The organism is Pseudochrobactrum asaccharolyticum, assembly GCF_003314995.1.
Classification (GTDB): Bacteria; Pseudomonadota; Alphaproteobacteria; order Rhizobiales; family Rhizobiaceae; genus Pseudochrobactrum; species Pseudochrobactrum asaccharolyticum.
The window spans coordinates 1-82104 of sequence record NZ_QNRH01000009.1 but is presented as its reverse complement, the minus strand read 5'-3'; the positions used below and the strand labels follow the sequence as shown (position 1 = coordinate 82104).

Genomic DNA, 82104 nt, shown 5'->3' with positions numbered 1-82104 from the left:
GGCGTCAGCATCGGCATCCGCATCAGCGTCAGCATCAGCATCAGCATCGGCGTCGGCGTCAGCATCAGCATCAGCGTCAGCATCGGCATCGGCATCGGCGTCGGCATCCGCATCAGCATCGGCATCGGCATCCGCATCCGCATCTGCGTCGGCATCTGCGTCCGCATCGGCATCCGCATCCGCATCAGCATCCGCATCCGCGTCGGCGTCAGCATCAGCGTCGGCATCTGCGTCCGCATCTGCATCTGCATCCGCATCCGCGTCAGCATCCGCATCTGCGTCAGCATCAGCGTCGGCATCAGCGTCGGCATCCGCATCAGCGTCAGCATCCGCATCAGCATCAGCGTCGGCATCCGCATCAGCATCGGCATCAGCGTCAGCGTCAGCGTCGGCATCCGCATCGGCATCCGCATCGGCGTCACTGTCATCATGTCTGGAAGAATGGCCCCCCGAACCTGCAGCTATTGCGGCACCAATTGCGCCAAGACCTAAAAGCGCAAGCAATACGGGTGATAAATTACTGCCTTGGCCAACAAGCTGATCCACCGACTGGACCTCGCTAAACTGAAAGTCGGCCAAACCATCACTATGCTGCCCGAGCCATGCGGTGCCGTCATCATCAACAAGCACCAAATCATTGCCTTCCGGCATGTCAGCATAGAAATTTTTAATGATAATAACTTTGCCCGAATGCAGTTTTATATGTAAATCCTGTCCTACCCGTTGGTAGGCGGCAACAGCTTTGGGACTAAGTTCGATTTTCACAACGCTGGATGATTGAAGAGCAACAGTATCCGCGTTAACTGTTTTGCTCCCACCTCCGCTTTTACTCACAATAGTAATATGCATTCGACTCCCCATATCTCAATACAAAACTAAAACTAGTTTTGTTCCGTTTAGTACGGCATGACATTTATGAGGCCAGGATGGATGGGATTACATTGTTGAGGGCGCCCTTATATTAGAAGGGTTTAATGCAAAATATCCGATACCCAGAAACTTGATAATAGCAGAATAAAATAATTTGATAATATACATTTATATTTTTATATTAATTTAATTATTACATACAATCAGACAGTTAGTTAAAAAATCAAAAAATAAATTTTTAACAAAATGAAGTTTCGGCTTTTATTCAAGTTTAATTTTCAAATCAGCATCAGGATAAAATAAGCGATTTTTATAAGACATTTATCAATCAAATAAATTATTTTAAACAATGCATATGTTTTTACAAACGTCGCTGAATTACCGGCAATTTTGATAAAATTTACAAAATATCATCCTTGTAAAAATAATGATGTAATATGCACCATGTCTGGGCCCGCATGGAATTACTCCGGCAAATCTATCCTCTATAGCCAGGCTTGCTTTATTTTAATAAGCATAACAGACCACAACGATTTTTAGTCCGCTGTGGTCATGTTTTTGCCAACCACGTCAGGAGCCGGATTTAATCAGCGCTGCATAGACACCGTTCAGGCGTTCCAGTTCTTCATGTGTGCCTCTTTCAACAATTCTTCCCTGTTGCAGAACCACAATCTGATCTGCCCGTCGAATAGTTGATAAACGATGCGCAATGGTAATGGTTGTGCGATCCTTAGACAGGTTGGCCAAAGCCGCTTCCATCGCTCGTTCTGTCTTGGTATCCAGCGCACTTGTTGCCTCATCCAGCAGCAGCACCGGCGGATTACGCAAGATTGTACGTGCCAGAGCAAGGCGCTGCTTTTCACCCCCGGAGAAGCGATAGCCGCGATCACCGACAATCGTATCATAGCCCTCAGGCAATGCAGCGAGACTGTCGTGAATCTGTGCAATCTTTGCTGCATTGATCAGCTCTTCATCCGTTGCGTCCGGCTTTGCAAAACGCAGATTTTCCGCAACCGAGGCATAAAGCAGATAGGGCTCCTGCGTTACCACACCCAGCATATCCGCCAATGTATCAAAGCTCAGGTCCCGAATATCAATGCCGTCATAGCGGATAGAACCGCACTCAACATCATAGAGCCGCGCCAAAAGATAACCCAGCGTGGTCTTGCCCGAACCCGTTGAGCCGACAATCGCAACACTTGAGCCCGCGGGCACATCAATACTGATCTCAGACAAAGTCGGCTTTTCACTGTCAGGATAAGAGAAGCTTACATTTTCCACGCGCACGGCGCCCCGCATCTGGGACTTATCAAAGGTAACGGCATCCGCTGTTTCTTTAATCTCAACAGGCTTATCAAGATATTCAAACACACGGGTGAACAAGGCGCGGGTCTTACGCACCTCACGTCCGATCGACAGCAATTCTTCCAGCGGCCAGAGCAATTGCTCCTGCAGAGCAATCATGGCAACCAGCGTCCCGATTGTAACCGGAACACTGCTATTCATCAGAAAGCCGCCAAGCAGCAAAGTCAGAGCCGGAAGAATGGACAAGATGAGATAGATCATCTGCCATTGCCATTCACCTGCCGTATGCGAGCGTACTTCAAGCCGCGCCACATCCTCGGATGTGCGGGTAAAACGTCGTGTCAGATGTTCCCCGCGCCCCATCGTGCGTGCCAGAATAATACCGGAAATGGACAAGGATTCCTGCACTGCTGCGGACATATCACCAAGACGCACCTGCTGTTCATGCGTGATGGTTTCACGCAATTTACCGACACGATCACTCAACAGAATTGATACCGGCACCGCGATCATTGAAAACAGCGCCAGACGCCAATCCAGAAAAAACATCGCGACTGCGGTCATCACCACAACACTGGTATTACGTGCCAGTTCATTCGCCGTATTGGTGACCAGCGTTTGCAATCCGCCAATATCACTGGCAATGCGCGACTGAATTTCACCGGAACGCGTTGCTGCAAAAAACGACAGGGACAGCGACTGCAAATGCGAATAAAGCCGCACACGCAGATCATGCATAATCGCCTGACCGATCTTGGTGGACATCACAATCTGCAATGTATTCAACCCTGCAGAAAGGGCGGCAATGCCAACCAGACCACCGGCAAGATAAATCAGCAATTGTATATCCGCTTTAGGCAAAGCGTCATCGATAATAGCACGCAGCAAAAACGGCGATGCCATACCGACAGCAGAGCCGAACAGCAGCAAAATAACCACACGCAAAATCTGCCGCTTATAAGGCTTAAACAGAGCTAAAATTCTGCCGGCCGACACATGGTTTGCAGCCAGATCGTGATAAGCATCATCTCTTGAAAAGTCAGTTTCAGACATAGGTATTTCCCGGCCAGCAAGGCCTGTTCGTAAAATCTTTACGGCACTTGCAGAAGTGCCCAATTTGTATTTTGGAATTTAGTGCGTTGTGCCGTGGTCACGCTTGGGCAGCGGCAAAAACACCTCAACAATGATGCCGCAGCCTGTATTCGGCCTGATCTCGGCCTTGCCACCATGGCTTTCAGCTATAGCGCGCACCACTGAAAGCCCGAGCCCTGAACCGCCACGGGCGCGGGTGCGGGATGTATCCGCCCGCCAGAAGCGCTCGAAAGCATGGCCATACTCATCCGGCTGTAATCCCGAACCTGTATCACTCACCCGCAACACCGCATATTGATCAATGAGCAGTGTTTCCACTCGCACAGCTGAGCCTGTTGCATAGCGGCAGGCATTTTCCAGAAGAGCCAGAAAAGCCTGCCTGATCCGCGCCGCATCCGCCTCAACCCGAACAGGTTTTAGACCCGTATCAAGCGTAATATCTGCAACGGCCAGATCAGGAGCCATGGAGCGCAGCACAGCCGCCGCTTCCTCAGCAAGGTCAACAGATTGTTTTGTCAGTTCCAGCTTGCTGGCGGAAAACAACCCTAAGATACGCAAATCTTCCACCAGCCGTGACAGGCTGTCGACATGCGCCACAAGGGAGTCAAAGAGCGCTGGCTCCGGTGTAAAGACCCCGTCATTCAGCCCCTGCAACCGACCCCGCAAAATTGTCAGCGGAGTGCGCAATTCATGGGCTATCGCAGTGTTCGAATAACGCAATTCCGCTTCAGCCGCTTCGAGACGGGCGGCCATTGCATTAAAATCTGTCAGCAACTGCTCGGCTTCACCGAAACTTTTCTCTTTCCCCAGCGCCCGCGCACTGAAATCACCTTCTGCTACCGCTCGTGCGGCCATGCCGACAGCAGCGAGCGGTGCCGTTATTTTTCCGGCCAGACGCCAGCCGACGACAGCCGCAGTCAGTTGTCCGATCAGTATAATGGTGCCAAACACCACAATATCGAAAGCCGTCCAGTCCTCTGGGTAGGGTGTTTTAGGAAACAACCAGTCATAAATTGCGAGAAAGATCATCCAGCCAAAAAACATGGCTGCAAGAGCGACAATATTGACGATCGTCATGGCCAGCACGATCTTCCAGATCAGACCATTCTTAGACAAAACGATCCTCCAACCGGTATCCGACACCGCGTACACCAGTCAGTTGATTGTCAACGCCTGCCTCATGAAGCTTGCGCCGCAATTTACTGATATGACTATCGACAGTACGATCAACAGCATCACCTTCCGGCAGACAGGCATCAACCAGTTCACCGCGTTCAAACACACGGTTCGGCCATTGCGCCATATGGGCAAGCAGGCGAAATTCTGTGCGGGTCAGATCAAGATTGCGCCTTTGATGACTGACCTCGGCAATTGCTGTATGGGCATCCATATCGATCAGCAATGCGCCAACCCTCATAACGCTTTTGCGATTGTGACCCGAACGCCGCAACACGACTTTCGCCCGTGCCACAACTTCCAGCGGATTAAACGGTTTCACAACATAATCATCGGCACCGCTGCGCAAAGCCTGAAGCTTATCAATATCTTGTGCCAGAGCTGTCACCATAATAACCGGCGTATCACCACGCTGACGCAAGGCAGACAGGACCTCAAAACCATCCTGACGCGGCAGCTTGACATCCAGCACCACCAGATCCGGTTTCAACCGCAAATGATGCGATAAACCTGTCTCCCCGTCACCGGCACTTACCGTGCGAAATCCCTCGCGCTCAAAATAACGGCGAAGAATATCCGCAATTTCCGGTTCGTCTTCAATGATGAGTATCAGCGCATTCGTCATGCCAGTTGGTGCCTTTCCTGAACTATAAAATCAGGCATTCCATGCCAGCCGTCAATCTGCGGCACTGCATCTGCACACAATCTACACATTTGCTGCACACTATACGCATACAGAGTTATTGAGTGCCCCGCACTATTGATCCTCGCAACGGTAAATTCTGTTGTTTGTTGCCATCAGCGAATTCGTGACGGCAATCTTTGCGCCATTTTCACCGGCCAAACAGGGCACTCATTTAACCCCAAAAACACCCTCATCCGGCAATGCGCCAAAATGAGTGATGAAATCACCTTTCCTTCGGGGAGTGTCCGACTAACAGGAAAGCAAGTCCGTCATAATAGTCCGGTCCATTTGAACCAGCGCTATTATATCGTTCATTTAAATTTCCTGTTATGTGTTTTCGCGGCAGCCTTGCGGCATTAGATCTGATCCAGCGGATAAATCGGACGAGGAACATTGCGGTACGGAATTTTCGCATAATCCATTGTGCAGAGCGCACCACTGTCACAGACAATAATTTGTCCGGCAATCTGTTCAAAATCAGCCCGAAAATGCTGCATCGACTTCACAACCACAATCCTGTGTGCAGTCGGTTCAATACCAAAAGCACGGAACTGCTGCTGATCCAGCAATTGTGACCTTTCACTCACAACCAGCACGAGGATGCCGTCAATTTCGATGACAGCCGTTGGCCCGAAACTGAATTCAAGCCCTCCGAGCTGAGCACCGGTTCCGACCAGTTTTCCGTCACTCAGATGCAGCAGCTTTGCCTTGACCTGCAATGGTTCGCCACCAAAACGCGTGTCCATCTTTCCGCCTAATGACAAGGAAACGACATCGCCAACCGCAAAACTCGTGAGCAATGCAGCGATCTCCGGATCAACCATCGGCGCAAAGCAAGCATCGGTAATTTGGGCATCCAGCAATGCTTTCAGCAAAGCTGTCGCATCGCCATAACCACCAGCTCCGGGATTATCCGCATATTCCGCAATGATCAGCGGTCGTTCTCCCTCATATGTCTTTGCCAAATGCGCCGCCTCTTCAGGCGTATAGAATTTGTTCAGAATATTCGCGCGGTTCTCCCACATCTTATCGGCAATCTGTTCAGCAAAAGCCTTATGCGGCGCTGCATCACCATCATAAGTCACCAGAACCGTCGGACCGACTTCCGCAATATCTGCATTGGGAAAAGCGCCATTTATGCTGACCGCCAATGCTCCCTCAGTTTTCTCATAAGCACGCGCTTCCGCAATCCATTCAACCATCGGCCCGATATCTGTACGACCGGCATTCGCTTCTTCCAGCATCGGACGGCGTACCAGCAGCGTTTTAGGTGCGATTTTTCCGGCCATTGTCTGCTGTAACAATTCACCGGCGTGGTGTGCTGTTTCACGCAGATCAATATGAGGATAAGTTTTAAACGAGATCAGAATATCCGCCTGTTCACACATTTTTGCCGTCACATTAGCATGAGGATCAAGCGTTACAGCAATCGGGATCCCGCGCGGCAAAACCTGACGCAACCGCTCCAGCAGTTCGCCCTCGCCGTCCTGTGAAAAATCTGTGACCATAGCGCCATGCAGCGCAAGCAACACCCCGTCGAGACGATCACCAAGCTCTTTTGCCTTGTCGATAATCCTGCCTGTAATCCGGTCAAACGCATCACGCGTCACCGGCCCTGCGGGCTCAGCTTCCGTGCTGATTGTATGCACCAAATTCCAGTTATATTTTCGTGCAAGATCAAGAAAGCCTGCCAGTTCTGTATTGGCATTGCCGCGCGCGCTGATTGCTGCCTCTCCTTCATACATCCCTTGCGTGACAAAGGCCTGATAATCTGTGGCAACAACATTAAACGTATTGGTTTCATGGGCGAATTCCGCCGTTAAGACACAATAGCTCATTGTGCACTCCTCTTTAAAACAACAATGACGATCAGATAATTTTGGTCGTTTCGCTAGGCGGCTTGCCTCTCGTTAGATATATCTTTGCTATAATGACAGGCGACCTGATGTTCCGGCTGAAGGTGTTGCAGTGTAGGGTCTTCCGTCAGACATAAGCCTTTCACAAAAGGGCAACGGGACGCAAAAGCGCACCCCTCCGGCAAATTATACCCACTCGGTGCTTCACCAGTTAAATTGGAAATTTCCCGCCGGTTATCAGGATCAGGCTCAAACATACTGCCCATCAGCATCTTTGTGTAGGGATGGGATGGTGCCGCATATTTAGGTAGCATTTCAACAATCCGGCCCGCATACATCACAATTGTCCGGTCGCAAAAATAGCGAACCAAATTCAGATCATGCGATATAAAAATATAGGTCAGGCCAAGTTCACGCCGTAAACCATCGAGCAGGTTGATAATCTGCGCCTGCACAGACACATCCAGTGATGCCGTTGGTTCATCCAGCACAATCAGTGAAGGATTGAGTGCCAATGCACGTGCAATACCAACCCGCTGTTTCTGACCGCCCGAAAGCTGATGCGGATAGCGGTTTGCCAGAGACGCATCCAGCCCCACCATATTCAAAAGTTCCGCAACACGCTTGTCCGTGTCACCGGCAGAAACACCTTGTACTTTATAGGGCTCCAATACGGCATTACGCACAGTGAAACGCGGATCAATTGAGGAATACGGATCTTGAAAAACCATCTGCATTTTCCGGCGCAATTGCCGCATCTCACCCTTTGAAAAAGACGCCAGATCTCTGCCTTCAAAGCTAATGGTGCCTTTGCTGGGCTCCAGCAGACGAAGCAGCAAACGTGCCAGCGTGGATTTACCACAACCGGATTCACCAACAACACCAACGATCTCGCCACGCTCCACATTAAAGCTGACATCACGCACGGCAGAGAAGATTTCTTTCTTCTTTAAGAAGCGCTTGGTGACGAAGCGACGACCGAGATTAGCAACAGAGATTATATCGTTCATAATGCCCCCGATCTGTGACAAGCCACACCAGCATATTGTCCGGATTGGCGAAATTCAGGAATGCACTCACGACAGATTGCCTCTGTTTTACTGCAACGCGGGTGAAAACTGCATCCTGAAGGTAATGCAGCTGTGCTTGGCACCATGCCCGGAATACCGGTCAGAGAACCTGCGGTCATCGTACTGCGCGGAATACAGCCGATCAGCGCTTTCGTATAAGGATGGGAAGCACCGGCAAATATCGCATGAACGGGAGAGCGCTCAACGATACGACCGCAATACATTACGGCGACATGATCACAGGTTTGCGCAACAACGCCCATATCGTGGGTAATCAGGATCATTGCCAGCCCGCGCTGTTTCACCAGATCAATCAGATTGCGGATGATCTGTGCCTGTACTGTTGCATCAAGGGCAGTCGTCGGCTCATCAGCGATCAGCAAATCCGGCTCGCCGGCCAAAGCCATCGCGATCACAATACGCTGCTTCATACCGCCGGATAACTGGTGCGGATAAAGCCTGTAAATCCGCTGCGGATCGGGTATCCGCACATCACGCATCAGGTCAACAGCCTTATCCAAAGCTACTTTGCCGTCCAGTTCCAGATGCATACGCACGGCCTGCTCAATCTGCTTGCCGACACTGATCATCGGATCGAGCGAAGTCATCGGATTTTGCGTGATAAGACCAATCCGTTTGCCACGCAGGTGACGCATTTTTTCTTCCGGCAAACTGGTTATGTCATCGCCATCGAACAGGATACGACCATCAACAACATGACCGTTAACATACCCCAAAAGCCCCATCACAGCCGTCGCCGTCAATGACTTACCCGAACCAGACTCGCCGACCAGACCCAGTATTTCACCACGATCAACACTAATCGTGACATCTTTAACCGGCGAGAATGCACCAAAGCCGATCTGTAGTTTTTCTACGGAAAGCAGCATTTTAACCCTCCCGTGCTTTATTGCGGAAATCCAGCGACTGGATAATCGCATCACCGACAACATTCAGTGCGATAACCGTCAGTGCTACGGCGCAGCCAGGAATGATAATCACCCACGGCGAAACGAATAATTGTGCTGTTCCTGAGCTCATCATTGCGCCCCAGCTCGGTGTCGGCGGTTGTGCACCAAGCCCGAAGAACCCCAATGTTGCTTCAAGAATAATCGCATCGCCTGTGGCCAGCATGGCTGCAACAAGGACGGGAGCCAGTGAATTCGGTACAAGGTGCCGGAACAAAATATGGAAATTACTTGCACCCAGATTGATTGCAGCATCCACATAGGCTTCTTTTTTGATCTGCATGATCTGTGTACGCGTCAGCCGCGTAAATTGCGCCAGATAAGCAATTGCAACAGCAATAACCACACCATGCAAACCCGCTCCAATGACTGCGACGAGCATGAGTGCAATCAGGATTTCCGGAAATGACCAGGTCAGATCAACGACAGTCATCAAGACCCGATCAATCACACCACCGAAATAACCACAAATGGCTCCGAGTATCAGGCCGAATAAAACGGAAAAACCAACCGCCGTCACACTCACAGAAAGTGACGTCTGTGCACCCACAACTATACGGGACAACACATCACGACCAAACTCATCTGTACCAAAAAGATGCGTCAGACCGGGTGCCTGATTCATATTGATTATATTTTGTGCATCATAAGCATAAGGCACAATCAGCGTTGCAAAGATTGCTGACAAAACCAGTAAGATAAGAAACAACACTGCAATCGCGACCGGAACGGAAACAGGAAGTCGCAAACGCCGTGTATCAGAGACAATCACTGTCATTTTGCTGCCTCCCGTTGTCTCGGATCCATAGCTGCCTGCGCAACATCACCGAGAATAGTCCCAAGAATAACGGCCATTGCCAGCATGAGCAGGCAGCCTTGCACCAGCGGATAATCCCGCTGATTAAGCGCGCGGATCAGCAAAGACCCCAGCCCCGGACGGGCAAACACCACTTCAACAGTAATTGCACCACCCAAAATCCAACCGATGCGCAGACCAAGAATAGAAATGACCGGTACCATTGCATGACGCAGTACATGGCTGATGCGAATACGGCTTTCAGATACACCTTTCGCCCGCAACAGCATGACAAAATCCTGTCTGCCGATTTCAATCATTGAGACTTTGGTCACGCGGGCAACAAGCGCAACACCGCCAAGACCTGTTGCAATCACCGGCAGGATCAGCGATGACCAGCCGCGTGCACCGGAAACCGGCACCCAACCCAACCAGACGGCAAAAACCAGAATAAGCAAAAGCCCGAGCCAGAAACTTGGTATTGTTGAGCCCAGCAAAATGCCGGTGGTAATGCCGCTATCAATGCGGCTGCCATAATATTTCGCTGCCACGACACCAGCGCTGATACCTGCAAGTGTCGAAAACAGGAAGGCAAAACCGCCTAATATCAAACTATCCGGCAGGTTCTGCGCAATGAGCGCACTCACTGGTCGGGACTGAATAATTGACGTGCCGAAATCCAGCGTCAAGACCCGCCCCATCCAGATGACATATTGTTCAAAAAGCCCTTTATCCAAACCGTATTTGGCCGCGATCTGTTCACGCAAAGCCGGAGACGATCCGGCACGCATAAGATTATCAATCGGATCGCCCGGAACGAGATGGATAACGAGAAAAACCGTAATCGAGACAACAAAAAATACGGGTATCACAGCCAAAAGGCGTTTGAGAATGAATGACGTCATAACTGAATTTACTGCCACTTCGCATCAAGAAGCGTTACGCTGCCAAGTGCAGTCGTGCGCAGTTTTTCCGGTAGAACAATACGGCCGCTGTTGATTGCAATGGTTTTTTCAAATTCATGCAACGGAACAAAAACGAAATTTTCCAGTAGATTTTCGTGATAGGTTTTGAATTTCGCAACCCGTTCCTGCCAGTTACGTGCCGTGTTTTCCGCATCTTTGCGCAGTTCTTCCGAGCGCTGATCATCCCAGCGTGTGCTGTTCGGGTGCGGAATATTCTCCCCGCTGAAGAACCAGCTCAAAATATCAGCATTATCCCAGTCATAATGGCTGACAGCCATCTGATAATCGCCTTTTCGCAAGGCATCCTTCATGCTGGCACTATCAAATAAGGTAACATCAACAGCAAAACCGATATTTCTCAATTGTGCCTGAACAATTTCCGCAATGCGTTTATACGCCGTTTCAGATGTCGACCATAACTGGATTTTAAGCGGTATGCCGTCTTTAACCCGCATACCATCAGCACCTGCTTTCCATCCCGCCTGATCCAGCAACTGCTTTGCTTTTTCAAGATCCGGACGGATAAGGACTTCAGGACGAACCTTAGATTCATCCAATGAGGAAGCAAGAAATTGATGTGCAACAGCGCCTGAACCACCAAACACTGCTTTCAGGATTGGTTCCTGATCAACCGTGTAAGCTACAGCCTGCCGGATTGTCGGATCAGAGAAAGGTGCCGCTTTCGTGTTAAACTGTAAATAAGAGGTACCCGTTGCAGGCATATTGCGCAGTTCAATCCCGCTATTGGCTTTCATCTGCGGAATGAATTCTGTTGGTACTCCCAGCAGAATATCCGCACCACCGGTATTCATTTCAAGGAAGGCCGTGGAAGCGTCCTGAATTTCCCGCAGAACCAGACGCTCCAGTACCGGTGCTCCTTTATTCTCCGACAATTCACTGCCCCAGGCATAATCCTCGTTTGCAACCAGAACGGTTTCCTGCCCGACGATGAAGTTTTCCAGCTTATAGGGACCAGTGCCGATTGCTTCCGTCACACCGAAATTACCATTGGCGGCTTCATAAGCTTTAGGCGACGGAATGCCCATAAAGTACGATGCCAGATTATAAAGCAGATTTGGGTCAGGACGGTTCATCTCAAAGCGAACTGTATGCTCGTCAACGACGACAACTTTTTCAATTGCTCCGCTGACATGCTGGTTCGCACTGTCAACATATTTTGCCACCCACCAGACAATCGTGTCGGCGTTAAAGGGCTCACCATCATGGAAACGAACATTTTTTTCAGCCGGAATGTCCAGTTCAGGCCGTCTTCGCTTTCTTGCCAGGATTCAGCTAGATGCGGATGGAATGTATGCTGATCGGACATCGCAATCAGCCGGTCATAAATCAGATCAGCCGCAACACTGAGCAATGTGGCACGGATCGGATCGAGATGCGGCGCACCGGTTTCATCACTGGAAAGTACAATAACAACTTCCGAACCGGATGCCTGCACAGGAAGGCTGGTTGACAGCAGGGTTTGTGTAGTAAGAAGAAAAGCAGCTGACGACAGCAAAAAATCACGACGGTTCATTGTTCCTCCACCGACCGGGCTTTGCCCTGTTACGTTTACTCCCGACGGAGTTCCGTTTTATAATTACGGAGGATGCTAAAGTGATTCTTTTCTGTCATCAAGAATTAAAAGACAGAAAACTTACATTCAATTTAATGGGAATAATTAATGTCTGAAGCTATCCGCGAACGCCTGAAATCAAGCCTTGAGGATAGCACCTCAGCAGGTAGTCAGATTGCAAACTACATGCTGACCAATCTCAACTCACTGCCTTTTGAAAATGCAGCAACACTTGCTGAAAAAATCGGCGTCAGCGAAGTGACAATCGGACGTTTTTGTCGAAAGCTTGGCTATAAGCATTTCAAAGACTTAAAGACGGAGTTAGGCGAATCCATCGGGCATCAACCGTGGCTTGTCGGCGACCGGTTGAAAGAGTTTACGCAAGAGAGCAGCAAAGGTGATGCCTCCGCCAAAATCCTCGAGAAAGAAATTGCTGCGCTTGTTCATATCCATGAACTGGCACGCAAACCACAATGGAAAACAGCCGCGAACCGTCTTGCCACAGCTAAGAAGGTCTTTGTTGTCGGTTTCCAGACAGAACGTGGCCTCGCACAATATTTTGCACATCAGCTGCAATATCTGCGCGATGATGTATTTCTTGTTGATACCACCAACGGCAACTTCTCCGAGATTTTCTTAAACGATAACAGTCACTCCGCTCTTGTGATGTTTGAAGCGCGCAAATATTCCAACCTTGCTGCATTACTCGCACGTCGTGCAAAAGCTGCAGGTATTCCTGTTACGCTGTTTACTGATCCCTACTGCCACTGGTGCCGCGGTGTTGCGGCAGAAACCTTTAATGTCCCAACAGATACAGGCACATTCTGGGATTCAACCGCAATGATGGCTGTATTGGGAAACCTGTTGCTTAATGAAGTTGTAAGCCAGCTCGGGCCATCTGTGGAAACACGGATGAATGAAATCTCCGAACTCTACAAACATTTTACCGGCCACACCAAATAAGCCTGTACAGAATCCCCCACACCAACAGCTCCTCAACTATCTATGCGCTTTCTGTCAAGAACAGGCATCGCTTTTGTCAGTTTTCTGTCAAGAACGATGCCTGTTTTGGTTTCTTACTCGTCGAGATCAACATTTTTAAAGCGATGTGAACCCAGCGGTTCCATCACGTAATTTTTGACCTTTTTCGACATCGGCAGCACAACGGTTGAATGGGCAATCGGCAGCCATGGTGCTTGCTCATCAATATATTCCTGCGCTTTTTCATAGATTTCTTTGCGCTTTGTAGCGTCAGAGGTAATACGCCCTTGCTGCAACAGGTCATCCACCGGCTTATAGCACCAGTTTGACATGTTGCTGGAACCGATTGCCGAGCAAACAAAGAAGAAACTCAGCATATTATCCGGATCGCCATTATCACTGGTTGCCCCAAGGATCACTGCACCGTCACGCGCTTTGTCACGGCTTTTCTTCAGATACTCTCCCCATTCATAGGAGACGATTTCAACCTTAACACCGACCTGCGCCAGATCGGCCTGCATCATTTCAGCAGTGCGGCGTGCATTGGGCATATAAGGTCTGGCCACAGGCATTGCCCAGATCTTCATATTCAGATCTTTGACACCGGCCTCATCCAGCATTTTCTTTGCCAGTTCCGGATCATAAACCGGACCTTTAATCGCTCCGTTATAGCTCCACATTGTCGGCGGCACACCGGTCTGCGCAACCTGTCCGAAGCCCTGATAGATACTATCGACAATCGCCTGACGGTTGATCGCCATATTAAGTGCCTTACGCACTTCGACCTTGTCGAAAGGTGCGACAAGCGTGTTGTAAGACATATAAGCGACATTGAGCCCCGGTTGCTCCACAACTGTCAGCGACGGATCAGCTTTAAGCCCCTCCACATCCGCCGGAGCCGGATAAGGTGCAATCTGGCATTCGCCGGCTTTCAGGCGTTGCATACGCGTCGTGGAATCCACGGTAATCGCAAAAATCAGCGTATCAATTTTCGGCTTACCGCCCCAGTAATCAGGGTTCGCCGCGAAACGAATGACTGCATCCTGCTGGTACGCGTTGAACACAAAAGGCCCGGTCCCCACCGGCTTATGATCGAGATCCAGCTGATTGCCTGACTTCTCCAACTGAGCCGCATATTCAGCTGAAAGAATGACACCAAAATTCAGCGCCAGCTTTGCTAACAGCGAGGCATCCGGCTGATTAAGCACAAATTTGACCGTGTGATCATCAACTTTGACGATCTCTTTAACGATCTTGCCCATCTCCATTGCATCGAACATTTCCCAGTTGCCCATGCCGGTATAATTATACCACGGGCTGGTTTTATCGATCTGGCGGTTATACGAGAACAGCACATCATCGGCATTAAACGCACGCGACGGTGTAAAATAATCCGTTTTCTGGAACTGCACGCCTTCCCGCAATTTCAGCACATATTCCAGATTATCATCCGAAATTGTCCAGCTCTCGGCCAGTCCCGGCACGATCTCTGTTGTGCCGGCTTTAAACTCAGTCAGCCGATCATAGACCGTCTCGGATGACGCATCCCATGTGCTGTTTGTCGAGTAAAGCGCGGCATCAAAACCTTCCGGCGAGCCTTCTGAACAATAAACCAGTGTCTTGGCCTGTGCGGCAACCGTTCCGCCAACAACTGCAAGCGCACCGGAGAGCAATGTTGCACCCAGCAACGCTGCCCGAGATGAAAGTAAACGCATAATCTTCCTCCCCATTATGCACGCTGATTTAGATTTCGAGCCGTCCGGCTGAGGTTTTCTGACCACGACCTGCGGACCAGACAGGATCCGGAGCCGTCCATAGTGCGTCACAGCGAATGAGTTTCGCAACTTCAGCAGCCTGCAAATTCAGAAAACGCTCACCTTTTTCAGCCGTAGCGCTGCGCGGATCGCCCCACGTGCCGGTCGTCGGCGCATGTTCTGAGAAGGAATAGAAGCGCGTTGCTCCTTTTGGCAGATTTTCCAACGGATGTTGCTGGTTGCCAAAAGCCTGCTCGAAGCGGTCTGAGCGCACGGTTTGCGGCGTAATTGCCAGCATAACCGAAGATTCACCCTCACAGGCGTGATGCGCACCGGTATCAACCTCAAAAATCTGTGCTGTTTCTTCCGGAGCCAGCTCCCAAGGCAGCGTGGAGACAATCGGCATCGAGAATTCAACAGCCAGTTCACGCACGGCAACAGCCAGCGGATCAATATTGCCGCCATGACCGTTCACGATTAGCAGACGTGAGAAGCCGAGCGCTTTAAGGGAACGTACAATACATTGCAGGACTTTGCGCAGTGCTTCAAAATCCAGCGTAATCGTACCGCCGAATGGCAAATGATGTTCACTCATTCCCAGCCACAAGCCCGGCAACACCGCCACCGGCATTTCGCCTGAAACGAGACGCGCGGCTCGGATTGCCGCTTCAGAAGCACTTGCCGTATCCGTAATAACCGGCAGATGCGGGCCATGCTGTTCCAGCGAACCGATCGGCAGAATTGCCAGCGCATTTTTACCCGCTGCAATCTCCCGCAAATCCGGCGCGGTCATGCGTGCCCATTCAACTTCTGCTACCATTTCTCTCTCCCGCTCATATAAAATAAAACCGGCACATCATGTGCCGGCTGATTGTTAATCTGCTTTTCGCAGAAACCGTTCCGGTGCCAATGCTTCCGCAGTGACGCCAAGTTTCACCAATTCATCCGGCAGCGCCTCATGCCTGATCAGCTTTGCGGTCATATCAGCCAAAGCCAGTGAAACCTGAAAACCGTAGCCGCCCTGCCCGACCAGCCAGAAGAAACCGGATAAACGCGGATCAAAGCCAACCACCGGTGTACGATCCGGTGAAAATGTCCTGAGCCCTGCCCATGGTGTTGCAGGGCGACCGATGTGCAGTGTGGTGGCCTGCTCAATTCGGTCAACGGCGATCGCGACATCCAGATCTTCCGGATAGGCATCGCAAGGCGGCGTATCGGTTTCATCGGCCAGTGAGCCGATCAGACGTCCGGCATCCGGCTTGAAATAAAACTGCTCATGCAGATCAACGACCAATGGCCATTCACGTAAGGCTTCGTCCTCTGCATCAAACATAAAAGCTGTGCGGCGCTTCGGTTGCATACCGAGACCGGACAACCCTGCCCGCTCGGCAATGACATCCGCCCATGCACCGGACGCATTGATAACAATATCCGCCTCGTAAGTGCCGGTATTCGTTACCACCTGAAATCCGTTTTTGGTTTTACGGATTTCCAGTACTTCTTCACCAAGACGCACAGTTCCGCCTGCTGCTTTAAACTGAGCAGCGCGGTCGCTGAGCATCTTGTTGGTATCAATATCCATGGCGTCCGCTTCATAGACACCGCCGCAGGTCTTGCCCTGCGGGATCACGGCAACCATTGCATGAACGTCTGCTGCAGACAGGCGACGTACGGATGGTAACAGTGCCTGCAACTCCTGCGCCAGTTCATCAATCGCAGCAGCATCACTCACACCACCGATATGCAACGCACCACGGCGATGCTCAAAGAAGCCGCCGTTTTCCAATGCCGGACGACTGGCAACCGACAATCCGCGTACAACACGGTTACCGTAGGTTTCCGAGAACAGGGCGGCCGAACGGCCGCTCGCATGATAGCCAAGCTGTTTTTCGCGCTCCAGCAACAAGACTGAAGACGACTGAGCCAAAACAGCAGCAGCGGAAAGGCCTGCAATGCCCCCGCCGATAACGATAATAGTTTTTGAATTTTCTCCCATGCAGAATTGCTATGTCAGTTTTCTGACTTAGTCAATATTTAGCATATAATAAAAATCTTGCTCCGTTTTCTTGCACAGAATAAGATAGAGCCCAGAATTGAAGCGGAGTAAAAATGTCCGGACAGCCCAATCTTGCCAATTGCCTGCGCAAACTGCGCAAGAACCACCAATGGACGCTGCAACAAGTCAGCGACCGCACCGGCGTTGCGGTTTCCACGCTGTCCAAAGTTGAAAATGATCAACTATCTCTGAGCTATGACAAGTTGCTGCAAATCTGCCATGGCTTAGGCATTCACGTTACCGAGCTTTTAAGTTGCGATAATGATCCTGCCACCAATCGCGCACGGCGTTCTGTTAGCTCGGCCATGTCGACATTGCGTCAGCTGACGCAGAATTACGATTATCATTATCTGGCAACCGATCTCATTCGCAAACGCATGGTGCCTATCCACGCATTTGCCCGTGCCCGCTCAATGGAAGAATTCGGCCCCCTGACCAGACATGCCGGTGAGGAGTTTCTGATTGTTCTCAAGGGTGAAATTGAACTCCATACTGATCAGTATAAGCCGGTACGGCTGAAAACCGGTGAGAGCGTTTATATCGATTCAACCATGGGACATGCCTATTTATCGGTGAGTGAACAAGATGCAGAAATTCTGTGCGTCTGTTCCGGTAGTGAGCAGGACATGGAAAACACCTTGCTCGGCATCAGCTCTCTGCAAATTGTAGACGAGTAGACCGAACAATTTGCGTATTCATCCCCGACTTCTGTCCTGTGCAACACGGAGACAGGCTGAGCCATATCCCCGCGTTGTGTTTTGAAAACTCAGGCCAGTTTCTTTTGTAAATCCAGCCATTCATCTTTACCAATGCGGCTGATATGCTCAACACGGTAGTCGCTCATAAACTGATTGAACTGCTTTTCTTCCGTGTGATGGTGTTTGAAACCGCATTTTGCCTGCGCTTTAAAAGACTGCTCATTCTCCGCAAAATAACCGCACCAAAGAGCGGCCATGTTCAGTTCTTCAAAAGCATGGCGCATCAGTTCTTTCACCGCTTCCGGAATAAAACCCTGCCCCCAGAACGGCACGCCGATCCAATAGGCGACTTCTGCTTCATTATCCGCAATGTCAAAATTACTGTCTTTGCCAATCAGCAAACCGGCCATGCCGATAGCAACATTATCTTCTTTCAACGCAACAGCGTAAATTGCCGGATGTGAAAACACAGTACGGATAATGTCCAGGCTTTCTTCTTCACTCTGGTGTGCCGGCCAGCCTGCGATCGGCCCGACACGGTCGTCACTGGCATATTGATAAAGACTTGCTGCATCACTCTCCAGCCATGGCCGCATGATGAGACGTTCTGTTTTAAGCATTGTTTTTCTCGCTTCCTATCCTGAATAATGTTGCGTTGTTTAAAAACAGGACAGAGAGATTGACAACGACAGGAATTAAGCAAATTAGGTAATAATGAAAACTAAATAGTAGATTTTAACATATTTTATATGGATCAATGGATAAAACAGAAACAAAAAGCACACTCCGCCTGACCAGTGACAATGAGTTTCAGATGGGGGTAGGCCCGCTCGCAGAGGCAGATAATCAGCTTTTGTCTCTGAGTTATCTTGTGCTGCTTATCTGCCAGACGGGGTCTGCGGAATTTGATGTTAATTTCCGGCGCTATCAGATGCAAAAAGATGATTTTCTGGTTCTCTACGATGACTCCATCGCTATGGTGAGAAACAGATCAGCCAATTTTTCATGTTCTTATTATCTGATTGACCGTTCCATGGCCGCAGATATTGCATATGGCTTACCAAATGAACTGTTTCTGTTTTTAAGCCGCCATCCGTTTTTCACTGCTGATAGCAATACAATCAGTTTTCTGCGGCTATGGGAGCAGATGACCGCGCGACTTCAGGAACAAGTGCTGCAATATCAGAGAACCATTCTGGTCAATCAGTTTCAAAACCTGTTTTTATGGCTTTCCCATAAAACAGCCGGTTTCGATATTGCAGAGAAAAATGACTATAGCAGACAGGAAGCGCTCTGCTGGAAATTCTGGGAACTGATATTTTTGCATTGCAGGCAGCAGCGCGACGTTGCTTTCTATGCCGGCCTGCTCAATGTGACGCCCTATTACCTTTCACAACTGACCAGACGCTTTTTCAACGATGCCCCGAAGACTCTGATCGACCGCCAAGTCATTCTGGAAATCAAAAAACAGTTATTACAGCCCAAAAGATCAATGCAGCAAATTGCCGATGATCTGCAATTTACCGATGCATCCTATCTGAGCAAATATTTCAAACGTCATACCGGTATTGGGCTCACAGACTACAGAAAAATGATATCATGAAGACGCATGCTCCCGATGTTTTAACTTACAGCAAGTTTGAGCCATAATGTCTGTAACTCCTGCTATACCTGCCGAAATTGATGCTGCTTTTGCCCGCTTGAGTGCAGCGGCAAGATCACGCTTAATCGAAATTCGCAGATTAATTTACGAAGTTGCCAGTACAACACCGGCCATTGGCCCGTTGACAGAAACACTCAAATGGGGCGAACCGGCCTATCTCACCACAGCCAGCAAAAGCGGCACAACAATTCGTCTTGGCGTTGCAAAATCTGCACCGGATGATTGTGCATTATTTTTCAACTGTAAAACATCACTCGTTCAGCAATTCAGAGAACAGTTTACTGGTCATTTTCTCTTTGAGGGCAACCGTGCCTTAATCATTTCCGCTCAGTCAGATCTGCCGGTGACAGAACTGTCATTCTGTATCCATGCTGCGCTCACTTATCATAAGCCCGTCAAACCGGCAGTGTATGAATGATCCATGCCAGTCCTTTGGCAAAACTCGTGTCCCGATCAGTATCATCACTGTCTAATAGCGCAGCTCAATGCGGATATTTGCATGATATCTCTTAAATGGTCTGAAGATTTGCTCTAAATTGGCAGGATACATCCCTGTCAATCTTGATAAATATCCCAGAATAGAACTGTATCGTAAGAACAAAAAGCAAGCTTTGAATAGCCTGTATTTTCGTTCCGCAATCAATATATAATCGAGGATTACAAATTGAAAATCATTGCAGGTACCGCCCTTACCACCCTTGCCGTGCTTTTTTCAGGAGCAACTGCCTTTGCCGCACCGACCTATCTGTCGTGCGAATTTTCAGGCTCACAAGTGTTCAACTTTGCGCTCGATGAATCCAAAGGTACTTTTGGCGTTTATGTACCGGCCTCAGGCAGCGAACGATCCGCTGAAGGCACATTTGCCGATGGCAAAGCCAGCCTGAATGAAGGCTCGGTTGCATGGGAAATTGATCTCGCAAAGAACACCATTATCCGTGATAAACGTATGGTCGGGGAGAAAGATAACGGCACATGCAAATCAATTACTGCTGCAGAAAGCGGTTTTGAAGAATAATTTCTGAATTAAATTTTGTCACTGCAGCGCACAAAAACCGGCATTGGTTAATCTTGCTCTTATTATGAGAACATAAATGGATACCCAACTGAATCTCTACCAGAAAAAGCACAAGCTGATATTGGGCGGTTTTGGCGTTGCAGTGCTTCTTGTTGCGGTCATTGTCATGCTTATCAATGGCCCTGATCCCGAGAGCATCATCAGGCCTCTGCGAAATCCGGCGATTTTTTATGTGCTCATGTTCGCAGGTCTTACGCTGACACTTTACCTTTTGCGCTTCGTATTCAACAGCTTACGCAATCCGAAACCACGCGTTATTTTATCCGCATCCGGCGCTACCGTAGATGGCTTCTCAGGACGATTTAGTGCGCCATGGGAAGAACTTGCGGGTTACAGTGTCAATAATTCATCCATGTTTGTACTGCATCTCAAAGATATACAGGCCTATCTTGCTAAGACACCTCAGGGACGGCCAAGAGAAACTGCAAAAGCCCTGACAGAAAACTTCGGCAGCCCGTTACTGATCGAAACCAACATGCTTGATACTGATGCAAATACAATTAAGAGTTTTCTTGAAAAACATATTCGCGAAATAAAGTCTTAAGCAGCAAAGCTATTCAGTTTCCACATCCAGCCCTGCTGCTTTCCATGACGGAAAACCGTCCTGCAAAAAGCGGGCTTGGATTCCTTTAGCCTGTAAAATCGCGACTGCATTCGGTGAAAGCACGCATTTTGAACCACGGCAATAGGCAACAACTTCCTGATCACGTGCAACTTCGGAAAGGCGCTGTTCCAGTTCTGTAAAAGGGATATTGATCGCACCAGGCAAATGCCCTGACGCAAATTCATCTTCCGGCCGTACGTCCAGAATAGTCACACTGCTTTCACGCAGCCTCTCCAGCAATTCCTCACGCGATACTGCCTCCAGTCGTTCCCGCTGATGGAAACTATCAGAGACAAGCGAGCGGATTTCCGCCTGATTAAACTCAGCCAATCGTGTCAGCGCTGTCAGCAACTCAATAATCGGTCCGTTTGCAAGGCGGTAGAAGACGTTTTTACCATCGCGCCGCGTCTGCACAAAATTCGCACGTTTCAAGTTTTGCAAATGTTGCGAGGCATTGGCGATTGTCAGCCCTGACAATTCCGCGAGACGCTCAACAGAACGTTCACCCTGCGCTATGTGTTGGAGCAGCATCAGACGCTGCGCGCTACCGACAGCACGCGCAAGCTCGGCAATATCTGCAAAAAACTGGTTTTGTATCTCATCCTGAATCATAGATTTTCTATAACACGCGCTTATTGATCAATCAATTAATTGAATGTATGATTAAAGCAGTCAAATTTACTGCAGATCATCAATCTGCGCCCCGCTTCTCATGAGGTAAACTGTGTCATCCGAAATTGAACTTTTAACCAGAGCCGTTGTCATCGGCATTGGTGCAACCATCATTATGGACTTATGGGCAGTCCTGTTAAAACGCGTTTTTTCTGTTCCGTCACTGGATTACAAGATTGTCGGCCGCTGGCTTCTGTATATGCCGCAAGGCAAATTCAAACATGATAATATCTTGAAAGCCGCTCCTGTTTCCGGAGAACGGGCGCTCGGCTGGTTTGCCCATTATGTGACCGGCATTGTGTTTGCAGCTCTGTTACTGTTGGTTGCAGGTCTGCAATGGACGCAAAGCCCGACCATTCTTCCCGCATTGACTGCCGGTATCATCAGTGTTGCCGCCCCCTTTTTCATCATGCAGCCCGGCTTTGGTTTTGGTATTGCGGCATCCAAAACACCGGCACCGGCCACAGCAAGATTTCGCAGTCTGATGAACCATAGCGTTTTTGGTGTCGGGCTTTATCTGGCAGCCCTGCTAACCGTCGCGCTCTGGTAATTATTGATTACTTGTAACATGCATGAAAACGGGCGATCAGAACCGCCCGTTTTGTTATTCAATGCGAGCCGGTTCGCTTAGGCAAGAATATCAGCCAGATTGTCACCAACAGATAAATTCCTGTGCCTGCGGCAAAAGCCAGTGCGTAGCCTTCCACGATATCTGCCCGCAGCCCTGCCACGGACATGAAGACTGCCAGCCCGATTGTCGGTCCCAGCTCCATTGCCGTGTTCATCACACCGCCCGCCAGTCCGGCCTGATGTTCCGACACATTGCTGGTCGACATCACTACTGAACCGAATAGGACAAACCATAAGCCACCTGCAAAAACGGCATTTATACGCTGTCTAACTTGAAGTCGGTTGCAATTTTGGGCAGCGGAATCATGATCAGCGCGATGGTAAAAACCAAAGTCGCCTGCACAAAAGCCAGCAGAACAAAACCTGTACGCTGCTTACTTTCGGACATTGAATATGCGTGCATAATCTGAGGAGATATATTCATCAAAATTCTGTTTCATTTCGGATTGCAGGCAAAAGGGACAAACAACACCTCCACGGTGTCTTAAGTCACCATGTCCTGTGGTCAGTTTGAAATTGTGGAGAAAGTCTGAAGACGCCGCTTTATCCGGCAGCGGCAGCCGCCGCATAGTCCTTCAAAATCGCCTCATAAGCACTCTTAGGTGCCAAACCGACAATATGGTCAACCATATTTCCGGCCTGAAAAATCACCACCGCCGGAATACTGGTAATGCCGCATGCTGAAGCAATTTCCGGATTGGCATCAATATCCACCTCGGCAAATTGTGCAATATTTGCGAGCTCTCCGGCAAGTTCTTCATAGAGCGGCTTCATCGCTCTGCATGGACCACACCACTCCGCCCAGAACCGCACTGCATAGAGAGCAGTACTATTGAGAACATCATTGGTAAAACTATTTTGTGTCAGGGCTTTCACAGCCATTGTTTATCTCCGTTAACGGATGCGCGGCTGATAGGCCGCCAAAGTAAAAACGTGATCAGAGAACACCTCAGCTACACTCGTAGAGATGCCCGTCACCGGCGCATTGCTCCTGACGCTCTGCAATAGCAGCGAGCCGGTTTTTCTGGAATTGCCGGAGAGAAGCAGCATGGTTTTTCTGCATGGTGGTATCAGCCGGATTTTCTGTGCGTACCTGTCCGATAATTTTGCCATTGCGGATCATCGTCAGAGAATGAGGCAGCAGACATGACCAGAAATCATCATCCGTCATTTGCTGGCTGGCGACCACACAGATATCCCGCTGTTCCGCATCATCCTCTGCCATCAGAATATCGAGCTGCGTATGGCTATGGACAAAGAGATAGTCTCCATTGCTGAGCATATAATTGAAATGGCCGGAAGCTGAGATTTGCGACGTTTCCCTTGCCAGCCGGTGCAGCATTTTCTGCGGATCAGGAATGTCGCCATTCTCACAAAGATAATCTCTTGCAGTATCCAGAAGCAGACAGAAGGCACGTTCTGCGGCACTGGTACCAATCGGACGGAAACCAATCACTTCGTGCTGATCCAGACTGGACAGATCACTGTCATGGGTAAATGTCCAAACCCGTCCGCCCAGTTCCCGCGCGAAGGGCGCTATATCCGCATAAGCCGGAGCAGCCTGCTCCTCAGATAGTGTAGTTTGTGCGAGTAATCCGTGCCCCTCATGCTCATGCGTAAAACCGCGATAGGCAGATTTTTGTGCTGTAACATCGTCTTTAAAAAGACGTGCGGTCTTCTGCTGATGAAGGCTGATGCCCCAGGCTTTTTCAACCAGATCACCTTCCAAGCGGTATGGCAGCAGCAGCGGCAATATCTCACTGACACGCACAGCACCTGCAGCATTTATGCCAAGCAGGATATTCATATCAAACACCTCGTCAATCATTCAATTTATTTATTGAATGATTGACGAGGTGTTATAACTTGTCAAGCCACTTAGCCCGAATTCACGATCAGTTTATATGGTGAGAACCATTCCCGCGCCTGAGATATATGCAACAAAAAGCACTGCTCTGATCAATCAAGCCAGAACAGTGCCGTAATGCTTTAAAAGGCGTCAATTAAAGGGTTTAAGAAGCTGCCAACTGCTCAATCAGTGCGGCGTATTTGCTCTTCTCTCTCAGCCCCACAACCTGCTCGACCGGCTTGCCGTCTTTAAACAGGATGACTGTCGGCACACCACGAATACCGAAAGCCGCAGCAATCTCCGGCGACTTGTCAATGTCGACCTCGCCAAAGCTGGCTTTAGCTGCGGGCTCCTCAGCCATGGCTTTATACATCGGCTCCATCGCACGGCACGGCCCGCACCACTCCGCCCAGAAGCGTACAGCATAGACGCCGCTATGTTTCAGAACCTGTGTTTCAAAATTATTATTGTTCAGAGATACGACTTTCATTTTACGACTCCGCAAATGATTGAAAGGAACTTATGTGGCCTGTGACAGGCCAATTTTTGTGAGATATCGCTCAGCATCCAGTGCAGCCATGCACCCCATACCCGCAGCCGTGACTGCCTGCCTGTAGACATCATCGGCTACGTCTCCGGCCGCGAATACGCCCGGCACGATGGTTCTGGAACTGTTAGCTTCAGTCGTCAGATAGCCACCGGATTTCAGAGGTAGCTGACCGGCAAAAAGCTCTGTCGCAGGCGCATGTCCGATCGAAACAAACACACCGTCTGCATCAATATGCTCGGTTTTTTGTGTCGTCACATCTTGCAGCACAGCACCGGTCACCTGACGCGGCTTATCTGTGCCCGATATCTCAGCAACAATCGTGTTGAACCGCAGTTCAATCTTAGGATGGCCCAGCAGCCTCTGTTGCAAGATCTGCTCAGCACGCAAGTGATCACGCCGATGTACCAAAATCACCCGATCAGCAAAATTGGTCAGATAAAGCGCTTCTTCAACGGCCGTATTACCACCACCCACAACGACCACTGTTTTACCCCGAAAAAACGGCCCGTCACAGGTCGCACAGGCAGAAACACCGAAGCCTTTATAAAATTCTTCAGAAGGCATACCCAGCCATTTGGCTTTGGCACCGGTTGCGACAATTAATGCGTTACAGCTATAAATCTTGCCGCTTTCGCCATGCAGGCGATGGATATCCATACCCAGCTCAACCGAGGTAATCATATCATATGCAATACGCGTTCCCATATGAACGGCCTGTTCCTGCATCTGTTCAACGAGCCATGGACCCTGAACAGGAAGTGCAAAACCCGGATAATTTTCGACATCCGTGGTGATTGTCAGCTGGCCGCCCGGCTGTATTCCCGTAATCAGTAAAGGCTCCAGCATGGCACGCGCCGCATAGATCGCAGCCGTATAACCAGCAGGACCTGCCCCCAGAACAATCACACGGGCATGTTCATTATCAGACATTTTTGCCTCATTTCTGATAGTCGCAGAAAGCAATCAGACTTCACTTTCAGGCAGCGCTTTCGCAATGTTGACGATGCCAAAACGCTCTGAAATGACCGGACAGGATAATGCTCTGCCACCGCTGATCTTCGTTTCACGGAAAGGATGTGTGTTCTCCAGAACCTCGCCATCTTCCTCAAACATGTCTTCCAGGCCGGGAGGTGCCAGCAAGATCAGCATACGTGCTGTTTTTTGTGTTTCATTGCGAAAACCGCGCACGCTATTGACGGAGCAGTTGAGAAAACTGCCTTCCGGTGCCTTGATTTTCTCATTCTCGGCAAAGAAAACCATGTCGCCTTCCAGAATGAAGAAGGCTTCTTCCTCGCGCTCATGCAGATGCAGCGGCGCACCCTGTCCCGGTTCGACCAATGTTTCTAACAGTGCATAGCGACTGTTCGTTTCTGCACTGCTGGCGAGAATACGGTAAATATTACCTGCCGAGGCTAAGCGTTTGCCGTCATTGGCGCCCCTGACAGTGATACCAGCTTCATATTTATGCATAAGAAATTTCCTGATTATCTGAATTGATCAATTCATAAACCGGACTCTTACATTCAATCAATCATTCAATAAATAAATTGATTGTTACTTTGTATAGCCGTATATCGACCTGAGCATAACCTCTTACGCATGGATCAGTTTAAGGTGAAATTATCCTTTGATTTTAAAGAGTTAGAGGGTCAACCGGAAATAATATTGCCGGTCTCAAATCTCATGTCCCTGATAGGAACGAGGTTTATCGATACTGATTAACGAACGATTCCTGCGGCTTACTATGGCCATGCTGTAGAGAAAAAACACATGCCAGAACCATCACCGCAGAGTTCCACATATAACAGCGCAGTTATCCCACCATATTTTATTCGCAATTCATTTTTGTATACAATTTTGTAAATATTATTATTGACAATAATATAGGCCATCCATAACACTAAAGCTCTGAACAGGATTACCGGCTGAACATCGGTCGTCATCATAGGGAGAGAGTACGTCGTTGCCATGAGGAGGTAGTCGACGTTTCATTAATTTTAAAAGCTGTAAACATCACAATGTGTTGCGGTAAGCCTGGAGAGCCGGCTACCCCTCCGTTCGTGTTGAAGCAGCTCATCATTTTGAATTCATTTAAAACCTTCTGCATTGCTCTGACGGGGTGAAATCCTGTGGCCTGAGAGCTGTGAGGTATTGTGTTTAAACAGGCTGATCTGCTCCTGAAATTGCAGAATGGGAGAGAACGAATATGCCTGCTGATTTCCTGCTTTCAAAAATACGCCCTCAGGGAGGGGCGCTGAAAGACGTGCTGATCAAAAACGGCAAGATCGTCTCGGTTACCGATCACAACAGCGCGATCAGTCACGAAGCTCTTGAGGTCGTGGACGGATACGGGCAGCTGATGCTGCCTTCTCTCATTGATGCCCATACGCATCTCGATAAAACCCTGCTGGGCATGCCGTGGTATCGTAATGATGTCGGCACAGAACTCATCGAACTGATTGAAAATGAAAGAGCAATGAAGAGGGAACTCGGCATTGATCCGCAGCGCCAGTCAGCAAGACAAATTGAACAAGCCATCAGCTACGGCACCACACATATCCGCACCCATGTAGATATTGATACAGAATATGGCCTGAGCGGTCTCGAAGGCGTGGTGGCTTCACGCGAGAAATATCGTGATCTGATCGATATCCAGATTGTAGCCTTTCCGCAAAGCGGCATGCTGATCCGCCCCGGCACCGTAGAACTTATGGAAGCTGCAATGCAGAACGGCGCTGATATCGTCGGCGGGCTGGATCCTTCCGAGGTTGACCGCGATGCGAAAGGGCATCTCGACACTGTATTTTCCATGGCACAGCGCTATGGCAAACCGGTTGATATCCACCTGCATGAGCCGGACTCCCTCGGTGCATATGCAATGGAAATGATCATTGAACGGACCAATGCTTTAGGCATGGCCGGACAGGTCACAATCAGCCATGGTTTCTGCCTTGGTATGTTGGCGGATAAACCATTAGCCGCTTTAGGTGCAAAACTGGCCAAAGCCGGTATTCATCTGATGGTCAAAGGCGGCGCATCCAGCGCTGCTCCGCCGGTCTTTGACCTCACAGCCATGGGTGTCAATATCTGTTCCGGCAGTGATGGCATCCGCGATACCTGGTCACCTTTCGGCAATGCAGACATGCTTGAAAGAGCTGCCATTGTATCCCAGAGAAACGATTTCAGAAGCGATGAAAATATCGAACTCGCGCTCAAGCTTGCTACCTATGGCGGCGCGCGAATGATGGATATTGCGGATTACGGCATTCAGGAAGGCTGTGATGCCAGTTTCATATTGCTCAATGCCGAAACACCCGCCGATGCTGTTGCATCACGCCCCGTTCGCAGCGCCGTTTACAGAAAAGGCGCTCTGATTGCGAAGGAAGGCAAACTGATTACTCCCAGATAAATAAAGACCAACATTAGGCATAAGGAGGAGATTGCCAGATGTTCAATAATTACGGGAAAAAAGCCGCGCTGGCTTTTGGGGTTCTGGTCGGAGCACTGACAGCAACCGCACATAGCCAGAGTGAAAAAGTAATCAAAATCGCCACTGAGGGCGCTTACGCCCCCTGGAACTTTACGGAAGCCGGCGGCAAGCTCGCCGGTTTTGAAATCGACCTTCTTGAGAATTTATGTCCGCGTATGAAAGTGAAATGCGAATTAATTGTGCAGGACTGGGATGGCTTGATACCGGCTCTGAATGCCGAAAAATTCGACGCCATTGTCTCAGGTATGCTGATGACCAAAGAACGGGAAAAAGTCATTTCTTTTTCAAGAAATTATGCAACCGGCTCGGCCGCATTTCTGGTGCGCAAAGACTCTCCTTTAGCAGAGATGGCCTTCGGCAAGAAATATGATCTGGAAAAAGAGCCGGAACAAGCCCGCGCAGCCGCAGATGAAATGCGTAAAGCGATGCAAAACAGTGTCATCGGCGGCCAGGGTGCAACAACTGCAGCACTGATCATGAAAGATATGTTCCCGGATATTGAGTACAAGGAATATAAAAGCACAGAACAGCATGATCTTGATCTCGCTGCCGGACGCATTGATGCCATTATGGCCTCCCCCGTCACGCTGGATCAGGCATTAGCTCATATCGGTGCAGATCAGGTGATGTTTGCCGGTGCTGAATTTACCGGCGGCCCTTTAGGCGGGGGGCAATCTGTTGGCCTGCGTAAAGAAGACACCGAGCTGAAAGCACTGTTTGACGAGGCAATCAATGCCGCAATCGCTGACGGCAGCCTCTCCAAACTCGCGATCAAATGGTTCAAGCGCGATATCACACCAAGCCAATAAATAACCCATTAAAATAAAACGACATTATCAAAGGCAAAGTAAAAAACGCCTCGTTGCCTTTGATATTCCCTGAATAGAATTTGGATAAAGAAGCATGAATAAATCTGTTCCGTCTGCCCCGCTATCCGGTCCGGTACTCTTATCATCACGCTGGGTTATCGGTCATCAAGACGGCAAACATGCAATCTTTGAAAACGGCTGTGTTGTCTATGAAAACGACACTGTCATCTTTGTCGGGCATGATTATCAGGGCGATGTTGCCCATCGTTTCGACTATGGAACGGCGATTATTTCGCCGGGTTTTATCGACCTTGATGCACTGTCGGATATCGACACAACAATCTTGTCTTTTGACAATCAACCTTCATGGAAAAAAGGGCGCGTCTGGCCAAAAAGCTATATGGAACGCGGCCCTTATGAAATGTACTCCGCAGAAGAACTGGCTTTCCAAAAACGCTATTCTTTCGCTCAGCTGATCCGTAACGGCATCACCACAGCTATGCCTATTGCCTCCCTGTTCTATCGGGAATGGGGAGAAACCAATGACGAATTCTCCAGTGCTGCTACCAGCGCCGAAGAGTTAGGGCTGCGTGTCTATCTTGGCCCTGCCTACAGAACGGGTAATACATTTGTTCAGGATGACGGCAGCATTGAATTCTATTTTGATGAGGCACGTGGGCTAAAGAATTTTCAGGATGCGCTTGCATTTGCTGAACAAATGGAAAGCCGCTCATCTTCCTTGGTAAAAGCAATGCTGGCGCCGGACCGGATTGAGACCTGCACGCCTGAGCTTCTCAAACGGACAGTGCAGGCCTCACAAGATCTCGACATCCCGTTCCGTCTGCATTGCTGCCAATCCGATACAGAGTTTAACCGGATTGTTGATGCCTATGGTCTTAGCCCGCTTGAATGGCTGAACTCGCTTGGTCTGTTGTCTGACCGCTCATTGCTACCGCATGGCGAGTATGTTTGCGGCTCCCGCAATGTCAGCCGCAAAGGCGATGATCTGGCGATTATGCGTGATACCGGTGCAACATTTGTGCATTGCCCTGTTGTTTCCGCGCGGCATGGCAGCTTCATGGACAGTTTCAGCAAATTCCGTAATGCAGGTGTCCGGATTGCTCTGGGTACAGATACGTGGCCGCCGGATTTTATCCAGAACATGCAGGTCGGCATCATGATGTCCCGCGTTAAGGACGACTCCATACAGAGTGTCCGTTCCGAGCATTATTTTGATGCTGCAACCATCGGCGGCGCAGATGCATTAAGACGCCCTGATCTGGGAAGGCTCCAGACCGGTTCCAAAGCCGATATCATCGTCATCAATATGGATAATGACCGGATCGGCCATGTGATCGACCCGATCCAGACCCTGATGATGGCCGGTTCCAACCGCGATATTTCAACCGTCATTATTAATGGCCGCTTTGTCATGGCTGATGGCATTATTCCTGATTTTGACTTCACGGCTGCCCGCGAACAGGCGCAGCAGCAATTCGATCGCCTTGTATCTCTCTATCCGGACCGGACTTTCGGTCATCCTCCCGTGAGCGAAATTTTCTCATCAAGTTACCCGTCTTTTGACGGTCAGAAAAAGGATTCCTAATATGAAAAGCAAGCTGAAACTCGCACTGGTTTCGCTCGGTTTATTCGGTTGCGTCAGCACAGCCGTCGCTTCAGAATTTCGCGTTGCGACTGACGGTGCCTATGCACCCTTCACCTTCACCCGTGCTGACGGCACTCTGGACGGATTTGAAGTCGATGTCGCCAAAGAACTCTGCAAACGTCTGAATTATACCTGCACCATCAGTGCACAGGAATGGGATGGCATGATCCCTGCCCTGCAAGCCGGTAAATATGATGCGATTATCGCCGGTATGTCCATCACGCCAAAGCGCGAAGAAGCCGTTGATTTCTCTATTCCTTATCAGAATATTCTGACCGGTTTCGCAACACTGAAAGGCAGCCCTCTCGATACGCTGCCGGGCACCGGTGAAACAATTGATATCAACGCCGATCCTGCCAAACTCGAAGCTCTGGTTGAACAGTGGAAGCCACAGCTCAAAGGCATGACCATTGGTGTACAAACATCCACTATCGGCGTCGCATTTCTGGAAAAATATCTGAAAGATACAATCGAAATCAAAGAGTATAAATCAACCGAACAGCAGGATCTCGATCTGCTGGCAGGTCGTGTTGATGCCCTTTTTGCCAACCACGCCAATTTTGCAGCCACGATGAGCAATGCAGATTACAAAGATATGCATGTTGTTGGTGCCGGTTTGCGCGGCGGTGTTTTCGGTAAAGGTGTGGGCGTTGCACTGCCTAAAGGCGACACCAAACAGAAAGAAGCTTTCGACAAAGCAATTGGTGATGCCATTCAGGACGGTACAATCCGCGAATTGTCGATGAAATGGCTGCAGATGGATCTGACACCATCCGCAAACTAAACGGAACTTCCTGCCTCTGAAATCCGTCAAAACCGGAGCATGGCGCAATCATCCAGCCTCTCGCGAAGCCAGCTTATTGCACCATGCTCTCTTTTTGTGAATGAACGCGCATTTTGCCTCTTGCGCTCCAGCACATGTGAAGAATTTTCAATGCAACAATTCAGCTACTTTGAACTGATAGGCTTCGGGCCTAATGGCTGGGGAGATGCTCTGCTTCTTGCAGCTGCAATGACTGTCGCCGTCGCTTTTTGTGGCTATCTGATCGGCGCGATGATCGGTGCCTTAATCAGTTGGGCTAAAATCACCGGTAACCGACCAATCCGCTTTTTTGCAGAAACATATACAACAATCCTGCGCGGTATTCCGGATTTGCTGGTTATTTACCTCTTCTATTTTGGCGGCAGTGCTGCACTGGGAGCGGTCGGCAGCCTGTTCGGTGCCAAAGGTTTTATTGGCCTGCCAACGTTTCTCACAGGTGCGATGGCTATCGGGGTTGTTTCCGCCGCCTATCAGGCTGAAGTGTTTCGCGGTGCGTTCAATTCGGTCGCGCGCGGCGAGATTGAAGCCGCAAAGTCGATGGGAATGCCGAAATTCTTGATGTTTCGCCGGATTATCGCACCGCAAGTGCTGCGTTTTGCAATTCCGGGGCTGGGAAATGTCTGGCAGCTTGCCTTGAAAGAATCCGCGCTGATCTCCGTGATCGGTCTGGTTGAATTGCTGCGTCAGTCGCAAATTGCCGCTGGTTCCACCCGCCGTCCGTTTGACTTCTACATCACTGCGGCCATGCTCTATCTGGTGATTACGCTCATCTCGACCATCATTTTCAAACGCGCCGAAGAAAAAGCGCGACGCGGCATCCGGAGAGCGTAACATGGACTTTCAGTTTCTTTACACGTCTTTCGTCACCCTGTTACGCGGTGTGCCTCTCACACTGGAACTCTCATTATATGCTGTCTTTTTCGGCGGTATATTAGGACTGTTCCTGACCGTATTGCGCCTGTCCGGTATCAAGGTTCTGGCTTTTATCTCAGAGGCTTATGTCTTTGCATTCCGCGGCACACCGCTGCTTGTGCAGATATTTCTGATCTATTACGGACTGGCACAGTTCCGTCCGTTCCTTCAGGAATTAGGATTGTGGAGCTTCTTCCGTGACGCCTATTGGTGTGCGGTGATTGCGCTCTCTCTCAACACGGCCGCCTATGCTAGCGAGATTTTCCGCGGTGGCTATGAAGCCGTTCCTGCCCCGCAAATTGAAGCGGCCAGAGCCTGCGGCATGTCCGGCTTTTTGCTGCAGCGCCGTATCATCTTTCCAATTGCTATCCGTCAGGCACTGCCGGCCTATGGCAATGAACTCATTTTGATGGTCAAGGCGACTTCGCTCGCATCTGTTATCACCATGATGGAAATTACCGGTATTGCTGCAAAGCTGATTTCTGAATCCTTCCGCGCTGTCGAAGTCTTCATCGCAGCCGGTACTGTTTATCTGCTGCTCAATTTTATCCTTACCCGTATCGTTGCCTATTCGGAATGGAAGCTATCCGCCCATATCCGTCCTCCCGCTACGATTAAATCCGCTTCAAAGCTGAAAACTGCCTGAGGAAAAAACATGCAAACCACAACACCAGCAGTTTCCATCCGTAATCTGCGCAAGAGCTTCGGCTCTCTGGAAGTCCTCAAAGGCGTCAATCTTGATGCTGCGGAAGGCGATGTTATTTCCATTCTCGGCTCTTCCGGCTCCGGCAAATCCACGATGCTGCGCTGCATCAATTTCCTTGAACTGCCAAGCTCCGGTTCTGTCAGCATTCATGGCGAAGAGCTCCTGATGAAACCCGGCAAACAGGGCATGATCGCCGCCGATATGCGCCAGATCAACCGGATCAGAACTGAAGTCGCGATGGTGTTCCAGAGTTTCAATCTCTGGTCTCATATGACCATTCTTGAAAACATCATGGAAGCTCCAGTCTATCTGCAAAAACGCACCAAGGCCGAAGCAAAAGACGAAGCGCTTGCACTGCTTGAACGGGTAGGCATTGCGGACAAACGGGATAATTATCCAAGCCATCTGTCCGGCGGCCAGCAGCAGCGGGCAGCTATCGCCAGAGCTCTGGCTATGAAACCACGCCTGTTGCTCTTTGATGAGCCGACTTCTGCACTGGATCCGGAACTGGTTGGGGAAGTGCTGAAGGTGATGCGCTCACTTGCGGAAGCCGGTCACACAATGCTGGTTGTGACCCATGAAATGGGCTTCGCACGCGATGTTTCTAACCGCGTCGTATTTCTGCATCAGGGCAGTATCGAAGAAGACGGCCCGTCCCATGAAGTTTTTGATAATCCGCGCTCTGAGCGTTTCAAGAAGTTCATTTCCCTGCAGAAATAAGCTGAAAGTCCCCCTCAGCAGCATATGATTTTCTGCTGAGGGGAAAATAGTATACCATTTACATATAATTTCGCGGAATCTCCGCAGCATATTCTTTTTTAAAGATCAGCTGCTCTCCTTCATAAGCCTGCAGACAAGCAGAAATTTTCCATGATGTTGCTGTGCAGGTCATTTGTGAACCGGCAATAGTTTTTAGTTTCCAGTCACCACGTTCCATAAAAGTCATCCATTCACATACTCCCTTCATTGAAAGCGGATTGTCAGGATGGATTGACCATTGCTCCTCCCGTGTCTGACGTGTTGCCAGTCCTGTATCAGGATGCATGCTCATACCGGTATCTTCATAGATATTATAATTTGTGCATCCGCTCATCAAATCCCGCTCAACAGTTCTGCGGGTTTCAGCCGGGCAGAGCACCGGGTAGTGTGGCAGCGGATCCTCATTGTCCGGTTGTTTCATATCTATATAATCGCATTCTCCGAGTAACGGCAGCGATAGTTTCAGCGAACTCCGGTCAATAGTAATCCCTGCATTATACGGATCAGGCAAAATCATCGGCCAATAAGCGGTCGAAATTGCAATACGCAGGCGATGCCCCTCTTTGAGGCGATAACCGCAGGCATCAAGACGCATCCGGATAGCCACCGGCTCATCCACGGGCATCGGCTCCGGATGTTCATAACCGTTCCGGTGTGCAAGGTTGAGAACACCAAAACTAATGCGTGTTGCCCGGCCATCCGGATGCACATCCACCAAACGTATAACCAGATTTGCCAGCGGCGCCTTACTGGCAACGATCAGTTCAACTTCGGGAATCCCGAGATAAGAGCGGGCATCTTGGAACGGTTTTGTTTCCAGAATATAGGATTTCTCGTCATCAATCACCTGATCTCCTGCCATTTCCGCATCAGGTTTCAGTGTGAACCATTCACCGGCGGTTGTCCCTGTATCAAGAGCTGAGCGGATATAAACAGGACAAGCAGCAGCATTTGAGACACCATTTTGCAATATACCGTCCGTATTAGCACTATAGATTTCCGTCTCAGGCTGACTCCAGACAGATTTTGCTACCCAAAAACCCGGATCTTCAGTGCGTCGTCCGCCCGCAACGGGACCATCCTGAATAAAACCACGCAGTTGCGGCCAGTCAGGAACAGTGTTTGCTTCTCCGCGCAACCAGTGGTTCCACCACGCAATCGCTTCTCCGAGGAAATCCGCGCGTGGTTTCGGCCAGGCAAAATGCGGATATTTATGTACCCAAGGACCAATAAGTGCTGTGAAATGACGATTACCACTTTCTACCGATTTGAACGGTGTATTGCGATAGCCGTCAGCCCAACCCGCGATGACCATGGAAGGCGTGTTATAGTCTGTAAAATTCTCACCGACCGAACCATGCTTCCAAAAAGCATCCCGCGTTTGATGAGACAACCATTCTTCCATCATAAAATGACCGCCATTGAGGCGTTCAAGCCACATATCTTTCCAGCTGTCACCAGTGATAGCTTTGTCCGGCGAACGTGACTGATAAGCAAGCATTGTTGTAGCCCATGACAGCTGAGCCGACAAATGTGTCCCATTCTTGTAATGAATATCATCATTATATCGGTCCACCGTTGATGCGATGGAAATAACGGCTTTTAACGCCGGAGGTTTAAGCGCCGCCACCTGCATACAGTTGAAGCCACCCCATGAGATACCCATCATACCAACCGAGCCGTTCGACCATGGTTGCTCCGCGATCCAACCGATAATTTCACAGGCATTTGCCAGTTCCAGCGGCGTATACTCGCCGTCAATGACACCATCGGATTCACCAGACCCTCGGATATCAACCCGAATACCGGCAATACCGGCCTCTGCAAATGCCGGATAAGTTGCCTCGTCACGGACACAGGTGCCGTCACGTTTACGATACGGCAGAAATTCCAGAACTGCAGGCACAGGATCGGCCAGTGCATTTTCCGGCATCCAGATACGAGCAGCCAAACGCGTACTGTCCTGTAACGTAATCCACTCATTTTCAATGACACTATACTTACGACCAGACAATATTCCTCCTCCCCGGCTCATCACCAGGTTTTTTTACAGCCAAAATTAATGCTCAGATGCTGACTTAAATTTTATTCATTCAAAACGGATTCCAGCCATCCGATTTTCATTTCAGGAACCGAACGTAAAAGCTTCTCCGTATAGGCATCAAAAGGCGGTGAGAGCGCCTCGTCTCTGCTGCCAAAACGGATCAGCCTGCCCTTATGCATCACACCCACATCATCGGCGATCGCTTTCACAACGCTCAGATCATGTGTGATAAACAGGTAAGAAACCTGTGTTTCTTTCTGAAGGCGCATCAAGAGGTCGAGAATCCCCTCCGCGACCAGCGGATCAAGTGCAGATGTCGGTTCATCACACAGGATCAGCTCCGGCTTTGCAGCCAGTGCGCGTGCAATCGCCACCCGCTGTTTTTGACCGCCCGATAATTCGTCCGGTCTGCGATCAAGAAATTCCGGCCCCAGTTCAATCTGCTCCAGCAATTCAAGAATACGCTGCTCCTTTATCCGGCCACGCAGCCCGAAATAGAGTCCCAGAGGTGCAGCCAGCAGTGAACGCACAGTATGCTTCGGATTTAACGCCGTATCCGCCATTTGGTAAATCAGCTGGATACGCCGCAAATCCTCAAAGGAACGCTTACGAAAACTTGCCGGTAATATCCTGTCTTCGAACGAAATCTGCCCCTGACTTGCCGGCAGCAAACCGGCAATTACACGAGCTAATGTGGATTTTCCTGAACCGGATTCCCCAACAATAGCAACGGTTCTTCCTTTACCGATATCAAGGGAAACATCATCAAGAACTTTTACATGATGCGCATATTCCGCACTGATCTGCCGGACAGAACAGATAACCGGTGTCTCCCTGCTCTTCGGAACATGAACACGGCTTCTTATATTCAGTAAATCGCGCGTATAAGATTGCTGCGGATTTTCTATAATTGCTTTAGCAGTATTATATTCAATCATCTTTCCGTGACGTAAAACCATGATTTCATCGGCAATTTGAGCAACCACGGCAAGATCATGCGTGATATAAAGAGCTGCCGTATCAGAAACATGGATCGCTTCTTTGATCGCCTTTAAAACTCCGATTTGAGTTGTCACATCCAGAGCGGTTGTCGGCTCATCAAAAATGACGAGCTCAGGCTTCGGACAAAGTGCCATAGCCGTCATTGCCCTCTGCAACTGGCCGCCCGACACCTGATGAGGAAAACGGCTGCCAAACCGGTCAGGATCCGGCAGACCTAAAACACCAAACAAATAGCGCGCCCGCTGTTGTGCCTCACTGCGGCTCATCAAACCGTGGATAACCGACGCCTCAATCACCTGATCGCCTATGCGATGCGCCGGATTAAACGCAGCCGCAGCGGACTGCGCCACATAACAGACCTTGGTGCCGCGCAGACAACGAATACCCGACACCGGCAACTGCAAAATATCCTGACCATTCAGCACAATTTTGCCGCCGGTAATCTCCACACCACCACGCCCGTAAGCCATGGTCGCAAGCCCGACAGATGATTTTCCTGCACCGGATTCACCTATGAGCCCCAGCACCTTTCCCTTTTTTAAATTAAAAGAGATATCATCAACAATCAGCGTCTGCTCACCAGATTTTTTAAAGCGATTATTGTTGCGGGTTACAGACAATTGCAGATTTTCAACGGACAGAAGATCACACATTTACTGCTCCTGTCTTTGTTTTGCAGAACTGCGCATCAGCCAGTCTACGATCAGATTAATGCAGATTGTCAGCAGAGCGATTGTTGCGCCAGGAACCAATGCTGCAGGAACACCAAAAATAATGCCGTCTTTATTCTCTTTCACCATACCGCCCCAGTCTGCAGCAGGCGGCTGAATTCCTAATCCGAGAAAGGACAGCGTCGAAAGAAAGAGAATGGCAAAAGCAAAGCGCAAGCCAAACTCAGCGAATAAAGGTGCAACTGTATTGGGCAATATCTCTTTGATAATGATTTTGAATTTACCCTCGCCACGTAATTGTGCCGCCTCAACAAAATCCATCACCACTACATCCAGAGCAACAGCGCGGCCGATACGAAAAACACGCGTGGAATCCAATAAAGCCATCACCAATATCAAAATCCAGATTTTCTGCGGCAGCATTGCCAAAACAATCAACGCAAAAATCAAAGTCGGGATCGCCATCATCATATCATTGAAACGGGATAAAATCTGATCGGCAATACCGCGGTTAAGTGCTGCGAAAAAACTTAATCCCATTCCCAATATGAAGGATATTAATGTCGCGAATAGTGCCACCGACAGCGTGGTACGGGCGCCATATATCAGTCGCGACAGAATATCCCTGCCAAGATTATCAGTACCGAGCCAAAACTCAGAACTCATAGGTGCCCATATATCGCCGACAATATCGCCTTCCCCGTAGGGCGCGACCCATTGCGCAAAAGCAGCACAAATAACAATAGTGATCAGGCAAAACAGACTAAGCCACACGATAAGCGGCATATCACGAAATCTCATCTCGGATACCTCAGACGCGGATTGGCGAGAATGGAAAGAATATCCGCCACAAGATTGAGAAAAATATAGATGGCAGCAAAGATCAGGCCGCAAGCCTGCACAACCGGCATATCACGGACGGTAACGGCATCTACCATGTACTGTCCCATACCGGGATAGACAAAAACCACCTCAACCACGACCACACCTACAATCAGATAGGCCATATTCAAAGCAACGACCGTAATAATCGGGGACACTGCATTTGGCGCGGCGTGGCGTGCTATAATCCTCAGGGAGCTCAGACCTTTGAGTTCTGCTGTTTCAATATATGCAGAGGACATCACACTTAAAATCGCGGCACGTGTCATACGGATCATATGAGCCAGAACGACCATAACCAGTGTCGCAACCGGTAATGCAACAGCGGTCAAACGCTCACTCAGGGACATACCCTCATAAACAGTTGCGGGAAATGTCGCGATTCCGAACTGAACGGCAAAATACAAAATCAACAGATAGCCGACAAAAAATTCCGGCAATGAGATCGCAGCGAGTGAGGCAATATTGATCAGCTTATCCGGAAACCTGTCGCGATAACGCACTGCAATCAGACCAAGAGTGACGGCCAGCGGTACTGCAATTACAGCGGCGCACAAAGCCAAAAACAGGGAATTGCCTAACCGAAACGCAATCTGCTCACTGACAGAGTTGCGGTTTGCCCATGACATACCAAGATCCCCATGCAACAAACCGCCAAGCCACGAGAAATATCGTCCAAGCAATGGCCGATCCAGACCAAGCTCGGTCCTTATATTCATAATTGCCTGCGGTGTGGCTGATTGTCCGAGATAAGTCGAAGCAAAATCTCCGGGCAATAATTCAATTCCGCAAAAGATGATTAGTGACAGCATAACCAATAAGCCAAAGCTTAAAATTACACGTTTCAAAATCATCAGCAGCAAAGGATGTCTGATACTAAAACCAATCAAGGAATATCCTGACTTTTACAAACGGCACAGGGCTGAGGATTGTATTCAGGTGGAGGAAAGGTAACGCATCATTGCGTTACCCTCCAAAACACAGAACGTAAGCAATGTCAGGCATCAAGCCATACGCGCGAAGCAACATAGCCGTTCGACGCGTCATTGCCGATATCTGCCACATAACCCTTCATTTTTTTGACACAGCCGCCAATGTGATCATTAAACATTGGCAGGATCAGTCCGCCCTCATCACGTACCATTATCGCCATTTCGCGATAAATCGCTTTGCGCTTATCCTGATCCAATTCGGCGCGCGCCTGCATAAGCAGCTTCTCAAAATCATCACGCATAAAACGGGTATCATTCCACTCTGAGGTTTTCAGATAGGATGTGGAATAGAACAGATCCTGCGTGGCACGTGCCCCCCAGTAGGACGCGCAAAAAGGCTGCACATTCCAGACATTCGTCCAGTAACCATCAGCCGGTTCACGTTTAATTTCCAGTTGGATTCCTGCTTTTTTAGCAGTCTGCTGAAACAGCACACTGGCATCTACAGCGCCCGGGAAAGCCGCATCCGATGTGCGCAATACAACTGCCCCGTCATGTCCTGATTTTTTGAAATGAAAGGCAGCTTTATCCGGATCATATACGCGCTGCTCAATATCGTCCGGCGCAAGTGCATAATTATTATTGATCGGGAAATCATTACCGACCTTGCCATAACCGCCAAGAATGGACTTAACCATTGCCTCACGGTCAATTGCATATTTCAAAGCAAGCCGCAGATCATTATTATCAAAGGGCGCTGTGTTGCAATGCATCGGAAAACAATAAAAGCCTTTGCCGGATGTACTAAGAATTTCAACATTCGGCGAGCGCTTGAGCAGTGAAATTGTCTTGGGATCAATCCGGTTAACATAATGAACCTGACCGGCAGACAATGCAGCAATACGTGCAGTCGTATCATTCATCGACAAGATTTCAACACTGTCGACAAAACCGCGGTCTGATCGCCAGTCGTCCTTATTTTTCGAAAATAACGCCCGCACCCCTGCCTGATAGGATTCAACTTTATAAGGACCGGTACCAATCGCTGCCAGCGGATTATCAACACCACCTTTCGGTTGAATAATCAGATGATAATCACTCATTATCAGCGGCAGATCAGCACTCCCCTCTTTCAGTGTGATGACCAGTTCATTATTCACTGCCTCGATTTTGACCACCGACCGCAATAATCCGAAAGCGCCGGACTGCGATTTACTATCTGCATGACGTTGTAATGAGGCCACAACATCATCGAGTGTCATTTTCTCGCCATTGTGGAATTTAACGTCATCGCGAATTTTAAATGTCCATTGCGATGCATCAGCCGATGGTGTCCATTCCGTCGCCAGCGACGGCACTGCAGAGCCATCCTCCGGATTTGTTTCAACAAGCGTATCGCCCCATGTGCGCCCCACAACAAAGGATACGGTGCTGCTGTAGGTTGCAGGATCAAGTGAATCCGTTGATGCGCCCCCCTCCAGACCAATCTTAAGATGGCCGCCGCGTTTTGGCTCCTGCGCTTTTGCGGCATCTGTCAAAGATAAAAAACCAGTTGCTCCACCGGCAAGAGCAAAACCGGCCATTACTGTACCGCTTTTAATTAGCGTACGCCGGTTCAATTGCAGAACCTGCTCATTAGCTGAAACAGAATTACTAACCTTTTTCATATAAATAGCCTCCCAGCTCAGAATGCAACCGGCTACAGTCCGGACATTATTATTACTCCGGCTTTCTGCAGTGATCCGCTTTCTGCCTCAAGCTTAGTCAAGGACGTTTACTGAAAACAATTTCGCTGGTTGACGCTTTTTTACGCTAGTTTACACTCTTCTATATAGGGGGATTTTTATGAGTGATTTTTCGGAAAATCTGAAGCTGGCCTGCTCAACGCGTCATTCCATTTCAGAAGTTTGCAGGAATCTTGGTATCAACAGACAGCAGTTTAACCGCTATATTAACGGATGCGCGCGCCCGTCACCGTTTAACTTGAGGAAAATTGCAGCATATTTTCAGATGTTGCCGGATGACTTCAGTCTGTCTGCACAGCAATTTCGCACCAAAATCTCCGGTATCTTTTCTAACTCGCCCAGTCATTCAGAATTTATTCTCAGCTTTTTTAATGCGGAGCTCTCCAATATTGAGCAATATCTCGGTGATTATCAGACATATCATGTCTCACCATCATGGCCGGATTTCATTATTTGCTCATTTACGCGGATAAGACAGGAGAGGGACTGGATACAAGTTAAATCCATAGAAAGAATTTACGATCCGGTTGATGAGGTACAGCAAAGGTCAAAGTACAGCGGTTTATTTTCCATGAGCAGAAATAAAATATTTATCGTTGAGAAAAGCCACCGCCATCCGTCAATTATTGCAGAAACAATATTACAACCTTTTGAGATGCACCAAAAAAAATATTTGAAAGGTTTAACGATTGGCGTGTCCTGGAAACACGATAATATGCCCTATGCTGCCAGAACAATCTGGAGAAAATTAAACAAAAATACCAATATTAAAAACCTGATCAAAAAATGCGGGCGCTATAGCTATGACAGCCATGAGTTGCCGGAGCCGGTGAAAAAATATTTTGCGGCAGATACAATGAAAAATGATATTTTGACATAGTATTCAAATATTTATTGCAGATAACCTATCGCTCATGAACCGGATAAAATGATCAGCCACAGCCGATTTAACCGGCATTCGTTGGCGTATCAGCCAAATATTAAAAGTAATATCCGGTTCAAAAGGCCTGACAATCAGCTCGTTTTCACTACAACCAGCCGCACTGATCGGATCAACAACTGAAACCCCCGCTCCCAGAGCTACGAATGAGCAAGCTGTTTCCGACTGACCGGTTTCGATCTGCATTTTGCGCGATATTTGCAGATCATCGAAAATCTTATCAATCAGCATACGCGACTGATCCTGCGGCCCTAAAGAAACAAAGGGTTCTCCGGCCAGGTCTTGCGCGTGTATCACCTGTTTGCCAGACAAATGATGGCCAACAGGCAGAATGCAAACCGCCTTTAATGTTTGTAGCGGAATACTCTCAATTTCATCCCTGTCACCCGGAATAAAACTAACCGCGAAATCCAGCTGATGACTGGCAACAGCATCAATGAGACTGCGCGAGCGCATACTTTGTAAATGAAACACAACATCACTGCGCACAGCAACATAATCCGCCACGATCTTTGGCAATACGCGACGCGCAATTGCCGGAAATGCACCAATAGATAAAGCCCCCCATTTTTGCTCTCTCAGCGCCGCAGCAACGCGTGCAACCCGATTAACGCCGGTAAACATGGCTTCAACTTCAACCAGCAAAGCTTCCGCCTCTCTCGTATGATGCAGACGTTTGCCTTTGCGTTCAAAGAGGGGAAAACCGCAATAAAGCTCCAGCTGATTGATAAGCTGGCTGACAGCAGGCTGGGAAATACAGAGCAACTCAGCCGCGCGGCTGACACTTCCCATCGACATCACAGCCTTAAAGGCCTCGAGTTGCCTGATATACATTGCGCATCCTATATAAGATAATCTTATTTTTAACAAAGAAAATAGTATTATTAATTATATAAAATTTGTCTATAACTTTTTTAAAAAGCATTTCATGGCATGCAAAACTTCAGATAAATGCCAGCGGCAATGCACAAAATTAAAAGGGGAAATTTCTATGATCGCGAAGTCATGCTTCAAGCTTTCACTTCTGACAATCCTTTCGGGCCTGACATTCAGCGCGGTCGCTCATGCCGACCAGCTTGATGAAGTCAAAGCCCGGGGCAAGCTGATTGTCGGCATTAAAAACGATTACGTCCCTTTCGGATTTCTGACCAAAGATGATGAGTTGAAAGGTTTTGAAATCGACCTTGCAAAATATATTGCAGGCAAAATTGTCGGCTCTGAAAATGAAATCGAACTGGTTCCGGTTGTCGCGTCCAACCGCATTGAACTGCTGAATGCAGGTCGCATTGATCTCATTTTGGCGACACTCGGTGTGAATGCAGAACGTGCCAAAGTTATCGATTTCACTGAAGAATATTACAATATGGCAGGCATTGTTCTGCTCGCGCCCAAAGATACCACAATAACCAAATGGGAAGATGTGCGCGGACAGAAACTCTGCGGCATGCAGGGCAATCTTTATAACCGTACGCTCACCGGCACTTATGGCGCACAAACCGTGCTGCTCACCGGCACTGCCGATATGTTTAAAGCTTTCCAGAACGGCCGTTGCAGTGCAGTTGCCTTTGACGGCCCTATTCTTCAGCAGAAACTGTCTGATCCTGAGTGGGGTGAGAAATATAAAATCGCATTGGACACCTTCAACTATATCCCGATTGCAGGCGGCGTGCGTAAAAACGAACAGCGTTTTCTTGAAGAAGTGAACAAGGCCATTCTTTCCGCCGAAGCTTCCGGCCTGCTGGTCGATGCTGAAAAAGCCTACAATATGGGCACCAGTGAATATGTGACCAAACGCGCAGCCGACGCCAAAGCTGCCGGACACTGAAACTCAGCAATGCCGGTTATCCGCAACGATTGCTCAAGGCGATAACCGGCGCATTACCGGAACTAAATCATGATATTCGGTCTCGATTTTGAATGGCTTGCAGACCCGCTCTATCAGAGCTGGTTACTGGAAGGCTTGAAAACGACCCTCGCCATCACTGGTGTCGGCACAATTTTGATGCTGATAATCGGCATTGCCGGTGCGGCCATCATCCATTTCAACATCCCTGTCGCCAAATCTTTGACGATTATTATGATTGATCTGTTCAGAAACACGCCACCACTGGTGCAGTTGTTTTTTCTGTATTTCATGCTGTCTGATTTAGGTTTGACCTATACGGATGCGGCAACAGGAGAGCGCATACCACTGCTTTCCGGTTTTGCCTGCGTCGTCATTTCGCTGGCTTTGTATAATGGTGCAATCGCCATTGAGATCATCCGTTCCGGTATTAATTCCGTACCAAAACAAACGGTCGAAGGCGGAAAAAGCATGGGCTACAGCCGCTTGCAGATTTTCCGCTTTATTGAACTGCCGATCGCTCTGCGTATGACCATCCCGAACATGACCAGCAACGTGGTCAGCCTGATTAAAACATCAGCGCAGGCTGCCCTTGTCGCCGTGACCGACATTATGTTTTTTGCCACGCAAATTACGCTGGAAACATTTCTCAATCTCGAAGTGATGATCGTGCTGTGGCTGATCTATCTGATCATTACCACACTGGTTGTTCTGCTCGCGAAACAAATCGCAAAAGCTTTCGCAATTCCGGGATTTGGCGCAGGAGCAATGCAATGAACAGAGATACAACCTCAGCTGTTCTCGGCTTCTTTGGCGTCATCGCCGCTTTGCTGGCCATTCTCTTTATCACCTACGGGCAAAACAGTGCTGCGGCTCTCAAAGTCCTGACCGACCGGTCATCGCAACTGCTCACTGGCAGCTCGGATTTCTCAGGTTTTGGCGGCGGTTTCTCAGCGAATATTATCATCAGCATATGCTCAATGATGATTGCACTGGTCGCCGGATTTTTCCTCGGCGGTGCCATGGTATCGCCGAATAAAATGATCCGCACCACAGCAGTCCTGATTATGAACCTGCTGCGCTCGTCGCCATGGCTGGTTGTGCTCTATGCCATGCTCTATTTGCTGCCATTCCGCATGACTATTTTGGGCACCAGTATCTTTGTGTCGCCGTTTCTTAAAGCTGTTATTGGTCTGTCCTTACCGGTGACCGCCTATATTGCGGAAGGTTTCCGCAACGGTATTCGCGCTGTACCCGACGGGCAGTGGGAATCTGCACGGGCACTCGGTTATCGTCGTAGCCAGATTTTGCGCTCAATCATTTTGCCTCAAGCCTTGCCGATGATGATGCCCAATCTGATGACCACCTATGCAATGTTGTTTATCGGCACCAGCCTTGTGGTCGTTACCGGTACTTCAGATGTTCTCTCCATAGGCAAAACAGTCATAGCCAGCGATGGTGATGAATATGCGACGGCAATTTATCTCTACATTCTCCTGCTGTTTTTTCTTTTCGCCTATCCGTTGGCGACCTGGACGCGTGCCCTTGAGCGCCGCCTGATTAAAGGCAAATGACATGACCACATCATTCCCACCTATTATCGAAGTCGCTGATATCTACAAGAACTATGGCTCCGTTGCCGTCCTGAAAGGTATTTCCATGAATATCCGGCAGGGAGAGGTGGCCTGTATCATTGGCCCTTCCGGTTCCGGAAAATCCACTTTACTGCGGTGCCTGAACGGCCTTGTTCCGATTGACCGCGGCAGTATTCGTGTGAGCGACTTTCAGGTTGAACAGTTGCGCTCAGAAAAGCAGCTGGTGCCGCTACGCCATAAAGTTTCGATGGTCTTTCAGCAATATAACCTGTTTCCGCATAAAACTGTGCTGCAGAATATTATGATGGCACCCGTTCAGGTGCTGAAACACAATGTACAGGAAGTGCGTGAGCGTGCGATCAAACTGCTCGCGAAAGTGCAATTATCCGGCAAAGAAAATGCCTATCCCGGAGAGTTATCCGGCGGGCAGCAACAGCGTGTGGCTATTGCGCGTGCGCTGGCAATGCAACCGGAAATCATTCTCTTCGACGAAGTGACCGCTGCGCTCGATCCGGAAATGGTGCAGGAAGTACTGAATGTTATCCGTGATCTTGCCGGAGAAGGCATGACCTGCGTGCTGGTCACGCATGAAATGCGTTTTGCGCAGGAAGTCGCCGATCAGGTTTTCTTCACCGATGGCGGTGTCATGGTTGAGCATGGTGAGCCTGAAAGCTTTTTCGGCAGCCCGAATGACCCGCGCCTCAAATCATTCTTATCCAAAGTGCTCTGATATATTCTCGGGAGGAATTTATGCGGACTTACAAAATTCTGGTGCCGGATGCACATTTGCGGGATCTGGCGATTGAAAGCGCCATCTCCGGTGACCAGTTTGAATATTTGATTTATGACGAGACTGACCCTTCCGCTATTCCTGAACAGCATTGGCGGGAATGTGACGGTATTCTGGTCTGGCATCGCATGCGCATTGCCCCACAAACGGTTGCCCTGCTGGATAATTGCAAACTTATTGTCCGCGTTGGTGTCGGTTTCGATAATGTGGATGTCGATGCCTGTCGCAAAGCCGGAATTGCCGTGTCGAATGTACCAAACTACGGCACGACAGAAGTGGCGGATCATGCCATTGCCATGTTGCTCTATCTGACACGCGGCCTTGGCACTTATGAAAAACGCCTCAAAGCCGATCCGGTTACAGGTTTCGTGGCGGAAGGTGCACCTGTTGTCCGTCGTCTTCGCGGCCTGACATTCGGTGCTATCGGACTTGGCCGTATCGGTACTGCCGTTGCACGACGTGCCGCAGCATTTGATATGAAAATTGCCTATTACGACCCCTATCTGCCGGAAGGGCACGAGCTGGGCATTGGCTTTGAGCGCAAACAAACTCTCGAAGAACTGCTTGCAGCCTCAGACATTGTGAGCCTGCATGTGCCGCTGTCGGCTGAGACCCGCACAATGATCAATGACGATCTGCTGGCACAGCTCCGCGACAATAGTATTCTCATCAATATTGCGCGTGGCGGTCTGGTGGATATTGACGCGCTTTATCGTGCCTTACAGAGCGGAAAACTCGCCGCAGCCGGACTGGATGTTCTGCCGGTGGAACCACCGTCCCCTGCGCCGGCTCTGCTCGAAGCATGGCGCAATGAAGAGGACTGGCTTGCAGGTAGGTTCATCGTCTCCCCTCATGCTGCTTTTTATTCTGAAGCCGGATATGTGGATATGCGCACATTCTCCGCTGAAATCATGCTGGATTTTCTCCTGCGCAACAAAATTCGTAACAATGTGAATCCCGGCTGGGAACAGCACAGCCACTGAAATCCAGTGCGTGAAGGAGTATGCCACAATGGCATTTCAAAAATTAAACGCCCCGTTTCCTAAACTCTCCGACGTAGCACTCGATGCATGGCGCGCGATCCCTCCCGCTGTGGCTTCAGACTGTCTGAACCGGACACAAGCGATGAGCGCTGTCATTAAGCCTGTATCAACCGGCATCACACTGTGCGGGCAGGCACGCACCGTCACGGCAATGGCCGGTGATTGCGGCAGTATCTGTGAATTGATCGGTGAAGCACTGTCCGGAGAAATCATCGTCGTTGATGCGGGCGGTGTTGACGATACCGCCGTATGGGGCGGTATCATGACCGCAGAGGCAGCCCATCGCAAACTGGGCGGTGCAGTTGTTTTCGGTGCCATCCGTGATGTCGAAGAAGTGCGCCAGCTACAATTCAATATGTTTTGCAAAGCGGTCGTTCCCCGCGGTCCTCATCATGGTTTCGGTGGTATCATTGATGGTGCAATTTCCATGGCAGGCGCAGTTGTTCGTCCCGGAGATATTGTGCTTGGCAATGATGATGGTGTTGTGATCGTACCTTTGGAACGCGCCGAAGAAACTCTCGCGGCGGCTCAGGCGCATATTATCAAAGAACAGGCGTGGCTCCATGGCATCCGCAGCGGACAAACCATTCAGCAAATGTTCAATATGCAAACATCCCGTCACAAATGAAAAATCTGAAGTGCTTCATATAAATGAAGCACTTCAACTCAGATTTTCATGGATTTTAAGTTGTTTTGAAGACGTTCTTCACGATTTCATTGAGAAATCTTGGCAGAGTATCAAAAGCATAAGGCGCATAAACACGCTCCAGCCGCTGATGATATTCGCGTCCCCAAGGGCCGATATTGACGACCGGATAGGTCAGCGCATCGGATGAGACCTGATCAATAAACTGCAATGCCGGTGTGTTCTCTGAGACAACCTGACTATCCGCAGCATCCGGTTTGTAACCGAAAAAGCTCATATCCGAGATACCGGCAAAGGTATCGCGATATTTGATCGTCGTGGAAAATCTCTGCTCAATCGTCAGGCGTGCCGCATCCAGCGCCGCACTGAATTCGCGTTCTAAGGCAGTTTCATTGCCCATATGCACATGCGGATAAACGAGACTGCCAAAGCCAATAATCACAGTCGGGCCGGTAATACGTGCCTCAACAACCATCCGGTCAACGAGTTCGCGGGTCAAAAGCAGCGGATTGTCATGGACTGACAGTTTCTGCTCCAGTTCCTCGATCCGCTTGAGCGCCGCATCACCGCCGATACGGACAACCTCAGCGCGCAATTCGGCAACTGTCATCACACGGCCTTCATGATCACTTGCCGATTGTTCGGTTCCCAGCAATTTGGCATAGGTTTGTGCATGCGTGTTGAAATGACCAATTGCACGATGCAGTGCATCACCGACAATCGACTGGAAGTGCTGAAACAAAGCGTCCGGTGAGCGCGAATGTGCCAGCCAGTTAAACGCAATCCAGGTGCGCTCAGGTGTCGTTACCTCATAGCCGCCACGGAAATCGCGTGCTTCCAGACAGATTGGCGGAGGCGACACTTCATTACCTTCTGTGTCACTCAAGTCGGCATTGGCTTCCACCGCACGCATAATTTCCGAGGCGATCAAATGCGCGCTGATGCCTTCAAACGGATAACCCGCATGGGATGGCTTGCCGACTACGAAGGCAAACGGCAATTGCTTGCCAATTGTCCCGCGATAAATTGCACGGCCTTCAGAGCCGTTACCCTGATCACTGGTGGCGTCGAGGTTGACGCCCGCAACAATATCCAGATTCCAGCGCTGCATCAGAGCAGGCAAGGCATCACGCAGGCTGCGCATACCGCGCGAGCCGCGCTCCTCATCAGGTGTTACAAACAGCAGCAGATTGCCTTCGCGATCCTGCTTTGTCGCGAAATGTTCAAGCACAGCAATACCCGCTGCGACACCGCTTTTCATATCCAGCATGCCGCGTCCTGGAATAAAATCACCGGACTGGAAATCGCTCAGTGCTTTTGCTTCGTTCGGCGCAAGCGGCCTGCTTGTTAAGTCAGCCAACAAAGCTTCCAGCAAGGCATCCGGCTCAAATGCCAGATGTTTGAGATCACGGTAATTACCGGTTTCAACAACATCATAATGTCCGGCGAAGGCCAGTGCTTTGCGCCCCTTGCCGCGCACTACCGCCACGACATTTTGCGTCATCGGAGAACCGTGGCTGTCAATCACAGCAATATCATCGGGATTGGCCTGAAAATAAGGAATTTTACGCAGCAGTTCGACCAGTTTCGGAGCGAATTCAGCCTCGCCTGCAGTTCCGGTTTCACTCGGCCATCGCACCATTTGGTAGGACAATTGTCGGACGCGCTCTGCAGGCTGCCATGCATTAACTTCAGTTGTATTGAATGATGTCACGGTTTTTCTCAGTCTATAGTTTCCCGTTCCCGTTCTTCATCAAAAACAGGTTGCTCAGGAGATGCGTTAAGGGGGGCGGTCACAGCAACTTCAATTCAGATGCTGTGACCGGTCTGATTTCACTTATTGATTGAGATGTTTTCTCAGGAATGTTCTGGTACGCTCATTCTGCGGATTGGTGAAAATATCCTCAGGCTTGCCCTGCTCCACAACAACGCCCTTATCCATAAACAGAACTTTGTCGGCGACCTCGCTGGCAAAGCGCATTTCATGGGTCACAATGAGCATCGTCATATGCTCTTGCGCCAGTTGCTTCATCACGAGGTTTACCTCTTCCACCAATTCCGGATCGAGCGCCGAGGTGGCTTCATCAAACAGCATGACTTTAGGTTGCATCGCCAATGCACGGGCGATGGCTACGCGCTGTTTCTGCCCGCCGGACAAACGTGACGGATACATCTCTGCTTTGTCGGCAAGGCCGACTTTTTCAAGCAAGGAAACTGCCAGTTCCTGAGCGTCACGCTTGGATTTGCCTTTCAGTTTGATCGGCCCGAGCGTGATGTTATCCATCACATTGAGATGCGGAAATAGATTGAAGTGCTGGAACACCATCCCCATCTGCTGACGCACGAAATTGATATGTTTTTCAAAAGCGCGGCCGCTCAGCGGCTGGTTGACCTGTACGCCATCCAGCAAAATTTCGCCGGAATTCACCGTTTCAAGATGGTTGATGGAGCGCAGCAATGTGCTTTTACCGGAGCCGCTGGGGCCGATAATCGCAATGATCTGGCCACGCTCAACCGAGAGATCAATACCTTTGAGAACTTCCAGTGCGCCATAGGCCTTATGGACATTGCGCACTTCAACCATTGGTTTGCTATCGCTCATCGATAGGCCTCCACTTTCTTTTCCATCCAATGCAGGCCGGCTTCGAGGATGAGATTAAGGATGTAGAACATCACAGCTGCGGTGATGTAGAATTCAAATGGGCTGTAGGTTTCGCTGATCGCCTGCTGGGATGCATGCACCAGTTCGGTAATGCCCAGAACAGAAACAATCGCCGTGTCTTTCAGCAGCGCAATCAGATTATTACCCGCCTGCGGCAAGGCATTACGCACAGCTTGCGGCACAATCACATAGCGCAATGTCTGCACATTGCTAAAGCCGATAGAGCGTGCACCTTCCGTCTGCCCGACATCAACTGTCAGAATAGACGTGCGGAAAATATCGGCATTATAAACCGCGAAGTGCAGTCCCAATCCGATGATCCCTGTCCACAATGCGGGGATGTTAATGCCGACTTGCGACAACCCGTAATAGAGCAAAAACAGCTGTAACAGCAGTGGTGTTCCCATGAACAACCACATAAAGAAACGCAGCGGATAGCGGATCACTGCGGGCGCATAAAGCACCAGCAAAGCAAAAAGAATACCGCCTATAAAGCTGACAATCCCCGCCGATACTGCAATTATCAGCGTCCAGTAAAATCCGGTCAGCAATAATTCCGTATAGGGCGGGACGATGGAGAAATCGAGTTCCATGAGATCACCCTTTATTTAAGCGCAAAGCGGGCTTCAGCGTAATCGACAAAGCGCGAAATAACATAAATCAGCACCATGTAGATTGCCGCAGCAACACCGAAAATTTCAAAAGGACGATAGGTCGAGCCAATAAAACGCTGTGCGGTATAGGTCAGCTCCACCACGGAAATGGCAGAAACAAGGGCAGAGCCTTTAACCAGCATAATCGTGTTAACGCCAATAGAGCGGATCATCAGGCGACCAGCCTGTGGCAGTACAATATAGAACATTGCCTGTTCGCGGCTGAAACCGATAGAGCGCGCTGCCTCTGCCTGTCCGCCATCAACAGTCAGGATGGCACCACGCATGGCCTCAGCCATATAGGCCGCAATATTGAGCCCGAGGCCGATCGCACCGGCAACAAACGGGTCGAAGTTCAACCCGATCTGTGGCCCGCCGAAATACAAGACGAATAATTGCAGCAGACAAGGCGTGCCGCGAAACACACTGACATAGGCAATGCCCAGATAACGAACCGGCCAGAAACGGGACAGTTTGGCAGCGGTTACAATCGCACCGACGGTAATACCGATGAGAAATGCCCATGCTGAAATATGAATAGTAACAATAGCGGCATTCACGAAAAACGGGAACACTTCCGCCATCAAAGAGAAATCCATCGATCCCCCAATCTCTTTAATCGCGCATCATTAAAATGGTGCGGCATAGCTATATTCATGAAATATCTGTTTCAGAAACGGCGATGCAAATCTGAAAAATCCAATATTTTCAAAACAAAAGCCGGAGTGTCAGAGCATGTCGCAGTTCAATGAACCTATTGGATGCAACACGCTTCAAAACAGAACTCCGGCCTGAATTATGCGATTAGCGAATGTCGCGGCCAACCCATTTCATCGAGATTTTCTCGTAGGTGCCGTCGGCTTTCATATCATCTAGTGCTTTGTCGAGAGCAGCTTTGAGCTCAGGATTGTTTTTGCGGATCGCAATGCCAACATTGTCCGAGCCCTGCAGTTCCGGCGTATCGAGCTGGCGAACCTTTTCATTACCGTTTTTGATCGCGATCAGTACAGGAATATCATCGGTTGCAATACCGTCTACACGACCGGCGCGCAGTTCTAGCAGCAGTTCCGGGATGCCTTTATAGGTACGGATTGTCCAGCCGCCTTTTTCGCGCGCCCATTTGTCACTGGTTTCACCAAGAATGATACCGAGTGTTTTGGTCTGCAACTCTTCGAGAGTTTTAATCGGTGACGATTCAGCCACAAATACGCCGCGTCCGCCGCGATAATAAGGGCCTGCAAAATCAACGGCTTTTTCGCGCTCAGGTGTAATGCTCATGCTGCCGATAACAGTGTCGAATTTGCCTGCGCGAAGACCTGCAATAATACCGTCAAAAGCTGTGGTGATGATCACCGGCTTAACGCCAAGACGCTTGGCAAGCTCGTTGCTGATATCCACGTCGAAGCCGACAACTTCATTTTTGTCATCAACAAAGCTGAATGGCGCAAACACACCGCTCATGGCAACGCGCAGTTCACCGCTTTGCTTGATCTTATCCAGATCATCAGCCTGTGCAGCCGGTGTCAAAGCCAGAAATGCACCGATGCCGGCAGCGATTACAGAAGATAAAAACGTTTTCATAAATTCCCCATTTTTTAAAAACCGGCAAAGTTGCGATAACAGGCTTGCCCTGACCTGATAAATTTTGCTGATAGTTCGATAATTTATCCGGATATTCCCTTGGCCGTTTTTAGGTCAGAAACTTATCCGGTTTTCTTGTTAGCACCACGCTATCGAACCATGCGATCAGCGAAAACGTCAATTATGTATAGAATAACGCATTATTTTGCGTTTATACTCAGCAGATTGTTTAAATAGTCAGTCAGCAGGTATTATGGACGATCTGGATCAGCGCCTCATTTCTGAATTGCGTATCAATGCCCGCGCCTCTATTCCGACCCTCGCCAGTATTCTCGGCGTCGCTCGCGGAACCGTACAAAGCCGGATGGAGCGCCTGATTGCCTCGGGTATGATTGCCGGTTTCACCGTTCGTCTTAAAGATCATGGTCCGACGGATATGATCAGAGGGATTATGATGGTTGAGCTGACCGGCAGGAACATTAAAAACGTCATTGCTAGCCTGCGCAAAAACCCCGGCTTTGCCGCACTGAACATCACCAATGGCAGCTGGGATCTGATCGCCGAGATCGAAGTTCCCAACATGAACGAGTTTCATCGTCTGGTAACCACGGTGCGTGCGATGGAAGGCGTTGCCAAAACCGAAACGCATTTGTTTCTTGGACCTGCATAAATCCGTTAAAGTGTGTTTTCGTGCGCCCGCTACAGTCATTGACGGCCTCGCATACGGATCATCCATTCGCGCAAAGGCTCATTGCTGTGCTGGTTCAAGATATTTTCAAAAACCACGTCACTCTCATCCTGCCCGAGCTTGAAACGACCGGAAACAGAACGGATTTGTGCGCGGAAGCCCATGACACCACTGCGTAATTTTTCATAACGGGCACCGAGAGCCGACAGGTTCCACGGTTCTTGCTGATTGCGCTCCATATGCGCAACGACACGCTCTAAAGCCTCATCAGTCAGAGCATCATCAAAATACACGTCCGCAATAATGCGCACTGTCGCAAAATTCCATGTCGGCGCCCAGTCGCTTTTACCGGCATGGGACGGCGACACATAATCATTGGGGCCGTGAAAGCTGAAAACCGCACGCGGTTGCTCTTTCAAGACCGCATAATGCGGGTTCCTTAACGGGAAATGCCCGAGCAGACTAACCGGCTGACCATCCGCATCCAGATCCAAGAGCATAGGCATTTCACTGACAGAGATATCTGCACAGTCCGTAACACCGGCACTGATAATGGACGCCATTGGATAATCCGCAATCAGATCGCAGATATCTGCAAGTGTCCATTTTGAAAAATAATCGGCCATTGGTCAGTTACTCTGTTGGATTTTATGCTTGATTGAAAAGGCGTTTTAGCCAGTCTGAGGCATCACTAAGCGCCTGATCAGCCAGTCCGGATATTGATACAGCTTCCAGAAAACTATGGGTCGCGCCCGCATAGACAACACTGGTCGTATCAACACCCGCTGCCTTCAATTTATCCGCCAGCGCGTAGTTTTCATCGGCAAGCACATCGCAAGGCGCAATACATAAGAATGCAGGCGGCAGACCGGCTAAATCAGCATGGATTGGTCGTGCCAGCGGCGCTGTTTCTATCGGCTGGTTGCCGAGATAATCCTGCCAGAAGCCAACCATTTCCTGAGATGTGAGCATATAATTAGCGCCGTCAAACCGGTCATAGGAAGGCCGGTGCGCGGTATCATAAGCACCATAACTCAGGATCATCGCATCTAATGGCGTACCCCGATCGCGCATCGCTATGCATATGGCCAGAGACATATTCGCGCCAACAGAATCCCCGCCGATTGCGAGGCGGTCAACATTCAGACCATATTGCTCGCCATAGGTTTTAAGCCAGTCAATAGTGGCAGAAATCTCGTTCAGCGCTGTCGGATAACGGTTTTCCGGCGACAGGCTATAATCAATACCAACAACATCCAGACCACTGCGCGCCGCATATTCGCGCATCAGACGGTCATGCGTATCCATACTGAAAATAACCCAGCCGCCGCCGTGAATATAAAGCAACGTCCCCTTTGCCCGTTCCGCACCATTTTTATGAATACGGATGCGTACGCCCAGTGTTTCCGGCACCACGTCCTGCGTGCTGTGCATCGCAGGGCCACCCTGAACCCAAGGTTCGCGCACCTTTTCTGCAGTCAGACGGCGCTGCGGGATACTGGCAGGATCGTCGCCGGCGAAGCGGTTGTAGTCCTGTGAGGTAATCCGGATGAATTCCCGAATATCCGGATCAATATCCGTGCCGTCACCCGATTGATTATTGGCCAGCATACCAATTTCCCATACATTATAAAATTATTATAGGACAACCATCGGCAATCGGCAGTAATGCTTCTATCGAAAAAGGGCCAAAAAATATGTATCTCGGGCAAAGCGCTCGTTTTTAAGCCAGATTTGTGCTTGTTTGACATTCTGTCTGACGGATATGTGTCACAAATGAAGCATTCGAGCGATTTAAAAAATAATGGTTGTCCGGTCATCGGCCTGTCGGATGAATATAGCGCCGGTTTTACCGATACGTGGCACAGCCATGAGCGCCCGCAACTGCTCTACGCTATTACCGGTGTGATGTCTGTTTCCACCACTGCTGCACAATATACCGTGCCGCCGCAACGCGCATTGCTGATACCGGCGGGAATGGGACATGAGGTTTCCTGTCGCGACAGTGTTGCTCTGCGCACACTTTACTTCGAGAACAGCGCGGAATTGCCGGACGGCTGTATCCTGATGGAAATATCCGAGTTCCTGCGTGCATTAATTGTCGAAGTCGTATCCTTTGACCGCAGCCAACCTGCAAGCGAACGCGATATGAAGATTGCGGAGCTGCTGATCACTGAGCTCAAAGCCATGCCCGCCGCGCCTTACAGTGTATCAATGCCGTCTGATCCGCGCTTGTTGCGGGTCTGCAAGGCTATTAGCGAAGACCCGTCCGATCCGCGCGATCTGGATGCATGGGCGTCTTATGCGGCGATGGGACGGCGAACCTTCACACGGATGTTTCGTGAGCAAACCGGCATGAGCCTGACTACATGGAAGCAACAAATCCGCCTGATGGAAGCACTGTCCCTACTGGATAGCGGGCATAGTGTGACTGATATTGCTTTCCGGCTCGGCTATGAAAGCGTCAGTGCATTTATCGCAATGTTTCGCAAGTTTTTCGGCACATCACCGACCCGTTACGGCCGGAAAGACACAAAATAAAGACCGCGTGGGCTTAATCGGCGATAAAGAAAATCAATGGCGGAGACGATCCCATCGATAGATGGGACGGAAGTTATGTATTATAGGTGAAGATCAGATTGAGCGTAGTTATGTCTATAGTATTGTTTTGAGTAAATTTTATGCACGCGATTGCCCGCCACATATCTTTAGCAATATCTAGAACAGTTGACGGTGCCAGAATAAGATGCATTGTAGATGACGTGCAGGTTTACCGCGCTTCATAACCCGCTCACCTCGACGTATCGGCTAATGTCTCTGGCTTGACTACAATTTACGAATAAATCGCTTAGCATTCCTAGTGTTGCGGCGTTTCCGCATGTGGACTAAACACAAAGCCATTGGGGCTGGGATAGTCGAGTGTCGCCACTTAGAATTGTAGAAGCGTTCAATGTTATCGAACACATCCGCTTTGGCATCATTCCACGTTCGATACACCTTTCCTGTTGTTTTCAACGATGAGAAGAAGCTTTCTCCATTGCAGCATTGTCCCGGACGTTTCCAGATCGGCTCATTGAGCATGTAATTCCGTGATCTCCTATGAGACGCTGGAACTGCTCGCTCGTATATTGGCTTCCTTGATCAAAATGATGCAGGAGTGCATCTGATTTCCCCGACGCCAGAACGCCATGATCAGCGCATCAGTAACGAGCTGAGCCGTCATATTGGCATTCATTGACCAGCCAACGACACGGAGTGAGAGCAGATCGATGACTACTGCGACATACAACCAGCCTTCTGCTGTCCAAATATAGGTGAAGTCGGCTACCCATTTCTGGTTCGGACGATTTGCCGTGAACTGGTGGTTCAGCACATTTGGTATGATGAAAACATGATTCACCGATATCTTTTGGCAACCACGCCGCCTCGGCCTGGCTCTCAGCGCATTCAAGCGCAACAGCCGCTCGATACGATGAAGACCACAGCACACCCCTTCCACCAGAACATCGTGCCGGACTCGTCTGGCACCATAAGTACGGTCACTGGACTGAAAACTCTGCTTGATCCTTTCCAGCAGCACTCCATCATAGCGTGCACGTTTACTTGAAGAACAATTGAACCACGCGTGAAAGCCTGAACGAGAAACTCCTAATATTTTGCACAACCCTGCCACCGGTCAGATCGAGCGGTGCTTTGCAATAAACGCGAACTTCATATCGCGTCTCTGGCAAAGTAGGCTGCGGTGTTCCGCCGGGTAATCGATTCACCTGCTTGATTACTAATCCGGCTTCATATGCCCTTTTCCAGAAAAGGACTGGCTTGAATCGTCGTCGTATTCCCTAATCCATTTGCGCAAGACACTCACGTAGACGTCCAGATCGCGTGCTGCCTGAGCAAGTGTAACCCCACGCTCTTTAACCAGATTAACTGCCGTAAGCTTATACTCGCGGCTGAATATTCTTCTCTGTATTCATATTCTTCGCTTCAGGAGGAGTATCTTAACTCACTGTATATGAAACCGGCAGCAGGCCAGCTCATCACCTTCCGCATCAATTACTCGCCAGAGCCAGAGCGTTCTCCCGGCAATCGTAATGGCGACCTCATCCATATCCAATTGATCATTCGATCTTGGCCAGTTTTTGCGAATACAATGAGCAAAATGGCAGCCAAAGCGATTGATCCAGAGGCGGACAGTTTCCCTGCGGACGATCACGGCATGCTCAGCCAGCAGATCCTCCACATCGGCCGCACTGAGCACAAACCAGTGATAGGCCCATACTGTATAAGAGACAATCTCACGCGAAACGCCCCCCTTCAACCAGGGAAAAGAACTCGGTGATTTCACGCCACATCGATACCGGAAACTCCAAGCTTATCTCACTTGGCAACCCCCGCCTGACAATTCATCCGCTTTCATACACAAATGAAAAAGGCGGCCTGTAGGCCGCCTTTCAAATGCATATTACAAGTATAATCAGCCGATTGCCATCAGGCTGGCGTTACCGCCTGCCGCTGTGGTGTTGATCGAAGTCGAGACTTCTTCCAGCAACCAGTTAAGGCAATAGGCTTCTACATTGTTAGCCAGCTCTTCCGAAGATGCGGCCTGTGTCAGAACCAATGGTCCCGGCAGTCCTGCGATCTTTTGATTGACCTCAACGATACGGGCACTGTCACCTTCAACCAGCGCACCGGCAAATGGCGCATCCGCCTGCCAGTCCTTCGACCAGACCAAACGCGATGCAACGCTTGCTGGCAGATCCTTCAACACTGAGCGCAGACCTGATGTCTCATCAATGACCACACTGTTGCCGGTAGCAAGTGCGGCGGTCAGCTGGCGATAAAGACCGGTTTCAGTCTGTGGTACCAGAAGGATGCGACCACGCGCATGCAAAGCATAGACGTTGCGTTCACCAACAGGACCAGCCAGTTCAAGATTGAGGCCGAGCGCCGAGGCACTGCCGGTTTCACGCGCTGCCTGTGCCAGATCGTTCATGCCACGAAGACCAAGCCACTTGGCAAATTCGGTCAGTGCTGTATCGCTGTGAACCGACGAATGGCGCGGCGGGATCGGTGCCGTTTCAACCAGACGACCCAGATAGAGCGGTCCGCCAGCCTTTGGACCCGTACCCGACAGACCACGACCGCCAAATGGCTGCACGCCAACCACAGCGCCAATAACGTTGCGGTTGATGTAGAGATTGCCAACGCGGATACGATCCGCAACATGGGCAATCGTTTCATCAAGGCGCGTATGCAGACCAAAGGTCAGACCATAACCGGTCGCATTAATATCATCGATCAGACGATCCATGTCGGCACGTTTGTAGCGCACTACATGCAGAACCGGACCGAAGACTTCACGTTTGAGATCACTCAAGCTGTCGATTTCGATAATCGTCGGTGCAACGAAAGTACCGTTCTGCGCTCCATCGCCGAGCGGCAGTTGCTCGACCTTGCGACCGATATTACGCATACCTTCGATGTGCTTTTCGATGATATCCTTGGCTTCTTCAGTGATGACCGGCCCGATATCCACTTTCAGCTCGTCGGTGCGACCAATGGAAAGCTCTTTGAGCGCGCCCTTGAGCATGGTGAGAATGCGGTCAGCAACATCTTCCTGCAAGCATAGAACACGCAGAGCCGAGCAACGCTGACCAGCACTGTCAAAAGCCGAAGCGATAACGTCGAACACAACCTGCTCAGCCAGTGCCGAGGAGTCGACGATCATGGCGTTCTGGCCGCCGGTTTCGGCGATCAGCGGGATCGGCTTGCCATTTGGCAGCAGGCGCGAAGCAAGCTGCGCCTGAATGAGACGTGCCACTTCGGTCGAACCGGTAAACATCACGCCACAGGTTTCCGAAGCTGCAACAAGAGCCGCACCCACGCGACCATCACCCGGAAGCAGTTGCAGCGCATCTGCCGGAATACCGGCTTCATGCAGAATACGGATGCCCTGCGCGGCAATCAACGGGGTTTCTTCGGCAGGCTTTGCCAGAACCGGATTGCCGGCAACGAGAGCTGCCGCGATCTGACCGGCAAAAATAGCCAGCGGGAAGTTCCAAGGGCTGATGCAGACAATCGGGCCAAGCGGTTTATGTCCGACGCCCAATGTGCGGCGGGTCTGCTCTGCATAATAACGCAGGAAATCGATGGCTTCACGCACTTCAGCGATAGCGTTTGGCATGGACTTACCAGCTTCACGCATGATCAGACCAAGCAAAGCGGGCATATCGCGCTGCATGATATCGGCGGCGCGTTCAAGGCAGGTAGCGCGTTCTGCAGGCGAAACCGCTGACCATGTTGCAGTCGCTTTGTTTGCAATCTGCATGGCCTTGGCAACATCGGCTTCCGATGCTTCAATGACTGAGCCCACAACATCATTATGATCGCCGGGGTTGAGAACCGGACGACCTGCACCTGATGGCTTATGACCTGCAATCTTCGGCTCGGAAGTCCATGCGCGCGAAGCGGTTTCTTTCAAAACCTTGCTCAGTTCAGCCAGTGTCACTTCATTGGACAGATCGAAGCCAGCCGAATTCTGACGAGCGCCATAAAGGCCTTCCGGCAGCGCAATCTGGTCATGACGCGCACCAACAACGGCCATGGAACGCACGACTTCTGCCGGATCAGCAATCAGATCATCGATGGAAACACTCTTGTCGCCAATGCGATTGACGAAAGAGGAGTTTGCGCCGTTTTCGAGGAGACGGCGAACGAGGTATGCTAGCAGCGTTTCATGCGTACCAACCGGCGCATAAATACGAGCCGGACGACCCAGCTTCGACGGGCCGACAACTTCATCATAAAGCGGCTCACCCATGCCGTGCAGGCACTGGAATTCATACTTGCCTGTTTTGAAATCAGTGCCTGCAAGATGATAAATAGTTGCAAGCGTCTGTGCATTATGGGTTGCGAATTGCGGGAATATCACATCGGTCGCAGCCAACAGTTTGCGGGCACAAGCGATGTAGGAAACGTCGGTGTGAACCTTGCGGGTGTAAACCGGGAAATCTTCCAGACCATCAACCTGCGCACGTTTGATTTCAGCATCCCAGTAAGCGCCCTTGACGAGGCGAACCATGACGCGACGATTGTTGCGGCGGGCAAGATCGATAATGAAATCAAGCACAAACGGGCAGCGCTTGCCATAGGCCTGCACAACAAAGCCCATGCCTTCCCAGTCTGCGAGATCAGGGTCTTCGCAAAGGCCCTGTAACAGGTCGAGCGACAGCTCCAGACGATCAGCTTCTTCGGCATCGATGTTCAGGCCGATATTGTATTTCTTCGAAAGCGCAGCAAGCGCCTTCACCTTTGGCAGAAGCTCGTCCATAACGCGCGCGCTCTGAGCACGAACATACCGTGGGTGCAGCGCGGAAAGCTTGATGGAAATGCCGGGACCGTCATAGATGCCACGACCTGCCGATGCACGGCCAATGGCATGAATCGCAGTTTCGTAGTCCTTGTAATAGCGTTCGGCATCAGCAGCGGTGGTCGCAGCTTCACCCAGCATATCGTAGGAATAGCGGAAGCCGCGCTCTTCAAGTGACTTGGCGCGCTTCAGCGCTTCATCAATGGTTTCGCCGGTGACAAATTGCTCACCCATCATACGCATTGCCATATCGACGCCGCGACGGATAACCGGTTCGCCGCAACGGGCGATCAGACGGGTCAGTGCAGCCGAAAGGCCGCGATCATTGACAGTACCGGTCAGTTTGCCGGTAACGACGAGGCCCCACGTGGCCGCATTGACGAACAGCGAGCGACCGCCGCCCACGTGAGATTTCCAGTCACCATTAGAAACTTTATCGCGGATCAGCGCATCACGTGTTGCAGTATCCGGAATACGCAACAGAGCTTCGGCAAGGCACATCAGTGCCACACCTTCCTGGCTCGACAGTGAATATTCATGCACCAGACCTTCGACGCCCGTGCCTTTGTGCTTGGCACGCAAGGCTTCTATCAGCTTTTGTGCGGTCGCACGGATCTGTTTGCGCGTATCTTCTGGCAAGGTTGCCTGTTCGACCAAAGCCGTCACACATTCCTGCTCGGAACGGCGATAGGCGGCAGTGATAATCTGGCGAAGTTCGCTTTGTTCGCGCACTGGCGGTGCAAAGCTTTCAAAAACGGGAACCTTGGGGGCAGAAGACATGTCGTTCATGGATATGGCTCTCAAAAAAACTACACCGGATTTGTCCGAATGCGATCATTTAAATTGTATGCACATTACCATTGGTATAAATACCATTCTGCCTTCATTTGACAAAATTTTAGGCAATATAATCTTATTATTGAAGCATTATAAGGCTGTTCGCATGCGAAAAATTGAATCTGTAGACGATTTGGATCAGTTTGATCGCCGCATCCTCGAAGTTCTGAGTGAAGACGGGCGAATTGCCGTTACAGAGCTGTCGAAAAAAGTCGGTCTTTCTAAGACGCCCTGTCAGGCAAGACTGAAAAGGCTCGTCGATGAAGGTTATATTCTGGGCTTTCGCGCTGCCATTGATCCCGAAAAGCTCGGCTTTGATCATATTGCTTTTACGACCGTCAAATTGTCTGACACGCGCGAATCTGCGTTGCAGGCCTTTAACATTGCCGTGCGCAAGATTCGCGAAGTTGAAGAATGTCATATGATTGCAAGCTCTTTCGACTATCTCCTCAAGGTACGCACTTCCAATATACGGCGCTATCGCGAGGTATTGGGAGAAAAAATTTCCAGTCTCCCCAATGTAGCAAGTACCTCGACATTCGTGGTGATGGAATCTGTGAAAGATAATCGCCCGGTGAGGGTCTATCCGGGCGCCTTATAAGTGTGAATAGTCAGCGGAGAACGATCGTGTCGCAAAATTTTCACTTCTGTTGAGCTATGCCACCCTTGATGTACGCGATTGATTGAGGTGTGAAGAGATGACGGGCGTTTTCAAGGGGGGCTCATTTTCGCAAAAGTGTCATCATGTATGCATATCCGATATTCAATTTCTTACCGTGCCCTTCAGGAAATTTTGGCTGAACGCAGCGTATACGTCGATCATGCTGTCTTAAACCGATGAGTTGTTCGTTACTCACCTCAGATTGCGGCGCAGGTTCAGATACGTATATGTCATACGGCCAGTTCTTGGCGGGTCAATGAGACCTACATCAAGGTCAAAGGCAAATGGATCTATTTATATCGGGCGATTGATCGTGACGGACAAACACTTGACTTCAATTTATCGAAACTCTGTATCTGGCTGCCAGCAGGCTGTTAACACGATCCTGAAGCTCACCGGAACGGCGACATCATTGAAATCCGGCAGACCAGGCTCCTCAACAATATACTTGAGCAGCATCAGCGTTTTATCAAACGGATCACCAAACCGATGACGGGCTTTAAAGCATTTAATTCCGCATCAGCTACCATTGCTGATATCGAGATGGCTCATATGCCCCTTAAAAAACCAGTTCACCAATGATAAGCACTCGCTAGTCCAAGTCTTCACTGAGCTCGCAGCATAATTGTGTGCAGCGTTAAGCCACCCTTTATATCAAATTAAATTTTGCAACAAAATCTAGTCAGCTCCCGCACCGCGACGCCAATATGAAACAACCAGATGTTCATGTTTTTTAAGCCCGCACTCTGTGCGTAAATTACTGCGGATTGTGCGGAAAGTATCAAACTCGCCCCCGCCCGGACATAAACAGATGAACCATCATCCGCCACTTCAATCACAGCAATACCGCGCGCTGTTTCCGGTAAATGTTCCAACATTCGACCAATTGCGGGCAGAGCTGTTTCATTAAGCGTGCGATATTATCCGCTTTGAATGCAATCCGACGCATATGCGGCGTTATATTCTGGCAGCTCACAACCTCTAAAATCTGAAAATTCGGTGGGCGAACAATGGTTTCACCATCACCGGTCCATTCAAATAGCGGAATTTTATGTTCAGAAAACTCCAGAATATGTGATCTCAGCGCCATACGGGTAAAATATATGCCCTCAAGGGGTTTGGATCTGACATCAATCAGCACCTCATTTCCCTCACAGGTCAAATCTGCCTGCGTGTCCAGAAATCGTAAAACCCGCTTTTCACCACGCATTTCCACTTCTGCATCATGTTCAATCATATGCGCGCACACCTGCGTCAAAACATGATCGGAATTCAACAGCTCAATACGGGTTTGTGCGATAAATTCCTTCATCATCCCCTCCTGTCATAATGCAGATAGATCAAGGGTAAGCGCCTGTAATGGTCGCATGACCGCAACGGCTGTATCTTCAACTTCTTGAACCGATTTATGTCACGGCTTTGGTGTAGCACGAACAGGTGCTCATTGAATGCGCACCTTGCATAGTCCCCCCAAGGCCTGAGGTCGGTCATGTCATCATAAAAAGTCTCGTTCGCATCTCGCGCATTAATATCTCTGGGAGACGATGCCTCCTCTGACGTGAGTTAAGATTTCTGGTCAAGAAGTTATCAAACGGTTAGTCCGCCAAACGCTACACACAGCCTTCGCATTGCTCGAGATCGTCCGAGAGGATGAGAAAATATCCCAATGGTCGTGCACCTACTCCATCCAAATGCTTGGATACAAAACGCCCGCAGAGATCTTCTGACAAAAATTTATAACTAACTGTCGCCATTATCCGTAAAGTCAGATTATAAAAGCCGTCCTCAGCATCAACTCGCTCAGCAATACAGAGATATGACACATGAGTATGTTTAAAATTGACGCTAAGTCATAAAATGAAATTTTTATTCGCCTGAGATGAATGCTTTATACTTTTGCAGAGCTTTAACGCGTCCTTCAATAACTACGCGCGACATGCAGAAGAATATAAAACCGGCCCCCTACACCCAGTCACCATTCGCAAAAATAAACAGATAAAACCTTTGAATTTATTACACAATCTCTGTTCAGCAAGAAGATCTTTTTAGCTTGGTCAGGTGTCTCAGAGTAAATTCGTTTCCATACAATACTCAACTTTTCATCTTCACGTTTCAGCCACTCGGCACTACGTTGCCTCATACTGTATTCGTTCCGCCAGACACGTTTATCAATCGGTAATGGCCTTGCATCGGCAAGTACCTAGTACGTCGACATCATGGAAAATAAAATGGCCAGAATTTTATAGATTACCGATATAGATAGTCTTTCTTAGCTACCTATTTCAGCGCAAAAATGAAGCATTTTATTAAAAAACACACCAGATAATATAACATATAAAGCACAAACAAACATGCGCGGAAAGAGCCCGCAGACACACGTCTTGAAGTCTGAAATAAGCGGTTTTTGACGAAAACATCACGAGCCCCCCTTTCCGACTAGCCAATATGACCTCCGATTTAATCTTAAATTTCTTATATTGACAGATTTACGATTATACGTTTTATAAATGTGAACACTGTGTCACATTTTAATTTTACATAAATGACAAACAAAAAAATGGCTGACGCAACACCTTCAGGGAACATAAATGTCTAGGCGCGAAAATACAGAAAGAGCAATTTTACAGGCTGTAGGTGAGCAAATTTGCGAAACCGGTATGTCCGGTGTCGGTATCAATTCTGTAGCTAAACGCGCAGGTGTAAGCCGTGAATTAATCTATCGCTACTTTGGCGGTATGCCCGAACTCATGCTGGCATGGATGAAGGAGCAGGATTTTTGGACGCAGAAAACTGAACTTCTTAAGAAAGACGAAACCAGTCAAAAGACACCGTCAGAACTTATTTTAGCAATGCTGCATGACCAGATGGATGCTCTGACAAATAATGCCGCATTATGCGAAGTGCGGCGTTGGGAGCTGATTGAACGAAATGAAGTCAGCGCTCAGCTCGCAACCAGACGTGAAGGAGCGGCACGTTCATTTATCAATCGTGTCGATGGCCTGACAAAAGAAGCTGATATTCCCGCCGTTGTTTCCGTAATGCTTGCAGGCATTTTGTATCTCAATCTGCGCGCAAAAACGGAAGAATGCTTTCTGGGGATACCTCTAAGAGAAAAAGCAGGACAGCAGCGCATCACAGATGCCCTGAACTTCCTGGTTAAAGCCTTACCAAAAGAACTTACAACTCAATCATTAGAAGCGTTGGAGGAAGCACGTACTTCTCTTGATAACACGGAATAAAGATGCAAAAACAACAACAAAGGGGTGGAACATGCGTTATCTCAAACTAGCTCTCTTGGCTACTTGTACAATTATGGCAGCTAATATTGCCAATGCACGTGATTTTACCATTGCCGGTTATGGTGGTAAATTTCAGGATGCTGCACGCACAGCTTATTTCGAACCATTTACAAAAACCAAAGGCATTAAATATCAGGAAGCAATCTATTTAGGCGGCTTAGCTGAACTCAAAACTATGGCCGATACCGGCAATGTTAAGTGGGATCTGGTCATTACAGAAGGCCCTACCCTTCAGATGGGCTGCGATGAAGGTCTCTTCGAGGTCATTGAGTGGGATAAAGTAGCTCATAAAGATGATCTAATGGAGGCTGCCGTACAGACCTGTGGCGCAGGTAATGTGGTCATCGGTAATGGTTTCGCTTATAATTCCGATGTCTTCTCTGATGCCCCTAAAGACTGGAAAGATTTCTTTGACCGTGAGAAATATCCAGGTAAGCGCGGCATGAAAAACCAGCCAATGCTGAATTTAGAATATGCTTTGATGGCAGACGGCGTGCCGGTTGATAAAGTCTATGACGTTCTGAATACACCTGAGGGTGTTGATCGTGCTTTTGCTAAAATGGATACGATTAAAGACCTATTGCAATATTGGGAGTCAGGTTCTCAGCCTGTTGAGTGGATGGCAGCAGGCAATGTTGCACTGAGCACGGCTCATAATGGGCGTATTATTATGGCCAATCAGGAGGGGAAACCACTTAATTTCGTCTGGAAAAACCACATTTACAATATAGATGTCTGGGCAATCCCTGCTAATTCGCCGAATAAAGAACTGGCTCTGGAGTTCCTGAGCACTGTTAATACGCCTCAAAATCAGGCTGTGTTTTCCAAAGTTCTTCCATATGGCCCTACCAATATGAAAGCTGCAGCATTTATGGAGCCTGGCGTGGCTGAGTCCGTACCAGTCGGAAATAATATTGCTGAAGCTTTATTTCTCAATGATGCATTCTGGATTGATCACGGCGAAGAACTTATGGAACGCTGGAATAACTGGTCATCCCGTTAATCTTACTTCATCTGCTTGAAATACCCCCGTCCTGCAAATGACGGGGGTGACAGTTGCTTATGTGACGGGGGGAAGCCTGTGACAAAATTCTCTAAAAACCATTTACAAAAACATCTAGCGGCATTCTTGCTGTTATTGGTTCCATGTGCGATCTATTTGTTTGTCTACTTGCTTCCGCTTGGCAGTATTATGTCATTGAGCGTTGATAATAGTGAGATGAGCAATCGTTTTACCCATTTTAATGCATATGTTGGCAGCGTTGATCAGAATGAGAAAGCGGCAGCTTTAATACAAGACATCGGCGCAATGAGTGTACGCGAGCAAGGTGAAATGGCGCGTATGCTTAATCAAGAAATCAGTGGTTTTCGAAGCCTGTTTCTAAACACAGCAAAAAATGTTGAGAGAATAGAAAAAAATTACACTGCTCTGACAGCATTTGATAAAAGATGGGCTGAGGATAAGTATTGGGACGTTTTGGAAAGCAATACCAGCCCCTATACAATGCGTCATTTGGCAAAAGCTATAGGTGTATCCTATGATGTCAGCGGCCATCTCACCGTAAAGCCCGGCGAAGATATTTATCTGCGAATTATGTTACGCACGCTGATGATCTCTTTGCAGGTGACAATATTGACATTGTTAATCGGCTATCCCCTTGCTTATGTTGTAGCAAATGGCAGTGCCCGCCTTGGTAGTTTCGTAATGATGGTGGTGCTGCTGAGTTTTTGGACCTCTATCCTTGTTCGGACAGTGGCTTGGGTCATCCTTTTGCAGACTAGTGGCTTGATTAATAACCTATTCATATCACTAGGTTTTATCGCAGAACCAATTCAGTTGATCTTCAATCGCTTTGGCGCAATTGTTGCTATGACACATGTGTTGCTGCCATTTGCAATCATACCGATGATCAATGTTATGCGTACCATTCCGCCTGCACAGAAAGATGCGTCCCGCAGTTTGGGAGCCGGCGTGGCAGAGACATTCATACGTGTATATTTTCCACAGAGTTTGCGCGGTGTCACTTTAGGAGGCGGTACCGTTTTTATTTTGGCTTTAGGGTTCTATGTAACGCCAGCACTGACAGGTGGGCCTAATGACCAGATGCTCTCTTTCTATATTGCAGAATTTATCAAGAAACACCTCAATTGGGGTATGGCTGCGGCCCTGTCCATGCTTCTTTTATTCAGTGTAATCCTTCTTCTGTCGATCTATGCCGCACTTCGTTATGCAATGACACGAAAGAGGAGCACACTCTGATATGTCCCGTTTTATTTATTGGATCAGCCTGACAATCAGTATAGCTTTTCTTGCGCTGCCTCTTTTACTTGTCCTGCCTTTAGCTTTTAATGACAGCTCATTCCTGACATATCCGATGGAAGGTTTTACCTTCGACTGGTTTTACCATGTGTATCAGGAAGCGATTTGGAGCAAAGCCCTGTTGAATAGCCTGGTCGTTGCTCTAGGGGCGATGATTGTAGCTACATTAATCGGCGGAATGGCAGCGATCGGAGTTTTGCTTACCGGTCGTCTGGCGCAAGTTATTCTGACAGCACTATTCGTCTCACCACTCGTACTACCAAGTATTGTTATAGGTGTTGCATTCGCCTATTCTTTTGGTCGAATGATGATTGCAGGAAGCTATACATCAATCATACTTGCACATGCAATTCTTGGCGCTCCGCTCGTTTTCTTGTCAGTTATGACATCGCTAAAACTGTTAAATCCGGATCTGGACAGAGCGGCCGCCTCACTTGGTGCAAGTCGTACACATCGATTTTGGCGAATTACTTTACCTCTCACAGCCCCGGGCTTTATTGCCGGTGCGATTTTTGCATTCATAACCTCATTTGATGAGGTCGTTGTTGCACTCTTTTTGGTGTCGCCGGATACAACAACATTGCCAATCGCATTGTTTGCCAGTCTGCGCGATCGTCTTCAACCAACCATTGTGGTTGTGGCACTGCTCTTATCAATTGTGAGCTTCTTGTTCCTGTTGTTCCTCAACTGGGCACAAAAAAATTCAAAAACGGCTAAGTAATCGTCGTCGGGAAAAGACTATGTCATTTATTGAAATCAAAAACGTCAACAAATTCTACGGAAATGCACAAGCTTTATTTGATGTTTCCATCAATATTGAAAAGGGTGCTTTTGTAACATTACTTGGCCCATCAGGATCCGGAAAAACAACACTTTTGAAATTGCTCGCAGGTTTTGAACCTCTGGCCTCAGGTGCCATTATGATGAATGGCAGCGATGTGTCCGGGGTGCCAACCGAAAAACGAAATTTCGGCGTTGTATTTCAAGGCTATGCGTTATTCCCGCATATGTCCGTTTTTGATAATATTGCTTATCCGCTACGTGTCAGACGTATGGGGCGTGATGAAATCAGCAAACGTGTTCATGCTATGTTAGATCTTGTTCAGCTTTCAAAGTTCGCCAAGCGAAAACCAAGCGAGCTATCAGGTGGGCAGCAACAACGTGTCGCACTTTCCCGTGCCTTGGTTTTCAATCCCGACTTACTTTTACTTGATGAGCCAATGTCAGCACTTGATAAGAAATTGCGTGTTGATCTTCAGGAAGAACTGCGGGAAATTCATAAAACACTGGGAACTACATTTATAAATGTAACCCACGATCAAGAAGAAGCGATGCATATGTCAGATTGCATTGCGGTGATGAATAACGGCCGTATTGAACAATTCGCCAGTGCATTCGACCTTTATCGTCGCCCGACAACACGCTTTGTTGCCGATTTTATCGGCAAATCAAACCTAATTGAAGGTGAAATCTCCGAAGGAAAAGATAAAAAAGGCGCTATGTTTAAATTTGACAACATAGAATTCGCCTTACCTGGCACAAAACATACCGGAAAAGTTGCATTCATTCTCCGTCCTGAAGATGCCTGCGTGAATCTTGAACCCGCAATAGATGGTCGCGTATCTTTACAGGGCACCATACATTGTTCGACGTATTCCGGAGATCGTGCACTTTATACCGTTGATCTTGAGAACAAAAAACAAGTCATCATTTACGGAACTGCCAGAACAGGAATACATGCAGACGGTACAAAAGTCTTCGTCTGTTTTAAGGCTGAGGAAAGTATCATACTTCCATAAAGCATCTGCTTTTCATGCTCGATTACGTAATAATAGACTGACGTTTCAGTCTAAATACAGGCTTGTTTAGAATGAATATTGTTGTCGTTGGTGCTGGTATTATTGGTTTAACTACAGCCTACTATTTAAGGCGAGACGGTCATCAAGTGACTGTTTTGGAGAGAAATAATAGTGTCGGTCAAGAAACCAGCTACGCAAATGGTGCGCAATTAAGCTATAATTTTGTAACACCACTTGCCGAACCTTCAGTACTGACAAAATTGCCATTTTGGCTGACAGACAAAAATGCCCCGCTGCATTTTAAAGTCCGCCCGGATATGAACCAATGGCGATGGGGCTTAAAATTTTTGAGCTTATGTCGTACTCATGTGACTCAAAAATATACATTAAGCTTACTCAAACTCGCTTTAGAAAGCCGCGAGCTCTATCACGAGTTGATGAGCAAGGAACTATTGGATTGTGATTTTTCCTCCAAAGGAAAACTGCTCATTTATAGCAATGAAGAAAGCCTGTCCGCTGCCGCCAGACAGTTACAATTCCAAGTCACCCATGGTGGTGATAAATATCAACAGCTTTCCCGTGAGGAGTGTTTGCAACTGGAACCGGCATTGATATCTAGTCAGCAAACAGTCTTTGGAGGCTTGTTTATGTCAAAAGAAGATTCAGCTGACAGTTATAAATTTTGCCAAGAAATGTACCTCCGATTAAAAAATGATGTACATTTCATGTTCAATACGGATGTAAAGAAGCTTAATGCCAGCGCTGGTAAAATAACCTCATTACAAACATCGGCAGGAGAATTGCAATTTGATGCTTATGTTGTTGCTAATGGCGTCGGAGCACAGTCCCTGCTCCAGCGACATCAGGCCAACCCTTTAGTTTATCCCCTCAAGGGATATAGCCTTACTTATACATTATCTCAGGAGAGTGAAGCGCCTCTTTGCAGTGTCAGCGACATTGCAAATAAAGTTGTTTATGCGAGACTAGGCAATCGGTTGCGTGTTGCCGGAATGGTTGATGTCGGCGACGCCTCCAAAGACCTGAATAATCACCGCATTAATTTGCTCAAAAAACAAGTTTCAAGCTTTTTTCCAAACTTAAGAGCCTCAGCTGATCCCGTTTGTTGGGCAGGATTACGCCCTGCACGCCCAAGCAGCTCTCCATTAATCAAGCAAGGATCACTGAGCAATCTTTGGCTCAACATCGGGCATGGCAGCTTAGGATTTACACTGAGCACGGGCAGCGCAAAACTGCTGGCTGATCGCATCGCAGGTCGTCAAACACAATTCTCTGACAGAGAATTTTGAGACTACCCATAGAAAACAAGTCACATTCCGGTAATATCGCAAATTTTCCACTTTTGCTGAGCTATATCACCATTGGGGCGAATAATGAGTGAGTCAACAATTGCTGGTAATGGACTTCAAAAAACCATTTCCCCAAAGTGTCATTCTTTACGCGATTTTCTTCTACGTGCGTTATTCTGTTTCTTAGCGTAATCATCAGGAAATCATGGCTAAACTTGGGGTCGACTTTCATCATGCTACATTGCCCTGGTGGGCAGCTCGCTACTCGTCATAGATTACGGCTCAGGTTCAAAGACATAAAAGCCAAGCGTCATTTCTTCGCGTGTTGACGAGACTTCTATAAATGTGAAAGGCAATGGGTCTATCTTAATCGGCTGTTGACCATAACGGTCAGACCCCGATTTCATACTATCTACGCGCAGAAATATCAGTATCGTATGTTGTCCCTTTAAAAAACCGTGGCAAGTGGTGGTGTTTCGAACAAAATGGTCAGTGATAAAAGTGGCGCCAATCTTCAAGACCGGCTGCTCTTTGGGGTAATTCTGCAAAACCTCAAGCTTACATCAGCATCATACGTTCAAATTTCGAATAACAAATCATCTCTGGCATAGGCATTGCCTGTTCCAAAGATCATGTGCGTAAAGGGATGGGAGATGCAGCTTCTGTTCTGAAACACCTGATTGCTGGCTTGTACTGCTGTTTTAAACGCGTAGAAAACGAACTACGGCCGTCCTCATGATCCGGTTGAGTGCTATGCCATCGGACAACAGATCAAACCGGCAGGCAAACTGCCAGTGAAGGGTCGGCAAGTCCTCCTCGCACTCAAACTAACGACGTTACATTCCCTTAAGCACGCTATGGTCAGTTTAACTCAAAAGATGCGGATCAAGATATTCGGCATCGAGCTTCCGAGCATTCAAAGCCCGGCGAAGCTCGACAATGTCCGACGTCAGCTCCCGGAACGTGAAGCGGTGACGTAAGGTGGCGTCGAGTATTGCAATGGCGCAAGCCGCAGTGTTCATTGTGCCGATTGGCCGGCACACCAAATTCAAACGACTCCATCTTCTTGGCGATGCCATACCCCGGATACAAGCCCGAACAGCACCACGTTACAAACAACCTAATGACAGTAATAAAAACCGCCGGAACGAATTCAAAACTGAATAAAACTCGGGGGCAACGTCACCTCTATATAACGGCTTTGAGGTTATTTATAAATCGTATTCATTTGTGATCTGATAGGCCCGCATCCTTTAGAGAGATTGATATCTTCCAGGACTTTATTACGATTACGTAAGGCGTCTATCTCTTTTTTCTCAGGAGATTTAGGATCGAGAAAAAACCATGCAGGAAAAAATACCAGCCCTGCTGCTCCAACTGCAACATTTTTTCCTTGAGAGAGAGTGCGCTCTTTAAGGGTTGCTTGTATTGAGCGTTCATTCGCTAAGAACTCACGGGAAATTCCCGCACAGTCAAAAATACGATCGGTTGGATTTGTTGCAGCGATTGGTGCGCATTTCGTCCGCCGCAGCCTGCCAGGGATATGCCAAAAAATATAAATGACAATATTTTTGTAAATTTTATATTTTTAAAAAATAAATTAAATACAATATACATTTTTACCTATGATATAAATAATTTAATAAAAAATATAAATATTTAAATGATGCAAATTATGGATAAATTTCTTATTTATAAATTAATTAGAAAATAATATTCATTTAATCCATCTTCGTCTGCGTTGTCAAATTTATTTATATTTCTTTTTTGAAATTTTGATGATCAATTTATTGTATTGATATATAATTTAAATTACCGATACATAAGCTTTGACCATGGACACAAAACGTAGACAAGCCATTGCAATATTTGCCGCAGACGAATTTTCGGAGTATTGATGACATGGTTTATGCGACATCGGACACCTGTTGCGCCCGTTCGTGGTTTTAACGACCAACATTTCACGCATGTAAACAGGCTGTCTAAATCGCTCGACTTCGATTTACAAACAAGCGCCTCGCACTTCCAGCAAGCCTGAAGAATAAAACAAAGTGTCTTCTGGAAGAAATGCCGATGGCAATATCGGCATTTCTAGCTTCGGTAAACTCTCACGTTAATACTGCGGTCTTGCAATATGAGTTTGCCACCTTCCAATTCGCGATAGTAAAACAATGCGTTATTCTGTTTCTTATACAATAAGAGGCAGGGAGTCTGGAATGAAACTCTATTATGCGCCGGGTGTCTGCTCAATGGCCGCCCACATCACTGCAACCGAGGCTGATATTGCTCTCGATCTGATCAAGGTCGATATTCGCAGCGTACCGCACCGCGTCGAAGATGGCCGAGATCTCAAGGATGTCAGTCCGAAGGGTGTCGTCCCGATCCTTGAACTCGACAATGGCCAAGTGCTGACCGAAGGTGTTGCCATCCTGATCTATCTGGCCGATCAGAAACCGGAAGCGGGATTGATGCCCCCGCAGGGTAGCTTCAACCGCTACCGGATGCACGAATGGCTGACCTTTATCAGTTCAGAATTGCACAAAACATTCAGCCCTTGGTTGTTTCATCCCGAATATGGTGAACAGGCAACCGAAGTTGCGAAGCAAAGGATTCACGAGCGTTTCCACCTGCTCGACAACTATCTGGCCAACCACAACTATCTCGTGGGCGATCGCTTCACCATTGCCGATGCATATTGCTTTACCATCGTGAACTGGTCGAAAGGCCGGGATATTGATCTGGCAGCGTGGCCCAATCTGGCACACTATCAGTCGAAAATCGCGGAGCGCAAGAGTGTACGGGACACGCTCATAGCGGAAGGTCTGATCAAATAATATCCATCCAATAGGAGCGCGATCAATCCATCTCTTCGAATGTCCCCGACAGATCGCCTTCCAGAAGCGACCGTCGTGCCAGCAATCCACCGCCGACATGATCAAAGAACGCCCGCACGCGTGCCGTGTTACGCAAATCCTTATGTGTAATTAGCCACAACTCTCTGGTCAGTTCATCAAGCGGCTCCAGAATCCGCTCGATATCGGACTCCTGGTCGCCGAGATAGCAAGGCAGAAGCGCCACCCCCAAACCGGCCTTCACCGCCATGAGCTGGTTAATGAGGCTGCTGGTACGATAGGAAAAGGCATGGGGCGATATGTTTTTCGTCAACCACTCGGATGCCGCCGCGACAGCACCGCTATCCCAACCGATGACGGCATGTCCTGAAAGGGAAGCAAGGTCGGTCGGGCTGCCATGCTCAGACAGATAGATGCTGCTGCCGTAAAAAGTCCACGGCGTCGATGCGATCTTGCGGCCGAACAGCTCGCCTTCATGTGGCCGCGTAGCACGGATCGCTATATCGGCCTCACGTCGCAGGAGATCAAGCTGCCGGTTATCAACGAGCAATTCAATCTCGATACCACCATGCTCATGACGGAAACTTGCCAGAACCTCGTTCAGGATCCGATAGGCTAGCGTCTCAGATGAGGTGACCTTGAGCTTGCCCGAAAGCCGTGTGTCCTGACCTGTAATTGATCGATCAAGCGCCAGTGCTTCAGCTTCCATCCGCTCCGCCGCCAAGACCATCTGAGCGCCGGCATCAGTGGGGACATACTGGCCGGAAGTCCGGTCGAAAAGCTGAACGGCCTTCCGCTTCTCAAGCGCGTTCAGCCACCGGAAGATCGTCGAATGGTCATGTCCCAAATCCTTCGCCGCTCCGGCCAACGAGCCGGCACGTGCAACCGCCAGAACAATTTTGAATTCATTCCAGTCGCTCACGTTCTTTCCATTCTGCAAATACATAGCACATTTTAATATTTTCTCTTGCTAATTGGAAATAGCAATAACACAAAATTCCCCGGACAGAGTAATCCGGCTTTTTACAATAGACGTAAATCCCGCCTGCCGGCGTTGCAATTCGGCAAAAAATTTTTGCCAGATTGCAAGCCTGACCAGTCCTGTGATCGTGCTGCTATGCAACTGTTTCGTCGTGACAACGATGAACGGATGACATCCTGCCCTGTCTGACGGCAGGATTGCCGATCGGAAAATCCCGCTTGCCAAAATACAGCGCGCAATTCGCGCAAGGGTTCCTATCATCGCCCCTTGTGTCAGGCCAGTGCATTTCGTGTTTGCCAGGCATGACGAAATGAACAGCTGAGAGAATGGACACAGGAGTGGAAACAACGATGGCATGGACACTTCTCATCGTCTCCGGCCTGCTGGATGTCGCGTGGGCCATATGTGTGAAGATGGCAGACGGCTACAGCCGGTTATCGTGGTCGATCTTGTCATTCATCCTACTCGCCACATTCATCTACGCGCTTGGAAAAGCACTTCAGGTGCTGCCGCTCGGCACGGCCTATGCGGTCTGGACGGGCATCGGCGCCATCGGCTCGATCGTCGTCGGCATTGTGGTCTTCCGCGAACCGGCAACCTTCGTCCGCCTCTTTTGGATCTCGGTCACGCTTAGCGGGATCGTCGGTCTCAAACTGACGAGCAGTTGAGCCTTGGTGCTCTCTGCTCATTTGAAATTAAAGGAACAACCATGGCCAAGCACAATGCTGACACCGATTTCGTCTTCAGCAAAGACGAAGAACTGAAAGCCTTCCGCGACATGCTATTGATCCGTCGCTTCGAGGAACGTTGCGGGCAGATGTATGGCGAAGGACTGATTGCAGGTTTCTGCCACCTATATATAGGACAGGAAGCTGTCGTTGTCGGAATGCAGATGACAATCGGTGAAGGTGATCAGGTCATCACTGCCTATCGCGATCACGGTCATGCACTAATGACGGGCATGGACCCGAAGGCTGTGCTGGCCGAACTCACCGGACGCATGGATGGGATATCGAAAGGTAAGGGCGGATCCATGCATATGTTCGCGCCTGAAAAAGGTTTCTTCGGCGGACATGGCATTGTCGGGGCGCAAGTCTCCATCGGAACGGGGCTCGCATTCGCCAACAAATATCGTGGCAATGATCGTGTCTGCCTGACCTATTTCGGCGACGGTGCCTCCAACCAGGGGCAGGTCTATGAAAGTTTCAACATGGCCAAGATCTGGGATCTGCCGGTTGTCTATATCATCGAGAATAACCACTATGGCATGGGCACCAGTGTTGAGCGGGCGTCGGCTAACCTGAATCTCTCGCAGCGCGGCTTATCGTTTAACATCCCCGGCGAGCAGGTCGATGCTATGGATGTACGGGCCGTACGCGCCGCCGGCCTGCGCGCCGTCGAACATGCAAGAGCAGGCAAAGGGCCATTCATCCTCGAAATGCTTACCTACCGTTATCGGGGACATTCAATGTCAGATCCGGCAAAATATCGCTCACGTGATGAAGTGCAAAAGGTCAAGAACGCGAACGATCCCATTGACCGTTCGCGCGCTCGTATTCTCGAACACGGACATGCAACCGAAGATGACCTTAAACTGATCGAAAACGAGGTCAAAGAAATTGTCGCGGAGGCAGTTACCTTCGCCAAATCTGCGCCCCTGCCCGATCCGGCACAACTTTATACGGATGTTTATGCGTGATGACGCGAAACCGGATATTTCTCTGCAAGAAGCAGTCTTAAGACTGGTCTCTGCCGTGTCGATGTCGACCTCTTAGATATCAATCAGCAGAGGCCATACGGATATCGTATGTGGCTCTAAAAGAAGAACAAAACACGAGCCGCACGCCTTAAACTGCACCACACGAAATCACTCATATTATATGGTGAAAAGTTATGTCGAGCATTGCTCACTCAATTGCGGATAGTCCGCTCATGTTCCTCTTTGTACGGATCATGATTACAACATTATTTTGGTCAGAGGTCTTTCTCGGGTTAATAAATTTCAATGCTTTTGCAGGTGCAGTACAAAGGGTTGGTCTACCCTGTCCGCGTTTTGTTGCAGCAGGAGCGATTGTTCTTCAGGGTGTTGCTTCATTTTTGATTATCACGGATTTCAATCAGTGGGGGTGGTATGGTGCAGGCGCTCTTTCTATATTCACTCTTCTCACAATTCCATTTGGTCATGCGTTTTGGAGATGCTCCGAGCCTCGACGAACACAAGAACTTCATTTCGTTCTTGAGCATATCTCCTTGGTGGGCGGACTGCTGCTTCTCATCATGATTTTCTGGATGAACTCCGGAATAACACCGGTCTAAGATATCCGTGAGAGACGTCGGCTGTCTGCTTTCCATGTCTCATAGCAAACGCACATCCCACGCTCGAGCAGCATTTCTTTAACTTCACGTAGACTCAGGTTGAACCGCAGGTAAAGCCAAACGACGTAAGCAATGATTTGCGGTGCAAAACGGTGGCGCTTGAAAATGATAACTGGTGTTTGCATCATCGAAATTTACGATCAAACCAGCACGCAGGTAACCGCAAACCGCTTAAAGTGAAAACACCTCTTTACACTATATATTGTTATTATCTGAATTAAATTTATGTGTTATATTCGTATATAATGAAATATAATAATCAACAATTTAGATTCAATATTGATTATTTGTGTTTATAATTTTGCATTTTCATTCATTTGTATTAAAGCGAGATTACAATTTTATTGTGATTTGAATTAATCGTTACTATGCGAGTAATAAAAATGAAAAAATCACACGTTTTATTTGGTATTAGCCCATTCAACTCAAAATTCAATGAATTTTATCTAACCAGAATGTTAAAATGGGGGTTTGAGAATTATGAATGTGTAGATGTATTGCATCCTTATGAAGAAGCTAAATATCTATTAATGGGATGTGGTGATGATGTTAATAAAGCTAGAAAGAAATCAAGAAAAGAGTTTTACCGTACTGAGCGAGCGGTAAATTGCTTTCTAAAAAATAATGAAAGTTCATTATATTGTGATAAAGTTTTAAAATTTTCCGATTTTTATAATATTGCTATATATGATTATTTGTATGAAAAAGTAAATTATTTATTTAACAATGACGAATTATTTTGTTCTATATGTAAAGAGCAATCATACAAAGCAATTCTCCAGAGGAAAAACGCGACATTTAGCAAAAATACAATTGATGAAGATAAATTAAATGTTGCAACAAATTATATATTAAGAGAATTGCCATTTATTATAGCACCCTCCACCTTAATAAAAACTAACGATATTATTCACGTATCATACTATTGCACTTGGCCTATAGTAGAATACATATATAGTGGCAATATTTTATTAAATCCTTACTCAAAAACAAAAATTATTATTAAAGATCATGGGTGATATATTTATTATAAAATTCTAAGAAAAAGGATCAACCTATGTTTATTGAGAAAAGTCATTTCCCCGGGATTTTATCAGATATATATAATGTAAATCCATATGTATTAATTGATAATTTAAATAAATCAGAAGACGTTATTTTTGATGAGACACTAAATTCTCATTTGGCAATTAGTTATGACGCTGTTAGGCATATTTTAAAAAATCACAATATTTATACGACCAAACCGTTAGCAGAACGGGCAGAGCCAATTATGAAAGGTAAGGTATTGGCTCAGATGGAAGGGGAAGAGCATAGAATAAAAAGGCATATTATATTACAACAATTTACTGGTAATATCCTCAAGTATTATTATAAACCAAAACTTATAGAAATATTTGATTCATTAATTATTGATTTGTCAGGTAAAGACAAATTTAATTTCATTGCAGAGTTAGGTAATAAATTTGCTATTCTTTCTACATTTGAAATAATTGGAATAGATCATTCGCAATTTGACTGGTTCCATGTAAGACTTAAAAATATTTTGAAATTCGCAATTGGTTTTAATCTATCGGAAGGCACCCAAAAATCGTCTTTGTTATCAGCGGAGGAACTTGAATCTGCTATTTTGAAATTGATAGATGAAAGAAAAATATCTCTAAAATCTGATATTATTTCATTTATATTAAAAGATAGTGAGTATAATAATATAATAAATGATAGTGATATTGTAGCGCTGACTTTAAATATATTATTAGCCGCATCTGAGCCTGTCGATAAAGTTTTGGCTAATTGTATCTATCATTTATATAGGGATAAAAATTATACCGATAAATTATTAGACGGAAGTTGTTCTCATAATCTTATAATTCAAGAATGTTTGAGGTTAACACCTCCCGTGCATCTTATACCAAGGTTAATTGAAGTTGATAGTTGTATTGGAGGAGTAAATTTTAGAGCTGGAGAACTAATATATTCTCTGATACCTTCTGCAAATAGAGACGAAAAATATTTTATTTCTCCTTCTGTTTTTGCCCCCTACAGAAGCTACAAAAGTCACCTTTCGTATGGAGCGGGGATGCATGTTTGCATCGGCGCCCAGTTTGCAAATATGCAATTAAGCATTGCGCTTGAAAAGTTAGTCCCCATCATTAACTCTTATGTAGAAGCCGAGCCACCCAAATTCGATGGCGTTTATACGCGTGGTGCAATTGAATATTATCTTAAGAGGGTTTGATATGGATCACCCTACAATTTACACCAATAGCGAGAAAAAACTTATATTTGCACTTATGCTATCCAGTATTCTACCTCTTATTGATGCAAGTATAATCAATGTTCTACTTATTAGTATATCAAAAGATATCAGCGCATCAATAACACAAATGCAGTGGGCTATCACCTCTTATATGCTGGCTTGCTCAGGAGGCATACTGCTCTCATCTGTCATAAGCAAAACTCAAGGATTAAAGAATGCATGGGTTTACGCCATGCTCATCTTTCTTTCAGGCTCAGTGCTTGTTGGGTTATCTCTCAATATGGTTTCATTGATCGCATCACGTTGTCTCCAAGGGCTTGGTGCTGGGGTGCTATTACCGCTAGGGCAGTCTGCGTTGGCGATTCAGTTTGGCAAGCAACGCTTGAAATCAGTAATGGCGTTAATTGCTATCCCTGCTGTGTTTGCACCAGCTTTGGGACCATTGCTGGGAGCTATTCTTACTGAGAGTTTAAATTGGAGACTGGCGTTTTTTATAAATGCCCCCCTAGTGATTATTTCAATGATTGTCGGAACTAAATTTTTTCCGAAAACAGAAAAAATTTCCCTGAGTGTAAATATACCATTATTCTTGTTATTTTTTTCGTCTTTAATTTTAATACCATTATCAATAAATAATATTATCTCAGTTAATGGCGAATCTTACTGCTATTTTGTATTATTATTATCTGGAATATTAATCCTTATAGTATCTATAATATTTAATAACAAATCTACCAATCATCTTTTGAATTTATCGCAATTCAAAAAAATTGAATACTCATCTTCTTTAGTTATGGGATTGCTTACGTCATTTATATTTTACAGTTTTCTAATATATTTTCCACTGATTAAGTCAATCGAAGGGGGGGTACTCAACAATATATATAGGAATACTGCTTGGCTTACAGGGCATAGGAGCATGGTTAGCGCGGAGAATTATATATTATAATTTAAAATACTATAATTCTTTTTTAGTAATATCTATAAGTATTTTTGTATCCGCATTTAGCATAATTATAATACAGAAAGAAGGAACGTTCCTTGAATGTATCGGTTTCATAATTCGTGGATCTGGTTTGGGGATAGCAACGATTTCAGTTCTAGCGGCGCCATTTGAATATTCAGAAAAGGAATATATACATGATACAAGTGCCATAACCAGAATAATACAGCAGCTTGGTGGTGTATTCGGAGGTTTGCTAGCAGGATTTTTGATTATTTATGTTACCCACAGCTACATCAATATAAATAGTTCCTATCAATTGCTATTTTATATATCCATTTTTATAGGAATTGTATCTTTACTTATGTATATTGCGTTAAACAATAGAGCGATGAATATTATGTCTTCAAACTCATCTGAGGAAGAAAAATAGCGTTATTGGGTATGTAAGCCGCTATTCCAGGCATATTAGGGTGTTTTCACTTTAAGCGGTTCGCGGTTACCTGCGTGCTGGGTTGATCGTAAATTTCGATGATGCAAATACCAGTTATCAATTTCAAGCATCACCGTTTCGCACCGCAATCATTGTTCACGCCGTTTGGCTTTACCTGCGGTTCAACCTGAGCCTGCGTGAAGTTAAAGAAATGCTGCTCGAGCGTGGGATGTACGACTATCGGGCACTGGATCGCAAAGTTTGGACCGCAGAGTGCTCGTAATCTACGACGGCGACAAGTTCGCCCCGGCGATGTTTGGTATCTGGACGAAGTCGTGGTGAAATGTGCTGAAACCAAGTTCTGGCTTTGGCGCGCAGTCGATCAACGCGGCACTGTTCTCGAAGAAATACTGCAAAAGCGGCGTGACAAGAAGGCTGCTAAGCGACTGCTTATAGCATTGATGAAGCGCAATGGCTTTGCTCCAAAACGGATCGTCAACGATAAACTGCGCTCCTATGGTGCCGCAAAGGCGAATGTAGCTCTCAGCCTCGTTCATTGGTCGTACAAAGGCCTCAATAACAGAGCTGAGAATAGCCACTTGCCGTTTGAAAGCGGGAGCGTTGCAACGGTTCGTGACCATGTATCAGACTCGACATCACACACTTAACTTAACAAACACCCTTTTATGTAATCATATGTAATTTTTTTGTGATTTTGGTTGCGGGGGCAGGATTTGAACCTGCGGCCTTCAGGTTATGAGCCTGACGAGCTACCGGGCTGCTCCACCCCGCGTCAAGTATTGTCGAGCCTTGCTGCCCGGGAGCGAAGTCAGGCGTAGCCTGATGAGGTGAGGCCGTATAGAAATCGATTGATTATCGATTTCAGGCCGAACGGG

At 48.3% G+C, this 82104-nt stretch carries 77 protein-coding genes, 1 tRNA gene and 8 pseudogenes; 40 read left to right on the top strand and 46 right to left on the bottom strand.

Features of this window, described 5'->3' with window-relative positions; translation table 11 throughout:
- A partial coding sequence (locus DFR47_RS22155; RefSeq protein WP_245416636.1) for a hypothetical protein occupies nucleotides 1-492 on the top strand: 492 nt, incomplete at its 5' end.
- A gap of 78 nt (nucleotides 493-570) precedes the next feature.
- On the opposite strand, the pseudogene DFR47_RS22375 reads toward DFR47_RS22155, so the two are convergent.
- The 11 genes and pseudogenes from DFR47_RS22375 to DFR47_RS22140 all read right to left on the bottom strand — a co-directional run.
- Nucleotides 571-849 (bottom strand): annotated as a pseudogene (locus DFR47_RS22375) (BapA/Bap/LapF family prefix-like domain-containing protein); the annotation flags it as partial.
- A 591-nt stretch (nucleotides 850-1440) separates the two neighbouring features.
- The gene (locus DFR47_RS18045; protein WP_113945903.1) at nucleotides 1441-3228 is read right to left on the bottom strand and encodes an ABC transporter ATP-binding protein; all 1788 of its coding nucleotides are present in this window, start codon (nucleotides 3226-3228) and stop codon (nucleotides 1441-1443) included.
- Nucleotides 3229-3306: 78 nt separating this feature from the next.
- On the bottom strand, nucleotides 3307-4383 hold the full coding sequence (locus DFR47_RS18040) for an ATP-binding protein (RefSeq protein ID WP_245416634.1): 1077 nt from the start codon (nucleotides 4381-4383) through the stop codon (nucleotides 3307-3309).
- Complete coding sequence (locus DFR47_RS18035; protein ID WP_113945902.1) at nucleotides 4376-5068, bottom strand: response regulator; 693 nt, start codon at nucleotides 5066-5068, stop codon at nucleotides 4376-4378. The genes DFR47_RS18040 and DFR47_RS18035 overlap by 8 nt, the downstream gene beginning before the upstream one ends.
- A gap of 416 nt (nucleotides 5069-5484) precedes the next feature.
- The gene (locus tag DFR47_RS18030) at nucleotides 5485-6966 is read right to left on the bottom strand and encodes a M81 family metallopeptidase (protein ID WP_113945901.1); all 1482 of its coding nucleotides are present in this window, start codon (nucleotides 6964-6966) and stop codon (nucleotides 5485-5487) included.
- A gap of 53 nt (nucleotides 6967-7019) precedes the next feature.
- Nucleotides 7020-7994, bottom strand: a complete 975-nt coding sequence (locus DFR47_RS18025; RefSeq protein ID WP_113945900.1) for an ABC transporter ATP-binding protein — start codon at nucleotides 7992-7994, stop codon at nucleotides 7020-7022.
- Nucleotides 7991-8944 (bottom strand): ABC transporter ATP-binding protein, encoded by a 954-nt coding sequence (locus tag DFR47_RS18020; RefSeq protein ID WP_113945899.1) that lies wholly within the window; start codon nucleotides 8942-8944, stop codon nucleotides 7991-7993. The genes DFR47_RS18025 and DFR47_RS18020 overlap by 4 nt, the downstream gene beginning before the upstream one ends.
- Nucleotide 8945: 1 nt before the next feature.
- The gene (locus DFR47_RS18015; protein ID WP_113945898.1) at nucleotides 8946-9800 is read right to left on the bottom strand and encodes an ABC transporter permease; all 855 of its coding nucleotides are present in this window, start codon (nucleotides 9798-9800) and stop codon (nucleotides 8946-8948) included.
- On the bottom strand, nucleotides 9797-10723 hold the full coding sequence (locus DFR47_RS18010; protein ID WP_113945897.1) for an ABC transporter permease: 927 nt from the start codon (nucleotides 10721-10723) through the stop codon (nucleotides 9797-9799). The genes DFR47_RS18015 and DFR47_RS18010 overlap by 4 nt, the downstream gene beginning before the upstream one ends.
- 8 nt (nucleotides 10724-10731) lie before the next feature.
- Nucleotides 10732-11967: an ABC transporter substrate-binding protein gene (locus tag DFR47_RS18005; RefSeq protein WP_245416633.1), complete on the bottom strand. Its 1236-nt coding sequence runs from the start codon at nucleotides 11965-11967 to the stop codon at nucleotides 10732-10734.
- A complete protein-coding gene (locus DFR47_RS22140) occupies nucleotides 11874-12317 on the bottom strand; it encodes a hypothetical protein (protein WP_245416632.1) in 444 nt (147 codons plus the stop codon). The genes DFR47_RS18005 and DFR47_RS22140 overlap by 94 nt, the downstream gene beginning before the upstream one ends.
- A gap of 147 nt (nucleotides 12318-12464) precedes the next feature.
- Here DFR47_RS22140 and DFR47_RS18000 point away from each other — a divergent pair, with 147 nt between their 5' ends.
- The gene (locus DFR47_RS18000; RefSeq protein ID WP_113945896.1) at nucleotides 12465-13319 is read left to right on the top strand and encodes a MurR/RpiR family transcriptional regulator; all 855 of its coding nucleotides are present in this window, start codon (nucleotides 12465-12467) and stop codon (nucleotides 13317-13319) included.
- Nucleotides 13320-13432: 113 nt separating this feature from the next.
- Here DFR47_RS18000 and DFR47_RS17995 read toward each other — a convergent pair whose 3' ends face one another.
- From DFR47_RS17995 to DFR47_RS17985, 3 genes are read right to left on the bottom strand one after another with little or no spacing between them, the layout of a single operon-like run.
- Nucleotides 13433-15052 carry an ABC transporter substrate-binding protein gene (locus DFR47_RS17995; RefSeq protein ID WP_113945895.1) on the bottom strand — a complete coding sequence of 540 codons (1620 nt, stop codon included), beginning with the start codon at nucleotides 15050-15052 and terminating at the stop codon, nucleotides 13433-13435.
- A 28-nt stretch (nucleotides 15053-15080) separates the two neighbouring features.
- Nucleotides 15081-15911, bottom strand: a complete 831-nt coding sequence (locus tag DFR47_RS17990) for a creatininase family protein (protein WP_113945894.1) — start codon at nucleotides 15909-15911, stop codon at nucleotides 15081-15083.
- A 54-nt stretch (nucleotides 15912-15965) separates the two neighbouring features.
- A complete protein-coding gene (locus tag DFR47_RS17985) occupies nucleotides 15966-17087 on the bottom strand; it encodes an NAD(P)/FAD-dependent oxidoreductase (protein ID WP_113945893.1) in 1122 nt (373 codons plus the stop codon).
- Between the two features lie 113 nt (nucleotides 17088-17200).
- On the opposite strand from DFR47_RS17985, the gene DFR47_RS17980 reads away from it, so the two are divergent.
- Nucleotides 17201-17824 carry a helix-turn-helix domain-containing protein gene (locus DFR47_RS17980; RefSeq protein ID WP_113945892.1) on the top strand — a complete coding sequence of 208 codons (624 nt, stop codon included), beginning with the start codon at nucleotides 17201-17203 and terminating at the stop codon, nucleotides 17822-17824.
- A gap of 89 nt (nucleotides 17825-17913) precedes the next feature.
- Here the strand turns inward: DFR47_RS17980 and DFR47_RS17975 are convergent, their stop codons facing one another.
- A complete protein-coding gene (locus tag DFR47_RS17975; protein WP_113945891.1) occupies nucleotides 17914-18465 on the bottom strand; it encodes a GNAT family N-acetyltransferase in 552 nt (183 codons plus the stop codon).
- A gap of 137 nt (nucleotides 18466-18602) precedes the next feature.
- Here DFR47_RS17975 and DFR47_RS17970 point away from each other — a divergent pair, with 137 nt between their 5' ends.
- From DFR47_RS17970 to DFR47_RS17955, 4 genes are all read left to right on the top strand, one after another.
- Nucleotides 18603-19448 carry a helix-turn-helix domain-containing protein gene (locus tag DFR47_RS17970; RefSeq protein WP_113945890.1) on the top strand — a complete coding sequence of 282 codons (846 nt, stop codon included), beginning with the start codon at nucleotides 18603-18605 and terminating at the stop codon, nucleotides 19446-19448.
- Nucleotides 19449-19494: 46 nt separating this feature from the next.
- Nucleotides 19495-19926, top strand: coding sequence for a DUF1801 domain-containing protein (locus DFR47_RS17965; protein WP_113945889.1), 432 nt, complete (start codon nucleotides 19495-19497; stop codon nucleotides 19924-19926).
- Between the two features lie 246 nt (nucleotides 19927-20172).
- Nucleotides 20173-20523: a hypothetical protein gene (locus DFR47_RS17960; RefSeq protein ID WP_113945888.1), complete on the top strand. Its 351-nt coding sequence runs from the start codon at nucleotides 20173-20175 to the stop codon at nucleotides 20521-20523.
- Nucleotides 20524-20599: 76 nt separating this feature from the next.
- On the top strand, nucleotides 20600-21127 hold the full coding sequence (locus DFR47_RS17955) for a hypothetical protein (RefSeq protein WP_113945887.1): 528 nt from the start codon (nucleotides 20600-20602) through the stop codon (nucleotides 21125-21127).
- Nucleotides 21128-21136: 9 nt separating this feature from the next.
- Here DFR47_RS17955 and DFR47_RS17950 read toward each other — a convergent pair whose 3' ends face one another.
- Nucleotides 21137-21799 (bottom strand): ArsR/SmtB family transcription factor, encoded by a 663-nt coding sequence (locus tag DFR47_RS17950; protein ID WP_113945886.1) that lies wholly within the window; start codon nucleotides 21797-21799, stop codon nucleotides 21137-21139.
- Between the two features lie 112 nt (nucleotides 21800-21911).
- Here DFR47_RS17950 and DFR47_RS17945 point away from each other — a divergent pair, with 112 nt between their 5' ends.
- Entirely contained in the window at nucleotides 21912-22409 is a 498-nt protein-coding gene (locus DFR47_RS17945) for a DUF2938 domain-containing protein (RefSeq protein WP_113945885.1), read from the top strand.
- 58 nt (nucleotides 22410-22467) lie between these two features.
- On the opposite strand, the gene DFR47_RS17940 is transcribed toward DFR47_RS17945, so the two are convergent.
- The 7 genes from DFR47_RS17940 to DFR47_RS17915 form a co-directional block, all read right to left on the bottom strand.
- Nucleotides 22468-22695 carry a hypothetical protein gene (locus DFR47_RS17940; RefSeq protein ID WP_113945884.1) on the bottom strand — a complete coding sequence of 76 codons (228 nt, stop codon included), beginning with the start codon at nucleotides 22693-22695 and terminating at the stop codon, nucleotides 22468-22470.
- A 50-nt stretch (nucleotides 22696-22745) separates the two neighbouring features.
- Complete coding sequence (locus DFR47_RS22235) at nucleotides 22746-22877, bottom strand: hypothetical protein (protein WP_281011666.1); 132 nt, start codon at nucleotides 22875-22877, stop codon at nucleotides 22746-22748.
- Between the two features lie 155 nt (nucleotides 22878-23032).
- Complete coding sequence (locus DFR47_RS17935; protein ID WP_113945883.1) at nucleotides 23033-23371, bottom strand: thioredoxin family protein; 339 nt, start codon at nucleotides 23369-23371, stop codon at nucleotides 23033-23035.
- A 67-nt stretch (nucleotides 23372-23438) separates the two neighbouring features.
- On the bottom strand, nucleotides 23439-24296 hold the full coding sequence (locus DFR47_RS17930; protein ID WP_170137545.1) for a class II glutamine amidotransferase: 858 nt from the start codon (nucleotides 24294-24296) through the stop codon (nucleotides 23439-23441).
- Between the two features lie 205 nt (nucleotides 24297-24501).
- Nucleotides 24502-24843, bottom strand: coding sequence for a thioredoxin (gene trxA, locus DFR47_RS17925; protein ID WP_281011665.1), 342 nt, complete (start codon nucleotides 24841-24843; stop codon nucleotides 24502-24504).
- A 15-nt stretch (nucleotides 24844-24858) separates the two neighbouring features.
- The gene (trxB, locus tag DFR47_RS17920; protein WP_113945880.1) at nucleotides 24859-25818 is read right to left on the bottom strand and encodes a thioredoxin-disulfide reductase; all 960 of its coding nucleotides are present in this window, start codon (nucleotides 25816-25818) and stop codon (nucleotides 24859-24861) included.
- A 33-nt stretch (nucleotides 25819-25851) separates the two neighbouring features.
- The gene (locus DFR47_RS17915; RefSeq protein WP_113945879.1) at nucleotides 25852-26358 is read right to left on the bottom strand and encodes a cupin domain-containing protein; all 507 of its coding nucleotides are present in this window, start codon (nucleotides 26356-26358) and stop codon (nucleotides 25852-25854) included.
- A 736-nt stretch (nucleotides 26359-27094) separates the two neighbouring features.
- Here DFR47_RS17915 and DFR47_RS17910 point away from each other — a divergent pair.
- The 7 genes from DFR47_RS17910 (at nucleotide 27095) to DFR47_RS17880 (ending at nucleotide 34014) form a co-directional block, all read left to right on the top strand.
- Nucleotides 27095-28297, top strand: coding sequence for an amidohydrolase family protein (locus DFR47_RS17910; protein WP_113945878.1), 1203 nt, complete (start codon nucleotides 27095-27097; stop codon nucleotides 28295-28297).
- Between the two features lie 38 nt (nucleotides 28298-28335).
- Nucleotides 28336-29187: a transporter substrate-binding domain-containing protein gene (locus tag DFR47_RS17905; protein ID WP_113945877.1), complete on the top strand. Its 852-nt coding sequence runs from the start codon at nucleotides 28336-28338 to the stop codon at nucleotides 29185-29187.
- A 94-nt stretch (nucleotides 29188-29281) separates the two neighbouring features.
- Nucleotides 29282-30793, top strand: coding sequence for an amidohydrolase family protein (locus tag DFR47_RS17900; protein WP_113945876.1), 1512 nt, complete (start codon nucleotides 29282-29284; stop codon nucleotides 30791-30793).
- 1 nt (nucleotide 30794) lies between these two features.
- Nucleotides 30795-31637, top strand: a complete 843-nt coding sequence (locus DFR47_RS17895; RefSeq protein ID WP_113945875.1) for a transporter substrate-binding domain-containing protein — start codon at nucleotides 30795-30797, stop codon at nucleotides 31635-31637.
- Nucleotides 31638-31787: 150 nt separating this feature from the next.
- Nucleotides 31788-32507 carry an ABC transporter permease gene (locus tag DFR47_RS17890; protein ID WP_113945952.1) on the top strand — a complete coding sequence of 240 codons (720 nt, stop codon included), beginning with the start codon at nucleotides 31788-31790 and terminating at the stop codon, nucleotides 32505-32507.
- Between the two features lies 1 nt (nucleotide 32508).
- Nucleotides 32509-33234, top strand: coding sequence for an ABC transporter permease (locus DFR47_RS17885; protein ID WP_113945874.1), 726 nt, complete (start codon nucleotides 32509-32511; stop codon nucleotides 33232-33234).
- A 9-nt stretch (nucleotides 33235-33243) separates the two neighbouring features.
- Nucleotides 33244-34014 (top strand): ABC transporter ATP-binding protein, encoded by a 771-nt coding sequence (locus tag DFR47_RS17880; RefSeq protein ID WP_113945873.1) that lies wholly within the window; start codon nucleotides 33244-33246, stop codon nucleotides 34012-34014.
- A gap of 58 nt (nucleotides 34015-34072) precedes the next feature.
- On the opposite strand, the gene DFR47_RS17875 is transcribed toward DFR47_RS17880, so the two are convergent.
- The 5 genes and pseudogenes from DFR47_RS17875 to DFR47_RS17855 form a co-directional block, all read right to left on the bottom strand.
- Nucleotides 34073-36067 carry a CocE/NonD family hydrolase gene (locus tag DFR47_RS17875; RefSeq protein ID WP_113945872.1) on the bottom strand — a complete coding sequence of 665 codons (1995 nt, stop codon included), beginning with the start codon at nucleotides 36065-36067 and terminating at the stop codon, nucleotides 34073-34075.
- A gap of 71 nt (nucleotides 36068-36138) precedes the next feature.
- Nucleotides 36139-37752, bottom strand: coding sequence for an ABC transporter ATP-binding protein (locus DFR47_RS17870; RefSeq protein WP_113945871.1), 1614 nt, complete (start codon nucleotides 37750-37752; stop codon nucleotides 36139-36141).
- On the bottom strand, nucleotides 37753-38571 hold the full coding sequence (locus tag DFR47_RS17865; RefSeq protein ID WP_113945870.1) for an ABC transporter permease: 819 nt from the start codon (nucleotides 38569-38571) through the stop codon (nucleotides 37753-37755).
- Nucleotides 38568-39533 (bottom strand): annotated as a pseudogene (locus DFR47_RS17860) (ABC transporter permease); the annotation flags it as partial. The gene DFR47_RS17865 and the pseudogene DFR47_RS17860, both read right to left, overlap by 4 nt.
- A 116-nt stretch (nucleotides 39534-39649) precedes the next feature.
- On the bottom strand, nucleotides 39650-41251 hold the full coding sequence (locus DFR47_RS17855) for an ABC transporter substrate-binding protein (RefSeq protein ID WP_113945869.1): 1602 nt from the start codon (nucleotides 41249-41251) through the stop codon (nucleotides 39650-39652).
- A 178-nt stretch (nucleotides 41252-41429) separates the two neighbouring features.
- On the opposite strand from DFR47_RS17855, the gene DFR47_RS17850 reads away from it, so the two are divergent.
- The gene (locus tag DFR47_RS17850; RefSeq protein ID WP_113945868.1) at nucleotides 41430-42209 is read left to right on the top strand and encodes a helix-turn-helix domain-containing protein; all 780 of its coding nucleotides are present in this window, start codon (nucleotides 41430-41432) and stop codon (nucleotides 42207-42209) included.
- 3 nt (nucleotides 42210-42212) lie between these two features.
- Here the strand turns inward: DFR47_RS17850 and DFR47_RS17845 are convergent, their stop codons facing one another.
- Nucleotides 42213-43103, bottom strand: a complete 891-nt coding sequence (locus tag DFR47_RS17845) for a LysR substrate-binding domain-containing protein (RefSeq protein WP_113945867.1) — start codon at nucleotides 43101-43103, stop codon at nucleotides 42213-42215.
- Between the two features lie 157 nt (nucleotides 43104-43260).
- Here DFR47_RS17845 and DFR47_RS17840 point away from each other — a divergent pair, with 157 nt between their 5' ends.
- The 6 genes from DFR47_RS17840 to DFR47_RS17815 all read left to right on the top strand — a co-directional run bounded on the left by DFR47_RS17840 (nucleotide 43261) and on the right by DFR47_RS17815 (nucleotide 48168).
- Nucleotides 43261-44094: a transporter substrate-binding domain-containing protein gene (locus DFR47_RS17840; RefSeq protein WP_113945866.1), complete on the top strand. Its 834-nt coding sequence runs from the start codon at nucleotides 43261-43263 to the stop codon at nucleotides 44092-44094.
- 69 nt (nucleotides 44095-44163) lie between these two features.
- Nucleotides 44164-44889: an amino acid ABC transporter permease gene (locus tag DFR47_RS17835; RefSeq protein ID WP_113945864.1), complete on the top strand. Its 726-nt coding sequence runs from the start codon at nucleotides 44164-44166 to the stop codon at nucleotides 44887-44889.
- Nucleotides 44886-45686 (top strand): ABC transporter permease subunit, encoded by an 801-nt coding sequence (locus tag DFR47_RS17830; protein WP_113945862.1) that lies wholly within the window; start codon nucleotides 44886-44888, stop codon nucleotides 45684-45686. Before DFR47_RS17835 ends, DFR47_RS17830 begins: the two co-directional genes overlap by 4 nt.
- Before the next feature lies 1 nt (nucleotide 45687).
- Complete coding sequence (locus DFR47_RS17825) at nucleotides 45688-46437, top strand: amino acid ABC transporter ATP-binding protein (protein WP_113945860.1); 750 nt, start codon at nucleotides 45688-45690, stop codon at nucleotides 46435-46437.
- Between the two features lie 20 nt (nucleotides 46438-46457).
- Nucleotides 46458-47480, top strand: a complete 1023-nt coding sequence (locus tag DFR47_RS17820) for a C-terminal binding protein (RefSeq protein ID WP_113945858.1) — start codon at nucleotides 46458-46460, stop codon at nucleotides 47478-47480.
- A gap of 28 nt (nucleotides 47481-47508) precedes the next feature.
- On the top strand, nucleotides 47509-48168 hold the full coding sequence (locus tag DFR47_RS17815; RefSeq protein ID WP_113945856.1) for an RraA family protein: 660 nt from the start codon (nucleotides 47509-47511) through the stop codon (nucleotides 48166-48168).
- Nucleotides 48169-48223: 55 nt separating this feature from the next.
- Here DFR47_RS17815 and DFR47_RS17810 read toward each other — a convergent pair whose 3' ends face one another.
- From DFR47_RS17810 to DFR47_RS17790, 5 genes are all read right to left on the bottom strand, one after another.
- The gene (locus DFR47_RS17810; RefSeq protein ID WP_113945950.1) at nucleotides 48224-49828 is read right to left on the bottom strand and encodes a M20/M25/M40 family metallo-hydrolase; all 1605 of its coding nucleotides are present in this window, start codon (nucleotides 49826-49828) and stop codon (nucleotides 48224-48226) included.
- Between the two features lie 195 nt (nucleotides 49829-50023).
- Nucleotides 50024-50788 carry an amino acid ABC transporter ATP-binding protein gene (locus DFR47_RS17805; protein WP_113945854.1) on the bottom strand — a complete coding sequence of 255 codons (765 nt, stop codon included), beginning with the start codon at nucleotides 50786-50788 and terminating at the stop codon, nucleotides 50024-50026.
- Nucleotides 50785-51441 (bottom strand): amino acid ABC transporter permease, encoded by a 657-nt coding sequence (locus tag DFR47_RS17800; RefSeq protein ID WP_113945852.1) that lies wholly within the window; start codon nucleotides 51439-51441, stop codon nucleotides 50785-50787. Before DFR47_RS17800 ends, DFR47_RS17805 begins: the two co-directional genes overlap by 4 nt.
- 11 nt (nucleotides 51442-51452) lie before the next feature.
- Nucleotides 51453-52100, bottom strand: coding sequence for an amino acid ABC transporter permease (locus DFR47_RS17795; RefSeq protein ID WP_113945850.1), 648 nt, complete (start codon nucleotides 52098-52100; stop codon nucleotides 51453-51455).
- Nucleotides 52101-52305: 205 nt separating this feature from the next.
- Nucleotides 52306-53082 carry an ABC transporter substrate-binding protein gene (locus DFR47_RS17790; RefSeq protein ID WP_113945848.1) on the bottom strand — a complete coding sequence of 259 codons (777 nt, stop codon included), beginning with the start codon at nucleotides 53080-53082 and terminating at the stop codon, nucleotides 52306-52308.
- Between the two features lie 253 nt (nucleotides 53083-53335).
- Here DFR47_RS17790 and DFR47_RS17785 point away from each other — a divergent pair, with 253 nt between their 5' ends.
- Nucleotides 53336-53752 carry an Lrp/AsnC family transcriptional regulator gene (locus DFR47_RS17785; RefSeq protein WP_113945846.1) on the top strand — a complete coding sequence of 139 codons (417 nt, stop codon included), beginning with the start codon at nucleotides 53336-53338 and terminating at the stop codon, nucleotides 53750-53752.
- Between the two features lie 35 nt (nucleotides 53753-53787).
- On the opposite strand, the gene DFR47_RS17780 is transcribed toward DFR47_RS17785, so the two are convergent.
- Together DFR47_RS17780 and DFR47_RS17775 are read right to left on the bottom strand one after the other, a co-directional pair.
- Entirely contained in the window at nucleotides 53788-54396 is a 609-nt protein-coding gene (locus DFR47_RS17780; protein ID WP_113945843.1) for an FMN-binding negative transcriptional regulator, read from the bottom strand.
- A gap of 22 nt (nucleotides 54397-54418) precedes the next feature.
- Nucleotides 54419-55381: an alpha/beta hydrolase gene (locus DFR47_RS17775; RefSeq protein ID WP_113945841.1), complete on the bottom strand. Its 963-nt coding sequence runs from the start codon at nucleotides 55379-55381 to the stop codon at nucleotides 54419-54421.
- Nucleotides 55382-55546: 165 nt separating this feature from the next.
- Between DFR47_RS17775 and DFR47_RS17770 the strand changes: the two genes are divergently transcribed.
- Nucleotides 55547-56311 (top strand): AraC family transcriptional regulator, encoded by a 765-nt coding sequence (locus tag DFR47_RS17770; RefSeq protein ID WP_113945839.1) that lies wholly within the window; start codon nucleotides 55547-55549, stop codon nucleotides 56309-56311.
- 285 nt (nucleotides 56312-56596) lie between these two features.
- On the opposite strand, the pseudogene DFR47_RS17765 reads toward DFR47_RS17770, so the two are convergent.
- The 3 genes and pseudogenes from DFR47_RS17765 to putA all read right to left on the bottom strand — a co-directional run bounded on the left by DFR47_RS17765 (nucleotide 56597) and on the right by putA (nucleotide 61928).
- Nucleotides 56597-57740 (bottom strand): annotated as a pseudogene (locus DFR47_RS17765) (IS3 family transposase).
- A 60-nt stretch (nucleotides 57741-57800) separates the two neighbouring features.
- A pseudogene (locus DFR47_RS17760) lies at nucleotides 57801-58115 on the bottom strand (IS6 family transposase); the annotation flags it as partial.
- Between the two features lie 129 nt (nucleotides 58116-58244).
- Complete coding sequence (gene putA / locus DFR47_RS17755) at nucleotides 58245-61928, bottom strand: trifunctional transcriptional regulator/proline dehydrogenase/L-glutamate gamma-semialdehyde dehydrogenase (RefSeq protein WP_113945835.1); 3684 nt, start codon at nucleotides 61926-61928, stop codon at nucleotides 58245-58247.
- Nucleotides 61929-62082: 154 nt separating this feature from the next.
- On the opposite strand from putA, the gene DFR47_RS17750 reads away from it, so the two are divergent.
- The gene (locus DFR47_RS17750; protein WP_113945949.1) at nucleotides 62083-62577 is read left to right on the top strand and encodes an Lrp/AsnC family transcriptional regulator; all 495 of its coding nucleotides are present in this window, start codon (nucleotides 62083-62085) and stop codon (nucleotides 62575-62577) included.
- Between the two features lie 143 nt (nucleotides 62578-62720).
- Nucleotides 62721-63262, top strand: a pseudogene (locus tag DFR47_RS17745) (IS6 family transposase).
- A 34-nt stretch (nucleotides 63263-63296) separates the two neighbouring features.
- Here the strand turns inward: DFR47_RS17745 and DFR47_RS17740 are convergent.
- Together DFR47_RS17740 and DFR47_RS17735 are read right to left on the bottom strand one after the other, a co-directional pair.
- Nucleotides 63297-63515: a siderophore-interacting protein gene (locus tag DFR47_RS17740; RefSeq protein WP_245416631.1), complete on the bottom strand. Its 219-nt coding sequence runs from the start codon at nucleotides 63513-63515 to the stop codon at nucleotides 63297-63299.
- Nucleotides 63473-63949, bottom strand: coding sequence for a DUF2218 domain-containing protein (locus DFR47_RS17735; protein WP_170137544.1), 477 nt, complete (start codon nucleotides 63947-63949; stop codon nucleotides 63473-63475). Before DFR47_RS17735 ends, DFR47_RS17740 begins: the two co-directional genes overlap by 43 nt.
- Before the next feature lie 1276 nt (nucleotides 63950-65225).
- Between DFR47_RS17735 and DFR47_RS17730 the strand changes: the two genes are divergently transcribed.
- The 6 genes from DFR47_RS17730 (at nucleotide 65226) to DFR47_RS17705 (ending at nucleotide 71362) form a co-directional block, all read left to right on the top strand.
- Nucleotides 65226-65876, top strand: a complete 651-nt coding sequence (locus tag DFR47_RS17730) for a TetR/AcrR family transcriptional regulator (RefSeq protein ID WP_113945830.1) — start codon at nucleotides 65226-65228, stop codon at nucleotides 65874-65876.
- Nucleotides 65877-65907: 31 nt separating this feature from the next.
- On the top strand, nucleotides 65908-66939 hold the full coding sequence (locus DFR47_RS17725) for an ABC transporter substrate-binding protein (protein ID WP_113945828.1): 1032 nt from the start codon (nucleotides 65908-65910) through the stop codon (nucleotides 66937-66939).
- Nucleotides 66940-67017: 78 nt separating this feature from the next.
- A complete protein-coding gene (locus tag DFR47_RS17720; RefSeq protein WP_147245619.1) occupies nucleotides 67018-68196 on the top strand; it encodes an ABC transporter permease in 1179 nt (392 codons plus the stop codon).
- A 1-nt stretch (nucleotide 68197) separates the two neighbouring features.
- Nucleotides 68198-68977 (top strand): ABC transporter permease, encoded by a 780-nt coding sequence (locus DFR47_RS17715; RefSeq protein ID WP_113945824.1) that lies wholly within the window; start codon nucleotides 68198-68200, stop codon nucleotides 68975-68977.
- A 19-nt stretch (nucleotides 68978-68996) separates the two neighbouring features.
- Nucleotides 68997-70055, top strand: coding sequence for an ABC transporter ATP-binding protein (locus DFR47_RS17710; protein ID WP_113945822.1), 1059 nt, complete (start codon nucleotides 68997-68999; stop codon nucleotides 70053-70055).
- Between the two features lie 71 nt (nucleotides 70056-70126).
- Complete coding sequence (locus DFR47_RS17705; RefSeq protein WP_113945820.1) at nucleotides 70127-71362, top strand: D-amino acid dehydrogenase; 1236 nt, start codon at nucleotides 70127-70129, stop codon at nucleotides 71360-71362.
- Between the two features lie 1207 nt (nucleotides 71363-72569).
- Here DFR47_RS17705 and DFR47_RS22370 read toward each other — a convergent pair.
- Nucleotides 72570-72979: pseudogene (locus DFR47_RS22370) on the bottom strand (hypothetical protein).
- A 599-nt stretch (nucleotides 72980-73578) separates the two neighbouring features.
- Here DFR47_RS22370 and gstA point away from each other — a divergent pair.
- A complete protein-coding gene (gene gstA, locus DFR47_RS17700) occupies nucleotides 73579-74196 on the top strand; it encodes a glutathione transferase GstA (RefSeq protein ID WP_113945818.1) in 618 nt (205 codons plus the stop codon).
- A 22-nt stretch (nucleotides 74197-74218) separates the two neighbouring features.
- On the opposite strand, the gene DFR47_RS17695 is transcribed toward gstA, so the two are convergent.
- Nucleotides 74219-75136, bottom strand: coding sequence for a LysR family transcriptional regulator (locus DFR47_RS17695; RefSeq protein ID WP_170137543.1), 918 nt, complete (start codon nucleotides 75134-75136; stop codon nucleotides 74219-74221).
- 48 nt (nucleotides 75137-75184) lie between these two features.
- Nucleotides 75185-75457, bottom strand: coding sequence for a hypothetical protein (locus DFR47_RS22010; RefSeq protein ID WP_147245617.1), 273 nt, complete (start codon nucleotides 75455-75457; stop codon nucleotides 75185-75187).
- A gap of 89 nt (nucleotides 75458-75546) precedes the next feature.
- On the opposite strand from DFR47_RS22010, the gene DFR47_RS17690 reads away from it, so the two are divergent.
- The 3 genes from DFR47_RS17690 to DFR47_RS17680 all read left to right on the top strand — a co-directional run bounded on the left by DFR47_RS17690 (nucleotide 75547) and on the right by DFR47_RS17680 (nucleotide 77512).
- Complete coding sequence (locus DFR47_RS17690; RefSeq protein ID WP_113945815.1) at nucleotides 75547-75864, top strand: DMT family transporter; 318 nt, start codon at nucleotides 75547-75549, stop codon at nucleotides 75862-75864.
- Between the two features lie 41 nt (nucleotides 75865-75905).
- Nucleotides 75906-76895, top strand: a complete 990-nt coding sequence (pdhA, locus tag DFR47_RS17685; protein WP_113945813.1) for a pyruvate dehydrogenase (acetyl-transferring) E1 component subunit alpha — start codon at nucleotides 75906-75908, stop codon at nucleotides 76893-76895.
- A 194-nt stretch (nucleotides 76896-77089) separates the two neighbouring features.
- Nucleotides 77090-77512, top strand: coding sequence for a DoxX family protein (locus DFR47_RS17680; RefSeq protein WP_210207337.1), 423 nt, complete (start codon nucleotides 77090-77092; stop codon nucleotides 77510-77512).
- A gap of 35 nt (nucleotides 77513-77547) precedes the next feature.
- On the opposite strand, the pseudogene DFR47_RS22135 reads toward DFR47_RS17680, so the two are convergent.
- Nucleotides 77548-77697 (bottom strand): annotated as a pseudogene (locus DFR47_RS22135) (IS6 family transposase); the annotation flags it as partial.
- A gap of 258 nt (nucleotides 77698-77955) precedes the next feature.
- Between DFR47_RS22135 and DFR47_RS17670 the strand changes: the two are divergent.
- From DFR47_RS17670 to DFR47_RS17655, 4 genes and pseudogenes are all read left to right on the top strand, one after another.
- The gene (locus DFR47_RS17670) at nucleotides 77956-78591 is read left to right on the top strand and encodes a tRNA-dependent cyclodipeptide synthase (RefSeq protein WP_170137542.1); all 636 of its coding nucleotides are present in this window, start codon (nucleotides 77956-77958) and stop codon (nucleotides 78589-78591) included.
- A gap of 38 nt (nucleotides 78592-78629) precedes the next feature.
- Nucleotides 78630-79811: a cytochrome P450 gene (locus DFR47_RS17665; RefSeq protein WP_113945809.1), complete on the top strand. Its 1182-nt coding sequence runs from the start codon at nucleotides 78630-78632 to the stop codon at nucleotides 79809-79811.
- Between the two features lies 1 nt (nucleotide 79812).
- Nucleotides 79813-80781, top strand: coding sequence for an MFS transporter (locus DFR47_RS17660; protein ID WP_170137541.1), 969 nt, complete (start codon nucleotides 79813-79815; stop codon nucleotides 80779-80781).
- A gap of 528 nt (nucleotides 80782-81309) precedes the next feature.
- A pseudogene (locus tag DFR47_RS17655) lies at nucleotides 81310-81910 on the top strand (IS6 family transposase).
- 14 nt (nucleotides 81911-81924) lie between these two features.
- On the opposite strand, the gene DFR47_RS17650 reads toward DFR47_RS17655, so the two are convergent.
- A tRNA-Met gene (locus DFR47_RS17650) sits at nucleotides 81925-82001 on the bottom strand.
- Nucleotides 82002-82104 lie beyond the last annotated feature (103 nt).

Excerpts from the sequence above, each read along its gene's own strand:
- DFR47_RS17820 (WP_113945858.1), top strand. The coding sequence starts at position 46,458 with ATGCGGACTTACAAAATTCTGGTGCCGGATGCACATTTGCGGGATCTG.
- DFR47_RS22010 (WP_147245617.1), bottom strand. The coding sequence starts at position 75,457 with ATGATAGGAACCCTTGCGCGAATTGCGCGCTGTATTTTGGCAAGCGGG.
- DFR47_RS17790 (WP_113945848.1), bottom strand. The coding sequence starts at position 53,082 with ATGAAAACGTTTTTATCTTCTGTAATCGCTGCCGGCATCGGTGCATTT.
- DFR47_RS17845 (WP_113945867.1), bottom strand. The coding sequence starts at position 43,103 with ATGTATATCAGGCAACTCGAGGCCTTTAAGGCTGTGATGTCGATGGGA.
- DFR47_RS17935 (WP_113945883.1), bottom strand. The coding sequence starts at position 23,371 with ATGGCTGTGAAAGCCCTGACACAAAATAGTTTTACCAATGATGTTCTC.
- DFR47_RS17915 (WP_113945879.1), bottom strand. The coding sequence starts at position 26,358 with ATGCATAAATATGAAGCTGGTATCACTGTCAGGGGCGCCAATGACGGC.
- DFR47_RS17940 (WP_113945884.1), bottom strand. The coding sequence starts at position 22,695 with ATGTCGACCAGCAATGTGTCGGAACATCAGGCCGGACTGGCGGGCGGT.
- DFR47_RS17975 (WP_113945891.1), bottom strand. The coding sequence starts at position 18,465 with ATGCTTAAAACAGAACGTCTCATCATGCGGCCATGGCTGGAGAGTGAT.
- putA (WP_113945835.1), bottom strand. The coding sequence starts at position 61,928 with ATGAACGACATGTCTTCTGCCCCCAAGGTTCCCGTTTTTGAAAGCTTT.
- DFR47_RS17985 (WP_113945893.1), bottom strand. The coding sequence starts at position 17,087 with ATGGGAGAAAATTCAAAAACTATTATCGTTATCGGCGGGGGCATTGCA.
- DFR47_RS17750 (WP_113945949.1), top strand. The coding sequence starts at position 62,083 with ATGCGAAAAATTGAATCTGTAGACGATTTGGATCAGTTTGATCGCCGC.
- DFR47_RS22235 (WP_281011666.1), bottom strand. The coding sequence starts at position 22,877 with ATGTCCGAAAGTAAGCAGCGTACAGGTTTTGTTCTGCTGGCTTTTGTG.
- DFR47_RS17880 (WP_113945873.1), top strand. The coding sequence starts at position 33,244 with ATGCAAACCACAACACCAGCAGTTTCCATCCGTAATCTGCGCAAGAGC.
- DFR47_RS17865 (WP_113945870.1), bottom strand. The coding sequence starts at position 38,571 with ATGAGATTTCGTGATATGCCGCTTATCGTGTGGCTTAGTCTGTTTTGC.
- DFR47_RS17950 (WP_113945886.1), bottom strand. The coding sequence starts at position 21,799 with ATGATTCAGGATGAGATACAAAACCAGTTTTTTGCAGATATTGCCGAG.
- DFR47_RS17735 (WP_170137544.1), bottom strand. The coding sequence starts at position 63,949 with ATGAAGGAATTTATCGCACAAACCCGTATTGAGCTGTTGAATTCCGAT.
- DFR47_RS17870 (WP_113945871.1), bottom strand. The coding sequence starts at position 37,752 with ATGTGTGATCTTCTGTCCGTTGAAAATCTGCAATTGTCTGTAACCCGC.
- gstA (WP_113945818.1), top strand. The coding sequence starts at position 73,579 with ATGAAACTCTATTATGCGCCGGGTGTCTGCTCAATGGCCGCCCACATC.
- DFR47_RS18045 (WP_113945903.1), bottom strand. The coding sequence starts at position 3,228 with ATGTCTGAAACTGACTTTTCAAGAGATGATGCTTATCACGATCTGGCT.
- DFR47_RS17705 (WP_113945820.1), top strand. The coding sequence starts at position 70,127 with ATGAATATTGTTGTCGTTGGTGCTGGTATTATTGGTTTAACTACAGCC.
- DFR47_RS17815 (WP_113945856.1), top strand. The coding sequence starts at position 47,509 with ATGGCATTTCAAAAATTAAACGCCCCGTTTCCTAAACTCTCCGACGTA.
- trxB (WP_113945880.1), bottom strand. The coding sequence starts at position 25,818 with ATGTCTGATAATGAACATGCCCGTGTGATTGTTCTGGGGGCAGGTCCT.
- DFR47_RS17805 (WP_113945854.1), bottom strand. The coding sequence starts at position 50,788 with ATGAGCGATAGCAAACCAATGGTTGAAGTGCGCAATGTCCATAAGGCC.
- DFR47_RS17775 (WP_113945841.1), bottom strand. The coding sequence starts at position 55,381 with ATGCTGGCCAATAATCAATCGGGTGACGGCACGGATATTGATCCGGAT.
- DFR47_RS17670 (WP_170137542.1), top strand. The coding sequence starts at position 77,956 with ATGAAAAAATCACACGTTTTATTTGGTATTAGCCCATTCAACTCAAAA.
- DFR47_RS17955 (WP_113945887.1), top strand. The coding sequence starts at position 20,600 with ATGGATACCCAACTGAATCTCTACCAGAAAAAGCACAAGCTGATATTG.
- DFR47_RS17780 (WP_113945843.1), bottom strand. The coding sequence starts at position 54,396 with ATGGCCGATTATTTTTCAAAATGGACACTTGCAGATATCTGCGATCTG.
- DFR47_RS18015 (WP_113945898.1), bottom strand. The coding sequence starts at position 9,800 with ATGACAGTGATTGTCTCTGATACACGGCGTTTGCGACTTCCTGTTTCC.
- DFR47_RS17885 (WP_113945874.1), top strand. The coding sequence starts at position 32,509 with ATGGACTTTCAGTTTCTTTACACGTCTTTCGTCACCCTGTTACGCGGT.
- DFR47_RS17665 (WP_113945809.1), top strand. The coding sequence starts at position 78,630 with ATGTTTATTGAGAAAAGTCATTTCCCCGGGATTTTATCAGATATATAT.
- DFR47_RS17970 (WP_113945890.1), top strand. The coding sequence starts at position 18,603 with ATGGATAAAACAGAAACAAAAAGCACACTCCGCCTGACCAGTGACAAT.
- DFR47_RS18010 (WP_113945897.1), bottom strand. The coding sequence starts at position 10,723 with ATGACGTCATTCATTCTCAAACGCCTTTTGGCTGTGATACCCGTATTT.
- DFR47_RS17835 (WP_113945864.1), top strand. The coding sequence starts at position 44,164 with ATGATATTCGGTCTCGATTTTGAATGGCTTGCAGACCCGCTCTATCAG.
- DFR47_RS17830 (WP_113945862.1), top strand. The coding sequence starts at position 44,886 with ATGAACAGAGATACAACCTCAGCTGTTCTCGGCTTCTTTGGCGTCATC.
- DFR47_RS17730 (WP_113945830.1), top strand. The coding sequence starts at position 65,226 with ATGTCTAGGCGCGAAAATACAGAAAGAGCAATTTTACAGGCTGTAGGT.
- DFR47_RS17965 (WP_113945889.1), top strand. The coding sequence starts at position 19,495 with ATGTCTGTAACTCCTGCTATACCTGCCGAAATTGATGCTGCTTTTGCC.
- DFR47_RS17715 (WP_113945824.1), top strand. The coding sequence starts at position 68,198 with ATGTCCCGTTTTATTTATTGGATCAGCCTGACAATCAGTATAGCTTTT.
- DFR47_RS17690 (WP_113945815.1), top strand. The coding sequence starts at position 75,547 with ATGGCATGGACACTTCTCATCGTCTCCGGCCTGCTGGATGTCGCGTGG.
- DFR47_RS17930 (WP_170137545.1), bottom strand. The coding sequence starts at position 24,296 with ATGAATATCCTGCTTGGCATAAATGCTGCAGGTGCTGTGCGTGTCAGT.
- DFR47_RS18025 (WP_113945900.1), bottom strand. The coding sequence starts at position 7,994 with ATGAACGATATAATCTCTGTTGCTAATCTCGGTCGTCGCTTCGTCACC.
- DFR47_RS17995 (WP_113945895.1), bottom strand. The coding sequence starts at position 15,052 with ATGCGTTTACTTTCATCTCGGGCAGCGTTGCTGGGTGCAACATTGCTC.
- DFR47_RS17910 (WP_113945878.1), top strand. The coding sequence starts at position 27,095 with ATGCCTGCTGATTTCCTGCTTTCAAAAATACGCCCTCAGGGAGGGGCG.
- DFR47_RS17795 (WP_113945850.1), bottom strand. The coding sequence starts at position 52,100 with ATGGATTTCTCTTTGATGGCGGAAGTGTTCCCGTTTTTCGTGAATGCC.
- DFR47_RS17900 (WP_113945876.1), top strand. The coding sequence starts at position 29,282 with ATGAATAAATCTGTTCCGTCTGCCCCGCTATCCGGTCCGGTACTCTTA.
- DFR47_RS18030 (WP_113945901.1), bottom strand. The coding sequence starts at position 6,966 with ATGAGCTATTGTGTCTTAACGGCGGAATTCGCCCATGAAACCAATACG.
- DFR47_RS17825 (WP_113945860.1), top strand. The coding sequence starts at position 45,688 with ATGACCACATCATTCCCACCTATTATCGAAGTCGCTGATATCTACAAG.
- DFR47_RS17850 (WP_113945868.1), top strand. The coding sequence starts at position 41,430 with ATGAGTGATTTTTCGGAAAATCTGAAGCTGGCCTGCTCAACGCGTCAT.
- DFR47_RS17785 (WP_113945846.1), top strand. The coding sequence starts at position 53,336 with ATGGACGATCTGGATCAGCGCCTCATTTCTGAATTGCGTATCAATGCC.
- DFR47_RS17740 (WP_245416631.1), bottom strand. The coding sequence starts at position 63,515 with ATGTTGGAACATTTACCGGAAACAGCGCGCGGTATTGCTGTGATTGAA.
- DFR47_RS17980 (WP_113945892.1), top strand. The coding sequence starts at position 17,201 with ATGTCCGGACAGCCCAATCTTGCCAATTGCCTGCGCAAACTGCGCAAG.
- DFR47_RS17660 (WP_170137541.1), top strand. The coding sequence starts at position 79,813 with ATGGATCACCCTACAATTTACACCAATAGCGAGAAAAAACTTATATTT.
- DFR47_RS17855 (WP_113945869.1), bottom strand. The coding sequence starts at position 41,251 with ATGAAAAAGGTTAGTAATTCTGTTTCAGCTAATGAGCAGGTTCTGCAA.
- DFR47_RS18020 (WP_113945899.1), bottom strand. The coding sequence starts at position 8,944 with ATGCTGCTTTCCGTAGAAAAACTACAGATCGGCTTTGGTGCATTCTCG.
- DFR47_RS17895 (WP_113945875.1), top strand. The coding sequence starts at position 30,795 with ATGAAAAGCAAGCTGAAACTCGCACTGGTTTCGCTCGGTTTATTCGGT.
- DFR47_RS17710 (WP_113945822.1), top strand. The coding sequence starts at position 68,997 with ATGTCATTTATTGAAATCAAAAACGTCAACAAATTCTACGGAAATGCA.
- DFR47_RS17770 (WP_113945839.1), top strand. The coding sequence starts at position 55,547 with ATGAAGCATTCGAGCGATTTAAAAAATAATGGTTGTCCGGTCATCGGC.
- DFR47_RS17800 (WP_113945852.1), bottom strand. The coding sequence starts at position 51,441 with ATGGAACTCGATTTCTCCATCGTCCCGCCCTATACGGAATTATTGCTG.
- DFR47_RS17990 (WP_113945894.1), bottom strand. The coding sequence starts at position 15,911 with ATGGTAGCAGAAGTTGAATGGGCACGCATGACCGCGCCGGATTTGCGG.
- DFR47_RS22140 (WP_245416632.1), bottom strand. The coding sequence starts at position 12,317 with ATGAACCGTCGTGATTTTTTGCTGTCGTCAGCTGCTTTTCTTCTTACT.
- DFR47_RS18035 (WP_113945902.1), bottom strand. The coding sequence starts at position 5,068 with ATGACGAATGCGCTGATACTCATCATTGAAGACGAACCGGAAATTGCG.
- pdhA (WP_113945813.1), top strand. The coding sequence starts at position 75,906 with ATGGCCAAGCACAATGCTGACACCGATTTCGTCTTCAGCAAAGACGAA.
- DFR47_RS18000 (WP_113945896.1), top strand. The coding sequence starts at position 12,465 with ATGTCTGAAGCTATCCGCGAACGCCTGAAATCAAGCCTTGAGGATAGC.
- DFR47_RS17680 (WP_210207337.1), top strand. The coding sequence starts at position 77,090 with ATGTCGAGCATTGCTCACTCAATTGCGGATAGTCCGCTCATGTTCCTC.
- DFR47_RS17890 (WP_113945952.1), top strand. The coding sequence starts at position 31,788 with ATGCAACAATTCAGCTACTTTGAACTGATAGGCTTCGGGCCTAATGGC.
- DFR47_RS17725 (WP_113945828.1), top strand. The coding sequence starts at position 65,908 with ATGCGTTATCTCAAACTAGCTCTCTTGGCTACTTGTACAATTATGGCA.
- DFR47_RS17905 (WP_113945877.1), top strand. The coding sequence starts at position 28,336 with ATGTTCAATAATTACGGGAAAAAAGCCGCGCTGGCTTTTGGGGTTCTG.
- DFR47_RS17810 (WP_113945950.1), bottom strand. The coding sequence starts at position 49,828 with ATGGTGCGATGGCCGAGTGAAACCGGAACTGCAGGCGAGGCTGAATTC.
- DFR47_RS17840 (WP_113945866.1), top strand. The coding sequence starts at position 43,261 with ATGATCGCGAAGTCATGCTTCAAGCTTTCACTTCTGACAATCCTTTCG.